The 105,565-nt window shown below is 59.2% G+C and carries 136 protein-coding genes, 1 tRNA gene and 1 pseudogene (2 of these 138 running past the window's edge); 78 read left to right on the top strand and 60 right to left on the bottom strand.

The genetic code is table 11. The features are described 5' to 3' along the window. The 6 genes from LQ249_RS19550 to LQ249_RS19525 all read right to left on the bottom strand — a co-directional run. A protein-coding gene (locus LQ249_RS19550) for a ribosomal protein uL16 3-hydroxylase (RefSeq protein WP_017848054.1) crosses the window boundary here: on the bottom strand, window positions 1–140 show its 5' end (the start). 1,030 nt of this gene lie to the left of the window's left edge; only the first 140 of its 1,170 coding nucleotides appear in the window; the start codon lies at window positions 138–140; its stop codon lies beyond the left edge, outside the window. An 84-nt stretch (window positions 141–224) separates the two neighbouring features. Next, window positions 225–1,595 carry an adenylosuccinate lyase gene (purB, locus tag LQ249_RS19545; protein ID WP_046382910.1) on the bottom strand — a complete coding sequence of 457 codons (1,371 nt, stop codon included), beginning with the start codon at window positions 1,593–1,595 and terminating at the stop codon, window positions 225–227. A 125-nt stretch (window positions 1,596–1,720) separates the two neighbouring features. Beyond that, entirely contained in the window at window positions 1,721–2,344 is a 624-nt protein-coding gene (gene hflD / locus LQ249_RS19540; RefSeq protein ID WP_017848052.1) for a high frequency lysogenization protein HflD, read from the bottom strand. After that, complete coding sequence (gene mnmA / locus LQ249_RS19535; RefSeq protein ID WP_057004423.1) at window positions 2,341–3,465, bottom strand: tRNA 2-thiouridine(34) synthase MnmA; 1,125 nt, start codon at window positions 3,463–3,465, stop codon at window positions 2,341–2,343. The genes hflD and mnmA overlap by 4 nt, the downstream gene beginning before the upstream one ends. A gap of 59 nt (window positions 3,466–3,524) precedes the next feature. Beyond that, entirely contained in the window at window positions 3,525–3,971 is a 447-nt protein-coding gene (locus LQ249_RS19530; RefSeq protein WP_232565820.1) for an NUDIX hydrolase, read from the bottom strand. Window positions 3,972–4,125: 154 nt separating this feature from the next. Next, the gene (locus tag LQ249_RS19525) at window positions 4,126–6,351 is read right to left on the bottom strand and encodes an NADP-dependent isocitrate dehydrogenase (RefSeq protein ID WP_017848049.1); all 2,226 of its coding nucleotides are present in this window, start codon (window positions 6,349–6,351) and stop codon (window positions 4,126–4,128) included. A gap of 505 nt (window positions 6,352–6,856) precedes the next feature. Here LQ249_RS19525 and icd point away from each other — a divergent pair. Continuing rightward, the gene (gene icd / locus LQ249_RS19520) at window positions 6,857–8,113 is read left to right on the top strand and encodes an NADP-dependent isocitrate dehydrogenase (protein ID WP_026140163.1); all 1,257 of its coding nucleotides are present in this window, start codon (window positions 6,857–6,859) and stop codon (window positions 8,111–8,113) included. Between the two features lie 79 nt (window positions 8,114–8,192). Here the strand turns inward: icd and cspD are convergent, their stop codons facing one another. Continuing rightward, window positions 8,193–8,471 (bottom strand): cold shock domain-containing protein CspD, encoded by a 279-nt coding sequence (gene cspD, locus LQ249_RS19515; RefSeq protein WP_057004490.1) that lies wholly within the window; start codon window positions 8,469–8,471, stop codon window positions 8,193–8,195. 224 nt (window positions 8,472–8,695) lie between these two features. Between cspD and clpS the strand changes: the two genes are divergently transcribed. Both clpS and clpA read left to right on the top strand, forming a co-directional pair. After that, a complete protein-coding gene (gene clpS, locus LQ249_RS19510; protein ID WP_010567912.1) occupies window positions 8,696–9,064 on the top strand; it encodes an ATP-dependent Clp protease adapter ClpS in 369 nt (122 codons plus the stop codon). Between the two features lie 29 nt (window positions 9,065–9,093). Next, a complete protein-coding gene (clpA, locus tag LQ249_RS19505) occupies window positions 9,094–11,364 on the top strand; it encodes an ATP-dependent Clp protease ATP-binding subunit ClpA (protein WP_017848046.1) in 2,271 nt (756 codons plus the stop codon). 185 nt (window positions 11,365–11,549) lie between these two features. Here clpA and infA read toward each other — a convergent pair whose 3' ends face one another. The 3 genes from infA to aat form a co-directional block, all read right to left on the bottom strand. Continuing rightward, window positions 11,550–11,768, bottom strand: coding sequence for a translation initiation factor IF-1 (infA, locus tag LQ249_RS19500; RefSeq protein WP_002553999.1), 219 nt, complete (start codon window positions 11,766–11,768; stop codon window positions 11,550–11,552). Between the two features lie 100 nt (window positions 11,769–11,868). After that, window positions 11,869–12,576, bottom strand: a complete 708-nt coding sequence (locus LQ249_RS19495) for an arginyltransferase (RefSeq protein ID WP_017848045.1) — start codon at window positions 12,574–12,576, stop codon at window positions 11,869–11,871. Between the two features lie 55 nt (window positions 12,577–12,631). Next, on the bottom strand, window positions 12,632–13,312 hold the full coding sequence (aat, locus tag LQ249_RS19490; protein WP_017848044.1) for a leucyl/phenylalanyl-tRNA--protein transferase: 681 nt from the start codon (window positions 13,310–13,312) through the stop codon (window positions 12,632–12,634). 496 nt (window positions 13,313–13,808) lie between these two features. On the opposite strand from aat, the gene ftsK reads away from it, so the two are divergent. The 6 genes from ftsK to cysG are packed head-to-tail and all read left to right on the top strand — an operon-like array spanning window position 13,809 to window position 21,308. Then, window positions 13,809–16,214: a DNA translocase FtsK gene (gene ftsK / locus LQ249_RS19485; RefSeq protein ID WP_017848043.1), complete on the top strand. Its 2,406-nt coding sequence runs from the start codon at window positions 13,809–13,811 to the stop codon at window positions 16,212–16,214. A gap of 54 nt (window positions 16,215–16,268) precedes the next feature. Next, window positions 16,269–16,892, top strand: coding sequence for an outer membrane lipoprotein chaperone LolA (gene lolA / locus LQ249_RS19480; protein ID WP_017848042.1), 624 nt, complete (start codon window positions 16,269–16,271; stop codon window positions 16,890–16,892). Window positions 16,893–16,919: 27 nt separating this feature from the next. Next, on the top strand, window positions 16,920–18,242 hold the full coding sequence (locus LQ249_RS19475; protein WP_057004422.1) for a replication-associated recombination protein A: 1,323 nt from the start codon (window positions 16,920–16,922) through the stop codon (window positions 18,240–18,242). After that, a complete protein-coding gene (gene crcB / locus LQ249_RS19470; RefSeq protein WP_017848040.1) occupies window positions 18,242–18,616 on the top strand; it encodes a fluoride efflux transporter CrcB in 375 nt (124 codons plus the stop codon). The genes LQ249_RS19475 and crcB overlap by 1 nt, the downstream gene beginning before the upstream one ends. 16 nt (window positions 18,617–18,632) lie before the next feature. Beyond that, window positions 18,633–19,913 carry a serine--tRNA ligase gene (gene serS / locus LQ249_RS19465; RefSeq protein ID WP_232565819.1) on the top strand — a complete coding sequence of 427 codons (1,281 nt, stop codon included), beginning with the start codon at window positions 18,633–18,635 and terminating at the stop codon, window positions 19,911–19,913. Continuing rightward, the gene (gene cysG / locus LQ249_RS19460) at window positions 19,914–21,308 is read left to right on the top strand and encodes a siroheme synthase CysG (protein WP_057004420.1); all 1,395 of its coding nucleotides are present in this window, start codon (window positions 19,914–19,916) and stop codon (window positions 21,306–21,308) included. It abuts the gene before it with no gap. Between the two features lie 106 nt (window positions 21,309–21,414). Here the strand turns inward: cysG and LQ249_RS19455 are convergent, their stop codons facing one another. The 6 genes from LQ249_RS19455 to tusD all read right to left on the bottom strand — a co-directional run bounded on the left by LQ249_RS19455 (window position 21,415) and on the right by tusD (window position 24,851). Further along, window positions 21,415–22,410 (bottom strand): glutathione S-transferase family protein, encoded by a 996-nt coding sequence (locus LQ249_RS19455; protein ID WP_057004419.1) that lies wholly within the window; start codon window positions 22,408–22,410, stop codon window positions 21,415–21,417. 88 nt (window positions 22,411–22,498) lie between these two features. Beyond that, window positions 22,499–23,500, bottom strand: a complete 1,002-nt coding sequence (locus LQ249_RS19450; protein WP_232565818.1) for a glycosyl transferase family protein — start codon at window positions 23,498–23,500, stop codon at window positions 22,499–22,501. Next, on the bottom strand, window positions 23,497–23,832 hold the full coding sequence (locus tag LQ249_RS19445) for a TusE/DsrC/DsvC family sulfur relay protein (RefSeq protein WP_017848035.1): 336 nt from the start codon (window positions 23,830–23,832) through the stop codon (window positions 23,497–23,499). The genes LQ249_RS19450 and LQ249_RS19445 overlap by 4 nt, the downstream gene beginning before the upstream one ends. Continuing rightward, on the bottom strand, window positions 23,829–24,107 hold the full coding sequence (tusB, locus tag LQ249_RS19440) for a sulfurtransferase complex subunit TusB (protein ID WP_017848034.1): 279 nt from the start codon (window positions 24,105–24,107) through the stop codon (window positions 23,829–23,831). The genes LQ249_RS19445 and tusB overlap by 4 nt, the downstream gene beginning before the upstream one ends. After that, a complete protein-coding gene (gene tusC, locus LQ249_RS19435; RefSeq protein WP_017848033.1) occupies window positions 24,107–24,457 on the bottom strand; it encodes a sulfurtransferase complex subunit TusC in 351 nt (116 codons plus the stop codon). The genes tusB and tusC overlap by 1 nt, the downstream gene beginning before the upstream one ends. Before the next feature lies 1 nt (window position 24,458). Further along, a complete protein-coding gene (tusD, locus tag LQ249_RS19430; protein ID WP_046382916.1) occupies window positions 24,459–24,851 on the bottom strand; it encodes a sulfurtransferase complex subunit TusD in 393 nt (130 codons plus the stop codon). A gap of 158 nt (window positions 24,852–25,009) precedes the next feature. Here tusD and LQ249_RS19425 point away from each other — a divergent pair, with 158 nt between their 5' ends. Continuing rightward, window positions 25,010–26,191, top strand: a complete 1,182-nt coding sequence (locus LQ249_RS19425; RefSeq protein WP_057004417.1) for a CaiB/BaiF CoA transferase family protein — start codon at window positions 25,010–25,012, stop codon at window positions 26,189–26,191. A gap of 116 nt (window positions 26,192–26,307) precedes the next feature. On the opposite strand, the gene LQ249_RS19420 is transcribed toward LQ249_RS19425, so the two are convergent. Then, window positions 26,308–26,802 carry a SprT family zinc-dependent metalloprotease gene (locus LQ249_RS19420; protein ID WP_026140162.1) on the bottom strand — a complete coding sequence of 165 codons (495 nt, stop codon included), beginning with the start codon at window positions 26,800–26,802 and terminating at the stop codon, window positions 26,308–26,310. A 129-nt stretch (window positions 26,803–26,931) separates the two neighbouring features. After that, the gene (locus tag LQ249_RS19415; protein WP_057004416.1) at window positions 26,932–27,534 is read right to left on the bottom strand and encodes a Yip1 family protein; all 603 of its coding nucleotides are present in this window, start codon (window positions 27,532–27,534) and stop codon (window positions 26,932–26,934) included. A 303-nt stretch (window positions 27,535–27,837) separates the two neighbouring features. Between LQ249_RS19415 and ttcA the strand changes: the two genes are divergently transcribed. Further along, entirely contained in the window at window positions 27,838–28,662 is an 825-nt protein-coding gene (ttcA, locus tag LQ249_RS19410) for a tRNA 2-thiocytidine(32) synthetase TtcA (protein ID WP_017848028.1), read from the top strand. 67 nt (window positions 28,663–28,729) lie between these two features. After that, complete coding sequence (locus LQ249_RS19405; RefSeq protein WP_017848027.1) at window positions 28,730–29,401, top strand: DNA-3-methyladenine glycosylase I; 672 nt, start codon at window positions 28,730–28,732, stop codon at window positions 29,399–29,401. 83 nt (window positions 29,402–29,484) lie between these two features. Here the strand turns inward: LQ249_RS19405 and LQ249_RS19400 are convergent, their stop codons facing one another. Genes LQ249_RS19400 through arsC form a run of 3 tightly spaced genes read right to left on the bottom strand, consistent with a single transcriptional unit; the run spans window position 29,485 to window position 30,852 of the window. Continuing rightward, complete coding sequence (locus LQ249_RS19400; RefSeq protein WP_017848026.1) at window positions 29,485–29,904, bottom strand: DUF2069 domain-containing protein; 420 nt, start codon at window positions 29,902–29,904, stop codon at window positions 29,485–29,487. Further along, complete coding sequence (wrbA, locus tag LQ249_RS19395; protein ID WP_017848025.1) at window positions 29,888–30,502, bottom strand: NAD(P)H:quinone oxidoreductase; 615 nt, start codon at window positions 30,500–30,502, stop codon at window positions 29,888–29,890. Before wrbA ends, LQ249_RS19400 begins: the two co-directional genes overlap by 17 nt. Continuing rightward, window positions 30,499–30,852, bottom strand: a complete 354-nt coding sequence (gene arsC, locus LQ249_RS19390; protein WP_046382919.1) for an arsenate reductase (glutaredoxin) — start codon at window positions 30,850–30,852, stop codon at window positions 30,499–30,501. The genes wrbA and arsC overlap by 4 nt, the downstream gene beginning before the upstream one ends. Before the next feature lie 115 nt (window positions 30,853–30,967). On the opposite strand from arsC, the gene LQ249_RS19385 reads away from it, so the two are divergent. Then, window positions 30,968–31,429, top strand: a complete 462-nt coding sequence (locus LQ249_RS19385) for a TlpA disulfide reductase family protein (protein WP_017848023.1) — start codon at window positions 30,968–30,970, stop codon at window positions 31,427–31,429. Between the two features lie 115 nt (window positions 31,430–31,544). Here LQ249_RS19385 and LQ249_RS19380 read toward each other — a convergent pair whose 3' ends face one another. The 4 genes from LQ249_RS19380 to LQ249_RS19365 form a co-directional block, all read right to left on the bottom strand. After that, entirely contained in the window at window positions 31,545–31,949 is a 405-nt protein-coding gene (locus tag LQ249_RS19380; protein ID WP_057004414.1) for an META domain-containing protein, read from the bottom strand. Further along, window positions 31,946–32,386 carry a hypothetical protein gene (locus tag LQ249_RS19375; RefSeq protein WP_169881558.1) on the bottom strand — a complete coding sequence of 147 codons (441 nt, stop codon included), beginning with the start codon at window positions 32,384–32,386 and terminating at the stop codon, window positions 31,946–31,948. Before LQ249_RS19375 ends, LQ249_RS19380 begins: the two co-directional genes overlap by 4 nt. Before the next feature lie 71 nt (window positions 32,387–32,457). Further along, entirely contained in the window at window positions 32,458–33,447 is a 990-nt protein-coding gene (locus tag LQ249_RS19370) for a 2-hydroxyacid dehydrogenase (RefSeq protein WP_057004413.1), read from the bottom strand. 73 nt (window positions 33,448–33,520) lie between these two features. Beyond that, window positions 33,521–36,274 (bottom strand): response regulator, encoded by a 2,754-nt coding sequence (locus LQ249_RS19365; RefSeq protein WP_046382920.1) that lies wholly within the window; start codon window positions 36,272–36,274, stop codon window positions 33,521–33,523. A 204-nt stretch (window positions 36,275–36,478) separates the two neighbouring features. On the opposite strand from LQ249_RS19365, the gene LQ249_RS19360 reads away from it, so the two are divergent. Next, window positions 36,479–37,207 (top strand): response regulator transcription factor, encoded by a 729-nt coding sequence (locus LQ249_RS19360; RefSeq protein WP_057004412.1) that lies wholly within the window; start codon window positions 36,479–36,481, stop codon window positions 37,205–37,207. Further along, the gene (locus LQ249_RS19355) at window positions 37,194–38,564 is read left to right on the top strand and encodes a sensor histidine kinase (RefSeq protein ID WP_232565817.1); all 1,371 of its coding nucleotides are present in this window, start codon (window positions 37,194–37,196) and stop codon (window positions 38,562–38,564) included. Before LQ249_RS19360 ends, LQ249_RS19355 begins: the two co-directional genes overlap by 14 nt. Before the next feature lie 3 nt (window positions 38,565–38,567). On the opposite strand, the gene LQ249_RS19350 is transcribed toward LQ249_RS19355, so the two are convergent. After that, complete coding sequence (locus tag LQ249_RS19350) at window positions 38,568–39,083, bottom strand: DUF2062 domain-containing protein (protein ID WP_017848016.1); 516 nt, start codon at window positions 39,081–39,083, stop codon at window positions 38,568–38,570. 147 nt (window positions 39,084–39,230) lie between these two features. On the opposite strand from LQ249_RS19350, the gene LQ249_RS19345 reads away from it, so the two are divergent. The 8 genes from LQ249_RS19345 to murB all read left to right on the top strand — a co-directional run bounded on the left by LQ249_RS19345 (window position 39,231) and on the right by murB (window position 46,074). Next, the gene (locus tag LQ249_RS19345) at window positions 39,231–41,444 is read left to right on the top strand and encodes a DNA internalization-related competence protein ComEC/Rec2 (protein WP_232565816.1); all 2,214 of its coding nucleotides are present in this window, start codon (window positions 39,231–39,233) and stop codon (window positions 41,442–41,444) included. Between the two features lie 109 nt (window positions 41,445–41,553). After that, window positions 41,554–42,189 (top strand): MotA/TolQ/ExbB proton channel family protein, encoded by a 636-nt coding sequence (locus LQ249_RS19340; RefSeq protein WP_046382924.1) that lies wholly within the window; start codon window positions 41,554–41,556, stop codon window positions 42,187–42,189. Further along, window positions 42,186–42,614: an ExbD/TolR family protein gene (locus tag LQ249_RS19335; RefSeq protein ID WP_046382925.1), complete on the top strand. Its 429-nt coding sequence runs from the start codon at window positions 42,186–42,188 to the stop codon at window positions 42,612–42,614. Before LQ249_RS19340 ends, LQ249_RS19335 begins: the two co-directional genes overlap by 4 nt. Further along, the gene (gene lpxK / locus LQ249_RS19330; protein ID WP_046382926.1) at window positions 42,614–43,624 is read left to right on the top strand and encodes a tetraacyldisaccharide 4'-kinase; all 1,011 of its coding nucleotides are present in this window, start codon (window positions 42,614–42,616) and stop codon (window positions 43,622–43,624) included. Before LQ249_RS19335 ends, lpxK begins: the two co-directional genes overlap by 1 nt. 23 nt (window positions 43,625–43,647) lie before the next feature. Then, the gene (locus tag LQ249_RS19325; RefSeq protein ID WP_003174668.1) at window positions 43,648–43,833 is read left to right on the top strand and encodes a Trm112 family protein; all 186 of its coding nucleotides are present in this window, start codon (window positions 43,648–43,650) and stop codon (window positions 43,831–43,833) included. Further along, entirely contained in the window at window positions 43,830–44,594 is a 765-nt protein-coding gene (gene kdsB / locus LQ249_RS19320) for a 3-deoxy-manno-octulosonate cytidylyltransferase (RefSeq protein WP_017848011.1), read from the top strand. Before LQ249_RS19325 ends, kdsB begins: the two co-directional genes overlap by 4 nt. Next, the gene (locus LQ249_RS19315; protein ID WP_108525115.1) at window positions 44,594–45,058 is read left to right on the top strand and encodes a low molecular weight protein-tyrosine-phosphatase; all 465 of its coding nucleotides are present in this window, start codon (window positions 44,594–44,596) and stop codon (window positions 45,056–45,058) included. The genes kdsB and LQ249_RS19315 overlap by 1 nt, the downstream gene beginning before the upstream one ends. After that, entirely contained in the window at window positions 45,055–46,074 is a 1,020-nt protein-coding gene (gene murB / locus LQ249_RS19310) for a UDP-N-acetylmuramate dehydrogenase (RefSeq protein ID WP_017848009.1), read from the top strand. The genes LQ249_RS19315 and murB overlap by 4 nt, the downstream gene beginning before the upstream one ends. 74 nt (window positions 46,075–46,148) lie before the next feature. Here the strand turns inward: murB and LQ249_RS19305 are convergent, their stop codons facing one another. Further along, window positions 46,149–46,820: a Bax inhibitor-1/YccA family protein gene (locus LQ249_RS19305; protein WP_057004407.1), complete on the bottom strand. Its 672-nt coding sequence runs from the start codon at window positions 46,818–46,820 to the stop codon at window positions 46,149–46,151. A gap of 152 nt (window positions 46,821–46,972) precedes the next feature. On the opposite strand from LQ249_RS19305, the gene LQ249_RS19300 reads away from it, so the two are divergent. Further along, window positions 46,973–47,063 (top strand) — tRNA-Ser (locus LQ249_RS19300). Between the two features lie 127 nt (window positions 47,064–47,190). Here LQ249_RS19300 and LQ249_RS19295 read toward each other — a convergent pair. The 5 genes from LQ249_RS19295 to LQ249_RS19275 form a co-directional block, all read right to left on the bottom strand. Continuing rightward, a complete protein-coding gene (locus tag LQ249_RS19295) occupies window positions 47,191–48,255 on the bottom strand; it encodes a tyrosine-type recombinase/integrase (RefSeq protein WP_046382929.1) in 1,065 nt (354 codons plus the stop codon). Between the two features lie 4 nt (window positions 48,256–48,259). After that, complete coding sequence (locus LQ249_RS19290; protein WP_046382930.1) at window positions 48,260–48,496, bottom strand: DUF4224 domain-containing protein; 237 nt, start codon at window positions 48,494–48,496, stop codon at window positions 48,260–48,262. 11 nt (window positions 48,497–48,507) lie between these two features. Next, a complete protein-coding gene (locus LQ249_RS19285; RefSeq protein WP_232565815.1) occupies window positions 48,508–48,738 on the bottom strand; it encodes a hypothetical protein in 231 nt (76 codons plus the stop codon). A 69-nt stretch (window positions 48,739–48,807) separates the two neighbouring features. Beyond that, entirely contained in the window at window positions 48,808–48,993 is a 186-nt protein-coding gene (locus tag LQ249_RS19280) for a hypothetical protein (RefSeq protein WP_232565814.1), read from the bottom strand. Between the two features lie 132 nt (window positions 48,994–49,125). Continuing rightward, entirely contained in the window at window positions 49,126–49,554 is a 429-nt protein-coding gene (locus LQ249_RS19275; RefSeq protein WP_232565813.1) for a hypothetical protein, read from the bottom strand. Between the two features lie 146 nt (window positions 49,555–49,700). Between LQ249_RS19275 and LQ249_RS19270 the strand changes: the two genes are divergently transcribed. After that, complete coding sequence (locus LQ249_RS19270; RefSeq protein WP_232565812.1) at window positions 49,701–50,480, top strand: hypothetical protein; 780 nt, start codon at window positions 49,701–49,703, stop codon at window positions 50,478–50,480. 10 nt (window positions 50,481–50,490) lie between these two features. Here the strand turns inward: LQ249_RS19270 and LQ249_RS19265 are convergent, their stop codons facing one another. After that, the gene (locus LQ249_RS19265; protein ID WP_232565811.1) at window positions 50,491–52,536 is read right to left on the bottom strand and encodes a DNA cytosine methyltransferase; all 2,046 of its coding nucleotides are present in this window, start codon (window positions 52,534–52,536) and stop codon (window positions 50,491–50,493) included. Window positions 52,537–52,587: 51 nt separating this feature from the next. Here LQ249_RS19265 and LQ249_RS19260 point away from each other — a divergent pair, with 51 nt between their 5' ends. Next, on the top strand, window positions 52,588–52,794 hold the full coding sequence (locus tag LQ249_RS19260) for a hypothetical protein (protein ID WP_232565810.1): 207 nt from the start codon (window positions 52,588–52,590) through the stop codon (window positions 52,792–52,794). On the opposite strand, the gene LQ249_RS19255 is transcribed toward LQ249_RS19260, so the two are convergent. Both LQ249_RS19255 and LQ249_RS19250 read right to left on the bottom strand, forming a co-directional pair. After that, window positions 52,791–53,516, bottom strand: a complete 726-nt coding sequence (locus tag LQ249_RS19255; RefSeq protein WP_232565809.1) for a hypothetical protein — start codon at window positions 53,514–53,516, stop codon at window positions 52,791–52,793. The two genes, LQ249_RS19260 and LQ249_RS19255, sit on opposite strands and share 4 nt — an antisense overlap. Next, window positions 53,513–53,758, bottom strand: coding sequence for a hypothetical protein (locus LQ249_RS19250; RefSeq protein ID WP_187517105.1), 246 nt, complete (start codon window positions 53,756–53,758; stop codon window positions 53,513–53,515). Before LQ249_RS19250 ends, LQ249_RS19255 begins: the two co-directional genes overlap by 4 nt. 76 nt (window positions 53,759–53,834) lie before the next feature. Between LQ249_RS19250 and LQ249_RS19245 the strand changes: the two genes are divergently transcribed. The 3 genes from LQ249_RS19245 (at window position 53,835) to LQ249_RS19235 (ending at window position 55,120) form a co-directional block, all read left to right on the top strand. After that, window positions 53,835–54,029, top strand: coding sequence for a hypothetical protein (locus LQ249_RS19245; RefSeq protein ID WP_079444370.1), 195 nt, complete (start codon window positions 53,835–53,837; stop codon window positions 54,027–54,029). 89 nt (window positions 54,030–54,118) lie between these two features. Next, complete coding sequence (locus tag LQ249_RS19240; RefSeq protein ID WP_232565808.1) at window positions 54,119–54,316, top strand: hypothetical protein; 198 nt, start codon at window positions 54,119–54,121, stop codon at window positions 54,314–54,316. Between the two features lie 111 nt (window positions 54,317–54,427). Further along, window positions 54,428–55,120 carry a hypothetical protein gene (locus LQ249_RS19235; RefSeq protein WP_232565807.1) on the top strand — a complete coding sequence of 231 codons (693 nt, stop codon included), beginning with the start codon at window positions 54,428–54,430 and terminating at the stop codon, window positions 55,118–55,120. Here the strand turns inward: LQ249_RS19235 and LQ249_RS19230 are convergent, their stop codons facing one another. From LQ249_RS19230 to LQ249_RS19180, 11 genes are all read right to left on the bottom strand, one after another. Further along, complete coding sequence (locus LQ249_RS19230) at window positions 55,121–55,597, bottom strand: hypothetical protein (RefSeq protein ID WP_232565806.1); 477 nt, start codon at window positions 55,595–55,597, stop codon at window positions 55,121–55,123. Window positions 55,598–55,666: 69 nt separating this feature from the next. Continuing rightward, on the bottom strand, window positions 55,667–56,137 hold the full coding sequence (locus tag LQ249_RS19225) for a hypothetical protein (protein ID WP_232565805.1): 471 nt from the start codon (window positions 56,135–56,137) through the stop codon (window positions 55,667–55,669). Then, complete coding sequence (locus LQ249_RS19220) at window positions 56,134–56,376, bottom strand: hypothetical protein (RefSeq protein ID WP_232565804.1); 243 nt, start codon at window positions 56,374–56,376, stop codon at window positions 56,134–56,136. Before LQ249_RS19220 ends, LQ249_RS19225 begins: the two co-directional genes overlap by 4 nt. A 2-nt stretch (window positions 56,377–56,378) precedes the next feature. After that, window positions 56,379–57,041 (bottom strand): lambda exonuclease family protein, encoded by a 663-nt coding sequence (locus LQ249_RS19215; protein WP_232565803.1) that lies wholly within the window; start codon window positions 57,039–57,041, stop codon window positions 56,379–56,381. After that, window positions 57,041–58,030, bottom strand: coding sequence for a RecT family recombinase (locus LQ249_RS19210; RefSeq protein WP_232565802.1), 990 nt, complete (start codon window positions 58,028–58,030; stop codon window positions 57,041–57,043). Before LQ249_RS19210 ends, LQ249_RS19215 begins: the two co-directional genes overlap by 1 nt. Window positions 58,031–58,083: 53 nt before the next feature. Beyond that, complete coding sequence (locus LQ249_RS19205; protein WP_232565801.1) at window positions 58,084–59,232, bottom strand: hypothetical protein; 1,149 nt, start codon at window positions 59,230–59,232, stop codon at window positions 58,084–58,086. Between the two features lie 57 nt (window positions 59,233–59,289). Further along, window positions 59,290–59,517: a hypothetical protein gene (locus LQ249_RS19200; protein WP_046382947.1), complete on the bottom strand. Its 228-nt coding sequence runs from the start codon at window positions 59,515–59,517 to the stop codon at window positions 59,290–59,292. Continuing rightward, window positions 59,514–59,744 (bottom strand): hypothetical protein, encoded by a 231-nt coding sequence (locus tag LQ249_RS19195; RefSeq protein ID WP_046382948.1) that lies wholly within the window; start codon window positions 59,742–59,744, stop codon window positions 59,514–59,516. Before LQ249_RS19195 ends, LQ249_RS19200 begins: the two co-directional genes overlap by 4 nt. Further along, the gene (locus LQ249_RS19190; protein ID WP_079444363.1) at window positions 59,722–59,988 is read right to left on the bottom strand and encodes a hypothetical protein; all 267 of its coding nucleotides are present in this window, start codon (window positions 59,986–59,988) and stop codon (window positions 59,722–59,724) included. Before LQ249_RS19190 ends, LQ249_RS19195 begins: the two co-directional genes overlap by 23 nt. 19 nt (window positions 59,989–60,007) lie before the next feature. Beyond that, window positions 60,008–60,193 (bottom strand): DUF551 domain-containing protein, encoded by a 186-nt coding sequence (locus tag LQ249_RS19185; protein WP_079444362.1) that lies wholly within the window; start codon window positions 60,191–60,193, stop codon window positions 60,008–60,010. A gap of 21 nt (window positions 60,194–60,214) precedes the next feature. Beyond that, window positions 60,215–60,355 (bottom strand): hypothetical protein, encoded by a 141-nt coding sequence (locus LQ249_RS19180; RefSeq protein WP_232565800.1) that lies wholly within the window; start codon window positions 60,353–60,355, stop codon window positions 60,215–60,217. Between the two features lie 254 nt (window positions 60,356–60,609). On the opposite strand from LQ249_RS19180, the gene LQ249_RS19175 reads away from it, so the two are divergent. After that, the gene (locus LQ249_RS19175) at window positions 60,610–61,023 is read left to right on the top strand and encodes a hypothetical protein (RefSeq protein ID WP_046382951.1); all 414 of its coding nucleotides are present in this window, start codon (window positions 60,610–60,612) and stop codon (window positions 61,021–61,023) included. Window positions 61,024–61,445: 422 nt separating this feature from the next. Here the strand turns inward: LQ249_RS19175 and LQ249_RS19170 are convergent, their stop codons facing one another. The 3 genes from LQ249_RS19170 to LQ249_RS19160 form a co-directional block, all read right to left on the bottom strand. Then, on the bottom strand, window positions 61,446–61,694 hold the full coding sequence (locus tag LQ249_RS19170) for a DUF1654 domain-containing protein (protein ID WP_079444360.1): 249 nt from the start codon (window positions 61,692–61,694) through the stop codon (window positions 61,446–61,448). 165 nt (window positions 61,695–61,859) lie between these two features. Further along, window positions 61,860–62,669 (bottom strand): zinc ribbon domain-containing protein, encoded by an 810-nt coding sequence (locus LQ249_RS19165; protein ID WP_227778691.1) that lies wholly within the window; start codon window positions 62,667–62,669, stop codon window positions 61,860–61,862. A 71-nt stretch (window positions 62,670–62,740) separates the two neighbouring features. After that, window positions 62,741–62,959 carry a hypothetical protein gene (locus LQ249_RS19160; RefSeq protein ID WP_079444359.1) on the bottom strand — a complete coding sequence of 73 codons (219 nt, stop codon included), beginning with the start codon at window positions 62,957–62,959 and terminating at the stop codon, window positions 62,741–62,743. Between the two features lie 252 nt (window positions 62,960–63,211). Here LQ249_RS19160 and LQ249_RS19155 point away from each other — a divergent pair, with 252 nt between their 5' ends. Continuing rightward, window positions 63,212–63,403 (top strand): hypothetical protein, encoded by a 192-nt coding sequence (locus LQ249_RS19155; protein WP_167379489.1) that lies wholly within the window; start codon window positions 63,212–63,214, stop codon window positions 63,401–63,403. 273 nt (window positions 63,404–63,676) lie between these two features. On the opposite strand, the gene LQ249_RS19150 is transcribed toward LQ249_RS19155, so the two are convergent. From LQ249_RS19150 to LQ249_RS19130, 5 genes are all read right to left on the bottom strand, one after another. Continuing rightward, the gene (locus tag LQ249_RS19150; protein WP_079444358.1) at window positions 63,677–64,003 is read right to left on the bottom strand and encodes a DUF2388 domain-containing protein; all 327 of its coding nucleotides are present in this window, start codon (window positions 64,001–64,003) and stop codon (window positions 63,677–63,679) included. Between the two features lie 81 nt (window positions 64,004–64,084). Next, window positions 64,085–64,354 carry a superinfection immunity protein gene (locus LQ249_RS19145; RefSeq protein ID WP_227778689.1) on the bottom strand — a complete coding sequence of 90 codons (270 nt, stop codon included), beginning with the start codon at window positions 64,352–64,354 and terminating at the stop codon, window positions 64,085–64,087. Between the two features lie 152 nt (window positions 64,355–64,506). Then, window positions 64,507–65,343 (bottom strand): DUF3037 domain-containing protein, encoded by an 837-nt coding sequence (locus tag LQ249_RS19140; RefSeq protein ID WP_079444357.1) that lies wholly within the window; start codon window positions 65,341–65,343, stop codon window positions 64,507–64,509. Next, window positions 65,340–66,083 (bottom strand): HipA family kinase, encoded by a 744-nt coding sequence (locus tag LQ249_RS19135; protein WP_079444356.1) that lies wholly within the window; start codon window positions 66,081–66,083, stop codon window positions 65,340–65,342. Before LQ249_RS19135 ends, LQ249_RS19140 begins: the two co-directional genes overlap by 4 nt. Before the next feature lie 82 nt (window positions 66,084–66,165). Next, window positions 66,166–66,822: a LexA family protein gene (locus tag LQ249_RS19130; RefSeq protein WP_079444355.1), complete on the bottom strand. Its 657-nt coding sequence runs from the start codon at window positions 66,820–66,822 to the stop codon at window positions 66,166–66,168. A gap of 109 nt (window positions 66,823–66,931) precedes the next feature. On the opposite strand from LQ249_RS19130, the gene LQ249_RS19125 reads away from it, so the two are divergent. The 13 genes from LQ249_RS19125 (at window position 66,932) to LQ249_RS19065 (ending at window position 73,856) form a co-directional block, all read left to right on the top strand. After that, a complete protein-coding gene (locus tag LQ249_RS19125; protein ID WP_024075251.1) occupies window positions 66,932–67,111 on the top strand; it encodes a Cro/CI family transcriptional regulator in 180 nt (59 codons plus the stop codon). An 82-nt stretch (window positions 67,112–67,193) separates the two neighbouring features. Continuing rightward, window positions 67,194–67,616, top strand: a complete 423-nt coding sequence (locus LQ249_RS19120) for a phage regulatory CII family protein (RefSeq protein ID WP_079444354.1) — start codon at window positions 67,194–67,196, stop codon at window positions 67,614–67,616. Between the two features lie 176 nt (window positions 67,617–67,792). Beyond that, window positions 67,793–68,770: a phage replication protein gene (locus LQ249_RS19115; RefSeq protein ID WP_079444353.1), complete on the top strand. Its 978-nt coding sequence runs from the start codon at window positions 67,793–67,795 to the stop codon at window positions 68,768–68,770. Beyond that, window positions 68,757–69,554 (top strand): hypothetical protein, encoded by a 798-nt coding sequence (locus LQ249_RS19110; protein ID WP_232565798.1) that lies wholly within the window; start codon window positions 68,757–68,759, stop codon window positions 69,552–69,554. The genes LQ249_RS19115 and LQ249_RS19110 overlap by 14 nt, the downstream gene beginning before the upstream one ends. Further along, window positions 69,551–70,021 (top strand): hypothetical protein, encoded by a 471-nt coding sequence (locus LQ249_RS19105; protein WP_232565797.1) that lies wholly within the window; start codon window positions 69,551–69,553, stop codon window positions 70,019–70,021. The genes LQ249_RS19110 and LQ249_RS19105 overlap by 4 nt, the downstream gene beginning before the upstream one ends. Next, window positions 70,018–70,614, top strand: a complete 597-nt coding sequence (locus LQ249_RS19100; RefSeq protein ID WP_232565796.1) for a recombination protein NinG — start codon at window positions 70,018–70,020, stop codon at window positions 70,612–70,614. The genes LQ249_RS19105 and LQ249_RS19100 overlap by 4 nt, the downstream gene beginning before the upstream one ends. Next, on the top strand, window positions 70,611–71,156 hold the full coding sequence (locus LQ249_RS19095; RefSeq protein ID WP_232565795.1) for a hypothetical protein: 546 nt from the start codon (window positions 70,611–70,613) through the stop codon (window positions 71,154–71,156). The genes LQ249_RS19100 and LQ249_RS19095 overlap by 4 nt, the downstream gene beginning before the upstream one ends. Before the next feature lie 120 nt (window positions 71,157–71,276). Further along, a complete protein-coding gene (locus LQ249_RS19090; RefSeq protein ID WP_232565794.1) occupies window positions 71,277–71,903 on the top strand; it encodes a hypothetical protein in 627 nt (208 codons plus the stop codon). A gap of 543 nt (window positions 71,904–72,446) precedes the next feature. Beyond that, window positions 72,447–72,785 carry an MFS transporter gene (locus tag LQ249_RS19085; protein ID WP_177037975.1) on the top strand — a complete coding sequence of 113 codons (339 nt, stop codon included), beginning with the start codon at window positions 72,447–72,449 and terminating at the stop codon, window positions 72,783–72,785. Next, window positions 72,782–73,126 (top strand): hypothetical protein, encoded by a 345-nt coding sequence (locus LQ249_RS19080; RefSeq protein ID WP_232565793.1) that lies wholly within the window; start codon window positions 72,782–72,784, stop codon window positions 73,124–73,126. The genes LQ249_RS19085 and LQ249_RS19080 overlap by 4 nt, the downstream gene beginning before the upstream one ends. Window positions 73,127–73,183: 57 nt before the next feature. Next, window positions 73,184–73,414, top strand: coding sequence for an Acb2/Tad1 domain-containing protein (locus LQ249_RS19075; protein ID WP_232565792.1), 231 nt, complete (start codon window positions 73,184–73,186; stop codon window positions 73,412–73,414). Further along, window positions 73,414–73,605 (top strand): hypothetical protein, encoded by a 192-nt coding sequence (locus tag LQ249_RS19070; RefSeq protein ID WP_232565791.1) that lies wholly within the window; start codon window positions 73,414–73,416, stop codon window positions 73,603–73,605. Before LQ249_RS19075 ends, LQ249_RS19070 begins: the two co-directional genes overlap by 1 nt. Beyond that, window positions 73,602–73,856, top strand: a complete 255-nt coding sequence (locus LQ249_RS19065; protein ID WP_232565790.1) for a hypothetical protein — start codon at window positions 73,602–73,604, stop codon at window positions 73,854–73,856. The genes LQ249_RS19070 and LQ249_RS19065 overlap by 4 nt, the downstream gene beginning before the upstream one ends. A 31-nt stretch (window positions 73,857–73,887) precedes the next feature. On the opposite strand, the gene LQ249_RS19060 is transcribed toward LQ249_RS19065, so the two are convergent. Further along, window positions 73,888–74,097 carry a hypothetical protein gene (locus LQ249_RS19060; protein ID WP_232565789.1) on the bottom strand — a complete coding sequence of 70 codons (210 nt, stop codon included), beginning with the start codon at window positions 74,095–74,097 and terminating at the stop codon, window positions 73,888–73,890. A gap of 85 nt (window positions 74,098–74,182) precedes the next feature. Here LQ249_RS19060 and LQ249_RS19055 point away from each other — a divergent pair, with 85 nt between their 5' ends. From LQ249_RS19055 to LQ249_RS18915, 29 genes are all read left to right on the top strand, one after another. Further along, entirely contained in the window at window positions 74,183–74,800 is a 618-nt protein-coding gene (locus LQ249_RS19055) for a hypothetical protein (RefSeq protein ID WP_232565788.1), read from the top strand. Window position 74,801: 1 nt separating this feature from the next. Next, the gene (locus LQ249_RS19050; RefSeq protein WP_232565787.1) at window positions 74,802–76,289 is read left to right on the top strand and encodes a terminase; all 1,488 of its coding nucleotides are present in this window, start codon (window positions 74,802–74,804) and stop codon (window positions 76,287–76,289) included. Beyond that, complete coding sequence (locus LQ249_RS19045; RefSeq protein WP_232565786.1) at window positions 76,289–77,749, top strand: DUF4055 domain-containing protein; 1,461 nt, start codon at window positions 76,289–76,291, stop codon at window positions 77,747–77,749. Before LQ249_RS19050 ends, LQ249_RS19045 begins: the two co-directional genes overlap by 1 nt. After that, on the top strand, window positions 77,724–78,815 hold the full coding sequence (locus LQ249_RS19040) for a minor capsid protein (protein ID WP_232565785.1): 1,092 nt from the start codon (window positions 77,724–77,726) through the stop codon (window positions 78,813–78,815). The genes LQ249_RS19045 and LQ249_RS19040 overlap by 26 nt, the downstream gene beginning before the upstream one ends. Before the next feature lie 44 nt (window positions 78,816–78,859). Continuing rightward, complete coding sequence (locus LQ249_RS19035) at window positions 78,860–79,141, top strand: hypothetical protein (protein ID WP_232565784.1); 282 nt, start codon at window positions 78,860–78,862, stop codon at window positions 79,139–79,141. Window positions 79,142–79,242: 101 nt separating this feature from the next. Next, window positions 79,243–79,950, top strand: a complete 708-nt coding sequence (locus LQ249_RS19030; RefSeq protein WP_053128957.1) for a hypothetical protein — start codon at window positions 79,243–79,245, stop codon at window positions 79,948–79,950. Window positions 79,951–79,961: 11 nt separating this feature from the next. Beyond that, complete coding sequence (locus LQ249_RS19025) at window positions 79,962–80,930, top strand: major capsid protein (RefSeq protein WP_078825126.1); 969 nt, start codon at window positions 79,962–79,964, stop codon at window positions 80,928–80,930. Window positions 80,931–80,979: 49 nt separating this feature from the next. Continuing rightward, window positions 80,980–81,555 (top strand): hypothetical protein, encoded by a 576-nt coding sequence (locus LQ249_RS19020; protein WP_232565783.1) that lies wholly within the window; start codon window positions 80,980–80,982, stop codon window positions 81,553–81,555. 59 nt (window positions 81,556–81,614) lie between these two features. Further along, a complete protein-coding gene (locus tag LQ249_RS19015) occupies window positions 81,615–82,118 on the top strand; it encodes a DnaT-like ssDNA-binding protein (protein WP_046382981.1) in 504 nt (167 codons plus the stop codon). Between the two features lie 17 nt (window positions 82,119–82,135). Next, the gene (locus LQ249_RS19010) at window positions 82,136–82,504 is read left to right on the top strand and encodes a hypothetical protein (RefSeq protein ID WP_232565782.1); all 369 of its coding nucleotides are present in this window, start codon (window positions 82,136–82,138) and stop codon (window positions 82,502–82,504) included. Next, a complete protein-coding gene (locus LQ249_RS19005; protein WP_232565781.1) occupies window positions 82,501–83,157 on the top strand; it encodes a hypothetical protein in 657 nt (218 codons plus the stop codon). Before LQ249_RS19010 ends, LQ249_RS19005 begins: the two co-directional genes overlap by 4 nt. Then, a complete protein-coding gene (locus LQ249_RS19000; RefSeq protein WP_232565780.1) occupies window positions 83,154–83,573 on the top strand; it encodes a phage tail terminator-like protein in 420 nt (139 codons plus the stop codon). Before LQ249_RS19005 ends, LQ249_RS19000 begins: the two co-directional genes overlap by 4 nt. Before the next feature lie 69 nt (window positions 83,574–83,642). After that, entirely contained in the window at window positions 83,643–84,314 is a 672-nt protein-coding gene (locus LQ249_RS18995) for a phage tail protein (RefSeq protein WP_232565779.1), read from the top strand. 2 nt (window positions 84,315–84,316) lie between these two features. After that, the gene (locus LQ249_RS18990) at window positions 84,317–84,697 is read left to right on the top strand and encodes a phage tail assembly chaperone (RefSeq protein ID WP_232565778.1); all 381 of its coding nucleotides are present in this window, start codon (window positions 84,317–84,319) and stop codon (window positions 84,695–84,697) included. A 47-nt stretch (window positions 84,698–84,744) separates the two neighbouring features. Beyond that, window positions 84,745–85,017: a DUF1799 domain-containing protein gene (locus tag LQ249_RS18985; RefSeq protein WP_269783966.1), complete on the top strand. Its 273-nt coding sequence runs from the start codon at window positions 84,745–84,747 to the stop codon at window positions 85,015–85,017. Between the two features lie 27 nt (window positions 85,018–85,044). Further along, window positions 85,045–88,125, top strand: a complete 3,081-nt coding sequence (locus LQ249_RS18980) for a phage tail tape measure protein (RefSeq protein ID WP_232565776.1) — start codon at window positions 85,045–85,047, stop codon at window positions 88,123–88,125. Next, window positions 88,125–88,463 (top strand): phage tail protein, encoded by a 339-nt coding sequence (locus LQ249_RS18975; protein WP_128191813.1) that lies wholly within the window; start codon window positions 88,125–88,127, stop codon window positions 88,461–88,463. The genes LQ249_RS18980 and LQ249_RS18975 overlap by 1 nt, the downstream gene beginning before the upstream one ends. A 9-nt stretch (window positions 88,464–88,472) precedes the next feature. Further along, on the top strand, window positions 88,473–89,225 hold the full coding sequence (locus tag LQ249_RS18970; RefSeq protein ID WP_232565775.1) for a phage minor tail protein L: 753 nt from the start codon (window positions 88,473–88,475) through the stop codon (window positions 89,223–89,225). A gap of 2 nt (window positions 89,226–89,227) precedes the next feature. Beyond that, on the top strand, window positions 89,228–89,983 hold the full coding sequence (locus tag LQ249_RS18965) for a C40 family peptidase (RefSeq protein ID WP_232565774.1): 756 nt from the start codon (window positions 89,228–89,230) through the stop codon (window positions 89,981–89,983). A gap of 32 nt (window positions 89,984–90,015) precedes the next feature. Next, the gene (gene bamE / locus LQ249_RS18960; RefSeq protein WP_167655268.1) at window positions 90,016–90,303 is read left to right on the top strand and encodes an outer membrane protein assembly factor BamE domain-containing protein; all 288 of its coding nucleotides are present in this window, start codon (window positions 90,016–90,018) and stop codon (window positions 90,301–90,303) included. A 61-nt stretch (window positions 90,304–90,364) separates the two neighbouring features. Beyond that, entirely contained in the window at window positions 90,365–90,685 is a 321-nt protein-coding gene (locus LQ249_RS18955) for a hypothetical protein (protein WP_232565773.1), read from the top strand. Between the two features lie 8 nt (window positions 90,686–90,693). After that, a complete protein-coding gene (locus LQ249_RS18950) occupies window positions 90,694–91,038 on the top strand; it encodes a hypothetical protein (protein WP_232565772.1) in 345 nt (114 codons plus the stop codon). 52 nt (window positions 91,039–91,090) lie between these two features. Next, the gene (locus LQ249_RS18945; protein ID WP_232565771.1) at window positions 91,091–91,672 is read left to right on the top strand and encodes a tail assembly protein; all 582 of its coding nucleotides are present in this window, start codon (window positions 91,091–91,093) and stop codon (window positions 91,670–91,672) included. A 59-nt stretch (window positions 91,673–91,731) separates the two neighbouring features. Beyond that, the gene (locus LQ249_RS18940; RefSeq protein WP_232565770.1) at window positions 91,732–95,301 is read left to right on the top strand and encodes a phage tail protein; all 3,570 of its coding nucleotides are present in this window, start codon (window positions 91,732–91,734) and stop codon (window positions 95,299–95,301) included. Window positions 95,302–95,623: 322 nt separating this feature from the next. Next, window positions 95,624–96,280, top strand: a complete 657-nt coding sequence (locus LQ249_RS18935; RefSeq protein WP_232565769.1) for a hypothetical protein — start codon at window positions 95,624–95,626, stop codon at window positions 96,278–96,280. 66 nt (window positions 96,281–96,346) lie between these two features. After that, entirely contained in the window at window positions 96,347–97,729 is a 1,383-nt protein-coding gene (locus LQ249_RS18930; RefSeq protein ID WP_232565768.1) for a pyocin knob domain-containing protein, read from the top strand. Beyond that, the gene (locus LQ249_RS18925) at window positions 97,729–98,094 is read left to right on the top strand and encodes a hypothetical protein (RefSeq protein WP_232565767.1); all 366 of its coding nucleotides are present in this window, start codon (window positions 97,729–97,731) and stop codon (window positions 98,092–98,094) included. Before LQ249_RS18930 ends, LQ249_RS18925 begins: the two co-directional genes overlap by 1 nt. A gap of 58 nt (window positions 98,095–98,152) precedes the next feature. Next, window positions 98,153–98,662 (top strand): glycoside hydrolase family 24 protein, encoded by a 510-nt coding sequence (locus tag LQ249_RS18920; RefSeq protein WP_232565766.1) that lies wholly within the window; start codon window positions 98,153–98,155, stop codon window positions 98,660–98,662. Next, window positions 98,659–99,165, top strand: a complete 507-nt coding sequence (locus LQ249_RS18915) for a lysis system i-spanin subunit Rz (RefSeq protein WP_232565765.1) — start codon at window positions 98,659–98,661, stop codon at window positions 99,163–99,165. The genes LQ249_RS18920 and LQ249_RS18915 overlap by 4 nt, the downstream gene beginning before the upstream one ends. Before the next feature lie 8 nt (window positions 99,166–99,173). Here the strand turns inward: LQ249_RS18915 and LQ249_RS18910 are convergent, their stop codons facing one another. Together LQ249_RS18910 and LQ249_RS18905 are read right to left on the bottom strand one after the other, a co-directional pair. After that, window positions 99,174–99,383 (bottom strand): hypothetical protein, encoded by a 210-nt coding sequence (locus LQ249_RS18910; protein ID WP_046383000.1) that lies wholly within the window; start codon window positions 99,381–99,383, stop codon window positions 99,174–99,176. Window positions 99,384–99,766: 383 nt separating this feature from the next. Beyond that, a pseudogene (locus tag LQ249_RS18905) lies at window positions 99,767–99,973 on the bottom strand (integrase); the annotation flags it as partial. Here LQ249_RS18905 and LQ249_RS18900 point away from each other — a divergent pair. From LQ249_RS18900 to LQ249_RS18885, 4 genes are all read left to right on the top strand, one after another. Next, complete coding sequence (locus LQ249_RS18900; RefSeq protein ID WP_158276048.1) at window positions 99,905–100,561, top strand: hypothetical protein; 657 nt, start codon at window positions 99,905–99,907, stop codon at window positions 100,559–100,561. The pseudogene LQ249_RS18905 and the gene LQ249_RS18900 overlap by 69 nt on opposite strands. 98 nt (window positions 100,562–100,659) lie before the next feature. Then, complete coding sequence (locus LQ249_RS18895) at window positions 100,660–100,968, top strand: putative quinol monooxygenase (protein ID WP_057004405.1); 309 nt, start codon at window positions 100,660–100,662, stop codon at window positions 100,966–100,968. Window positions 100,969–101,073: 105 nt separating this feature from the next. Continuing rightward, complete coding sequence (locus LQ249_RS18890; protein ID WP_046383008.1) at window positions 101,074–101,388, top strand: hypothetical protein; 315 nt, start codon at window positions 101,074–101,076, stop codon at window positions 101,386–101,388. A 945-nt stretch (window positions 101,389–102,333) separates the two neighbouring features. After that, entirely contained in the window at window positions 102,334–102,513 is a 180-nt protein-coding gene (locus LQ249_RS18885; protein WP_057004404.1) for a hypothetical protein, read from the top strand. Window positions 102,514–102,665: 152 nt separating this feature from the next. Here LQ249_RS18885 and LQ249_RS18880 read toward each other — a convergent pair whose 3' ends face one another. Continuing rightward, the gene (locus tag LQ249_RS18880) at window positions 102,666–102,920 is read right to left on the bottom strand and encodes a hypothetical protein (protein WP_057004403.1); all 255 of its coding nucleotides are present in this window, start codon (window positions 102,918–102,920) and stop codon (window positions 102,666–102,668) included. 109 nt (window positions 102,921–103,029) lie between these two features. Continuing rightward, a complete protein-coding gene (locus tag LQ249_RS18875; RefSeq protein WP_046385245.1) occupies window positions 103,030–103,305 on the bottom strand; it encodes a hypothetical protein in 276 nt (91 codons plus the stop codon). A gap of 592 nt (window positions 103,306–103,897) precedes the next feature. On the opposite strand from LQ249_RS18875, the gene LQ249_RS18870 reads away from it, so the two are divergent. After that, on the top strand, window positions 103,898–104,356 hold the full coding sequence (locus tag LQ249_RS18870) for an anti-virulence regulator CigR family protein (protein WP_232565764.1): 459 nt from the start codon (window positions 103,898–103,900) through the stop codon (window positions 104,354–104,356). Window positions 104,357–105,274: 918 nt separating this feature from the next. Here LQ249_RS18870 and LQ249_RS18865 read toward each other — a convergent pair. Beyond that, on the bottom strand, window positions 105,275–105,565 hold the 3' portion of the coding sequence (locus LQ249_RS18865; protein ID WP_232565763.1) for a cation-translocating P-type ATPase. The gene runs 2,313 nt beyond the window's last position; the window shows 291 of its 2,604 coding nt (coding positions 2,314–2,604); its start codon lies beyond the right edge, outside the window; it ends in the stop codon at window positions 105,275–105,277.

Raw genomic sequence — 105,565 nt, 5'->3', positions numbered from 1 at the left:
GCCAGTTCATCGGCGTCGATCGGGCTTTCGAAATCAGGAATGGCCTGACGGATCAGCAGCGGTTTTTTCTGCCAGTAGTCGCGCAGGAATTCCCGTGCCGTGATGCCGCCCAGAAGTTGAAGAGGGATATCAGGATTCATGTGTAACCTATTGAAAAAAAGCACTTTTCAGCCTGGAATAAAAACGCCCGGCGCGGCCGGGCGTCTCAAAGGGGCTTGCGATGATCAGATGCGTTTGGCTTGGGCCACGGCGTTGCCGATGTAGTTGGCCGGGGTGAGCAGTTTCAGCTCGGCCTTGGCAGCGGCGGGCATGTCCAGGCCGTCGATGAAAGTTTGCAGTGCTTCAGGGCTGATGCCTTTGCCGCGCGTCAACTCTTTGAGCTTCTCATACGGGTTTTCGATGTTGTAGCGGCGCATCACGGTCTGGATCGGTTCGGCCAGAACTTCCCAGCATGCATCCAGGTCAGCGGCGATTTTCTGCTCGTTGAGTTCCAGCTTGCTGATGCCTTTGAGGCTGGCTTCGTAGGCGATCACGCTGTGGGCAAAGCCCACGCCGAGGTTGCGCAGTACGGTGGAGTCGGTCAGGTCGCGCTGCCAGCGGGAGATCGGCAACTTGCTGGCCAGGTGCTGGAACAGGGCGTTGGCGATGCCGAGGTTGCCTTCGGAGTTTTCGAAGTCGATCGGGTTGACCTTGTGCGGCATGGTCGACGAACCGATTTCGCCGGCAATGGTGCGCTGTTTGAAGTAGCCCAGGGAGATGTAGCCCCAGACGTCACGGTCGAAGTCGATCAGGATGGTGTTGAAGCGCGCAATCGCGTCGAACAGCTCGGCGATGTAGTCGTGCGGTTCGATCTGCGTGGTGTACGGGTTGAAGCCCAGGCCCAGTTCGTCTTCGATGAAGGCGCGGGCGTTGGCTTCCCAGTCGATCTCCGGATAGGCCGACAGGTGGGCGTTGTAGTTGCCCACGGCGCCGTTGATCTTGCCCAGCAGCGGGACGGCCGCCACTTGAGCGATCTGGCGCTCCAGGCGATACACCACGTTGGCCAGTTCTTTGCCCAGGGTGGTCGGCGAGGCCGGTTGACCGTGGGTGCGCGACAGCATCGGCACAGCGGCGAAGCGGATCGCCAGTTCGCGGATGGCTTCGGCGGTCTGGCGCATCAGCGGCAGCATCACCTCATCACGGCCTTCGCGCAGCATCAGGGCGTGGGACAGGTTGTTGATGTCCTCGCTGGTGCAGGCGAAGTGGATGAATTCGCTGACGTTGGCCAGTTCCGGCAGCTTGGCCGCTTGCTCTTTGAGCAGGTATTCGATGGCTTTGACGTCGTGGTTGGTGGTGCGCTCGATCTCTTTGACACGCTCGGCGTGCTCCAGAGAGAAGTTTTCCGCCAGGGTGTTCAATACCGCGTTGGCTTCGGCGGAGAACGCCGGCACTTCACTGATGGCAGGGTGAGCGGCCAGGCGCTGGAGCCAGCGCACTTCAACCAGTACGCGGGCACGGATCAGGCCGTATTCACTGAAAATCGGGCGCAGGGCCTGGGTCTTGCCGGCGTAGCGGCCGTCAACAGGGGAAACCGCAGTGAGCGAAGAGAGCTGCATGGGGTGTTCTCGGACAGTCGGGCAACGAAATGGGGCGCGTATCATACATGAAAAAATCCGCCGGTCCGTTGCCAACTGACCGGCGTATTACGCGTAACGGCTTGAAAATAGCCCGTGGCTGCGACTTATTCGTTGCGCATCAACGGGTAAAGCTCTTTGAGCAATTTGCGACGGCTGATGACCAACTGCCAACGATGACCGCCCAGCTGGCGCCACAACCGCGCCGAGCGGATACCGGCCAGAAGCAGGGCGCGGATCTTCGAGGCGTTGTTCGGTTGTTGCAGGTTGCGCATGTCGCCATGCACCTGGATGCGCTGGCGCAATGTGCTCAAGGTGTCCTGGTACAGCGCGCCGCAGGCGGCGATGACGTTTTCGTGGGCCGGGCCGAAGTGTTCAACCTGGGACTGGATCTGCGGCAGGCGCTTGCCGATGGTCTCCAGCAGGTCGTCACGCTTGGCCAGTTGGCGCTCGAGGCCGAGCATCGACAGGGCGTAGCGCAGCGGTTCGCGCTGCAAGGTGCTCGGGTCGCGTTCCAGTGCGCCGACCAGCGCGCGGTAGCCTTCACGCAGCGCCAGGTCGTCACCGCCATAGACTTCCAGGGTGTCCTTGGGGTCGCGAACCAGCAGGCTGCCGAGCATGCAGGTCAGGCCGGCCTCGGTAACCTGGCCGGTCTTGGCGATCTTGTCCACCAGCACTGCGGCGAGGAAGACCCCGCCGAGCGCGGTCAATTGCTCCTGGATCGGGCTCATGCCGGGCTGCTCCAGGGTTCGGCGACTTCAATCACGCCGCCCCCCAGGCACACCTCGCCATCGTAGAACACCACGGACTGGCCAGGCGTGACCGCGCGCTGCGGGTCATCGAAGGTGGCGCGGTAACCGTCGGCGGTTTTTTCCAGGGTGCAGGGCTGGTCGCTCTGGCGATAGCGCACCTTGGCGGTCAGGCGGCGCGGCGCGCTCAGGTCCACCGGGTTGACCCAGTAGATATCCGAAGCGAGCAGTGCGCGGGAGAACAGCCATGGGTGGTCATTGCCCTGGCCGACGATCAGTTCGTTGTGCTCCAGGTCCTTGACCAGCACGTACCATGGCTCGTCGCCGGCGTCTTTCAAGCCGCCGATGCCCAGGCCCTGGCGCTGGCCGATGGTGTGGTACATCAGGCCGTGATGGCGGCCGATGACCTCGCCTTCGGTGGTTTTGATCTCGCCCGGTTGCGCTGGCAGGTATTGCTTGAGGAAGTCGCTGAAGCGGCGCTCGCCGATAAAGCAGATCCCGGTGGAATCCTTCTTCTTGGCGGTGGCCAGGTCGTGCTGCTCGGCGATCCGGCGCACTTCGGGCTTTTCCAGTTCGCCGACCGGGAACAGGGTCTTGGCGATCTGTTCGCCGCCAACGGCGTGCAGGAAGTAGCTCTGGTCCTTGTTGGGGTCCAGGCCCTTGAGCAGTTCGGTGCGCCCGTCGATGTCACGACGGCGCACGTAGTGGCCGGTGGCAATCAGGTCGGCGCCGAGCATCATGGCGTAGTCGAGGAACGCCTTGAACTTGATCTCGCGGTTGCACAGGATGTCCGGGTTCGGCGTGCGGCCGGCCTTGTATTCGGCCAGGAAGTGCTCGAACACGTTGTCCCAGTACTCGGCGGCGAAGTTGGCGGTGTGCAGCTTGATGCCGATCTTGTCGCACACGGCCTGGGCATCCGCCAGGTCGTCCATGGCGGTGCAATATTCCGTTCCATCGTCTTCTTCCCAGTTCTTCATGAACAGGCCTTCCACCTCATAACCCTGCTCCATGAGCAGAACGGCGGAAACGGAAGAATCCACGCCGCCGGACATGCCGACGATGACGCGCTTCTTTTGTGTGTCAGAAGGGGCTGGATCACGCATAGGGTTTCAACGGGTGTCTTGAAAAAGGACGCGATTCTAACAGGCCCAAGCCTTCAAGGCTAAAGAGAAGGTCGGATCAATTCGAGACTGTGGCGAAAGCCGGCCAGATAATCATCGATACACCGGATGATCAGCTCACTGCGCCAGGCGTCGCGCAGGCTCATCAGCTCGTCACGGCTCAGCCAGCGGGCGCGCACGATGCCGTCGTCAAGTTGATAGTCCGGGCGGTGTTTCAGCGCCTTGGCGGTGAAGCAGACCCGCTGGTAGGTCACTCCGTTGCTCGGCGCGGTGTACAGGTAGATGCCGACGATGCCGGTGGCTTCGACGTCCCAGCCGGTTTCTTCGAGGGTTTCACGCACGGCGGCTTCGGTCAGGGTTTCGTGCGGGTCGAGGTGGCCGGCGGGCTGGTTGAGCACGGCGCGGCCGCCCTTGAGTTCTTCGACCATCAGGAAGCGGCCGTTGTCTTCGACGATGGTGGCGACGGTGATGTGGGGTTGCCAGGTCATTGGATGCCTCTCGATTCTGAGTGCGGTGCGGTCTTCAGGCAGGATTGCAGTCGGTGTGGGAGGGGGCAAGCTCCCTCCCACATTTGAATCCGGTTTATTCGCTGGAAACACAAACCCCGGCACGGGGCCGGGGTTTGTTTGCATCCTTACAACCTTACTTCAGCTTGGCAATTGCCGCGTTGAGGGTGTTGCTCGGGCGCATGACCTTGCTGGTCAGCTCCGGGTTCGGCGCGTAGTAGCCGCCGATGTCCACTGGCTTGCCCTGTACGGCGTTGAGCTCGGCAACGATGGTTGCCTCGTTCGCGGCGAGGGTCTTGGCCAGTTCGCCGAATTGCGCTTGCAGCGCGGTGTCTTCGGTCTGTGCGGCCAGGGCTTGGGCCCAGTACAGCGCCAGGTAGAAGTGGCTGCCGCGGTTGTCGATGTTGCCGACTTTGCGCGATGGCGACTTGTTGTTGTCGAGGAACTGGCCGGTGGCCTGGTCCAGGGTCTTGGACAGCACCAGGGCTTTCGGGTTGTTGTAAGTCACGCCCAAATGCTCAAGCGATGCGGCCAGGGCCAGGAACTCGCCCAGGGAATCCCAACGCAGGAAGTTTTCTTCCAGCAGTTGCTGCACGTGCTTGGGTGCCGAACCGCCAGCGCCGGTTTCGAACAGACCGCCACCGTTCATCAGCGGCACGATCGACAGCATCTTGGCGCTGGTGCCCAGTTCCATGATCGGGAACAGGTCGGTCAGGTAGTCGCGCAGTACGTTACCGGTCACCGAGATGGTGTCCAGGCCCTTGCGGGTGCGCTCCAGGGTGAACTTCATCGCGTCGACCGGCGACATGATGCGGATGTCCAGGCCGTCGGTGTTGTGGTCTTTCAGGTAGGTCTGGACTTTCTCGATCACCGCACCGTCATGGGCGCGCTGTGGGTCCAGCCAGAAGATGGCCGGGGTGTTGCTGGCGCGGGCGCGGTTGACGGCGAGTTTGACCCAGTCCTGGATCGGCGCGTCTTTGGCCTGGCACATACGGAAGATGTCGCCGGCTTCGACGGCCTGTTCCATCAGCAGGTTGCCCTTGCTGTCGGTAACGCGGACGACGCCGTCAGCCTTGACCTGGAAGGTCTTGTCGTGAGAGCCGTACTCTTCGGCTTTCTGTGCCATCAGACCAACGTTCGGCACGCTGCCCATGGTGGTCGGATCGAACGCGCCATTGGCCTTGCAGTCTTCGATGACGGCTTGGTAGATGGTGGCGTAGCAGCGATCCGGGATCACGGCCTTGGTGTCGTGCAGCTGGCCGTCGGTGCCCCACATTTTGCCGGAGTCACGGATCATGGCCGGCATCGAGGCGTCGACGATCACGTCGCTCGGCACGTGCAGGTTGGTGATGCCTTTGTCGGAGTTGACCATCGCCAAGGAAGGGCGAGCGGCGTAGACCGCCTGGATATCGGCTTCGATCTGCGCTTGCTGCTCGGCCGGCAGGGCCTTGATGCGAGCGTACAGGTCGCCGATGCCGTTGTTCAGGTTGAAGCCGATCTGCTCCAGCACGGCGGCGTGCTTGGTCAGGGCGTCTTTATAGAACTCGGCAACGATCTGGCCGAACATGATCGGGTCGGAGACCTTCATCATGGTGGCTTTCAGGTGAACCGACAGCAGTACGCCTTGTTTCTTGGCGTCTTCGATTTCAGCGGCGATGAAGCTGCGCAGGGCGTTCTTGCTCAGCACGGAGCTGTCGATGATTTCGCCAGCTTGTACGGAAGTCTTTTCCTTCAGTACGGTCGCGGTGCCGTCTTTAGCGATCAGTTCGATTTTGACCGCGTCGGCTGCCTCGATCTGTACGGCTTTTTCGCTGCCGTAGAAGTCGCCGTGGCTCATGTAAGCGACGTGGGACTTGGAGTCGGCAGCCCAGGCGCCCATCTTGTGCGGGTGCTTGCGTGCGTAGTTCTTGACCGACAGCGGTGCGCGGCGGTCGGAGTTGCCTTCGCGCAGTACCGGGTTCACGGCGCTGCCCTTGATCTTGTCGTAACGTGCGCGGGTTTCTTTTTCCGCGTCGGTGGTTACGGTTTCCGGGTAGTCCGGCAGGGCGTAGCCCTTGGCTTGCAGTTCTTTGATCGCCGCCTGCAGTTGAGGCGTCGAGGCGCTGATGTTAGGCAGCTTGATGATGTTGGCTTCAGGCGTAACGGCCAGGGCGCCCAGTTCGGCGAGGTGGTCCGGGACGGCTTTGGTGCCCAGTTGCTCGGGGAAGCTTGCGAGGATGCGCCCGGCGAGGGAGATGTCGCGGGTTTCCACGGCAATATCAGCGGAAGCGGTGAAGGCCTCTACGATAGGCAGCAGTGAATAGGTGGCGAGGGCTGGTGCTTCGTCGGTGAAGGTGTAGATGATCTTCGAGCGGGTGGGCATATTCGGATTAACTCTCTTCTTTGCTGAAAGCGTGCGCAGAAACTCGAGATGCGCCGGGTAGAGCGCGTTCGTTCAAAGTCATCCATGAGCGAAAGGTCGAGGTTTCTTCGCGGTGATGTTGGGTTGCATCAGTCGAGCGTCAAGCGGGTGGACTATTGTTTAGTCCGGCTTTTCTGGCGCTGGGCGCTGCTTTCTATTGAAGAAGCAGGCGGTCGGCCGTCGTGACTCTTTGGTCAGCGGCGGCATTATACATAGGTCGCTATGCTTACGCCGAGCCTTCATACAAAAGGTGGGTCGTCCATTGGTCTAAAGGTCGCAGGGACCAAGTTGCGCCTAAAGTCGCATGATGTGCTCAAGATTGGCGCTTTTCCCTTTGCTTTCAAGCTTGTAGGCGACTAAATATGCTGTTTTCGATGCAAATGAGCGTGGCGTGAGGTTTAAGTCGTCATTTATCTGGAGTAGGCTCGAACGCAGCCAGATGTTCAATCCATAGATGGAGTTCAGCATGGGATACAAGAAGATTCAGGTTCCGGCAGTCGGCGACAAAATCACCGTCAATGCAGACCATTCTCTCAATGTTCCTGACCAACCGATCATCCCTTATATCGAAGGTGACGGTATCGGTGTCGACATCAGCCCAGTGATGATCAAGGTGGTCGACGCCGCTGTTGAAAAAGCTTACGGCGGCAAGCGCAAGATTTCGTGGATGGAAGTTTACGCCGGTGAGAAGGCGACCCAAGTCTATGACCAGGACACCTGGCTGCCCCAGGAAACCCTGGACGCGGTACGCGATTACGTAGTCTCCATCAAAGGCCCGCTGACCACGCCGGTCGGTGGTGGCATCCGTTCGTTGAACGTGGCCCTGCGCCAACAACTCGACCTGTATGTGTGCCTGCGCCCGGTGCGCTGGTTCGAAGGCGTGCCGAGCCCGGTCAAAAAGCCTGGCGACGTGGACATGACCATCTTCCGCGAAAACTCCGAAGATATTTACGCCGGGATCGAGTGGAAAGCCGGTTCGCCGGAAGCGATCAAAGTGATCAAGTTCCTCAAGGAGGAAATGGGCGTCACCAAGATCCGCTTCGACCAGGATTGCGGTATCGGCATCAAGCCGGTGTCCAAAGAGGGCACCAAGCGCCTGGCGCGCAAGGCCCTGCAATATGTCGTGGATAACGATCGCGAGTCGCTGACCATCGTACACAAAGGCAACATCATGAAGTTCACCGAAGGTGCCTTCAAGGAATGGGCCTACGAAGTGGCGGCTGAAGAATTCGGCGCAACCCTGCTCGATGGCGGGCCGTGGATGCAGTTCAAGAACCCGAAGACCGGCAAGAATGTCGTGGTCAAGGATGCGATTGCCGATGCCATGCTGCAGCAGATCCTGCTGCGTCCGGCTGAATATGATGTGATCGCGACCCTCAACCTCAACGGTGATTACCTGTCTGACGCCCTGGCGGCGGAAGTCGGTGGTATCGGCATTGCGCCGGGCGCCAACCTGTCCGACACCGTGGCAATGTTTGAAGCCACCCACGGTACCGCGCCGAAATATGCCGGTAAGGACCAGGTCAACCCGGGTTCGCTGATCCTGTCGGCGGAAATGATGCTGCGCCACATGGGCTGGACCGAAGCGGCCGATCTGATCATCAAGGGCACCAATGGCGCTATCTCGGCCAAGACCGTGACCTATGACTTCGAGCGCCTGATGGAGGGCGCGAAGTTGGTGTCGTCGTCGGGCTTTGGCGATGCGCTGATCTCGCACATGTAAACACGCAGGCATAAAAAACGGCCACTCCAATGGGTTGGGTGGCCGTTTTTTATTTGCATGCTTCTCGCTTGGCAGTGAATCAGGCCGTTAGCTTCTTTTCTTTTTGAGCGGCGGATACAACGGGTTTTGCAGATGTAGTGATCGTGCTTGCACAGATGTTCACGGCGTGCAGCCCTTTCGGTCCTTGAATGATCTCAAAGCTCACAGCTTGGCCCGCTTTCAGCGTTTTGTAGCCATCCATATGGATCGCTGAATAATGCGCAAAAAGGTCCTCGGTCTTACCTTCTTCATTAATGAAGCCGTAACCCTTGGCATTGTTGAACCATTTGACCTTGCCACTGATCTTGACGCCAGACATACCCATATCCCTCTGCACCAGACTCCATCACTGGAGTATCATCCAGTTTATCCGTCCTAACCCGAATAAATAAGGTTGACTGCGCGGACCTTTTTTACCCACTGTGGGTTCTATTGGTTGTAACACCGATTTGCCGATAGTCAAGGTGACCGAACGGTCGGAGTTGAAATTCTGACAGGTCGCCCCCACCACTGTATTTGAACCACTGACGAACCTTTCTTTCCATGCATGCAATCAGCCAGATTCGACTAACATTCAATCAGGATCGACCGGATCACGAGCACGATGACGACGGTTCTGCAGGCATTGCTGTTCAGGAGGCCAAGCCTGCTCTACAGGCGCCGCCGATGTACAAGGTGGTTTTGTTCAACGATGACTACACACCGATGGATTTCGTGGTCGAAGTACTCGAGGTGTTTTTTAACCTGAACCGCGAGTTGGCGACCAAGGTAATGCTGGCCGTTCACACAGAAGGACGGGCAGTATGTGGAGTGTTTACCCGCGACATCGCCGAGACAAAGGCCATGCAGGTCAACCAGTACGCCAGGGAAAGCCAGCATCCGCTACTCTGTGAAATCGAGAAGGACGGTTAACGCCGACCACTTGGGTATGAGGTGAAGCTATGTTAAACCGCGAGCTCGAAGTCACCCTCAATCTTGCCTTCAAAGAGGCCCGTTCGAAGCGTCATGAATTCATGACCGTCGAGCACCTGCTGCTGGCACTTTTGGATAACGAAGCTGCCGCCACCGTTTTGCGTGCGTGCGGCGCCAACCTCGACAAACTCAAGCATGACCTGCAGGAGTTCATCGACTCCACGACGCCACTGATCCCCGTGCATGACGAGGACCGTGAAACCCAGCCGACCCTGGGCTTTCAGCGGGTATTGCAGCGTGCTGTTTTCCACGTACAGAGCTCCGGTAAGCGTGAAGTCACGGGCGCCAATGTGCTTGTCGCCATCTTCAGCGAACAGGAAAGCCAGGCAGTGTTCCTGCTCAAGCAGCAGAGCGTTGCCCGTATCGATGTCGTCAACTACATCGCCCACGGTATCTCCAAAGTGCCTGGGCACGGCGATCATTCCGAGGGTGAGCAGGAAATGCAGGACGACGAGGGCGGTGAGTCTTCTTCTTCGGGCAACCCATTGGATGCCTATGCCAGCAATCTCAATGAGCTGGCGCGCCAGGGGCGGATCGATCCGCTGGTGGGGCGCGAGGCTGAAGTTGAGCGCGTGGCGCAGATCCTCGCACGTCGTCGCAAGAACAACCCGTTGCTGGTGGGTGAGGCGGGCGTGGGTAAAACCGCGATTGCCGAAGGCCTGGCCAAGCGTATCGTCGACAACCAGGTGCCGGACTTGCTGGCCAGCAGCGTCGTCTACTCCCTTGACCTCGGCGCGTTGCTCGCCGGGACCAAGTACCGCGGCGATTTCGAGAAGCGCTTCAAGGCACTGCTCGGCGAGCTGAAAAAACGCCCGCAGGCGATCCTGTTCATCGATGAAATCCACACGATCATTGGGGCCGGTGCGGCCTCCGGTGGTGTGATGGATGCTTCCAACCTGCTCAAGCCGTTGTTGTCGTCGGGTGATATCCGCTGCATCGGCTCGACCACGTTCCAGGAATTCCGCGGGATCTTCGAGAAAGACCGTGCCCTGGCGCGTCGCTTCCAGAAAGTCGACGTGTCCGAGCCTTCGGTTGAAGACACCATCGGCATCCTGCGTGGGCTCAAGGGGCGTTTCGAAGCGCACCATGGCATCGAGTACACCGATGAAGCGTTGCGGGCCGCTGCCGAGCTGGCGTCGCGCTACATCAACGATCGGCACATGCCGGACAAGGCCATCGACGTGATCGACGAGGCGGGTGCCTATCAGCGTCTGCAGCCGGTCGAGAAGCGTGTGAAGCGCATCGACGTGGCTCAGGTCGAGGATATCGTGGCCAAGATCGCGCGGATTCCGCCAAAACACGTCACCACCTCCGACAAAGAGCTGCTGCGTAACCTGGAGCGCGACCTCAAGCTCACCGTGTTTGGCCAGGATGCGGCCATCGACTCGCTGTCCACTGCGATCAAGTTGTCGCGGGCGGGCCTCAAGTCGCCGGACAAACCTGTCGGTTCGTTCCTGTTCGCCGGCCCGACCGGCGTCGGCAAGACCGAAGCGGCTCGGCAGTTGGCCAAGGCCATGGGCATTGAGTTGGTGCGGTTCGACATGTCCGAATACATGGAACGTCACACCGTGTCGCGCCTGATCGGTGCGCCTCCGGGCTATGTTGGTTTTGATCAGGGCGGCCTGTTGACCGAGGCGATCACCAAGCAACCGCATTGCGTATTGCTGCTCGATGAAATCGAGAAGGCTCACCCGGAAGTCTTCAACCTGCTGCTGCAGGTCATGGACCACGGCACTCTGACCGACAACAACGGGCGCAAGGCGGATTTCCGCAACGTGATCGTGATCATGACCACCAACGCCGGTGCTGAAACCGCGGCGCGGGCGTCGATCGGCTTTACGCATCAGGATCACTCTTCCGATGCGATGGAAGTGATCAAGAAGAGCTTCACGCCGGAGTTCCGCAACCGCCTGGACACCATTATCCAGTTTGGTCGCCTCAGCCATGAGGTCATCAAAAACGTGGTGGACAAGTTCCTCACCGAGCTTCAAGCGCAGTTGGAAGACAAGCGCGTGCAGCTGGAAGTGACGGACGCGGCGCGCAATTGGCTGGCCGAAGGTGGTTACGACGCGGCAATGGGCGCTCGCCCGATGGCGCGTCTGATCCAGGACAAGATCAAGCGGCCATTGGCCGAAGAGATCCTGTTCGGCGAGCTCTCCGACCATGGTGGCGTGGTGCATATCGACCTGAAGGACGGCGAGCTGACCTTCGAGTTCGAAACCACGGCCGAAATGGCCTGATCGTTCTGCAGCTACGCAAAAGGCGCCGAAAGGCGCCTTTTTGCTGTCTTGAGATGTAATTGCCAGAACAATGGCGATCCAATGCGGGAGGGAACAAGCCCCCTCCCGCATTGGGTTTCGGCTGTCAGGTAAATGCTATACACACAAAAACGCCCGGCATAACCGGGCGTCTTGTATTGACTTGATTAGCGGGCGCGGTAAGTGATGCGCCCTTTGCTCAAGTCATAGGGCGTCAGCTCGACGCGCACTTTGTCACCGGTAAGAATACGAATGTAGTTCTTGCGCATCTTGCCGGAGATATGCGCGGTTACGACGTGCCCATTTTCCAACTCCACACGAAACATGGTGTTGGGCAGGGTGTCGACGACAGTGCCTTCCATTTCGAAGCTGTCTTCTTTCGACATGCAGTAAAGCCCTCGGTATCCAGTGAATGGCCCGGTGCAACTGCGCCAGGCAAAAGCGGCGTGCATTGTGCCCGAAAAAGGGTGTTTAAGCCAAGAGGTTCTAGTTAAGCGTGACCCATCTTTGATTAATCAGCAGTTCAATCGGCCGATATTGGGTCTTGTAGTTCATCTTTTTGCAGTTTTTGATCCAGTATCCAAGGTACACCGCCTCCAGTTCCAAGCGCCGGGCTTCGCTGATTTGCCAGAGGATCGCGAAGCGTCCCAGGCTGCGCCGCTCTTCGTCGGGTTCATAGAAGGTATACACCGCCGACAGGCCGTTGGGCAGCAAATCGGTCACGGCGACGGCCAGCAGGCGCCCGTCGAGTCGGAATTCGTAGAAGCGTGAGAAAGGCAGTTCACGCACCAGGAAGGTGGAAAACTGGTCGCGACTGGGTGGGAACATGTCGCCGTCCGCATGGCGTTGTTCGATGTAGCGCTGGTAAAGGTCGAAATACTCTTCACTGAACCTGGGGTTGGCCGCTGTCACAGTCAGGTCCGCGTTGCGCTTGAGGATGCGCTTCTGGTTGCGGTCCGGCACAAACTGCGCCACGGGAATGCGTGCCGGCACGCAGGCATTGCAGTTTTGGCAGTGCGGTCGGTACAGGTGATCGCCGCTGCGCCGAAAGCCCATTTCCGAAAGGTCGGCATACACATGCACGTCCATCGGCTGGCTGGGGTCGAGGAACAGCGTGGTGGCCTGTTCGTCGGGCAGATAGCTGCAAGAGTGGGCTTGAGTGGCATAAAACTTCAAGCGCGCCAGCTCGGTCATGATCAACCCTCGGATAAGCTTTGAAATAAGTGTAAGCCAGGTGCGAGGAAGTCGCCTAGGAAACCCACGGTCCAGCGTTGGGTTGGTCCAGATAGTCGCGCAGGAAGCCGGCGAACTCGCTGCGCGGTATGGCGCGGGCGCCCAGGCTGTGCAGGTGATCGTTGGGCATCTGGCAGTCGATCAGCACAAAACCCCATGCCTGCAGCTGCCGGGTCAGCGTGGCAAAGCCGAACTTCGAGGCGTTATCGGCGCGGCTGAACATGGATTCGCCAAAAAACAGCCGGCCCATCGCCAGCCCATACAGGCCGCCCACCAGTTCGCCGTTGTCCCAGACCTCGACCGAGTGCGCGTAACCCCGCGCGTGCAGCTCCTGGTAGGCGCTCTGGATGCCTTCGGTGATCCAGGTGCCATCTGCATAGGCGCGAGGCGCGGCGCAGGCCTGGATGACCGCAGCGAAGTCCTGGTCGAAGGTCACGCGATAGCGCTGCTGGCGCAATAATTTGCCCAGGCTGCGGGATACGTGCAGTTCGTCGGGGAAAATCACCGTGCGAGGGTCCGGCGACCACCAGAGAATCGGCTGGCCTTGCGAGAACCACGGAAAGCAGCCGTGGCGATAGGCCTGGATCAGCCGCTCGGCCGACAGGTCGCCACCGGCGGCGAGCAGGCCATTGGGTTCGCGCATGGCTTTGGCCAGCGGCGGGAAGGTCAGGGTGTCGCGTTGTAACCAGGTCAGCATGGCATCCAGGCTTACGGAAGGGGAGGGGAGTGGCAGGCGTCGGGCCTGCCCAGAGGGTTGATTATTGTCGACCCGGCGTCAGGGGGCCAGCCCGAATCGGGCATTGCTGTGGATTAGCGTGAGCGGGTGTTTCTGCAACTCTCTCGCAGAGACGTGGTCGTATTCGGGGCTGCCCCATGCAGGCCAATTGCCAAGCTTGCCTGGATTGCTAAAAACAGCGCATAAGCCTTTGTCAGCAAAGACAATGCATGCTCAAATTGAACAGTGTGTGACACTTGAATTGTCCAGGCTGCCGCGCAAGGGGCAAGGGCGTGGCATCGCGGACACAAACCCGTACAATGCGGGCATTCTGGCGTTATCGCCGTTTCACTCGTCAATCGCTCGGTGTTAAAGGTAGATTTAACGGCGTTCGTTTATTTTTCGGCTGCTCGGATTGGGCGGCAGTGTGCAGTCATTCAACAGATGGACGCGCTAAAGGCGCAGGAAAAGACCCGTTTTGAAGAAATCCACCGCGACACAAAAAACAGTCGTGCCGGCCTGGCGTCAGCACCTGCATTATCGGCTCAAGGAAGGTGCGCTGATCGCCATCGGCGCGCTGTGCCTGTTCCTGATGATGGCCTTGCTCACCTATGGCAAGGACGATCCGGGCTGGAGCCACAACAGCAAGATCGATGACGTGCAGAACTTCGGTGGCCCCGCCGGTTCCTACAGCGCCGATATCCTGTTCATGGTGCTGGGTTATTTCGCGTACATCTTCCCGTTGCTGCTGGCGATCAAGACCTGGCAGATCTTCCGCCAGCGTCATGAGCCGTGGCAGTGGAGTGGCTGGCTGTTTTCCTGGCGCCTGATCGGCCTGGTGTTCCTGGTGCTATCCGGCGCGGCGCTGGCGCATATCCATTTCCATGCGCCGACCGGCCTGCCGGCGGGTGCTGGCGGCGCGCTGGGTGAGAGCCTCGGCGACCTGGCCCGCAAGACCCTGAATATCCAGGGCAGCACGCTGATGTTTATCGCGCTGTTCCTGTTCGGCCTCACCGTGTTCACCGACCTGTCGTGGTTCAAGGTGATGGACGTGACCGGCAAAATCACCCTCGACCTGCTGGAGCTGTTCCAGGGCGCCGCGAACCGCTGGTGGGCGGCCCGGGTGGAGCGCAAGCGCATGGTGGCCCAATTGCGCGAGGTGGACACCCGCGTCAACGAGGTCGTGGCCCCGAGCACGCCGGACCGGCGTGAACAGGCCAAGGTCAAGGAACGCCTGATCGAACGCGAACAAGCCCTGAGCAAGCACATGTCGGAGCGCGAGAAACAGGTGCCGCCGGTGATTGCCCCGGCGCCGCCCAAGGCTCCCGAACCGAGCCATCGCGTGCAGAAAGAAAAACAGGCGCCGTTGTTTGTCGACAGCGCGGTCGAAGGCACGCTGCCGCCGATCTCGATTCTCGACCCGGCCGAGAAGAAACAGCTCAACTATTCCCCGGAGTCCCTGGCGGCCGTCGGCCATCTGCTGGAAATCAAACTCAAGGAATTCGGCGTCGAAGTCTCGGTGGACTCGATCCACCCCGGCCCGGTGATTACCCGTTACGAAATCCAGCCAGCGGCCGGGGTCAAGGTCAGCCGAATCTCCAACCTGGCCAAAGACCTCGCCCGCTCCCTGGCCGTGACCAGCGTGCGCGTGGTGGAAGTGATCCCCGGCAAAACCACCGTGGGCATCGAGATTCCCAACGAAGACCGCCAGATCGTGCGCTTCTCCGAGGTGCTGTCGACCCCGGAATACGACAACTTCAAATCGCCGGTCACCCTGGCCCTGGGCCATGACATCGGCGGCAAGCCGGTAATCACCGACCTGGCGAAAATGCCTCACCTGCTGGTGGCCGGTACCACCGGTTCGGGTAAGTCGGTGGGGGTCAACGCGATGATCCTGTCGATCCTGTTCAAGTCCGGCCCGGAAGACGCCAAGCTGATCATGATCGACCCGAAGATGCTCGAATTGTCGATCTACGAAGGCATTCCGCACTTGCTCTGCCCGGTGGTCACCGATATGAAGGACGCCGCCAACGCCCTGCGCTGGAGCGTTGCCGAGATGGAGCGGCGCTACAAGCTGATGGCGAAGATGGGCGTGCGCAACCTGTCGGGCTTCAATGCCAAGGTCAAGGAAGCCCAGGACGCCGGCACGCCGCTGACCGACCCGCTGTACAAGCGCGAAAGCATCCACGACGAAGCGCCATTGCTGACCAAGTTGCCGACCATCGTCGTGGTGGTCGACGAATTTGCCGACATGATGATGATCGTCGGCAAGAAGGTTGAAGAGTTGATCGCACGTATCGCACAGAAGGCGCGTGCTGCCGGTATCCACTTGATCCTCGCAACCCAGCGGCCGTCGGTGGATGTGATCACCGGTCTGATCAAGGCCAACATCCCGACGCGCATGGCGTTCCAGGTGTCGAGCAAGATCGACTCGCGGACCATCATCGACCAGGGCGGCGCCGAACAATTGCTGGGCCACGGTGACATGCTCTACATGCCGCCGGGCACCAGCCTGCCGATTCGCGTGCATGGCGCGTTCGTTTCCGACGATGAAGTGCATCGCGTGGTGGAAGCCTGGAAACTGCGCGGTGCGCCGGAATACAACGACGACATCCTCGCCGGTGTTGAAGAAGCCGGCAGCGGCTTCGACGGCGGCAGCAGCGGTGGCGACGATGATGCCGAAACCGACGCGCTGTACGACGAAGCGGTGGCCTTCGTGTTGGAAAGCCGTCGCGCCTCGATCTCCGCCGTGCAGCGCAAGCTGAAAATCGGCTACAACCGCGCCGCCCGCATGATCGAAGCCATGGAAAATGCCGGCGTCGTCACCGCAATGAACACCAACGGCTCGCGCGAAGTCATCGCCCCCGGGCAGATGCGCGACTGATCACGCGCCGCGTGGCAGCACGCGGCGCGCCCTAACGACTCAATGAGGACTCCCATGCGTCTTATCCGCATGCTGTTGTTGCCGGCACTGGCCCTGACTGCTGTTTCGGCTCACGCTGATCCGGCCTCCGTCGCCAGCCTGACCAACCTGCTGGACAAATCCAAGACCCTGACCGCACGCTTCTCCCAGCTGACCCTGGATGCCGGCGGCACCCAGTTGCAGGAAACCGCCGGTGAAATGGCCGTGCAGCGCCCTGGGCTGTTCTACTGGCACACGGAAGGGAAGGCCGAGCAGACCATCGTTTCCGATGGCCAGAAAGTCACGCTGTGGGACCCGGACCTGGAACAGGCGACCATCAAAAAGCTCGATCCGCGCTTGAACCAGACCCCGGCGCTGTTGCTGTCGGGCGATGTGTCGAAGATCAACGACAGCTTCGAGATCACCTCCAAGCAAACCAGCAATGTGATCGAATTCACCCTCAAGCCGAAATCCAAGGACACGCTGTTCGACAGCCTGCACCTTTCGTTCGGTAACGGCGTGATCAATAACATGCGCCTGATCGACAGCGTCGGCCAGCGCACCGATATCCTGTTCACCGGGGTCAAGGCCAACGTGCCGGTGCCCGCGTCCACGTTCAAGTTCGACATCCCCAAGGGTGCCGACGTGATCCAGGAATAACCTGCCTAGAGGTTTCAAACGCTGCCCATGGACCTGTTTCGAAGTGACCCGATCGCTCAACCCCTGGCCGCACGCTTGCGTTCGACCAACCTGGATGAGTACGTCGGTCAGGAACACCTGCTCGCTCGCGGCAAGCCTTTGCGCGAAGCCCTGGAGCAGGGTGCGCTGCACTCGATGATTTTCTGGGGGCCGCCGGGGGTGGGTAAAACCACGCTGGCGCGGCTGTTGGCGAAAGTCTCGGATGCCCACTTCGAAACGGTCTCGGCGGTGCTGGCTGGGGTCAAAGAGATCCGCCAGGCCGTGGAAGTGGCCAAGCAGCAGGCCGGGCAATACGGCAAGCGCACCATCTTGTTCGTCGACGAAGTGCATCGCTTCAACAAGTCGCAGCAGGACGCGTTCTTGCCGTATGTCGAAGACGGCACGCTGATTTTTATCGGTGCGACCACCGAGAACCCGTCCTTCGAATTGAACAACGCCTTGCTCTCGCGGGCGCGGGTGTATGTGCTCAAGAGCCTGGATGAAGCGGCGATGCAAAAGCTGCTGCAGCGCGCCTTGAGCGAAGACAAGGGCTTGGGCAAGCGCCAGTTGAGCCTCAGCGAAGAAGGCTTCAAGATCCTGTTCAGCGCCGCCGACGGCGATGGGCGGCGCTTTCTGAACCTGCTGGAGAACGCCTCCGACCTGGCCGAGGACGGCAGCGAGATTGGCGTCGAACTCCTGCAAAGCCTGCTCGGCGACACGCGCCGGCGTTTCGACAAGGGTGGCGAAGCGTTCTACGATCAGATTTCGGCGCTGCACAAATCGGTGCGCGGCTCCAACCCCGACGGCGCGTTGTACTGGTTCGCGCGCATGATCGACGGTGGCTGCGACCCGCTCTACCTCGCGCGCCGCGTGGTGCGTATGGCCAGCGAAGACATCGGCAACGCCGATCCCCGCGCCTTGAGCCTGTGCCTCGCGGCGTGGGAAGTGCAGGAGCGCCTGGGCAGCCCCGAAGGCGAACTGGCGGTGGCCCAGGCCATTACCTACCTGGCCTGCGCGCCGAAAAGCAACGCGGTGTACATGGGCTTCAAATCGGCACTGCGCGCCGCAGCCGAACATGGCTCCCTCGAGGTGCCGCTGCACCTGCGCAATGCGCCGACCAAATTGATGAAACAACTGGGTTACGGCGATGAATACCGCTACGCCCACGATGAGCCGGACGCCTATGCCGCCGGCGAAGATTACTTCCCTGACGCGCTCGAGCCGCAGCCGTTCTACCAGCCGGTGCCCCGTGGCCTGGAGCTGAAGATCGGTGAAAAGCTCAATCACCTCGCTCAACTCGACCGTCTCAGCCCCAAACAGCGGAGAAAGTAGTGCTCAAGACGATTCTTGCCGTGTCCGTTGCCGGCATCGCTGGTACATTATTGCGTTTCGCCACTGGTAATTGGGTTAACGCCAACTGGCCGAGGCATTTTTATACGGCGACCCTGGCGGTCAACCTGGTCGGCTGCCTGATCATCGGGCTGTTGTACGGTTGGTTCCTGTTGCGCCCGGAAGTGCCGATTGAAATTCGTGCTGGCTTGATTGTCGGCTTTGTAGGCGGTCTGACGACCTTTTCATCCTTTTCACTGGATACGGTGCGCCTGCTGGAAAGCGGGCAGGCCCTGGTCGCCTTCGGGTACCTGGGCATCAGCGTGTTCGGCGGGCTGCTCGCCACCTGGGCCGGCCTGTCCTTGACCAAACTTTGATAAACGAGAGACCGACATGCTCGATTCCAAACTGTTACGTAGCAACCTTCAGGACGTAGCGGACCGCCTGGCATCCCGTGGCTTTGCCTTGGATGTTGCGCGCATCGAAGCGCTGGAAGAACAGCGCAAGACCGTCCAGACCCGCACCGAAGCACTGCAGGCTGAGCGTAATGCGCGTTCCAAGTCCATCGGGCAGGCCAAGCAGCGCGGTGAAGACATCGCGCCGTTGATGGCGGATGTCGAGCGCATGGGCACCGAGCTGTCCGACGGCAAACTCGAACTGGACAAGATCCAGGGCGAGCTGGATTCGATCCTGCTGGGCATTCCGAACTTGCCGCACGAGTCGGTGCCGGTCGGTGCGGACGAAGACGGCAACGTCGAAGTGCGCCGCTGGGGCACGCCAAAGGCCTTTGATTTCGCGATCAAGGACCACGTCGCCCTGGGCGAACTGAACGGCGGCCTGGATTTCGAAACCGCCGCCAAGCTGTCCGGTGCGCGCTTTGCCTTGCTGCGCGGCCCGATTGCCCGCCTGCATCGCGCCCTGGCGCAGTTCATGATCAACCTGCACACCGGCGAGCACGGCTACGAAGAGGCCTACACCCCGTATCTGGTTCAGGCGCCGGCCCTGCAGGGCACCGGCCAGTTGCCGAAGTTCGAGGAAGACCTGTTCAAGATCAACCGCGATGGCGAAGCCGACCTGTACCTGATCCCGACCGCCGAAGTGTCGCTGACCAACATCGTCGCCGGCGAGATCCTCGACGCCAAGCACCTGCCGCTCAAGCTCGTCGCCCACACGCCGTGCTTTCGCAGTGAAGCCGGTGCATCGGGGCGCGACACCCGCGGCATGATCCGCCAGCACCAGTTCGACAAAGTCGAGATGGTGCAGGTTGTCGAGCCGTCGACCTCCATGGAAGCCCTCGAAGGCCTGACCGCCAACGCCGAACGCGTGCTGCAACTGTTGGAGCTGCCGTACCGCGTGCTGGCGCTGTGTACCGGCGACATGGGTTTCAGCGCCGTGAAGACCTACGACCTCGAAGTGTGGGTGCCGAGCCAGGATAAATACCGCGAGATCTCGTCGTGCTCCAACTGCGGTGATTTCCAGGCCCGTCGCATGCAGGCGCGTTTCCGCAACCCGGAAACCGGCAAGCCGGAACTGGTGCATACCCTCAACGGTTCGGGCCTGGCCGTAGGCCGTACCCTGGTGGCCGTGCTCGAAAACTACCAGCAGGCCGACGGTTCGATCCGTGTGCCGGACGTGCTCAAGCCGTACATGGCGGGCATCGAGGTCATCGGCTAAATGGAATTTCTGCCGCTGTTTCATAACCTGCGCGGCAGTCGTGTGTTGGTCGTCGGTGGCGGGGAGATTGCCTTGCGCAAGTCCCGCCTGCTGGCCGACGCCGGCGCGCTGCTGCGGGTGGTTGCTCCCCAGATCGAAGACCAGTTGCGTGAACTGGTGCTGGGCAGTGGCGGGGAACTGATCGTGCGCGGTTATCAGGAGGCCGACCTTGACGGTTGCACCCTGATCATCGCCGCAACGGACGACGAACCACTGAACGCGCAAGTGTCCAGTGATGCCAAGCGCCGTTGCGTACCGGTCAACGTGGTGGATGCGCCAGCCCTGTGCAGCGTGATCTTCCCGGCGATTGTCGACCGTTCGCCCCTGGTGATCGCGGTGTCCAGCGGCGGCGATGCGCCGGTATTGGCGCGCTTGATCCGGGCCAAGCTGGAAACCTGGATTCCGTCCACGTATGGCCAGTTGGCCGGGCTGGCGGCGCGCTTTCGGGCCCAGGTCAAGCGTTTGTACCCGGACGTGCAGCAGCGCCGCGCGTTCTGGGAAGAAGTCTTCCAGGGCCCGATTGCCGACCGGCAACTGGCCGGGCAGGGCGATGAAGCGGAGCGTTTGCTGATCGAAAAGGTCAACGGCGCGCCGCCTTATGCGCCGGGCGAAGTCTACCTGGTGGGCGCCGGCCCCGGCGATCCGGACCTGTTGACCTTCCGCGCCTTGCGTTTGATGCAGCAAGCCGATGTGGTGCTCTACGACCGTCTGGTGGCCCCAGCGATTCTTGAGCTGTGCCGTCGTGATGCCGAGCGCGTCTACGTGGGCAAGCGTCGCGCCGATCACGCCGTGCCCCAGGACCAGATCAACCAGCAATTGGTCGACCTGGCCAAGCAAGGCAAGCGCGTGCTGCGCCTCAAGGGCGGCGATCCGTTCATCTTCGGCCGTGGCGGCGAAGAGATCGAAGAACTGGCGGCCCATGGCATTCCGTTCCAGGTGGTGCCGGGGATCACGGCGGCCAGCGGCTGCGCGGCGTATGCCGGGATTCCGTTGACCCACCGTGATTATGCGCAATCGGTGCGCTTTATCACCGGTCACCTGAAGAACGGCACCTCGGACCTGCCTTGGAGTGATCTGGTGGGCCCGTCGCAGACCCTGGTGTTCTACATGGGCTTGATCGGTTTGCCGATCATCTGCGAACAGTTGATCAAGCATGGACGTTCGGCGGACACGCCAGCGGCGTTGATCCAGCAGGGCACCACGTCCAACCAGCGCGTGTTCACCGGCACCCTGGCCGACCTGCCGCGCCTGGTGGCGGAGCATGAAGTGCATGCGCCGACGCTGGTGATCGTGGGTGAAGTGGTGGTGCTGCGCGAGAAGCTCAAATGGTTTGAAGGCGCCCAGGCTCAGGTCTGAGCCTGAATGCATCGGGGGCAAGCCCCCTCCCACATTTTGGAATGCATTCCAATGTGGGAGGGGGCTTGCCCCCGATGAGGCCATTAGATCCAACCCATCCTCTGGATCAGCGCCAGACGCCCTTAGCGCTCAACCGCCCGCGATCATGCTCGGCATCAAACACCTGCAACGGCCCCTTGGGCACAATCCCCGTCGGATTGATGGTGCGGTGGCTGGCATAGTAATGCCCCTTGATGTGCGCAAAGTCCACCGTCTCGGCCACTCCCGGCCATTGATAGATTTCCCGCAACCAATTCGACAGATTCGGATAATCGGCAATCCGCCGCAGGTTGCATTTGAAGTGGCTGTAATACACCGCATCAAATCGAATCAGCGTGGTAAACAGCCGTACATCCGCCTCGGTCAGGTACTCACCGGCCAGGTAGCGATGCTCGCCCAGGTGCTGTTCCAAGTGGTCCAGTTCGGCAAACACATCATCGAACGCACGCTCATAGGCCTGCTGCGAGGTGGCGAAGCCTGCGCGGTACACGCCGTTGTTCACGGCGGGGTAGATGCGCTCGTTCAGCGCATCGATGCGCGGGCGCAGAGCCTCGGGGTAGAAGTCCAGGGTGTTGCCGGTCAGCCCGTTGAACGCGCTGTTGAACATGCGGATGATCTCCGCTGATTCATTGCTGACGATGCGCTTGAGTTGTTTGTCCCACAGCACCGGCACCGTGACGCGCCCGGTGTAATCGGCCGTGTCGGCGGTGTAGCGCTGGTGCATGAACGCGAAGCCATCCAGCGAGTCGCCGCTGGAGCCGCGGGCCTTGTCGAAGGTCCAGCCGTTTTCCAGCATCAGCCAGCTGACCACGGACACGTCGATCAGACCTTCCAGCCCCTTGAGTTTGCGCAGGATCAGCGTGCGATGGGCCCACGGGCAGGCGAGCGACACATACAGGTGGTAACGACCGGCTTCGGCCTTGAAGCCACCTTCGCCGCTGGGGCCGGGCTGGCCGTCAGCGGTCACCCAGTGGCGGCGTTGTGCCTGTTCCCGCTGGAACGCGCCATCCGCGCTACTTTCGTACCACTGGTCGTGCCAGCGTCCTTCAATCAGCAAACCCATGACTGGCTCCTTGGCTAATAAGCGTTGGAGTCCAGTCTAAAGGGATGAGTTCGAACTAAAAGCGCAAAGATTGCGGGGGAATGATCGATTAAATCGATTTATCCCGTGCGTCCCAGTATTGCTGGGCCAATTCGAACGCTTGCTCCCGCGGATGACCGAGGCCGCGCAAGGCCAGGGCCATGGTGGCGATCAAGGCGAGTTGCGGGTAGCTGTCCTCGACCTCGCCGCGCCACAGCGCTTTCAACTGCTCGGGCTCCAGGCTGGCCGGTTTGACATGGCGCTGGGCGGCGAGGGCGGGCCATTCTTCGTCCCAGCTTTCGCCACCGGTGCTGCCGTAGAGGTGGCTGATCGTGTCGGGGTTGATCTCGATTTCGCCGCCATCGCCCTTGACCACAATCACCGTGTCGCCGAGCAGGCCGCTGGCATCGCGGTGTACGCCCTGGTAGCCGGGATGGAAGATGCTTTGCAGGCCGCAGCGTGCATTCAGCGGGTTGAGCAGGCGTGCCAGGGAGTGGATCGGCGAGCGCAGGCCCAGGGTGTTGCGCAGGTCGATCATGCGTTGCAGTTGCGGGGCCCAGTCGCCCAGCGGGATGAATACCAGGTTGCCGTGCTCGAAGGCTGTCTCGACCTGCTGCCAATTGCGGCACAGCGGGATCTGTAGACCTTCCAGCAATTGCTCGGTGTACAGCCGGCCGGCCGTGTGGGCGCCGCCGCCATGCATGAGGATGCGTACACCGTTCTGCGCCAGGCACTTGGCGGCCAGCAGGAACCACGGCAGGTGGCGCTTTTTGCCGGCATAGGTCGGCCAGTCGATATCCACCTTCAGCGCCGGGGCGTGCAGGCGCGCGCGCACCGCTTCGGTGAAACCGGCGAGTTCTTCCGGGCTTTCCTCTTTGTGGCGCAGCAGCATGAGGAAGGCACCGAGCTGGGTGTCTTCGACTTTTTCGTCAAGCAGCATGCCCATGGCTTCGCGGGCTTCTTCGCGGGTCAGGTTGCGCGCACCGCGCTTGCCTTTGCCCAGGATACGCACGAACGGCGCAAACGGGTGCTCGGCAGGGGTTTCGAGGGTCAGCGGAGCAAAGTCGGTCATAAGCAATTCGTCGGTCTGGGCAGGCCGGCCAGCTTGGCGGCGAGTTTGGCGGGAGTGCCGTTGAACAGTTTGTTGAGGTGCAGGCTGTTGCCCTTGTCCGCACCCAGCTTCAAGGCGGTGTACTTGATCAGCGGGCGTGTGGCGGGGGACAGCTGGAACTCTTGATAAAACTGGCGCAGCAGCTCGAGGATTTCCCAATGCGCCGGGGTCAGCTCGAGGGCTTCGGCGGCGGCGAGGGCGTTGGCCACGTCGGCCGACCACTCGTTCAGGTCGACGAGGTAGCCGTCCTTGTCCAGTTCGAGGGTGCGCGCGCCCACGGTCAGGGTGTTCATAGCCAGGTGTTGACCTTGTCGTAGTCGATCGACAGTTGCACGAAACCTGGGTAATCCACGCAGTCGGCCCAGTCGGGCAGCGGCAGGTTGCGCGCCAGGCTGTCTTCGGCCAGCACAAAGACCTTCACGCCTTTGGTCAGCAGCGCCGGGTGACGCAGCCCATAGGCGCCGTCGCCACAGAGCAGGATCGCATCGTCGCTGCCACAGACGCGCAGGCAGCTGTCGAGGCGGCTATCGGTAAACGGGGAGTGGGACACCACATGTAAAGTCGACATCAGAGGGTTATCACCTGGTCGTAACGGTCAATCAACTGGGAAATCTGTTCGTCGTTCAGCGGCTGTGCATTGACCGGGTGCGTCAGCCCGCGCGCGGCCAGGCTGTGGCCGCAGGCAAACACCTCGTCGATACCGAACAGCCCCAGTGCCTGCAGGTTGGCGCCGAGGTCTTTTTGCTGCACGGCCTTGGCGTCCTGGTGCGGCGCCAGTTGGAACACGCCGTCATCCAGGAACAACAGGCCGATGGGCAGATCGAACGCGCCGCCGGCCAATACGATATCCAGGGCTTCCCGCGCGCTCGGCCCGGACCACGGTGCCTGGCGGCTGATCACCAGCAAGGATTTGGACATGTCACGGCCCTCCAAAACAGATCAGGCGGTCGGCGGCCTGGGTCGCGTCGTGCAATTGCCCAAGGCCCGACAGCTCCCATGGCGCCTCCAGGTTCACCGCGCTGCGCTGGTAACGCGCGGCTTCTTCGCTGTCGAGCACGCCACGGCGCAGGGCGGCGGCGATGCACACCACGGCGTCCAACTGATGCGCGCTGACAAACTCACGCCATTGGCGAGCGATGTCTTGCTCATCCTGTGGCGCAACGATGGTGTTGGAGGCACTGTAGACGCCGTCCTGATAAAAAAACAGGCGCACAATCTCGTGCCCGCCGGCCAGCGCCGCCTGGGCGAACAGCAAGGCGCGACGCGAGGAGGGCGCATGGGCGGCGGAAAACAGTGCTATCGCAAATTTCATGGAACCCCCTGCAAGCAAACGTGGGCCAATGATAAGGCCGCCGCCGGGAAAAAGCCCGCCGTGATCAAAACGGTCACTGCCGATGATCGTTCTGACGATTGCCGTCGGCGCTGAAGGCTGACTACGCTGTCGCCAGTCGAATCGGAAACGGAGTCTCCATGTCAGGTCCCTTGGCGTCCCTCAAAGTACTGGATTTTTCCACCTTGCTGCCCGGCCCGTTTGCGTCGCTGATGCTGGCGGACATGGGCGCCGAGGTGCTGCGCATCGAATCGCCCACGCGCATGGACCTGCTGCGCGTGCTGCCGCCCCACGATCAGGGCACCTCGGCCAGCCATGCTTACCTCAATCGCAATAAGCGCAGCCTCGCCCTGGATCTGAAGCAGGCCGAGGCGCTGGAGATTGTGCGCGAGCTGGTCAAGGGCTACGACATCGTGCTCGAACAGTTTCGCCCCGGGGTGATGGAGCGCCTGGGCCTGGGGTATGCGGCGTTGAAGGCGATCAACCCGCGGCTGATTTACGTGTCGATCACTGGGTACGGTCAGACCGGCCCCTACAAGGACCGCGCTGGGCACGATATCAACTACCTGGCGTTGGCCGGAGTGGCCAGCCATACCGGGCGGCGGGACAGCGGGCCGCTGCCGTTGGGCGTGCAATTGGCGGATGTCGCCGGCGGCTCGCTGCACGCGGTGGTGGGCCTGCTCGCGGCGGTGATTGCGCGGCAACAGAGCGGCGTTGGCCAGTACCTGGATGTGAGCATGACCGACTGCTCGTTCAGCTTGAATGCCATGGCCGGCGCTGGCTACCTGGCCTGTGGCGTGGAGCCGGGGTGGGAGACCCATGTGCTCAATGGCGGCAGTTTCTACGATTATTACCGTTCCCGCGATGGGCGCTGGATGTCGGTCGGCAGTCTGGAACCGGCATTCATGCAGCAATTGTGCGCCGCGTTGGGGCGACCGGAACTGGCGGCACAAGGTTTGTCGCCCGAGCCTGAGCAGCAAAAGGCGCTCAAGCAGGCGCTGCAGGTTGAGTTTGAGAAGCGCAGCTTCGAGGAGTTGTGCGAGTTGTTTGCCGGGGTCGATGCGTGCGTCGAACCGGTGTTGAGCCTGAGCGAAGCCGTGGAGCATCCGCAGTTGAAGGCGCGGGAACTGGTCACCCAGGTGCCGCGGCCCGACGGCTCGACCCAGGCGCAGATGGCTTGCCCGCTGAAGTTCTCCGAAGGGTTGCCAGCCCCCCGGCATATCGGGGCGGCGGTGGGCGCGCACAGTGATGAAGTGCTGATGGAGTTGGGCTTGAGCTCACAGCGCATCAGCGCGTTGCGTGCTGCCAAGGTGATTGTGTAGTGACTGGGCGGGCCTCATCGGGGGCAAGCCCCCTCCCACAATTAGCTCTGTGAACAGGGTCAAAATATGGGAGGGGGCTTGCCCCCGATGAGGCCCTCACACACACACCGCATATTTCACTCGACGCGAGTTTCCCCGGTAAACACCAACGTCTGCCGACAGCGCCTGCACAGATAACGCCGCCCCTGCCTCACCAACCCATGGCGCTGTGACGAAAACGGGAAGTCGCTGTCCGCACACGGGCAGCGGTAGATATAGCGGGTCACCTGGCGGCGCTTGATCTCATAGGTGTGGCAACGGTCTGGCGGCAGTTCATACACGCCGCGCATGATCAGTTGCCATTCCTCGCCATGGGGCTGGATGCGCTCGCCAAACAATTGGTGGGCGATCAGGTGCGCCACTTCATGGGCCACGGTCTGTTTCAGGAAGTGTTGGCTGTTTTCGCGGTACAACTGTGGGTTGAAGCGCAGCAGGTTTTCGTGCAAATGCGCGACACCGGCTTTCTGGCCCCGCAACTTGAGGCTGACCTGGGGGCGTTTGAAGCTTCGTTTGAAAAAGGATTCGGCTAGCAGGAAACAATCTTCGACGCGGGTATTGAGTTGCTCGGGCATGCTGTACATCTCTCCAGAGATGTCCAGTATGCCGCAAAGGCGGGTGTTTCCGAATCGGTCAGGCGCCGAATGGTCATGCATGACGCACAAAGCCACCTTGCGGTGGCCTTGCCTGCTGGGTGAAACCGCTTAGTTGGTATAGATCGGGCCAACGCCCAGGCCCCAGACGATCACGGTGAACGCCATGATTGCCACCAGCACGACCAGGCCCACGGCCAGCACCGAGCTGGAAAACAGAAAGCCTTCGTCCGGATCGATGCTCATGAACGTCGGTAACCCCACATACAGCAGGTACACCGTGTAACAGATCGCTGCCGTGCCGACGACCATCCCCAGCCACATGTGCGGGTAGAGCGCCGCCAGCCCGCCGATGAACAACGGTGTCGCGGTGTAGGTGGCAAAGGCGATACAACGCGCCATGCTGGGGCTGGCGTCGTAGGTGCGCGCCATCCAGTGAATGAAGGCGCCCATGACCGCTACGCCGCCGAGCATCGCCAGGTACGACATGACGGTCATCCACAAGGCGCTTTCCTGGGTCAGCATGACCGGGGAACGACTGCCGATGACCCAGCCGACCTGGGTGGTGCCGATAAAAGCTGATACGGCGGGGATCGCCGCGAGAATCAAGGTGTGAGTGAGGTACATGTGGCTGACGCTTTCTTCTTTATCGCCACGAATTTCCCGCCATTCCTGGTCGGGATGGGTAAAAAGCCCCACGACGTGATGGATCATGCCAGTCACTCCTGTCGTTATTACCATCGCCCCCCATCGGAGCGCCCACGGGCCAGATGGCCTGAAAGGTCTGGATAGTTATGTGCGACCTCAAGTCGCAGTATAGGAAGTGATGACCGGAAAAACCGTAGGGCTTTAGAGCAAATTGCGCTGTAAACAGTGGGCTTAATCGCGGCGCGGTCTGTCGTTGGCAATGCACTCAAGTGGGGAAGGAGGCTTGCTCCTTCTCACATTGGAACTTGGTCAACCTTACCGGTAAAATACCGCGCTTTTCGTCACACACCTCTAGCGGATCCAAGCGCCATGGGCACTCTTACGGTCAACCAGAACAAACTGCAAAAACGCCTGCGTCGCCTGGCCGGTGAAGCGGTCGCCGATTTCAACATGATCGAGGACGGCGACAAGGTCATGGTCTGCCTCTCCGGCGGCAAAGACAGCTACACCATGCTCGACGTGCTGCTGCACCTGCAAAAGGTTGCGCCGATCAAGTTCGAGATCGTTGCCGTCAACATGGACCAGAAACAACCGGGCTTCCCCGAAGACGTGCTGCCGGCCTACCTCAAGACACTGGGCATCGAGTACCACATCGTCGAAAAAGACACCTATTCGGTGGTCAAGGAGCTGATCCCGGAGGGCAAGACCACCTGCTCGCTGTGTTCGCGCCTGCGCCGTGGCACGCTCTACACGTTTGCCGATGAGATCGGTGCGACCAAGATGGCCCTGGGGCATCACCGCGACGATATCGTCGAGACATTCTTCCTCAACATGTTCTTCAACGGCTCCCTCAAGGCCATGCCGCCCAAGCTGCGCGCCGATGATGGACGCAACGTGGTGATTCGCCCGCTGGCGTATTGCAACGAGAAGGACATCCAGGCCTACTCCGACTTCAAGCAATTCCCGATCATCCCGTGCAACCTGTGCGGCTCCCAGGAAAACCTGCAGCGCCAGGTGGTCAAGGAGATGCTCCAGGACTGGGAACGCAAGACCCCAGGGCGTACCGAGAGTATCTTCCGCAGCTTGCAGAACGTGATCCCGTCGCAGTTGGCCGACCGTAACCTGTTCGACTTCACCAGCCTGCGTATCGACGAGAACGCCGCTTCGCGCTTCGTCAACGTGGTGAACCTCTGACGTTTCTCAACGCTCTGAACGACGGCGCTCACAGGCGCCGTTTTCATTTCAATCCCCAGGAGAGGGCATGCGCGATTACAAGTGGCTGCACGAATATTGTCTGAACCGCTTCGGTTCGGCGGCCGAACTGGAAGCCCGTCTGCCTGTGCCCAAGACGCCGGCGCAATTACGCCAGATCAGTGATGATCGCTACCTGTCGACCCTGGCGCTGCGGGTTTTCCGCGCCGGGCTCAAGCACAGCGTGGTGGATGCCAAATGGCCTGCATTCGAGCAGGTGTTCTTTGGCTTCGACCCGGAAAAAGTCGTGCTGATGGGCGCCGAGCACCTGGAGCGCTTGATGCAGGACACGCGCATCATCCGCCACCTGGGCAAGCTCAAGAGTGTGCCGCGCAACGCGCAGATGATCCTGGATATCGCCCAGGAGAAGGGTAGTTTCGGCGCGTTTATCGCCGACTGGCCGGTGACCGATATCGTCGGCTTGTGGAAATACCTGAGCAAGCACGGCCACCAGTTGGGCGGGCTGTCGGCGCCGCGCTTCCTGCGCATGGTGGGCAAGGATACGTTCGTGCCGAGCGATGACGTGGTCGCGGCCCTGCACGCGCAGAAGATCGTCGACAAGGCCCCCACCAGCCTGCGCGACCTGGCGACGGTGCAGGGGGCGTTCAACCAGTGGCATGCCGAGAGCGGGCGGCCGATGTGTCAGTTGTCGATGATGCTGGCGTATACGGTCAATCATTGAGACCGAGGTGATGCCATCGTGGGCAAGCCCACTCCCACAGGAAACTGCATTTCAACTGTGGGCTTGTCCGCGATGATGGCGGGTCAGGCTGGCTGACCCTCGCCGGCCAAGCGCCGATCCAACTGGAACCGCCAGCGCACATACAGCAGCGCCGTACAGAACAGCGCCAGGCTCGCCAGCATTTCCAGCACGCCGAACCACTGGCGGTTCGGGTCATACGCCGCCAGTGCGCCCTTGATGAAATACAGGTTCACCACAAAGCACATCCATGAATGTCCGCGTGCGCTGCCGATCAGTATCCCCGGCGCCAGCACCAGCAGCGGCACCAGTTCGATCAGCAGGATCACCCACGGCCGTGCGCCGTGCAGGTCGGCGACGAACAGGTAATACACGCAGAGCAAGCCCACCAGGCCGAAAAACGCCAGCAGGCTCAGGGCGCGTGCGACTTTGACCCGCGGCTCCAGCCACGCTTGGGGTGGCAGGATCTTAGGTTTTTTGGCCACGGCCGTTCTCCAGCAACGCAGCGGTTTTCGCCAGGCGCAGGCCGAGGGCCTTGCACAGGGCGATTTCATGTTGATCCAGCAGGCGCTTGCCGTCGGGGCCAGCATGGTGGCTGGCGCCATAAGGCGTACCGCCACCCTGGGTGTCGAGCAGCGCTTGTTCGCTATAGGGCAGGCCGGTGATCAGCATGCCGTGGTGCAGCAGCGGCAGCAGCATCGACATCAGCGTGGTCTCCTGGCCGCCGTGCAGGCTGGCGGTGGAGGTGAACACCCCGGCCGGTTTGCCGACCAGGGCGCCAGTCAGCCACAGGTTACTGGTGCCGTCGATAAAGTACTTCAATGGCGCGGCCATATTGCCGAAGCGGGTCGGGCTGCCCAGGGCCAGGCCTGAACAGTTCTTCAGATCATCCAGGCTGGCGTACAGCGCGCCTTCGGCCGGAATGCTCGGCGCTACGGCTTCGCACTCGCTGGAGATCGCCGGTACGGTGCGCAGGCGCGCTTCCATCCCGCCTTGTTCGATGCCCCGGGCAATGTGCCGGGCCATTTCGCTGACCGAGCCGTTGCGGCTGTAATACAGCACCAGCACATACGGCGTACTCACGGCAGGATCTCCAGCACGCTCTCCGGTGGGCGGCCGATGATGGCTTTGTCGGGGGTTTCGAGGATCGGACGTTCCATCAACTTGGGGTGCTCGGCGATGGCGGCGATCAACTGTGTTTCGCTGAGCGTCGCGTCTGCCAGGTTGAGGGTTTTGTATTCCTCTTCGCCGGTGCGCAGCAATTGGCGTGCGCTGATCCCCAGTTTTGCCAGAAGGGCCTTCAGTTGCGCGGCATTCAGCGGGGTTTCCAGGTAGCGCACCACCGTCGGCGCGAGGCCGCGTGCTTCCAGCAGTTCGAGCGCTCCGCGGGATTTCGAGCAGCGCGGGTTGTGATAAAGCGTCAGATCGGTCATGTGCGGGTCGCATCTTGCGTAAGGTGGCGGGTATTCTACCTGCGCTGCGCCCGGTCCTTAAACCGTAAGAGGCGATCCGTCGCAGCCAACGTTCATTTTTGCGAAGGATTACCCCATGACAAGGCGACTGATCGGTGCATTGGCGATCATCACAACCCTGCTGCTCAGCGGCTGCGGTAATGACTACGGCGTTGACCAATATGGCCAGAAAGTGGCGGCCGAACGCCTGGACAAGCAATGGCTGGTGGTCAACTACTGGGCGGAATGGTGTGGCCCGTGCCGCACGGAGATCCCGGAGCTCAATGCCTTGGCTGAACAGCTCAAAGGGCAGAACGTCGGCGTGTTCGGGGTCAATTTCGACAATGTGCAGGGCGCGGAACTGAAGGAAGCCAGTGACAAGCTGGGCATCAAGTTCACCGTGCTTGCGCAGAACCCGGACGGGATCTTTGATATTCCACGCAGCGAAGCGTTGCCGGTGACTTACATCATCGACGACAAGGGCAAGGTGCGTGAGCAGTTGATGGGCGAACAGACGGCACAAGGCGTGTTGGCCAAGCTCAAGGCCCTGCGCGGTTGAACATATGGGAGGGGGCTTGCTCCCGATAGCGGTGTGTCAGCCAGCATATTCGGTACTGACATAGCGCAATCGGGAGCAAGCCCCCTCCCACAGTTAGATCCCATTGAGCCTGCTATCAGCCTTCTTCCAGCCACAGGCGAATGGGCTTGCCTTCGGCCGGCCAGAAGCGGGTCTGCTCGATCGGCGAGATGTCCCAGCGCTCAACGCCTTGCAGGGCCTGGAAGAAGCGGTGTTCCTGCTCCATCAGGGCGTCGCCGCAGAGTTTGCGCGTACTGCCGATCTTGCCGAAGCTGAGTTTGTCGCCCTCGACGGTGTACGGTGCAAACCAGTGGTTGCACCCGCCGTTGCCGTAGGCGCGCCCATCGGCGCCCAAGGTGACACTCAGGTGCGCGTAATCCATCAGCGGCCGCTCACCGATCCATTCCACCACGTAGCTGTGATCCCGCTCGAGCTTTGCCGCATCACCGGCGCAGCCCATCAGGCCGGCACCGACGGCGGCCAGCAGAAGCAGGCCTTTCATTGCGCGGCCTTCTGGCATTTCGGGCAGCGGTGCTTGGCGCCTTCGCTGGCCCAGCCCAACTCGGCAATGCGCGCATTGGCGGCCGGTTGCAGCGGTTCCTTGGTCAGCTTGGTTTCCACCGCGAATTCAAACTCCAGCACGGCCTCGCAGCTGTCGCAGTTGACGTTCCAGGTGTGAATCTCCAGCTCGCCGAACTTCGGCCCCTGGGCCATGGCGACCCACTGACCTGCCGGGCGGATGGAGTAGCGCGCGTCGCCTTCGACGGTGAGGCGCATCGACAGGGTTTTACTGCCGCGCAGGGTGACGATCAGTACGTCGCCATGCTTGATCGAACCACCGTTGCCGGTGACCTGATAGCGGCCCGGCACCAGGGCGCGGCATTCGATCAGGGTGTGTTGCGGGCTCAGCAAGCTGAAGCGGAAATCGTGTTCGGCCATGGTTCCTCCAAATAGGCGCGGCATCCTAGCACGCGCGCCTGCGGATCATGCGCCTGGTATGTGACCGCTGATCATCCGTCGACACGATTCTGCGCCCGGCCATCGGCCCAGGCCGCAATGTTGGCCAGGGTGGTCTCGGCGATCGCCGCCAGGGCCTCGCGGGTGAGAAATGCCTGGTGCGCGGTGATGATCACGTTGGGGAACGTCAGCAGGCGCGCGAGCACGTCGTCCTGCAGGGGCAGGTCGGAGCGGTCCTCGAAAAACAGCTGGGCTTCTTCTTCATACACATCCAGCCCCAGGTAGCCGAGTTGGCCGTCCTTGAGCGCTTCGATCAGCGCGGGGGTGTCCACCAGGCCACCGCGCCCGGTGTTGATCAGCATCGCGCCGGGCTGCATCTGCGCCAGGGAGCGGGCGTTGATCAGGTGCTTGCTGTCGGTGGTGAGCGGGCAGTGCAGGCTGATGATCTGCGCTTCGGCCAGCAGCTCGGGCAGGCTCACATAGCGCGCACCGAGCGCTTGGACCAGCGGGTTGGGGAACGGGTCGTAGGCCAGCAGGTGGCAGCCGAAACCGGCCATGATCTTGGCGAAGGTGGCGCCGATCTGCCCGGTGCCGACCACGCCGACGGTCTTGCCGACAAGGTCGAAGCCGGTCAGGCCATGCAGGCTGAAATCGCCCTCGCGGGTGCGGTTGTAGGCACGGTGCAGGCGCCGGTTCAGGGCGAGAATCAGTGCCACGGCGTGTTCGGCGACGGCATGAGGCGAGTAGGCGGGCACACGCACGATGGTCAGGCCCAGGCGCTTGGCGGCGGCGAGGTCGACATGGTTGTAACCGGCCGAGCGCAGCGCGATCAGGCGGGTTCCGCCCGTGGCCAGGTGCTCGAGCACGGGCGCGCTGAGGTCATCGTTGATAAACGCGCAGACCACTTCGTGGCGTTCGGCCAGGGCCACGGTGTCGAGGGTGAGCCGGGCGGGCTGGAATTGCAGTTCCAGGCCGGGCGGCAGCGACACGCCGAGAAAACTGTCGCGGTCGTAGGTCTGGCTGCTGAAAAGAATGACGCGCATGAAAAAGCTCCCTGCAATGTACGTTTTGGTAACGCGGACCCTGTGGGATCGGGCCCGGCGTTGTAAAAAAATCTCAGGCGCTGACCCGCGCTTCACTGGCCAACCGGGCAATGGCCATGTCCAGCTCGTCCAGCGCGGCCATGGCCTTGGCGTCGTCCTGCTTGAGCAGGGTTTCGGCGCGTTGGCAGGCGGCGCGCAGTTGCGGTACGCCGCAGTAGCGGGTGGCGCCGTGCAGGCGATGGACGCGTTCGATCAAGGCATGGTTGTCATTGGCCTCCCGGGCGAGGGTAATGGCCAGGCGGTCGGCTTCGAGGGAGGCGAGCAACATGGCGAGCATGTCCGCCGCCAGGTCCGCCTTGCCCGCGGCCAGCCGCAGTCCTTCCTCGTGGTCCAGCACCAGCAATCGCACGCCTGGGCCGAGGCCTTCGGTCGGGCGCTCCGGCCCTTGGTTGCGCAGGGCCAGGCCGGTCCATTTCAGCACCACCTGGGCCAATTGCCGTTCGCTGATGGGTTTGGTCAGGTAGTCGTCCATGCCGCTTTGCAGCAGCGCACGCTTTTCGTTGGCCATGGCGTGGGCGGTGAGGGCCACCACCGGCAGCGGTGTGCCGTGGCGCTCGCTTTCCCACTGGCGAATCGCCTCGGTGCTTTGACGCCCGTCCATGCCGGGCATCTGCACGTCCATCAGCACCAGGTCGAAGGTTTCCTGCTGGACGGCATTGATGGCCGCATAGCCGCTTTCCACGGCCTGGACCTTGGCGCCCATGTCTTCCAGCAGGGTTTGCACCAGCAACAGGTTCGCCGGGTTGTCATCCACGCAGAGCACCCGCGGCGCGCGGCTGGACAACGGTTCACCCGGTTCGCAGCGCGTGGGGCGCGGGCTGATCAGGTCGGTCAGGGCGCGGCGCAGCTTGCGCGTACACGCGGGCTTGGCCTGCAACTGGCTGTTGGGGTTGGGCACCGACGGGCTGAACAGCATTTGCTCGGTGGTCGGGCACAGCACCAGCACCTTGCAGCCCAGGTGTTCGAGGTCCCACAGATGCTGGTTGAGGCGCTCGGGCGGGAGGTCATTGGCGGTGACGCCGAGTACCGCCAGGTCGATCGCCTGTTCGGTCTGATGCGCGCCGGTGATGCCGTTGGTCAGGCTTTCCAGGGTATTGAACGGCGTGACATCCAGGCCACAGTCTTCGAGCTGGTGTTGCAAGGCCTGGCGCGCCAGTTCGTGGTTTTCCAGCACGGCCACGCGGCGGCCGAGCAGCGGCGCGCAGGGCAGGTCTTCGACGTCGTCGCGGGTCTTGGGCAGGTTCAGGCTGATCCAGAATTCCGAGCCTTCGCCCGGTGTGCTGTCGACGCCGATTTCGCCGCCCATCTGCTCGATCAAGCGCTTGGAAATCACCAGGCCCAGGCCGGTGCCGCCCGGTTGGCGCGACAGCGAGTTGTCGGCCTGGCTGAACGCCTGGAACAGCGCGCGCACGTCCTGGTTGGACAGGCCGATGCCGGTGTCCTGCACGCTGATGCGCAGTTGCACACTGTCTTCTTGTTCATCCTCGATCATCGCCCGGGCCACGATGGTGCCTTCGCGGGTGAACTTGATCGCATTGCTGATCAGGTTGGTCAGGATCTGCTTGAGGCGCAGCGGGTCACCCACCAATGCCAGCGGCGTGTCGCGGTACACCAGGCTCACCAGTTCCAGCTGTTTGGCATGGGCGGCGGGGGCGAGGATGGTCAGGGTGTCTTGCAGCAGGTCACGCAGGTTGAAGGGCACGCTGTCGAGTACCAGCTTGCCGGCTTCGATTTTCGAGAAATCGAGGATCTCGTTGATGATGCCCAGCAGGTTATCGGCGGACTTTTCGATGGTGCCCAGGTAATCCAGCTGACGCGGTGTCAGCTCGCTTTTTTGCAGCAGATGGGTGAAACCGAGGATGCCGTTGAGCGGGGTGCGGATCTCGTGGCTCATATTCGCCAGGAACTCCGACTTGATGCGACTGGCCTCCAGGGCTTCCTTGCGCGCCAGGTCCAGCTCGATGTTCTGGATCTCGATGGTTTCCAGGTTCTGGCGCACGTCTTCGGTGGCCTGGTCGATGCTGTGCTGCAGTTCTTCCCGGGCGTTCTGCAGGGTCTCGGCCATGCGGTTGATGCCTGAGGCAAGTTGATCCAGCTCCTGGCTGCCCAGCGCCGGCAAGCGGGTTTCCAGGTTGCCGTCCTTGAGTTGGGCCACGGCTTGCTTGATCTGGCCGATCGGCGAATTGATGGTGCGGCTGATGCGCAGGGCCAAGGTTGCCGTGCAGATCAGGCCGATGGCGATCAGCAGCAGGCTGGCGAACAGGCTGCGATAACCGCGCAGCAACATGCCGTTGTGGGACAGTTCCACCTCGACCCAGCCAAGCAAGCGGTCGGATTCATCGGGAATCAGCTCGCCGGCAAGGTTGCGATGACGGCCAAACACCGGCAGCAGATAGCGCGTGGCGTCGTTACCGGTGCGCTGCAACAGGTGCGAGCTGTTACCCACCGGCGGCTGGTTGAGCATGGTCGGGCCGGCGTGGGCCATCGACGAGCGGTCCGGCGCGAGGAAGGAAACGGCGCGCACGTCCTGTTGTTCCAGGGATTGGGTGGCGATGCGTTCGAGCAGGTCGGCGTTCTTGCTGCTCAGCGCCGGAGCCACCAGTGGGGCCAACTGCTCGGCGATCATTTCGCCACGTTGCAGCAACTGGGATTGCAACTCCGAGAGCTGCATCCAGGTGAAATAGCCGCCCAACAACAAGGCCATCAGACTGGTCGGTAATAAGGTCAGCAACAGTACGCGGCCTTTTATCCCCATTCTTCTAAGCACGCCACTCTCCTGCTACCACGTTGTGATCGATCGCCCGTGCAGGCATCCGGCCCGCACCCCTGCGCAGTGTAGCCATTTGCGCGGCGTGGAATCTTGCAAATTAATGACAGCAGGCAATCTTCGGGCCATTTGGCGCGACGTGGCGATTGCCTGGCGCGGGGGAATCTTGAATAATCAGTGATTGAGAATGACTTGCAGGCGCTAATGAATCCCGTGGAAGTTGGTCTACCCAGTATCCTGACCATCGAAGATGACCCCGTGCTGGGCGCCTATGTCCACGAGCATCTGGGGCGCTGTGGCTTTCAGGTCACGTGGTGCCGGAACGGCCAGCAAGGCCTGCAGATGGCCCGCGAGCACGTCTTCGACGTGGTGTTGATGGATATTCTGCTGCCGGGGCTGGACGGGCTGTCGATCCTCACGCATCTGCGCCAGAGCCATGCGGTCCCGGTGATCCTGGTGTCGGCCCTGGGCGCCGAAGCCGATCGCGTGAACGGCTTTCGCCTGGGTGCGGACGACTACCTGCCCAAGCCGTTCAGCATGATCGAGTTGCGCGTGCGTATTGAAGCCATCCTGCGCCGGGTGGCCCTGGATCGCCGTCCGCCGCTGAGTTTGCCGCCCGCGCGCGACGACGCCCGGAGCCTGCGCTTTGATGATGAACTGTCCGACATCTTCTACCAGCAGCAGTGGGCCGGGCTGACCCGCAGCGAGTACCGCCTGCTGCAGACCTTGCACAACAACGGCGAGGAAGTGCTGAGCAAAGCCTTCCTTTATCAGCACGTGCTGCAGCGCGGTTATGCGCCCCATGACCGCAGCCTCGATATGCATATCAGCCAGATTCGCCGCAAACTCAAGACCATCGGCTATAGCGAGCGTGAAGTGCGTACCGTCTGGGGTAAGGGCTATGTGTTGAGTGGTCACGATGACGGCCTTTGAGGGGGGGTTGAAACGTCTGCCGGGCAGGCACTCGTTATTCTGGAAGTTGGCCTGCCTGCTGATTGCCTTCTGCTTGTTGATGATCTGGCTCAGTTGGTCCTGGGGCCGGTACATGGAGCAGCAGAACGCTTATCTGTCCGACACCTCCCGCGAGATTCTCAGCGGTTATGCGGCGGGAGCGGAGTTGGCCTGGAGTACCCAGGGCGCTGACGGCGTGGACGCCTGGTTGCAACTGATGGCTGCGCGTGAGCGCACCTGGATCGGCGTGATCGGCAACGACCTGCAATCCCTCGCCAGCACGCCGTTGACCGACAAGGAAAGCCAGCGCCTGACTTTTCTGCGCGGCCTGGACTGGCCGGTCAGCCGCCACGCCAAAGGCCTGCCATGGTTGAAAATCCCGTTTCCCCTGGACCCCAGTGTCGGCTCGTTGGTGATCGAGTTGCCCCAGCGCTTTATGCCGGGGCGCTACCAACTGTTCTGGCGGGTGGTGACCAATGGCGTGATTCCCGGTCTGTTTACCCTGTTGTTGTGCATCGGCCTGTACCGGCTGCTGATCATGCCGCTCAATCAATTGCGCGAGCAGGCCAACGCCTGGCGTGCCGATCAATTGAACACGCGGCTGTCCCACGATGCCACCAGCCGCCAGGATGAGTTGGGCGAGCTGGGGCGGGCCTTTGACCATATGTCCGAGCGGTTGCAGGGCACGGTGGTATTGCAGCAACAGCTGTTGCGGGACATGTCCCATGAACTGCGCACCCCCCTCAGCCGTTTACGCGTGGCCTGTGACAGCGAGCAGGATCTGGCGCAACTGCGTGAACGGCTGGGGCGGGAGATCGACGTCATGCAGCGCCTGGTCGAGGACAGCCTGCAATTGGCCTGGTTGGACACCGAGCGGACGCCGCTGCCTGTCGAAGACATTCAGGTTCAGGCGTTGTGGGACATGCTCAAGGACAACGCCTGTTTCGAAAGCGATTGGCCAGCCTCGCGGCTGCCATGCCGGCTGGGGCCGGACTGTTGGGTACGCGGCAATCTGAACGCCCTGGCCCAGGCGCTGGAAAATATCCTGCGCAACGCCATACGGCATTCACCTGCGGGCGGTGTCGTCAGCCTCGATGGGCGCCGTGATGGCGCATATTGGCACCTATGGCTGGAGGATCAGGGCGGGGGTATTGATGAACGCGATCTGGAGCGGATCTTCGCGCCGTTCTTCCGCCTGGACGGCTCACGGCCTGGCGACGGTGGCTTCGGGCTGGGGTTGAGCATCGCGCGCAATGCGGTGCAACGTCAGGACGGCAGCTTGTGGGCGGAGAATACCGGCCAGGGCTTGCGTGTGCATCTGCGTTTGTGCGCAGCCTAGGGCTCAAGCGCGACGCAGTTTGCGTTTATTCCATTGGTGCGCGACCCACCAGCGCCAATAACCCATGGTCAGGCAATAGGCCAGCGCGCCCAACACCACACCCAGTACCAGCGAGCCGAGCAGGAACGGCTGCCACAGCGTGCTCAACTGACCGCTGATCCACTCCCACGTCAGGTCGTCGGGCAGGCTGCGCGCCGGCACGTTCATCAGCCAGGCGCCGGTCATGTAGGTACACAGGAACACCACTGGCATGGTGATCGGGTTGGTCAGCCACACCAGGCTGATGGCAATCGGCATATTGCCCCGCACCGTGATCGCCAGCACCGCCGCCAAGAGCATCTGCAAGGGGATCGGGATAAACGCCGCAAACAGGCCTACCGCCATGGCGCGGGCTACCGAGTGCCGATTCAGGTGCCAGAGGTTCGGGTCATGCAGCAAGGTACCCAGAAACTGTAATGACTTGTGTTCCCTGATACTGGTGGGGTCGGGCATGTACCGTTTGAATAAGCGCCGGGGCATAAGGGGTCCAGATCAAGTCGAGGGGCAAGTATGCGCGCATTCTATAAACAGAAAATTCAGACTTTGTGACAAAACATCATAGGCTGCGGCCGGGGGGCAGCTAAGACTGAATGGATCACGTCAAAGGAATGATCCATGAGGACAGGGATGTTCGCGCTTGCACTCGGGCTGCTTGCGCTGCGATTTCTACCCGCACTGCCGCCCGCCGGGATGCTGTTGGCGCTGGCAGTGGTGGCGTTGATGCTGCTGCCGTTTCGCACTTATCCGCTGGCGTTTTTCCTGTTCGGCTTGTGTTGGGCATGTGTGAGCGCGCAGTGGGCGCTGGATGACCGCTTGCGTCCGCCGCTCGACGGCCAGACGCGTTGGCTGGAGGGGCGTGTGAGCGGGTTGCCGCAGCAGACTGACAGCGGCGTGCGTTTCGAACTGAGCGACAGCCGGTCGCGCAACGCCCGCTTGCCCGCGCGCATTCGGCTGTACTGGCACGGTGGCCCACCGGTACGCAGCGGTGAGCGTTGGCGCCTCGCGGTGACGCTTAAACGTCCGTCGGGCCTGCTCAACTTCCATGGCGTCGACCATGAAGCCTGGCTGCTCGCCCAGCGCATCGGTGCCACCGGCTCGGTAAAGGACGGCGAACGCCTGGCGCCGGCCCGCAATGCTTGGCGCGACGCGGTCCGTCAGCGCTTGATGGCGGTGGACGCCCAAGGGCGCGAGGCGGGGCTGGCGGCCCTGGTGCTGGGGGACGGCTCTGGGCTGACGGCCGACGACTGGCGTGTCTTGCAGGACACCGGCACGGTGCATTTGCTGGTCATTTCCGGCCAGCACATTGGCCTGTTGGCGGGGTTGATCTATGCGCTCGTCGCCGCTTTGGCGCGCTACGGCTGCTGGCCGCGCACCTGGCCGTGGCTGCCGTGGGCATGTGGCCTGGCGTTTACCGCGGCGTTGGGGTACGGCCTGCTGGCGGGGTTCGGCGTGCCGGTGCAGCGCGCCTGTGTAATGGTGGGGCTGGTGTTGCTGTGGCGTTTGCGTTTCCGTCATCTGGGCATCTGGTGGCCGCTGTTGCTGGCGTTCAATGGTGTGCTGATCCTTGAGCCGTTGGCCAGCTTGCAGCCGGGGTTCTGGTTGTCCTTTGCGGCCGTGGCGGTACTGGGGCTGACGTTCGGCGGTCGGTTAGGCCGCTGGAGTGCTTGGCAGGCATGGACCCGCCCGCAATGGTTGATAGCCATCGGTCTTTTCCCGGTGTTGCTGGTGCTGGGTTTGCCCATCAGCCTCAGTGCGCCGCTGGCCAATCTATTTGCGGTGCCGTGGATCAGCCTGGTGGTGTTGCCCCTGGCCCTGCTCGGGACGGCATTGCTGGCGGTGCCGTTCGTGGGCGCGGGCTTGTTGTGGCTGGCGGGTGGGGCGCTGGACGGCTTGTTCAACGCCCTGGCGCTGCTGGCGGGGCAATTGCCCGCGTGGATACCGGCCGAGGTGCCCATGGGCTATTGGCTGGTTAGCCTGGTCGGTGCGGTGTTGCTGTTGCTGCCCAAGGGTGTGCCGTTTCGGTTGCTCGGCTGGCCGATGCTGTTGTTGGCGGTGTTCCCGCCGCGCGAGCCGGTGCCCCACGGGCAGGTGGACGTACTGCAGTTGGATGTCGGGCAGGGGCTGGCGTTGATCCTGCGCACCCGCCATCACACCTTGCTCTACGATGCCGGCCCGCGCTCCGGGGCGGTCGATCTCGGCGCGCGGGTGGTGTTGCCGTCGCTGAAGAGGCTTGGGGTAGACGCTCTGGACATGATGTTACTGAGCCATGCCGATGCCGATCATGCCGGCGGTGCGGCGGCTGTCGCCCGTGGGCTGTCGATCAAACGGGTCGTCGGTGGCGAAACCGAAGGGTTGCCGGCGCTTCTCGACACTCAGCCTTGTATCAGCGGTGAACAATGGGCGTGGGACGGCGTGTCCTTTGAATTGTGGCAATGGCCAGACGCAGTTGATGGCAACCCCAAATCCTGTGTATTGCACGTACAGGCCAATGGCGAGCGCCTGCTGCTCACCGGCGATATCGATCGCGCCGCAGAGCAGGCGTTTCTGGCCTCGACCCTGGCGGTGCCGACCGATTGGCTGCAAGCCCCTCACCATGGTAGCCGCAGTTCGTCATCCTGGCCGTTTCTGCAGCGGCTGGCGCCGAAGTCGGTGCTGATTTCCCGAGGGCGCGGCAATGCGTTCGGTCATCCTCATCCACAAGTGGTGGAGCGCTATCAAGCGTTGGGAGCGCAGGTGTATGACAGCGCCGAACAGGGCGCGGTACGTTTGCGATTGGGCGCCTTCGCGCCACCGATTGTTGCGCGCAGTCAACGCCGCTTCTGGCGAGAAGCGCTACCGTAACCGCACGTTACCAATGGCCGAAGCCTGTGATCGGCGGGTCGTGGGTCGACGAGCCCCGCTGCCTGACCTATATGGTAAAGTGGCGCACTTTTTCGAGGGGACATTCACTGTGTGGGAATTGGTCAAATCCGGCGGCTGGATGATGTTGCCGATCATCTTGAGCTCCATCGCCGCACTCGGCATCGTTGCCGAACGCCTGTGGACCTTGCGCGCCAGCCGTGTCACGCCCGAGCATCTGCTGGGGCAGGTCTGGGGCTGGATCAAGAACAAGCAGCTCGACAAGCAGAAACTCAAGGAACTGCGTGCCAATTCACCCCTGGGTGAAATCCTCGCGGCCGGGCTGGCCAACTCCAAGCATGGTCGCGAGATCATGAAAGAGTGCATCGAAGAGGCTGCGGCGCGGGTCATCCATGAGCTGGAGCGTTATATCAACGCCCTCGGCACCATCGCCGCCATGGCACCGTTGCTCGGCCTGCTGGGCACGGTACTGGGCATGATCGATATTTTCAGCTCGTTCATGGGCTCGGGCATGAGCACCAACGCCGCGGTGCTGGCCGGTGGTATCTCCAAGGCCCTGATCACCACGGCAGCGGGCCTGATGGTCGGTATTCCCTCGGTGTTCTTCCACCGTTTCCTGCAACGCCGGATCGATGAGTTGGTGGTCGGCATGGAGCAGGAAGCCATCAAACTGGTGGAAGTGGTGCAGGGCGACCGTGACGTGGACTTGGTCGGGGACAAAGCGTGAAATTTCGCCGCAAGCAACGGGAAAATGTTGATATCAACCTCGCGTCGCTGATCGACGTGGTGTTTATCCTGCTGCTGTTTTTTGTCGTGACCACCACCTTTACGCGGCAGACCCAGCTGCGGGTCGATTTGCCGGAAGCGGTCAGCGGCTCGCCGGCCGAGGACCAGGAGGTCAAGCAACTGGATATCGCCATCAGTGCCGACGGCGTGTTTTCGGTGAATAACCAGTTGCTCGAGAAGAACGACCTCAACAGCCTGATGGAAGCCCTGCAGAAAGAGTCCGGTGGCGATACCAAGATGCCGCTGTCGATCAGTGCTGATGGCAAGACCCAGCACCAGGCTGTCATTACCGCGATGGACGCTGCCGGCAAGCTGGGGTTCAGCCACTTGCGCATGAGCACCGTCGAGGCGGTGAGCCAACCCTGATGGCCATGTCCGATCGCTTGCTCAAGGCCTGGTACGAAGGCCATCCGGCGCTGACGTTGCTGCGGCCGCTGGAGTCGCTGTATCGCGCGGTGGTGCAGCGCAAGCGCGCGCGCTTCCTGGCGGGCGAGGGCGAGATCTACCAATCGCCGGTGCCGGTGGTGGTGGTCGGCAATATCACCGTGGGCGGGACTGGCAAGACGCCGTTGATCCTGTGGTTGATCGAGCATTGCCAGCGCAGAGGTTTGCGTGTGGGCGTGGTCAGTCGCGGGTATGGCGCGAAGCCACCGCAGTTGCCGTGGCGGGTCGAGGCCGGCCACGCTGCTGAAGTGGCTGGCGATGAACCCTTGCTGATCGTGCAGCGCTGCGGCGTCCCCTTGATGATCGACCCCGATCGCAGCCGCGCAGTGAAGACGCTGCTGGCCAGCGAAACCCTGGACCTGATCCTCTCCGACGACGGCCTGCAGCATTACCGCCTGGCTCGCGACCTTGAGTTGGTGCTGATCGACGCCGCCCGGGGCCTGGGCAATCGCCGCTGCCTGCCTGCCGGGCCGTTGCGCGAACCGGCGGAGCGCCTGAAGAGCGTGGATGCGCTGCTCTATAATGGCGCCGCGGCCGATCGCGAAGATGGTTTCGCCTTTCGTCTGCTGCCCACGGCGTTGGTCAACTTGCAAACCGGCGAACGCCAGCCGGTCGATTACTTCCCGGCGGGCCAGCAGGTGCATGCGGTCGCCGGTATCGGCAACCCGCAACGTTTCTTCAACACCCTTGAAACGCTACACTGGCAGCCGATACCCCATGCTTTTGCCGACCATGCGTCCTACAGCGCGGAAGTCTTGAATTTCACGCCATCATTGCCGCTGGTCATGACCGAGAAGGACGCGGTGAAGTGCCGCGCCTTTGCCCAGTCCGACTGGTGGTACCTTGCGGTGGATGCGGTGCCGTCGCCAGCGTTTGTCGCCTGGTTCGACATGCAACTGATGCGTCTGTTGCCCGCCCGTCTCTTGCCTTAAACGCTTCATTCCAGGAAACACTCATGGACACCAAACTGCTCGACATCCTCGCTTGCCCGATCTGCAAAGGCCCACTCAAGCTCAGCGCGGACAAGACCGAACTGATCAGCAAAGGCGCCGGCCTGGCTTACCCGATCCGTGATGGCATCCCGGTGATGCTGGAAAGCGAAGCCCGCACGCTGACCACCGACGAGCGCCTGGATAAATGACTACAGCCTTTACCGTTGTCATTCCATCGCGCTACGCCTCGACCCGCTTGCCGGGTAAACCGCTGCAACTGATCGGCAACAAGCCGATGATTCAGCTGGTGTGGGAACAGGCCTGCAAAAGCAGCGCCGAACGCGTGGTGGTGGCCACCGATGATCCGCGCATTATCGATGCGTGCAAAACCTTCGGTGCCGAAGCGGTACTGACCCGCGAAGACCATAATTCCGGCACCGACCGCCTGGCCGAAGTGGCCACACAACTTGGCCTGGCGCCTGATGCCATCGTGGTCAATGTGCAAGGTGACGAGCCGTTGATCCCGCCGCGCGTGATCGACCAGGTGGCCGCGAACCTGGCGGCCCATGGCGAAGCGCGCATGGCGACCCTGGCCGAGCCCATCGAAGACATTGAAACGCTGTTCAACCCGAACGTGGTCAAGGTGGTCAGCGACATCAACGGCCTGGCGCTGACATTCAGCCGCTCGACGTTGCCCTGGGCGCGGGATGCTTTTGCCAGGCATCCTGACCGGTTGCCAGAAGGCGTGCCGTACCGCCGTCACATCGGTATCTATGCCTACCGTGCCGGTTTCCTGCATGACTTCGTCAGTTGGGGCCCGTGCTGGCTGGAAAACACCGAATCCCTGGAACAACTGCGTGCCCTGTGGCACGGCGTGCGTATCCATGTCGGCGATGCTCTGGAAGCACCGCCTGCGGGTGTTGACACCCACGAAGACCTCGAGCGCGTCCGCCGCCTGCTGGGGGCCTGATGGAGGTTCTGTTTGTCTGCCTGGGCAACATCTGCCGCTCGCCCACCGCTGAAGGCGTATTGCGCCATAAATTGCGCGAAGCGGGTTTGGCTGGCCAGGTCGACGTGGCGTCCGCCGGCACGGGGGAATGGCATATCGGCAACCCACCGGACTCACGCAGCCAACAGGCAGCGCAGCAGCGCGGTTACGATCTGTCGGCCCAGCGTGCGCAGCAGGTCTCCCGCGCCGACTTTGCGCGTTACGACCTGATCCTGGCCATGGACCACAGCAACCTGCGTAACCTCAAAGCGATGCAGCCGGGGCAGGGCAAGGCCGAGCTCGACCTGTTCCTGCGCCGCTACGACTCTGAAGTGGACGAGGTGCCAGACCCTTACTACGAAGGCGAACAAGGCTTTGAGCGGGTCCTGGACCTGATCGAACGAGCCTGTGATTTATTGGTGATCGAATTGAAGGGGCGGTTATGACCTTGCAAGTGCTTGCGCAAGTATCGCTCAAGCCATTCAACAGCTTCGGCATCGACGTGCGTGCCCAGCTCTTCGCCGAGGCCCACAGCGACGCGGATGTTCGCGAGGCCCTGGCCTATGCCGCCGCCCAGGCAGTACCGCTGCTGGTGATCGGTGGTGGCAGCAACCTGCTGCTGACCCGGGACATTCCGGCCCTGGTATTGCGCATGGCGACCCAGGGTATTCGGGTGCTGCAGGATGACGGCCAGCATGTGGTGGTCGAGGCCGAAGCGGGCGAAGCCTGGCACCCGTTCGTACTGTGGACCCTGGAACATGGCTTCTGCGGCCTCGAAAACCTCAGCCTGATCCCGGGCACCGTGGGCGCCGCACCGATGCAAAACATCGGCGCCTACGGTGTGGAGATCAAGGATGTGTTCGCCGGCTTGACGGCCCTGGATCGCCAGACCGGCGAGTTACGTGATTTCAGCCTGGAAGAATGCAACTTCGCCTACCGGGACAGCCTGTTCAAACACGAAACCGGACGTTGGCTGATCCTGCGGGTGCGGTTTGCCCTGAGCCGCGTCAGCCACCTCAAGCTCGACTACGGCCCCGTGCAACAGCGCCTGGCCGGGCAGGGGATTACCGACGCCACCCCGAGCGATGTCAGCCGGGCGATCTGCGGCATCCGTCGGGAAAAACTGCCGGACCCCGCAGAACTGGGCAATGCCGGCAGCTTCTTCAAAAACCCATTGGTGTCCCAGGCGCTGGCCGCCGAGCTGCAGGGCTTGTATCCGGACTTGGTGGCCTATCCCCAGGCCGACGGGCAGATGAAACTCGCTGCCGGCTGGTTGATCGACAAGGCCGGTTGGAAGGGCTTTCGTGATGGAGATGCCGGCGTGCATAAGATGCAGGCATTGGTGCTGGTTAACTACGGCGGCGCCACCGGGCATGACATTGCCAACCTGGCGCTACGTATCCAGCAGGATATTGCCCAGCGTTTCAAGGTCGATCTGGAGATGGAGCCCAACCAGTACTGAGCCCTGAACAAAGCGCCCTGAAACAAAAATGCCCCGTATCTTGCGATACGGGGCATTTTTTATACTGTTGGCAATCAGTCGTCGCGGCTCATGATGCCGAAGATCTGCAACAGGCTGATGAACAGGTTGTAGATCGACACATACAGGCTGATGGTCGCCATGATGTAGTTGCGCTCACCGCCGTGGATGATGGCGCTGGTCTGGAACAGGATGCACACGGAGGAGAACAGCACAAAACCTGCGCTGATCGCCAACTGCAGACCGCTGATCTGGAAGAACATGCCAGCGACCACTGCCCCCAGCAACACGAAGAAGCCGGCGGTGATGAAGCCACCCAGGAAACTCATGTCCTTGCGGGTGATCAGCACATACGCCGACAAACCACCAAACACCAGGGCTGTCATGGCAAACGCCGAGCTGACCACTTCCGCGCCGCCGGCCATGCCGAGGTAACGGTTAAGGATCGGGCCGAGGATAAAGCCCATGAAACCGGTCAAGGCAAACGCCGACACCAGGCCCCAGGCCGAGTCACGCAGCTTGTTGGTCAGGAAGAACAGACCGTAGAAGCCGATCAACACGACAAAGACATTCGGGTAGCCGACGTGCATCTGCTGCGCCATGAACGCCATCACGCCGCTGAATGCGAGGGTAAGGGCGAGCAAGCCATAGGTGTTGCGCAAGACGCGGCTGACTTCAAGCTGCTCAGCCTGCGCGTTACCATTCACTGCGTAATTCTGTTCGCGCATGGCGACACTCCTTCGGTTTTGAAACGTTCAGTCGCAAAGATCATAACAGACGCTCTGTAACAAGCGATGGCGAGAGTTTGACAGTGTGTTTCATTCGGGTATTATGGCGCCCGCTGAGACAGGATGGGCTGCTATAATCCTGTGATGCAAAAGGGAAATTGGCAGAGTGGTTGAATGCACCGGTCTTGAAAACCGGCGAACGTTAATAGCGTTCCCAGGGTTCGAATCCCTGGTTTCCCGCCAAGATTTACACGAAAGCCCCGCGCTAGCGGGGCTTTTGCGTTTCTGGGGTTTGGGAATGTCGGCAGTGAAACATCTGATCGTTTCCGCATCATTTCAGGCGGTTTCCGCAACTCTGCCAGATTCGAGATCAACGAGTCGGCTTCACGATCTCGCCAACGCGCCTGTAGACCGTCTCCGTGATGCGCTTGTCCGTGTGGCCCAGGAGGCGGCTGGCATCGCCCAGGTCGAGGATCTCGCTGGCGGCTTTCGGTCGGATGTCCCGGAATTGGAACTGGCGAATGCTCGCAGCGAGAATCCCGTCTCCTTTCTCGCGAGCTGTCGCAATCGCCCGGTTCCTGGCATCGTCAAAGCGCAGCCGCAGCATCGGCTTGGTCACCTGCCGCCCATCCTCAGTGACAATCAGGTACGGGCTCCGCACGCCGCGGGAACGCCTCTGCTCTATCAACCGCTCCACCAGTGCGCCTAAGTCATTCAAAACTCCGGCGGCAGTCAGGCGGATTCGTAGCTTTTTGGAAGTCTTGCCCTGGGCAACCTGCAGGAACTCGTTAACCGCGTCTGCTTCCCGCATCGAAAGTACGTCCGCCGGGCGCTGGCCAGTCAAATAAGCCAGGTCCATGGCGTCGCGCAACTCCGAGGTCGCGACCGCATACACGGCGCTCCAGATTTCCTCGGTTGCGTAAAAGTCCCGCGGCACTTCCTTGTTCTTTCGCACGCCGGCGGCCGGGTTGCTCTCGGTGATCCCCCACTCGCGTGCGATGTTATAGATGTGTGAAAGCAGGGAGATCTCCCGGTTGGCTCTCACCTTGGCGCTCCGTCTATCCCGATATTGGGCTATGACCTGCGGCGTCACGGCATCAATAGGGGCGTCGGTGAACGCTTTGCGTAGTTGCTTCAGGCTCAGCAGGTTGTCGCTCTGCGTCTTTGGCGCCTTTCCCGGGATGACCTCCCGCTCGTACCGATCAAACACCTGGCCCAGCAGGGCGTTCTTCTTCGGTACTGGCTTGCAGTCGAGCTTTGCCCATTCAGCCTTGGCGATATCCAAGTCACCCCCGAGCGGGATTTCTATCCGCTTCCCGTCTTCGTTCCTCCCGTCGTAGTAGTACCCAACCCACTCTTTGCCGCCTTTCAGCGTGCGTACACGCCGAATCATTCTTGGCGGCAGATCCCTATTTGCCGCCTTTTTGGCTCGCATCTCTTCATCCTACCTTTGACAAATCCAGCGACCAGGCCTCGGCCGCAACGTTTTCCGCAGAAGGCTTTACGCCTGCCAGCTTCATTCGGGCGTAGACGCGGCCGACCACAGGCCGACGAGCCCTGGTCAGCACGTACTTCCAGCCGTTTCGGCTCAGCCACGCTATCTGGCCTGACGGAATCACGTATCCGGTGATCGCCGCCAGCTCTTCCTCGGCAAGCGTTTCGCTTTGCATCTCCATGCTATGCACCTCTATACGTCAGGTTTGTCGAGAGAGCCGGCGGGCCGCGCTGTCTTGATGATGTGGATGACCAGGCCGAAGGTGATCAGCATCCAGGCACAGGTGCCGGCGAATGCGTACAGGAGGTCAGATATTTTTCCGTCCATGACCAGCCCGGGGCCGATCCAGAAGATCCAGCAGCCGGTGCCGGCCAGGTACAGCAAAGCGCCCAGCAGGATCAGGGTGAGTTTCATAGCGAACATGGGTGTCCTTGCCGCGCTGGGCGGCAGTAGGTGGGCCTGCCGCTAGGCGGCAGGATGTAGTGGGGGTTGTTAAATCAATGAGGCTAAATAGGCCTCAGCGATTTGCTTGCGCAGATCTTGACGCTCGTGAAGGTTGATGAGGCGGCGCATAAGTAGGCGGTTAGTCCATCTGTCGTAGTCGCGGAAGAAACGATTTCTGGACTTGCGGCTGGCCACAGGGGCAATGGCGATGACTGCTTCTGCAAAGTTTCTCATGAGGTACTCCTAGTATGATGAGCCCCTATGTTCAACGCGGCGAACTGACGGTTTCCCGACTATTTGCAGTTAAAATTACTCATGGCATCGGCCCCTTATAGATGAAGACGTAGGCGAATCAGAGGGTGGCGATCATGGCGTCACCAGCGGGCTTTCCTCTGCAACCTGGCAAGAGCCGCAACCGTCACCGCACGCGCCGCAGAACTCTTTGCCAACTGCCACGGCGTCGACTTCTCGCTGCAGGCTCGGCACATATCGCACCCATACGCACACTGGGCCGTCTTCGGTGTCGTGGATCGAGAAGATGAACCAGCCATCACCAGCGGGCCGTGTCGGCGCCCAGGCCGTACAATCCGCGATGCCACTGGCGAACCATGCCGCTTGCAGCTCATCCGGCGCGTCATCCTCGAAATTTCGTTCACGGACTTCCAGGCCCCGGTCGGTGAACCAAGCGTATGGAATGAGCTCGTCTTCAGTGGAGGGCCAGGCTGGGTGTGTCCAGCAGCCAGTTTCGTCACGTTCCACTGGCAGCGATTGGATCAAAACGATTTCTTCAGGCATGACTTCGTCCTTGCCGCTGTAGCGGCCGGTTGAGGAAGGGGGGGTGATGGATTTCTCAGTCTGTCTTAGCGCGCATTAATCCTTTCGCTGATCTACTGAGATTCAGGCATGATCATTTTCTTTGTTGCTACTAAGGAGTGGTAGGCGTGAAAAAACTATTGGAAAGAGATGGCTTTGTTCTTGCGGCGTTGCCGGTGCTATCTTTCGTTGTCTCACTCATCTTCGAAATGGGATACGCGGACGCTTTTGGTTATGACTATTTCTTTATTCAAATAGATCTTAAGGCGATGGTGGTTGCACTTGTCTGTGTGGTTTTACTTCTGATGCCTTTAGTTGTGTTTTTGTACGCCTTTATATATTTGATTCAGTCTGACTCAAGGAAAGTTCGAGTTGCAGCTCTACCTATGATATGCCCAGTTATTGCGATGTTATTTCTTTATATAACTGGTTTTCAATCTACTATGATGAAATGGCTACTGTTCATTTCCTTAGGGTTTTTGGCATTTACGCTTCTGAGACTTTTGTTTAAGGCTAAAACTAAAGGCTGGGAGAACGCTTTAGGCGAATATGCTGATGCTGAGGGAGTAAAGGATCGAAGCAAATCGCTAGGTAATAAAGAGTTAAGGTCCCAAGATTATCTATACATTTCTTTGACAATCATCGTTTTTATATCTTTAGTGATTTTTATGATTCACGGTATAGGGTTTGGGGTTGCTCACTGGAAGACGAACTATTCAACGATAAATCATGATGGTGAAGAGTATGCGTTAGTTGCTTCTTATGGAGAAAAATTTATTGCGGCAGGCGTTTATGATGATCGATTTAATAATAAGATAACGATCATTCCAGGCGATTCCGAAATGCTAAAGGATATAAAGTCAGCACGATTAGATGACTTTATATCCTCTGGGTTATGGTTTAGATGATACTTGTGCTTCAAGCCGCTACTTGCTGACTATCTATCTGTTCCCAAGGATCATTTGCCCTCGCCAGTGCCGCCATGGGCGGCGGGCTGACGCTGTTACCGCACATGTGCACCTGCTGAGTCTTGGTGAACGGTTTGCCGTCGGCGCCGTGACTGATGATGTAGTCGGCCGGGAAGCCCTGGGCCTTGTACAGCTCCGACGGCTTGAGCATCCGCAGGCAGATGTCGACGATCACATAGGGCGTGCCCTTGACCATCACGGTGACCATGGCGAGGCGGTCCTTGGTGGTGATCGTCGGCGCCGGCGAGTCGCAAGAGCTGATGTTCTCCGTGCCGTAGTAGCTGATCAGGAAGGCCGCAACTCGCAGCGCGCCGGCTTCATGCTCTGGGGAGAGCGTGAGAGATACCAGCGAGCTCTTGCCACCACCTCCGGCGGTAATGGTCGGCGCCGGATCTTCCAGGCCCTGGCCAACACTGCCGCCGAATGCTCGCTCCATGAATGCGCTGACCAGCCCGTGGTGCTGGCCGCCGGCGCTGACGGTGTGTAGCGGGTCATTGACGTCCCGTGCATCACAATTTCCCCGCAAGTGCACCAGGTTCGCCGCCACCAGTTGCTGCTGGCTGCCGGTGTTGGTCACCGTAGTCATTGGGTCTTCGATGCTCTTGGCGTCGGTGGTGTTGAAGCCGCCATTCATCTGGGCCATGAACACCGTGGAGATGCCCATGGCGTGAGCGGCACCGGCCGGGCGCTGATAGTTGCCGCCGCTGGTGATGGTCGGCAATGGCTCGTCCAGCGCCTTGCCCGCGTCATCGAAACGGAACTTCACCAGGTGCGCCGCTGCGATCGCGCGGTGACTGCGAGTCATGAGCGTGCCGACTGGCTTATCCGCTGCTACCGGGTGCCCGGCGTAGACCGGGCCGCCGGCCCCAACCATCACAGGGCTGATCAGTGTCAGCTCGCCGCGATTTGCACAGGTCACTGTCGGTAACGGGTCGAGCGGGTCATTGATGCGGTCGCTACCCTGGTGCGTTGCCGGGGCGATCACAGGGCTGACCACCGAGAAGGCGCCGCCCTTCGGATAGGAGGTGACGGTGCGCAGCGGCTCATCGGCAGACTGCACAGTTTCCCCTGACCAATTGGCGATCGGGACAATGAATGGCGCCGCGCTGTCGATAACGAACTTCTTCATGCCCTTGGCAACACGGCGCAGGGTGGCCGGCGCCAGGTCTTTCTTGCGGCCAAAGATGCTTTTGCCCAGGTCGGTGAAGTCGATGCAGTCAGCAGCGGTTTTCCACTTCTGCTGGCCCTTGACCGGGTTTTTCGCGTGGGTCGGCTCCGGCCACACGATCGGCTGCCCATCGCACCGGGCGATCATGAACAGGCGTTCCCGGCTGGTTGGCGCGCCGAAGTCGCAGGCCTTGATCACCTTCCACTCAACGACATAGCCCATGCCTTCCAGCAGGGCAACGAAGCGGCGCCAAGTCCGGCCGCGTTGCTTCGGGTCGGGGATCAGGAATTGCTGGCCCACAGGCACAACTTCACCAGGTGCTGCAATTTCGCCGCTGAGTTTCACCACGCGGCCGGTGGCCTTGTCGCGCTTGGCGATCAACCGTCCCCACTGCAGGATCTGCTTCACGTTCTCCAGGCTGATCACCCGGGGCCGCTTCATACCTGCCCACTTGAGGCCGATCCACGATAGGTTGCGGATCTCGCGCTTGCGCGGCTGCCCGCCGGCCGCCTGGCTGTGGTGCGTGCAGTCAGGCGACATATGGAACCAGCCCACGGCTTTGCCGCCGCACTCGGTATCCGGATCGCCCTCGAACACGTCGGTGGTGAAGTGCTGGGCGCCTGGGTGGTTCATGGTGTGCATGCTGATGGCTTGCGGGCTGTGGTTCTTCGCCACGTTCACCGCGCGGCCCAGGCCAATTTCCAGCCCGGTACCGGCGCCGCCACCACCACAGAAGAAGTCGACAACGATCTCATCGTCCTGAGGGTTGAAGCCGAGTCCGTATTGGGTTTTGAAATCGAAGGGGTGTTTCTTCTGTTGTGCGGACATAGGGGATCCTCGCCGGGTATATTCGGAGCTCAATTGATAGGAGTGTCAGAGATGCACGTGCAACCTGAAGATTGCTGTTCGGCTGCAATGAATGAAGTCGATCTGGACGGTGGAACTGACCGATTTCATAATTACGGAACGGAAGAGCGCAGTTCGTTTCTGGTGACCGGGTTCAAGTGCAAGGTGTGCACTCAGAAGTGGGAGCGGTTTGTTGAAGCGCAGGATCCAGATGAGGTCAGATGGGATGCGGTTTTTTAAAGGGCCATCTCTACCTGCGTTTCTCTCTGCCAAATTGGCGAGCTGTTATGTGCTTCGATCCGGTCAGCAATGACGTTGGCGCGCTGGCCGGCAGTTGGTGGCGCATACATCCCGAAGCGGCTGATGCTGCCGCCATTTACTGCAGCGTTTGTGGAGTCGGCTGATGCAAAAGGTAGGTTCTGAAAAATGGCCGGGTCGAGCATCCGCAAACCGTGAAGCCGGCACATCGGTCGACCCTGGTCGTCACATACAGCGTCCATCGCGGTGCCCATCCGCTTCCACCATGATCCGGTGCCCGGCGTAGCCCATTGTCCAGAACTGCCAAGGGCAACCGTTCGCCAACACCTCGCTAGCTGCTGAAGGCGCTCGATCGATTCGTGCAAGTGCCAGACAGGTACACCGCGAAGCTCCTCTGGCCACTGCCGAACAAGGTCGTCGTTGGCCTCTTCGTCTCCGTCGATGACGTCCGGAATGAGCGCCCAAGTGAATCCAGGGTGTCGGTGCCAGTCTTCGACCCAGCGTGTGTAGCCCTCGACGTCTAATTGGCCGCCTTTTTTCCACACTGTGAATGCGCCGTTATCGAAAACAAACGATTTGCACACATCGGCGACAACTCCTAGATCGTCCTTGCGCGGGAACGGCACCAGTGCATGCCGGCCGGCCAGGAACTTTGCCGCGTCCTCACGCTTACCGCCGACAGGCGTGCCGTGGTAATGGATCATCCGCTAAGCCTCACTGTTTCGATCTCGACGCCCTGGTGCGTAGCGATAATGGTTTGATCGCCGCCTAAAGATTCCGACAGCCGATCGGCGATCTGTTCATGCCAGCCTTTTTTAATCAGCGCGGTGGCCGCCCGGATATGCTCGACATGGATCATCGACAAGGATTTCAACTCAAGCCGATAAACAATGGTTTCGCCGTCAGATGGGCACACCGCTGCGAACGTGTGTCGATACGTATTCATAGAGGATCCTCGCCGGCTGGCGTGATTCGTTTAAGTGGGTGATATGCTTTGCTGCTTATCAAACAAGGAGGTGGTAATGGCGGGTAAAAAGCTTGAAGCGTTCCGCGAGTGGTTCAACCCAAAGCGTCGGCGGCGAGCAGGAGGCGCTTTGTTTATTACGTCGTTGGTCGGACCGTTTTTGTATCCAAGCGGTTACTGGGTCAGCGTGATGACTCCGGGGATCATATTTTTCTTCAGTGCCTGGCCGTCCGACGCTCACGACAAGCGCTGAGTCTCAGCCTTCAATGGCCGGCTGGCGTGATTCGTTGATATGGGGTATTACGGGTGACCGGCATGGAGCCGGATCAAGGAGAGAAACAGATGAGTAATCAGGCACAAATTGACGCGATTGAGCAGCTTCTGATAGCGGTATTGAAGTCGAATCCCTTCAAGGCTGATGCCGAGAGGGTTTTTGAAATCGCCAATGGCGGATTAGCAGGCAGTTATGGGCCACCGGGCTCGAAGCAAAAAGTAGACGCAGCAAACTACCTGAATCATCTGAAGCTGCAGTTGAAATGATCTGCCCTCGCAGTCTCTGTTATCGGATGCAGCGAGTCGGGGGATAGCAAGATGCTTCCAAACGACCCCCAGTAGCATCTAATATCTCGCGCTCATTCGATGGAGCGAGCTATGAAGGACAGATCAGAAATTTTAGGTGGGTTGATTACCGGCGCTTACCTGGCAGGTGTAGCCACCCTCGTATTTTGGAAACGCACAACCATTCCAGAACTAGAACTTAATGAGATAGGGGATTTTCTCGCAGGGGTTTTTGGTCCGGTGGCCTTTCTGTGGCTGGTGCTAGGCTATTTACAACAAGGTCGGGAGCTAAAGCTCAGTTCTGAAGCCTTACAACTTCAAGCACAAGAACTAAAGAACTCAGTCGAGCAGCAGAAAGAACTTGTTGATATCACGAGGCTGCAAGTCGAGTCGGAGATGAACCGGTTGAGGTCAATACAAGAACGTAGAGAAAAGGATATAATGCCTGAGTTGTTTGCAAGAGTAGACGGTACGGTTCGCATCGGGCAGCAGTGCTTTTTAGAACTATACATTGGAAATGATGGAGCCACAATATTCAAGGTGTCGATTGATTTTGGTGGTGATCTCAGTTATTTGAATATTGTCATCCCAGAATGGCCAAAAGGTAAGTTTCAACAGTTTGCTATAAAATTTGACCTGGATGATCCGGCAGTTGAGGAAACTGTGACAATTGCCTATAAAGATGCGGATCACAATACCAAGGTGGCCTATTTTGATATCAGGCGTGTGGATATCCCTGGTGAAAGTGACCTTCCTCAGTTTGAGGCGCAATCCCGGGTGAAGTGATTATTCATCATCTTCATTCAACTGGCTCGATTCGGCGTAGCCCGCGTGCCGTAATTTGCGCGCCACGTTCTGCGTTACAACTATTTCGTGGCGCGGAAATGCAAAATAATTGGCGGAATTTCCGGCGCCCAGCGAATGGGCATGTGCGATTAGTCGCCAGATGGTCGCCCGGTCTCTCGTTTCGTCCAGTTCGCTGGTGAGAGCCGCCAGCCGATCACGCATTCCTTGGCGGAAGTAGTGACGGATGATGTCTGACGGCCCTTTGACCTTTGGCGGCGCCGGCGGCAGATCTTCGCCCCGGCCATTCAGCACCAGCAGTTGCACGGCCTCACTGACCTCCTCGATCTCATGCCAGAGCATCAGCTCGTCGAGCATCTGCCTCGTGCCATACGGGACTGTGTGCCGCAATTCCTGCTCGCCCAGTTCCTGCCGCTTCTCGGCCAACTTGGCTGTTCGATCTTCCTGGGTCACAGCCATGGCCTACCTCTTCTATTCCGCTGGCCGGCAGTGCGAACCAGGTTTGACGTTTGCGTTGCTGGATGCGGGCTATGCGGCGCATGAGTCGACCTTGACCTGGCGCCAGGCGCCGACGGCTTCGAAGATCCGCGCGGCGTGCGCCTCGTCCAGCGACATCGCTTCGGGAATGGCGATCCAGCCGGAAGCCACCACCTGGCTTTGATTGGCCGAGTCGCGCAACTCCTTGTAGCAATGCTCGATCACGTCTTCCAGGTGGTCGGAGAGGTAGACGCCATCGGGCGCCACCTCCACCGACTTGCTGTACCGGTCACCGCGGGCGTCGATGCAAAGGGCGCTGAGGTAGATCGTCCAGCGGTGGGGGATACCGCAGACGGCCTGGCCAATCTTCCCCGGCGCGATGTTCTTCAGCGACTTGTAATTGATCATGCCCTGGCGGCCACTGGGGCCGATGCTCACCACCGCGACGTGGTTGGTTGCAAGCAGGGACCGGCACGACCGGGCGATGCGCGCCTGGAGGTTGTGTGCCTTGCGCTTGCTCATAATGCCTCCGCGAGTTTGCGCAGAGCATTACGCTCGGCCCTTGAAATAGGGGGCTTGCGGCGCTTCAGGATGGTTTCGGGGTCAATCTTTTCCGAACGCTTGGCGGGGTCTGGATTAATCACCGAGCTTTTACCGATGGTGTATTTCCCACCTGCTGCCAGGTGTTGCTGGACCTGAAAGGAAAGCTCCAGGGCTTTCGCACGCCGAAATTCGATGTCTGATTTTAGGTTGCTGATCATTATCAGGCTCCTAGGCGTTGGGCTTGCGCCCGAGCTTTGTCCGCTACCTCATCAACCATGCGATTCAGTTCCAAGTTGAACTGGACCAGCTCTTTGTGCAGGTTGGCGATGTAGTCTTCGTCGCGGTAAATCGTCTCGATATAGAGCTGACACTCTTCATCTTGGCGAGAATCAAAGGACAGGAAGTCCCACCATTTGCGGCCCGTAACGAACATGCAGCCTTGGACCTGCGGCATGTGTTCCTCGGGCATGCCTTCGAGCCAAGTTCTGACGTGTATCGCTTCGTTGAAGGGGCACTTCGATTCGGTGCCCCCGTCATCGCTGATAAGGCCGTCTGGCGAACATCCCAGCCAGTCGTACTTTGGGTGGACGATGAACTCTGACGGTATGACGATGTTGCCCGTCAGCATCTCGTAGGCGTCTTGTGCCTTTTGCTCTTCGGTGTGGCCCCACTTTAAAGAGGCGCTGCTGACGTTGTGCTTGGACTTCTTTGCCAGCCGCTCGAAGCACAGCTCACGCATGTACGAGGTGCGCGCGCCCATAGGCTCGCGCTTACCATTTTTGTCAGGCTTCCCCCAGGCCATCACGTCTTTAAAGCGGCTGGCTGTCACGCGACCAGATCGGTCCGCATGCCACTTTTCTGTGCCCTGAAGCTCAGTTCTCACTACGCAGCCTCCTCTGAATGGGACTGGTCACCGCTGGGGCCGGTTATATCGGTAAAGTCGGCATCGACGGTAGCCGCCAAGCCTTTTAGGGCTTCGTGGCATTCCAAGCCGATCGCTGCGCGCTGCTTCGGCTTGAGACCTGCCCAGGCGGCCGCGTAGGCGTCGATGTCCTGTTGCCTTGCAACGACCAGGAGGTCTGCGAATACACCGTCTATTTCCGGTGATGGGGATTTGGGGCCGAACGAAACGCCAGCAGCGGCAGCGATATTTGCGGCTTGTTTGGTGGGAGTGATATCAATCTCGCCGCCGTATGAATCCTCGAATTCATCAGGCGTATAAACGCCAAGGATCACGTCAGGACAGAAGAGGCGTGCCCATTTCTTGGTCACCAAGTAGGCGATCTGTTGTTTGGGGTCTTCCGCCCAAAGCGTAGAGTTGCGCGTGCGGACCTGGGTCAGCAGAAGCTCCAGAGTGCGCGGCTCGTCTTCGCCCCGAAAGGTCGCCCAAACCTTGATGCCGAGACCTTTTTCGTCGTCAAAGCTCCAGGCGGGAACGCGATATTTTTTAAACTCGCCAGTGTCCTCGTCCTTCTTGGTCTTACTGGTAACTTCGCGCATCTTCCCGATGACATTTTCCCAAGCGCCGAACCACTCAAAGTTCAATCGACCTTTGACTGGCGCCTTGGCGGTGATCACTGCGTTAACGAGCTGCGCCTCGTAGCTCAATGCGCCGCCGTTGACGATGAATGTTTTCTGCGCCACAGCGAAGGGGTTCATTTGCCACTGCATTGCTTGAAGCACCACCGCCATGCAGTCGGCTTGGTTCCCTTTAAGGTGTTTCGGGACGGTTGTCACTCCCTTCGACATCATCAGCGCGAGGTCGCTCATCGACCGCATGGTGCCAGGGTCGAGGATGAGCGCGGCCGCGTTGTGCGATGGATCGTGATAAGTGGCGAGGCCGGTTTGTGCTTGGGTGTCTGTATCGGTCATTGCGCTCTCCGTGGCCGACGTGGAGTGGGTCGGCCGGCAGATGGAAAGGATGGTTAGAAGCGGGTGGCCCGCAGCCAATCGCGAGCAGTGTCGATAGTCACGTCGAAGCCGAGCGCTACAACCTCGACAATGTCGTCAGCCGGGGGAATGGTCGGGTCCACGTCAATGGATTCAACTGAGACGGCGACTACGGCAACAGGGGCGGTTTCAGCCAGAGTGGCAGTGACAGCCGCCACTGGCGCAGGCGCGGCAGCCTGGGCGCGCAGGCGGGCAAGTTCTTCCTGGTCTCGCTGATACTGGGCTTCGCGCTCGCGCTGCTGGCGTTGTTGCTCTTCCTGCTGTTCACGCTGCTGGCGTTGCTGTGCCTCCATATCGCGGCGCTGCTGGTCCAGTTCGTCCTGCTGCTGCTTCAACCGCTTGCGGTCTTCCTCTGCCCGCTGCTTGCGTAGCTCCTCGGCTTCGGTATCGGCGATGCGTTGTTTCTCGCGCAACTCATCCAGCTCTTTCTGCTGGGCCAGCAACTTGGCAGCAGCTTCTTCTCGCTCAGCGGCAGATTTGAGCAGCGCTTCCAGTTGCTCAATGGCGTTGTCGCGAGCGATGGTGCCTTCGGCTTCAAATTCGCCATATTCTTCGGGCAGGATCACCGACTCTTTGACACCCTGCAAAATGCTGGAGACGTCTGCGGCGCTGCGGCTTGCATATGCGGCGGCGACAGAACTGAAACGAGTAATTTTTGCCCGGATGGCTTCGACACGCTCAGCCTCGACACGCTCGCGCTCTGCCTTGGCATCAGCTATACGCTTTTCTTCGGCCTTGATCGCTTCATCGACAGGCTCTTCAATTGTCAGCACACGAGTCCTGAGTGTTTCACCGAATTCCTTGACTTGATTGACGCGAGCCTGAGCTTCTTTGACCTTCTGCTGATATGGCACCAATGCGGTTTTGGTGGTCTTATCCAGGGCGTAGCGCACATCGCGGATATCGACGCGAACTTCCTTCGCATTCGCCAAGCCCTCACTTGTCGAGCAGTCAACGACCAGCTTCGCGTAGGTGGTCTCCAGGCGAACGATCTGTTCTTCGTGCGGCCGATACTCGGCGATGTCGGTGACCGCTACCGTAGGGGATAGGTTTTTTTGCGCGCCTTCAGCTTCGTTCATTTCGAGCGGTTCTTGTGCGTGTGCTTGTTTGGTATTTTTGGACATGACTATCCCTCGCCGCGCCTGGCGCAGCATTGAAAGTAGTGGGGTTGGGTTGTGCCGTCAGGCGGCAGAAACGAGCGATGCGTTGTAGTCGGCGTAAATCTTGTCGATGAGTGCCCGGAAGTGCCGGTGTTCGTTTTCGTCGATAACCCGCAGCATGAAAGCGAGGGTGACGCATGATGTGGCCGCCGCGCTGGCGTTTGGCTTGCCAAGTTCGAGAATCATGTTTTCGATCTCTCCCTCGATCCAGTTCACGGCGTTTAGGTGGTCCCGCTGAGTAGCGTTCATTGATCGCCTCCTGCCGGCGGACATATCGCCTCCATCTGCGCCATCGCCAGCCCAATGCGCAGCTTGAGGCTGGCGCGCTCTTTGAGTCGTTGCTCCTCGCGTCCTGCCAAGTCCTCTGTTGTGTACTCATGGAACAGGTCAGCGTGCTGCTGCTTCCCAAAGTTCGGCAAGTCCCAGCGCCTGTCGGATTCCCGGGCCTGAGCGCTATCCGCGTAACTGGTCGGCATGTAGGCACTCCAGGCGCCGAGCGAGGGCGCAGGCTTCGTTGTGATCGCGGCGGAACCCAATGACCTTGCCGGTCCGGCTGTCCACCACATGGAAGAAGTCGCGGCCTGCAGGCTTCACCATCATCCGGAAGGTGACCGCCGGCTCAGGTCGCCCAATCAGCCGGTAGAACTCGGCAGTGGCGATACGGGAACGCTTATGCAAGCCGTCGACGATGTCGCGGCGCGATTGGATGCTGTGGTGCATGGTCGCCTCCAGGATGGCGTTATTCAGTGGGAAGAGGTGGGAGCGGCATCCAGTGACTTGGATCGCCGTACCAGAAGCACCATCCGAGAGTTTTGTCGTACAGCCACTCAGTGACCTGCATCTGGCCGTACTCGAACAGGCACAGGTAATCGCGCTTCTCGCCTTCTGGCGGTAGCCGGTCGCTGCACTTGATCCAATTGCTCATGGAGACCTCCAGTATTTGGGGTTAGGCGGTGGCTGGCAGGGCTTCACGAAAGCGCGATGGGCTCCAGTCGCAAGCCTCATCAGCAGGGATGTGGCCGAACATCAGCGCGCAGCGGCGGCAATGCACGCAGTCGCCGCAGGTCTTGCCCTCGGGTAGATTCATTTGGTCAGCGTTGTCTGCCGACCGTGGATATGGCTTTCTTTGCTCGCTCATGAATGACTCCGTGGACTTGGTTCACCTGTATTCGTCAACACTCATGCCTCCCGCTGGTTGCCGATGGGCGCGGGGGAGGAGTGCTGACGTAATAGAGGTGGGGAAGGGTGCCGGTCTTTCCCGGCTACGGCGGCGCTGGCCGTTTAGCGAGTCGCACTGAAGGCTGGTAGCATCGACACTCCTTCTCGGAGCAAGGAATTGCTATGCGTCAGGTTGTTGAAAGGGCGTTAAGCGTGATCGCGGCAGAGAGCAGCGAGCCTGAATACACTGAAGCGTTCAGCGCTGTTCGTGCAGTAGTGGTTGAGTTTGGGGAGGAAAATCTGGCTGACCGGCTTTTTGCCGATATTCCCGATTCGATCGCTTTCATGCAGGTGGCCCGGCTCTTCGACTTTCTTGCCTGGCAGACGGATGACAACGGCTCTGCGATGACTCGAACCGTCGAGCGCTGGCTTATCGAAGGCACAAATCTGCGCAAGATTCAGATCGCCCTTAACCTAGATGTGTACCCGTTTCCGGACGAGCATGAGATGTACCGCGTACTGTCTGATGTGGCTGTATCCTTCCCGCAGATGGCTGATAGATGCCAGCAGCTAATCAGCTCTCGGAAAAGTCGGTAGCACCTGGTCTACATCCCAAAGCCCGCTCTTCGAACGGGCTTCAGTGATGCTTTACGCCGTGACCCGCTACTGGCGTCGATCATCGGCTTGAATCAAATGTTCTTCCAGCCGCGGGCCTTTCGGCTTGTTCTCCCGCTGGATAACTGTTCTTGGCGCTTTACGCTGCACGCCCGGGTCAGTTGCCAACCCTCTGAACCGTTGAGGCCGGTTCATCGCTGCCTTTGAATCTGGGCCGGTGGTGATCCGGCAAGGGGTGTCGCTAAAGAGCGGTGCAGGTTTAACTGCTGGCCGGCGTTCTTCGTTGCTGGCTTGAGTTGAATTTAAGCAAGCTGAAATTAAGGTGTCAAGCATGCTGAATTAAATAATTCAGATTGCTGAAATTTGTAGGCGATAAAAAGCCCGCTCATTGGCGGGCTCATTTATTAATCGCAGTACTCGCGCCAGCCGATCCTTACGGCGCCATCATCCAAATGCTCGATCCTTATGCCGGCGGTGTCGCCGATGTCTTGGATGACCTGACGCCAAGCTTCAGGACTTTCATCGTCGCGTCTGGCTACCTCGATCAACTGGATCCTCTGCACTCGAGGAGAGGCGATCAAGCCTTGCAGGCGGCGGCCAACAAGCTCATACGAATTGCGCGGTTTCGATGTGGGGTAGGGTACCTGGTTCATGCTTCGCTCCTTGCTAAAACTGTATATATGTACAGTATTGTTGCTTGGATATATTGGCAAGAGGGCTGCAAGAGGTTTCATGCATAAATGCATATTTTTTGGGTGAGCCTTCTGGCATGCAACAAAAAGCCCGCGCTTGGCGGGCTTGGTTGGTTCTGTTTGTGGTCAGGTTCGTAGGGGAACCCAATACATCCGGCACTGAATTTCATTATTGTCGCCGAGTTCCACCGAAACGGTTTTAGCGGACCGCTCATTCTCAAAAGGGCCGGTGATGATAGTGTTCCCATCTACTGCGAGCACGGGAATTGCTAGATCTTCAAGCACGGATTCAATTCGGCTCGAATCCACAGGCTGGGCTGTTATTCTAACCGTCCAGCCATGAAAGACAGGTCCAACAACCTGGTCAGTGATGGGGGGGTATTTTCCGCTCACCGAGTCCCTGTAGACGATCTCGCTAAATAGGCGCGGGCCCTCCCGCATAGCGATCAGGGCTTGCTTGGCCTCTTCCTTGGTTTCAAATGGACCTGCGCCTACTGCCAGGCCGATCATCGAAACAACTGGGAGGCCGGTGCCGGCAATAGCCTTTATAGTGCGTTGCTGTTCTTGCTCGTCTCTGCATGCTGTCGAAGCCACCCAGCCCTTTTTCAGCCTTGGGGCCGAGACGGGCTCCACGTCGGCACCGCAGTGCTTGCACTTGATCGCGGCATTCTTGATGGTTTCGGCACACAGCGGGCAGGGCCGGGAGTCAGCTTGCGCCTGCTCGTGTGGCGGCGATGATCTTCCGCCCAGGAGAACCATAAGCAACCCAGCGAGTGCGATCATGCCGCCGACAATAGTGTGCATCTGGCGGTCCGCAATGAGCCCCAAGTTGTTCACCCGGCCGCCGGCTCCAGTTGACACGGACACATCCATGCTCAGCGCGAAGATCAGCCAGCAGACGCCGACGATCAGCGCAAACGTCCCAAATCCCTTCATTGGATCCCTCCCGTAATTGAGCCCGCACTTTACCATTCATGGCGTACAGCCACCATTGGAAGGGAGGGCGGTCAATCCGGTTCCTGCGCCTTCAGCCTGGCCAGGCCCTGCTTGATATGCCCTGCGTTTTCCCCGATCGCCTCAAGGGCGCCTCGGACGTTCTGACCTGCATCCGTATGGCCTTGGCTTTCGACGAGCAACGTCAGCTCCATCAGCGAAGCCTCAAGGGCAAGCTGGTTCTCGTAGATTCGTTCCAAGGTATCGGTGAGGGAGTATTCGGGGGAGGGCATAGAAATGCTCTTTGGCTTGACGATTCGGCGCAGTAGAAAAGGTCAAAACTGAATCAGATTCAATTGTAGATCACGGTAGCTGGCATGCACCCGAGATGAAAATTCTCTAAACGAGTGACGTCGCGACTCTGAATGATCTCTAACCAGAATGGTGATGGCGTAATGCCATAAGTGCGTTTGTCGAGCGTGCCGCCGTTGAACGTTTTTTGAGACGTCAGGTTTCACTCCTCAGACATGATCAGGTGATCTGCAATGCGTCGTTCAGCTGTAAAAGCCTGGAGGGACCTTCTATATCAGGCTGTAAACGAACAGGATGTTGAGGACAAATATTTCGAGTTGCTTAGGGAGGCCGACCGCATGAAGAAAGCCGGTCTCATCAATGAGGATGAATGGAGGAAGCTGGTTCGTAAGGCGGGCGAGTTTCTTGCAAACAATGCGGAATAAGAAATAGGGCTACTGGCAGAAACAAGAAGCCCGGCGCTGGGCTGTGTTATCTGTTGACTCGGGCGAGGGAGTATTCAGGGGAGGCATTGCCTTGTCTCCACTAGAGGGCATGGAAAGCGCAGCAGCAGGCAAAAAAAAGCCCGCTTGTGGGCGGACCAAAAGGGAATTCTTCAAATGAGTAGGGCTACTTTGCACTCTGTCCTGTAAATGTCAGGTGAAAAGGATGTCGCAGAAACGAAAGGTTTGGTGTGGTGGCTGGCTTGAAGGTCGCTTTCAGAATGATGTAGCTATCGACTGGGCCAGTTGCATGTCTGACATGAGCGGAGAAGGATAGGTCAACTGGTAGTATCTGGACGCCTGCTCAAACTCCGCGCCGCGAATCTCCCCGTCCGAACCGATGAAGGCCAGAGCGTCAGTCTTGGCTGACTTGAAAATCTCAGGCGGCTCGGTCGTGAGGGATGTGGTCGCCCCAATTAAAATGGTTGGCGCGGAAATTGTGAGAAATATCGCGGCAGCGATAGGGTTGGCGCCATCACCTGATACGGCCTGAGTGCTGACAGATGCCAGTAGGGCGATCGCCAGTGTCTTCCATGAGTCCATTCTTCGATGCTTCCATTGCGATCCGGGGGGCGCAACCATAGCAGAGTAGGGTGCTTGCCAGAAGCAAGACGCGCCGCCACATTATTCGTTCGAAACCCGAAACACTAGAGCCCTGTAAAGCGCTAAAAACCAACCGATGCCAGTCCAGCCAGCAAGCAGGTTCAGCTTGAATATCGATATACGGGCTTTCTTGGCGTAGCCGATTGCACATATCGAGGGGTAGAGATACAGCGCAAACGCGCTGGAGAAGAACAGAGTATTCGCAAGTATAGCGACCTCGCTGTCGCCGCTGCTACCCAGGTAGCTGAATGCACACAATGGAATCAGAATGCCCAGCCCGAAAATTTTCACTTGAAACGCCCTCTGCGCATAAATGTAATCAAGCCAGTTGGTGGCGTAATGACATCAGTGTACGTAGGCGCATATGAATTGGGTAATGCGGAAAAACTATCCGTTCGATAGGCAGATATAAGAAGCCCGGCGCTGGGCCGGGCTTAGGTTGATCAGTGAAGAGTATCAGGAATACCTTGCTTGATTTGGTCAAGTATCACCGATTTCCCCTCAGCCGAGCTGGTTACGCGTATACCCGGAAAAGACTTAAGCTCTTCAGCGATTTCTCGATACGCCTTAAGTAGCTTGGGCTTGCCGTCTTCGGGCGGGCCCGCAATGAAGAGGGTATCTTTTGCGAGTTGCCCGGCCGCATTCAGGCGTCTTATTTTCGAAATCCACGCGTCGCCATGCTCAATGATTTTAGATGACTCGTCGTGCCCAAGATGGATAGGCTTTAGGGCCTGTACTGGCTCGGCGCCACTCATCAACACAAACGGAAATTTTACTGGGTAATCAGCATTGCCCAATTTCTGCTCGCTGTAACGCTGTTTTAAGTTGGACGCTGCGAGCAGCTTTCCAAGCTGTCGCTCTAAAAACGTTTCCTGATATTCCTTTGTTGCAAAACTGTGGTTCACGTAATGATCGAATAGAGTAGCGAGCGCCTGGTCTGCGTTATCTGTGGCCATAGTACCGGGATCGCTAAACCTCATCATCGTTTCACGAGGGTGTATCAGGTGCTTGAACGTTGAGAGGAGCAGCGCGACATCTTCACGATTTACGGTGAGAAAGCCGCTAAGGCGTGCCAGCTCTACGTCGATTTCCCTGCGTGCTCTGACGAATATTTTCGCATCGAGACTGGGGAAGAAATTAGTGATGCGCTGTCTTTTTTTCTCAATTTTGAAGCGAAAATCGCCATTATTGGCAATCAATACGATTCCAATATTCACGAACTCGCCTGTTTCAGGGTAAGGCAAAAACCTCAGAATTGAATAGTTGCATATGTACTTCATAGCGCTCCCCAGAACCGCTCTTCCTTGAACACTTCCAGCATTTGCAGCCTTTCTGCCAGTGTGGGCTCTGTTTCGTCGATGTGGTCGCGATCTCTATACAGCCAATCGTCGGGCAAAAGGGCCGTGATCGTACCCCAGTTCTTCATAGCGTCGCCAAGCATTTGCTCGCAGTCCTGACGAACGACCAGATCTCTGAAGAATGACCGGCACTCTCGAAAAACGTGCCCCTTCATAAATGCATCGCAGTCGAACGTTCTGTCAAACGCAAGATTGTGATCGATGACAGCGAGATCTCCGTTGGAGTCCAAAATCAGGTTCACGTTCCCGCCGCGATCCCCGAGGCACCGATCCTCGTTACGGATCCACCAATCAAACAGAAGAATTCGTCTTCTGAGATCTACAGGGGTTCGGTTGATATTGCTGAGATTGAAGTCAGAGGCGTTTTCTACTGCGAGAGAGGCAAATGCCAGCCCTCCGCCAAGATCCCCAACATTCGGGATTGCACTGAATGCAATGAGATCCTGTGGAACGTGCATTAAGCGCCAGGGAGGTATTGGTAGGTTTAGCGCCCTCCCAAGCTCAGCACCGATTGCTTCAGAAATCAGAGAAAATCCACCAGCCTTGTCGAGGCCTTTCACGAAGTATGGAAGGCCATCGTCCCCGCGCACAATGAAAGGCTTTATGGAATATCCCTGATGACTTTGCCGGACGATTTCAACCGCTGTAATGCTCTCAGGCATTCTTGTTCTTCCATGTTCGATGCATTGTGCGTGTCTGGTTTTGCTGGCCGCGTAGCCTGTGTCCTCCTGCAGCGGCCTGCCCTCAATAAAACTTCTGCAGCGCCTGCACTACGACCCCAACGATCCGACAGTTCTCGTCGACCGCTTCGATTGGGTAGCTTGGGTTCAGCGGCTTCAGAAACAGCCGACCGCCATCGCTCACCAGCTTCTTGAATGTCGCTTCGTTGCTGTCCCGCAGCTTGGCCACGACCAGCTTACCTGGCGCAACCTCGGCTTCGGTATCGACTAGGATCAGGGTGCCCTCAGTGACACTCTGGCCTGCAGGCGCCGTCATCGAGTCGCCTTTCACCTTTAGCCAAAACGCCGTGCCTTTGGAGTCGTACTCCGAAAACTCATAGCTGTCCGAGAATCCTGCTGGGTAGGGCTCAACAGCTTCTGCCCAGGCGCCGGCGGCAACCCAGCTGATTACTGGGTAGCGGAATGATTTGGTGGGTTGCGCGGCGGGGGAGACGTTCGATTCGGAAGTGTCCCGCTCATCACCCTCGCCTATAGCCAGCCACTCAGCTCGGAATCCAGTCGCTTTTGCCAGTGCGTAAAGGTTCTCCGGCCTGAGGCTTTTGCTCTCGCCGGTGATCCACTGCGTGACGGCAGAATTTGCAACGCCGCAAAGCGATGCAATTTCTCCTTTCTTTTTACCGCTGACCTGTATGGCGCGGGCGATGCGTTCGTGTCTTTCCATGGACTCAATATTAAGCTAGCTGAATTTAAGCATGCAGTAGACAGAAAACATCGTTGATGCTGTAACTTAAGCATGCTTAAATTGCGGCAGGCTCGAACGAGGATTCGCAATGAATACGCATGAAGTCGCCGAATTCTTCGGCAGCAAGACAAAGCTGGCGCTGGCCCTGGGTATCCGCCCAAGCGCAGTGACCATGTGGGGAGAAACGATTCCCGAATCCAGGCAGTACCAGATTCAGGTTCTCTCCAAGGGCAGATTCAAGGCAGCAAAGAAGGCTCAGGCCGCCTGACATCCATGTCCGCCGATCCATTGAGCAAATGATCGCTTCTGCATCGGCAGGGCGCCACGGAAACAAATTTGAGGTTTTACGAGTGGAAGACTTTTTGGATGCATGCCAGGCAGCAGTGAAGGGCAACGAGCCCAAATCCCTGGCTGCAAAGATGGGTATTCCACACGTTGGCCTGCTCCAGCGCGCAAACCCGGACAACGAAGCTCACCACCTGACCGTGGAGCATCTGTTCGGGATCTTGCTGCACACCGGCGACATGCGCCCGCTTTCGGTCCTGGCCGCCGAGTTCGGCTTTGACCTGGTGGCAAAGACCGGGCCAAAACCTGAAGCACTCACCAAGTCGCTGATCAATGTCGCTAAGGAAGTGGCCGACCTGACCATCGCCGTTCATGAGGCGCTGGGCGACAACCACGTCAGCACCTTCGAGAAGAACCTGATCCGTCAAGAGATCAGCCACGTTCGCCAGAGCCTGGACGTGATGGATGCGTCGGTTAAGGCGGCCTGAATTTCAAACACAAAAAAGCCACCGGACGAGGGTGGCTGATTCGATAACACTTTGTGAGGCCAATTATATGAAAACCCAGCCACATATCAATAGCGCTATCGATCTCGCGCCACGTTTTTCGCAATCTGAAAACGTGGCGCGCATTCACTCGCATACAGTTTACCTGGCGGCCTGATATGCAATACACCGTCACGATTAACCAGGTGAAGGCGTTGGAGTGGGGGCTGAATTCTCAGCAGGCCCTGCTGTTCGCCTTCGTCTACGGCTGCCCGAGCTGGACCAAGCCAATCAAGACTGATGACGGGATCTTCTTCGCGCTGAGCAAGGCCAAGATCATCGAGGAGCTACCGCTGCTCACTGACAAGCCGGACACCGCTTACCGCATGCTGAAGGCCCTGGAAGAGGCCGGCTTGATTGAGCTTTCCAGCACTTCGAACATCACACTTTTCCGCCTCACTGAGAAGGCTGTCGAGTGGAACCAGAAGCTGGACGGGTCGGAAAAATATCCGACCCCACCAAAAAACAAGGGTCGGAAAAATATCCGATCTACCTCGGATAAATCTCCGAGCAAGGTCGGAAAAAAATCCGATCAAGGGTCGGAAAAATCTCCGACAAATCAGGATACCAGTCATCAGGGTACCAATCAGGACATCAGTCAGGACTTGCAGGACGCCACCGGCAAGCCGGCTCAGTCCCGCAGCCTGGTGCTGGTGGTTGATCGCACCGACACTCCTCGGGTTGAAATCCCCGCCGACATGCCCGGCCCCAGAGACCATGCCTGCAAAACCTTCAAGGTCTGGGCGAACTACGCCATGGCTTACCGCAAACGCTACAGCGCCTGGCCGGTGTGGAATGCCAAGGTGGGCGGCCAGCTCGGCCAACTGGTCGACCGCCTCGGCGCTGACGTCGCCCACCACGTCGCCGCTCACTTCCTGAAAACCAGCGATGCCGCTGTCCTGCGCAAGTGCCACAGCCTCAATGAACTGCTGGCCAACGCCGAGAGCTACCACACCCAGTGGGTGACCGGACAGCGCGTCAACGGCACAACCGCCCGCCAGATGGAACGGACTGAGGCAAACCTCTCCGCAGCCGAGCAGGCCGCTCAGATGGTTCTGGCCAAGCGCCAAGCAGGTGACCGCAATGAATACCTCTGAAATGAACGACCAGCAGGTCGCCGGGCTGGCCGCTGCTATCTGCGCGACGGCCGAGGCCATGGGCCAGGAAATGAACCCCGGTACGGCGGCGATGATGGCCGAAGACCTCTGTGCCTACCCGGTGCCTGTCGTCAAAGCCGCTTTGAAGGCGTGCCGCTTCGAAGTGAAGGGCAAGCTGGCGATGGCCGACATTCTGCAGCGCGTCCAGTCCTCCGATGGACGCCCGGGCAAGGATGAGGCCTGGGCTATCGCCATGACCACCAACGACGAATTCGAAACGGTGGTGCTGACCGACGAGATCCAGCTGGCCCTGGCCGCTGCGAAACCCATATTGGACGGCGGCGACAAAATCGGCGCGCGCATGGCGTTCATCGACGCCTATCAGCGGTTCGTGAGCCAGGCCCGCGAGGATGCGAAGCCGGTCAACTGGCACGTCTCTGTGGGCTTCGATGCCAATCGCCGTATTCAGGCTGTCACCAGGGCTATGGAGTTGAAACGCATTCCCCGTGACCACGGCCAGAAGTACCTGGCAGACCTGAGCGTTGAGCCGATCACCGAGGATGGTCGCGCCATTGCCGGTCTGCTCACCGGTGCCGTCACCCGGGCAGAGCCGGTACTTCGCCAAAAACTGGAGATCGTGAAGAGCTCGATGCTGGAAATGCGGAAGGCCAGCGAAGAACGGAAGCTCGAAATGCGGATTGAAGCGGCCAACGAATTGGCAGATCGCCGGGCACTGCTCATCAAGCAGGCGCAGGAACTGGAAGAGAAGAGGGCGGCGCAATGACCGACAAGATCAGCGTCAACTGTCAGGCCAAGCTCACCGAGGCGATCACATGCTTGACCACCATGTACCGGGACAAGAAGTTTGTTGTTGTCTCCCTGCGCCCGGGCAAGGACCGCACCCTCGACCAGAACCGGCTGTGGTTCGGGATGTACAAGCGAATCGCCGAAATGACCCAGATCGGCGATGCGGCGGACGCTCGACGCTACTGCAAGCTGCACTTTGGCGTGCAGATCTTGTTGAACGAGGACGCAGGGTTCCAGGCCGAGTGGTACCGAGTGATGCGCCATCTGCCCTACGAAACGAAGCTGGCCATGATGGGTGAGTGCCACTTGTTTGGGCCGGACGGCTTCCCGGTGACCAGCCTGTTCAATCGCGCCCAGGGCATCAATTACACCGACCGCATCGCCACCTACTTCACAGGCCAAGGTGTGGTTTTCACTGATCTACTCAGCAAGGAGGCTGCATGATCGCCAAGCAACCCAAACCGAAGAAGTGCAGGAACCCGGCATGCGGCATCAGCTTCCCGCCGCAGCGCCTGGGCCAGGCTGTATGCAGCCCGAAGTGCGGCCTGGCAATCAAGGACGTGAATCAGGCGAAGGCGCGCAAGTCGCTGGCACAGGTCGAGCGCCGCGAGATCAAAGTCCGAAAGGAGAAGCTGAAAAGCAGGGCGGATCACTTGCGCGAAGCCCAGGCCGCGGTGAACGAGTACGTGCGCCTGCGTGACGCGCGCCTGCCATGCATAAGTTGCGACTCGACGCCGAACGACAACGACCTTATGACAGGCAGCCGGTGGGACGCCGGGCACTATCGATCCGTGGGCGCCTGTCCAGAGCTGCGCTTCGAGCCGCTGAACATCCATCGTCAATGCGTGAAGTGCAACCGCAACCTGTCCGGCAACGCCGTGGAGTACCGCATTCGCCTGGTGCAGCGCATCGGTGCAGAGAAGGTCGCATGGATCGAAGGGCCTCATGAGACCCGCAAGTACACCGTCGAAGAGATCAAGGCCATCAAAGCCAAATACCGCGCATTGATCAGGGAACTGAAGAGGGCAGCAGCATGACCTATCGCAACGTTGTTTCAGCAGTAGTTCGAGCCCTCGCGGCCGAGACCATCACTTCCGCCGGCGGCTGCGACTTTGAGCCCAAGGTGCAGTGCGCCAAGCAGAAAGGGGAGATCGTCGGCAAGGAGGCGGCGTTTCTCCAGGACTGCTGGGTGTTCGGTCGGCTGCACAAGGCGCTGACCCCAGCGCACTGGCGGGCGTTGGTGGCGAAGTACTCGACACACCAGGAGCGCAAGCACCGCGCCATCCTGGAGTTGCTCAACTCCGTGCGAACGCCGGCACCGAAGCGTTTCCGGGAGTGCGCCGTGCTGACCTGGGCCATTCCGCAAGTGGCGGGCGCCGAGGGCAAGCGTTCCGCCGCGGTACTGCCGGCCGCCTGGTACGACATCACCAATTGGGACAACGATGGCAAACCGGAATCCACCCGCTACCGGTGGCGCTCCTCGATCCGCAAGGCGCTGGACGATCTGGTAAACGAGGCGCTGACCGTTGCCCAGGAGCTGCTGGACGCAGAGGGCCTAATCGAAAGTTGCGCGGCGTAGCAAATAGCCATTGCAATGAATGAGAAAGTGAGAGAATATTTACCCATCCTGTCGATCTTGCGCATTAAGGATTGATACTCAAACCCGGCTTTAAGCCGGGTTTTTTTATGGAGCATCTTCATGGAAGTGGTGCAGGCAACGACTGCGGTTTTAGGATGGGGAGATATCGTCAAAATTGTCTTGGCGAGCGGGGTCGTTGCCGCCCTCATTGGCGTGGCTAAAGACTGGTTTTTTAGAAGTCGAGAGCAAAAACAAGAGGCACGGTTTGCAGCGGTTGGCCTTGTTGCGAAGCTTGATCTCTACGTGCTCCATTCTCGCCGTAATTTATGGCTATACCGCGATGCTGCTGATCAGCTCATCCCCGAGCGTGACTACCAACAGTGGCCTGTTTGCGCTTATCCAGATATGGATATATCCGATGAATCTCTGAAGCATATTGGTACTGAGCATGCTAGCAGTCTGGCGTGGATCTCGACTGAAAAAGCATTAGCTAGTCAGCATCTAAGTGCCATCGAAGAGTCTTCGTTCAACCCAATTGATGTACACGGCCATAAGGCTGAAATTGTTGGTTATTTTGGCTATGAAGCGTATCTACTAGCCAAAAAGCTGAGAGAGGAGTTCACTCTTCCTCCTTTCGGCCAACGGTGGGGAGTGGATGACAATTTTTCTGATCTCGAGCTCGCCTGGCACAGAACAAAGAGGGCTGTAGCGAAACGAGCTCAACCCATTACAGCTGACGATCTTTGATCTCCTGTAATATTCAACTAGCTACCCATACCGTCCATGTGCTGTTTTTTTTGCTTAATGTTTAAAAGTGCGTCAGGTAGCTGTTACCATTGCCTCACGAGCAGGCTAAAACCTGTCACATGGTCTATGGGGGCTAATCGGTTCGAATCCGATTGCGCAGACTGCCTTGATGGCGATCCTATTTACACTGATGGTCATTTCGACGTCGCTAGCAATATTCATTGGATCGCTGACCGCAACAGCTAAGATTGCGGACAAGGAGTAAAAGATGATCAAAAAAATAGCAGCTGTACTCGCTCAAGCAACACTTCTATCTATCGCCGCCGTCTTGGCGGGATGCGTAGCTAATGGTGAAGTCCCCGTTTTATTTGAGGTTTAACCTCTAAGCAAAACCCTGCGATTGCGGGGTTTTTTTTCGTCTACCACTTAAGCCCTGGCACATGTCGGGGCTTTTTCGTTTTCGGCTCCACCACACCCATTGCTCCGAGCTGGGAGTGCTGCTGGGGCTGACCTATTCCAAACATGCCCCACGGAGTCGAGCGCATGGAGTATCTACAGCGCCTGCTCGACAAGATCGACAGGTTCGAATTGCTGATTGCGGGGCTCGTTGGGGCAGTGATCGCCAGCTGGTGGCACAAGGACGACTTGAGCGACTGGCGTGCCTGGATGATCTTCCTCATTACCGGTATGGCCTGCTCGATTTACCTGACGAGTATGGTCAGCACCTACCTGGGCGTGACTGAGCCAAAGATCGTCGCCGGCATCGGCTTCCTGCTGGGGGCCTTCGGCGGCTCGCTCCTGGCGGCCATCAATCGAGCCATCAAATCCGCTGACCTCTGGGCGCTCATTCGCCAGCGGTTCGGGGGAGGCAATCCACCATGAATCTTGAACTGATCAACTCCATCGCCTGCGGACTCATCGCGGCCTGGGCGGCCTGGTGCGTACTGAGCGGGAAGGTGAGGGACGGCATCCTCGGGAAGCTGATCTACTCGACGATCGCCATAACCGGTTTCGTTGTGATGGTGCGCAGTCAGAACATCTTCTTTGGCCCGACCACTGCTGGCCTGACGCTGCATGTCGCTCTGGCCCTTGCCGGTGCCCGGCACATCTTTATGGTCACGTACTGGCAGCGGGTGAAGGTTTGGCTGTGTCGGACGCTGAACTGTGAGCACTGCTTGCACTGTGACAAGGCGCCGGGCGGTATTGATCGTCGCGCCAAGTAGTCCGCGCCACGTTTTCTAATGCGCCAAATCGTGGCGCGTAATCATGAGGAACCACCCATGGACAACCAGCACAAGAAAATCATTGGCTACCGCGACCTGACTCAGTCCGAGATCGACGGCATGAACTCCATTAAGGCGCTGGAGGCTGACACCGGCGAATTGTTCAAACAGATTGGCCAGATTGATGGCGTCGACCCGCGCCTGCTGGCGTTGGCGAAGACCAACTTGCAGCAAGGCTTCATGTGGTTCGTGCGCTCGATCGCCAAGCCAGCCGATCCATTCAGCTGATGGGCAACGTCACTCGCCTGCGGCATGTGCTTCTCATGGGGCAGGACATCAACGCTGCGGTAAGCGCTCTCGATAAGGCCATTGCCGATGCAGTGGACGTCGCCAAGGCTGCCGGACTGCCCCAGGGCCTTATCGTTGGCTTGCTCCACGGCTACGCCCACGCACAGACACACCAAATGGTGACCGAATGACCGTCAAGGTTCTGGAGTTCAAGCGGGAAGGCTGGCGAGATGCTGCCAAGACCCTGCGCAAGATTGCCGATGACCTCGATGCCGGTGAGCATCCAGAATGCACGGTGGGCGCCTTGACGCTGATCGGCGCGAAGGGAGAGGTCACCGTGTTCGGCCTCGGCCCTAAGTGCGATGACCTGCAATGCCTGGGTGCGATGCGCTTGGGTGAGCAGAAGCTGATTGATGTACTGCTGGACAATGGGGAAGGGTAGGTGTGCCGCAGGTAAGTGCGGCACGGATGCATCAATCTGCCGTTTTAAGAGCAGCTTGGATCTTGTCAGCGTACTGCGACAGCTTGGTCATTTCAGTTTCAAGACTGGTTCCAGCGAGAGCTGTGCCGATGCGGCTTTGAATCAGCTCCAAGGCAGCACCAACGGCGACAGCACGCTGCGCTGCGGGAATCAATTGGCGGTAGGAGTTTTCACCAACTTTCGAGATCGCTTCGATAGACATCTTCTTTCCTTAAAACGGTTAATTGGGTACTGCGCCATTACTAATGGAGTCACGTGCTCGACCAATCAAGTGCCTGAGACAATTTATGACAACCAAGCAACCCGACTGGGAGGCAATCGAACGCGCCTACCGGGCCGGAGTGCTTTCCGTAAGAGAGATCGCATCGTCCTGCGGTGTGTCGCACACCGCTATCCAGAAGCGAGCCAAGGCCAATGGCTGGGAGCGAGATCTAAAGGCCAAGATCAAGGCGAAAGCTGATTCGCTGGTTGCCAAACGAGAGGTTGCCACGCAGGTTGCCAGCAAATCAGTGGAAACCGAGCGAGAGATCATCGAGGTCAACGCCGAGGTCATCGCGAACATCCGTATGGCCCACCGCGGTGACATCTCACGTGGCCGGCGCCTCACCAACAAGCTGCTGGACGAATTGGAAGCGCTGACCGATGAGCAGGGCACCATCAAAGAGTTGATCGCCCAGTTGAAGGACGCTGACCACGACGACGGCGATGCAATGGCAGACGTTCTGGCCCTGGCTAACAAGATGGGCGCGCTGCCTTCTCGCACCAAGACGATGAAGGAGCTCGCCGAGACCCTGAAGACGCTGGTTGCCCTGGAGCGCCAGGCCTACGACCTCGACACCAAAGCCGGCAACAGTGACGCCGACGAGCTATCGAAAATGATGGACGATCTATCGAAGGAAGCCTGACATGAAGCCCGAGCACTTGAAGCTGCTCCGGGACAAGTACTGGCGGTTGAACAACCTTTACTTCATCACCGACAAAGCCGGGAAGAAGGTTCGCTTCCGGATGACGGACGAGCAGATCGAATACTTCGAGGGGATGCACACCCGGAACATCATCCTGAAGGCCCGGCAGCTTGGCTTCACCACCGAGTGCTGCATCATCCAACTGGACGCGGCTCTGTTCGAGTCGGCCAAGTGCGCTCTGATCGCTCACACCCTGAACGACGCCAAGCGCCTGTTCCGGGAGAAGGTGAAGTACGCCTACGACAACCTGCCTGCTGAGATTCGCGCTGCCAACCCTGCGAGTAATGACGCCGCCGGCGAGCTGGTCTTCAGCAAGGGTGGTTCGCTCTACGTCAGCACCTCGTTTCGGGGCGGCACGCTGCGTTACCTGCACGTATCCGAATTCGGAAAGATCTGCGCCAAGTTTCCGCACAAGGCGCGGGAGATCGTCACCGGCGCCTTCGAGGCTGTCGCCACCGATTGCTTCGTCACGATTGAGTCGACCGCGGAGGGCAGGGCGGGCTACTTCTTCGATTACTCGCAGAGCGCGGAGCGCCAACAACTGGCCGGCGTGCCCCTGGGCTTGCTGGACTGGAAGTTTTTCTTCTTCTCTTGGTGGAAGAACAAGGCCTATTGGCTTGACCCGACTGACGTCGTCATCCCGCAGCGCCTGACCGACTATTTCAACGACCTGTTCGCCAAGCACGGAATCGACACAAACCCAGGCCAGCGCGCCTGGTACGCGGCGAAGGAGAAGACGCTCGGCGACGACATGAAGCGGGAATACCCGTCCATCCCTGTCGAAGCCTTCCAGCAGTCGGTCGAGGGAGCTTACTACGCCCAGCAGTTGACGAAGCTCTACGCGCAGCAGCGCATCGGCGTGATCCCGAACAACAGCCACCTACCGGTAATGACCTTCTGGGACATCGGCGTCGGCGACTCAACTGCCATTTGGTTCGTGCGCCAGGTCGGCGAAGAGTTTCACGTCATCGATTACTACGAGAACAGCGGCGAAGGCCTGCGGCACTACATGAAGGTGCTCAAGGACAAGGGCTACACCTACTCCGAACACTGGGGGCCGCACGACATCGATAACAGGGAGTTCGGCAGCGACGCCAAAACCCGTCGGGAGCTGGCCCGCGAGGGCTACGACATCGACGGCCAGAAATACAGCATGACTTTCCAGGTCGTGCCGAAGCTCGGCGTCAACGATGGTATCGAGCAGGTGCGGGAGATCCTGCCCAAGTGTGCTTTCGATGACTCGAAGTGCGAGCAGGGGGTCTCCTGCCTTGAGAACTACCGCAAGGAGTGGGACGACAAGCGCGGCTGCTGGAAAGACAAGCCGCTGCACGACTGGACCTCTCACGGCTCCGACGGATTCCGGTACTTCGCTGTCGCCAAGAGCGCTAGGAAACCGGTCAAATCAATCAAAATGGGATTCGCACGCTAATGGCAGACGTCACATACACCCGCCCGGAGTACGACGCGGCACAGTCCCGTTGGCGGCTGGTGCGCGACGTGTGCAAGGGCTCCGAGACGGTCAAGGGGCGCGGCGATGTTTACTTGCCCAGGCCCAACAAGCACGACACCAGCCCTGAGAACCTTGAACGGTACAAGTCGTACAAGCAGCGGGCCGTGTACTACAACGCTACCGGGCGCACGAAGCACAGTCTGGTGGGGGCCGTGTTCCGCACCTGGCCAACGCTGACTGTCCCCGGCGCATTAGATTACGTCGCCACGGACATCGACGGGCAGGGCGTGAGCGTTTATCAGCAGTCGCAATCGGTCATCGGGCACCTGCTCGAGGTTGGTCGGCACGGTTTGCTGGTTGACTATGCCGCGGTGCAGGCCGGTACCGTGAGCAAGGCGGACGAACAGGCGGGTCGCGCTCGTGCAAGCGTTGCGAGCTACCCAGCCGAGTCGATCAGGAACTGGAAGACCCGTAAGGTCGGCGGTCAGCACTTGCTGAGCCTGGTTGTGCTGCAAGAATCCGTAGATGTCGACACCGATGACGGCTTCGGCAGCGAAAAGGTTACCCAGTACCGGGTGCTACGCCTGGACGAGACCGGCGTGTACACCCAGGAGGTGTGGGAAGAGGGAACAAGCCAGACGGCTATGATTATCCCGCCATTCACCCCCCTGAATGGCGCAGGCCAGCCTTGGCGGATCATCCCGTTCCACTTCCTTGGTAGCGAAAACAACGACACCAGCATCGACGACGCCCCACTGTACGACATGGCGGTGCTGAACATTGGTCACTACTGCAACAGCGCGGACTATGAGGACTCTGTCTGGTTCTCTGGTCAGCCGCAGTTCTGGATCTCCGGACTGGACGAAGCATGGCGCGATCACCTTGAGGCAAACGGCATCTATGTCGGCTCCAGGGCGCCGCTGACGCTTCCAGCCAACGGATCGTGCGGCTTTGCTCAGCCTGAGCCGAACACGCTCGTGAAGGAAGCCATGGACGCTAAGAAGCAGGACATGGTGTCCCTCGGCGCCCGGCTGATCGAGCGTGGTAGCGCGGTGAAGACCGCAACCCAAGCCGATAACGACAGTGCCGCCGAACACAGCGTTCTCTCCCTGGTGGTGAGCAACGTCAGCGAGGCATACAGCCAGTGCCTGGTTTGGATGGCCGAGTTCGTGAACGCCACCGGCGAGGTGGTCTACAAGCTCAACCAAGACTTCAGCCAGATCACTTTGGACGCGACGATCCTGGCGGCTCTGTTCAATGCAGTGCAGGGCGGCAAGCTGCCGGAGGGCGACTTCTGGCAATACCTGCGTGATCGAGGCGTGATCAACCCGGAGAAAACGGACGACAAAATCCGGGGCGAACTGGAAACGCAGAGTACTGGGCTTGGCCTGGACAACACCGAGGTAATTCCGAATGGCGGCAAACCAAGCAATCCTTGACGCTACCATCCGGCATGCCGTCTTCCTGGAGCAGCTCAAGTCAGGGGAGGTGGCGAAGTTCGCGCCGTTCCTCAAGGAGATCGACCGCTCGATTCGTGAGCGGCTGACGCGGACGGACCTGACGGACTACACCGTCGCCCGCCTGGAGCGGCTGCTGAGCGAGGTTGATAGCCTGCTGCTGGGCATCTTCGACCGGTACAGCGAGAAGCTGAACCTCGACCTGGTGGACATCGCCAACTATGAGGCCGAGTTCGAAGCGACCAGCTTGACCCGGGCGGCGCCGGTGGGCGTCACCTTCGATGCGGCGGTGCCGGGTGCTGCTGCCATCAGGGCGGCAATCCTCACCAATCCGCTCAGCGTGCGCGGTGCCGACGGCGGGAAGCTGCTCAAGTCGTTCATTGATGGCTTCACCGCCACCGAACGACAGCGCCTCACTGGCGCGATCCGGCAGGGCTTCTTCGAAGGCCAAACCAACTTCCAGATCATCAAGAACATTCGCGGCACCAAGGCGCTGAAGTACAACGACGGCATCCTGGCCACGATCAACCGCAACACCGGTTCGATTGTGCGAACGGCGGTGCAGCACGTCGCCACCCAGGCGCGTATGGAGACGCTGAAGGAAAACAGCGACGTCGTGCAGTCGGTGGAATGGGTCAGCACCCTGGATTCGAAGACAACCAGCCAGTGCCGCACGCTCGATAAGCGCCGGTTCAAGCTGGCTGAGGGGCCGAGGCCGCCGATCCACATCAACTGCCGCTCGACGGTGGTGGCGGTGACTCGCTTCAGTGTGCTGTTTGCCGAGGGCGCCACACGGGCATCCGTTGGCGACGGTGGCGCACAGCAGGTGAGGGCAGACCTCACCTACTACGATTGGCTACAGCAGCAGCCGGCTGCGTTTCAGGACAAGGCAATCGGTCCGGTTCGGGCGAAGTTGTTCCGTGAAGGCGGTTTGAGCGTCGAGCGCTTTGCTGAGCTGCAACTTGATCGCAATTTCTCCCCGTTGACCCTTGTTCAGATGCGAGCGCTTGAGCCGCTGGCATTCGAGCGGGCTGGATTAAACCATTAAGGTTATTTATGGTTCTGGGGAACGCTATTAGATGAGAAATTAGCATGCCAAACCCATTCAACCTTCCGGATCGCCTCGAACCATCGGTTGCCTGTCTGAATAAACAGACCGACGATCAGTTGGAAAAGAACTACGCGCAGTGTAATCACAACGTTTATGAGCTGTCCCTCGAGCAAGCTCAGCTGCTGTATCGGACTGCTCTGGGGTCAGGATCTGCCATCCAAAAAAACTGGATTCCCGGCCGGGCTGTAGAAATCAACGGTGAGCCTGTTCTGTACATAAAATTTGAAGGCAGTCATACGCATCACGTATTGCCGCAGGGCTAAAACGGTCGATAGTTAGCTTACACCCACGTATCCAACCCGCTTCGGCGGGTTTTTTTATGCCTGCAGGCAGGGCCTGCACCTAAGTCTCTGGGAGACAACCAATGCTGAAGTTCCAACTGGATACCCTGGAAGGGGTAGATGAAGCCGTGCGCGCTCTTTACACCGAGAAGGACGGCAAGTTCGTACTCGGCATTGAAGGTCTGCCGCAACCAGAAGATGTATCCGGCCTGAAGTCGAAGGTGGAAGAGCTGCTCGGCGAAAAGAAAGCCGCCGAGAAGGCTCGCAAGGACGCCGAAGAGCAGGCCCGACTGGAGCGTGAAGAGGCCGCTCGCAAGTCCGGCAACGTCGAAGAACTCGAGAAGTCCTGGTCCGAAAAGTACAACCGCCGCGAAGCCGAGCTGAACGGCATGCTGGAACAGGAGCGTGGAACGCTGAGCACTCAGATCCGGGATCTGACCGTCGGCCGTACCGCTACTGACATCGCGTCTGCCCTGGCAATCCCAGGCAGCGCCAAAGCCCTGTTGCCGCACATCGAGCGCCGCTTGAGCGTCGAGCAGCGCGACGGGAAGCCTGTTGTGGTCGTCCTCGACCAGCAGGGCAAGCTCTCAGCGGCAACGCTGGATGAGCTGAAAGCAGAATTCGCAAACGACACGGCCTTCGCGCCGTTGATCGCGGGTAGCAAGGCATCTGGCGGCGGGGCTGCTGGTGCTGGAGGTGGCGGCGGGGCCGCAAAAGGAAAAATCGGCGGCACCAAAGAGGAACGACAGGCCGCAATTGCGAGCCGGTTCCCGGATCTCCCTCAATCGTAAGGAAATAACTCATGTCCCTGTCGCAAATGCAGGTTTTCAACGAATACATCATGCCGGCGACTCTCGAGACGCTGGACCAGTATCTCGCCGCTTTCAACGCCGCCAGCCGTGGCGCGATCGTGCTGTCTCCGGACGGCTTCACTGGTGACTTCCTCCAAGAGTCGTTCTTCCAGACTCTGGCCGCTGCCCAGCGCCGCGTGGACCGCTACAGCGCGAACGCTACTGTCGCTGCAACCGATCTGACCGAGCTGAAGAACACTTCGGTGAAGGTGGCCGGCGGCTTCGGTCCGATCCGTTACGAGCCGTCGCAGATGACCTGGCTGGAGCGACCAACCGCCCAAGGCATCGAAGTCGCCAGCCGCGCGTTCGCTGAAATCCTGCTGAAGGACCAGCTGAACACCGCGATCGCCGCCCTGGTTGCAGCTATCACCGCCCAGGCCGCTGCCGTGAACGATGTGTCGGCTACTGCTGGCATCACCTACGCAGGCCTGAACAACGCACACGCGAAGTTCGGCGACGCCAGCCAGAACCTGGTCACCCAGGTGATGCAGGGCACCAGCTATCACAAGTTGGTAGGCCAGAACCTGGCGAACCAGCAGCAGCTGTTCCAGGCGGGCAACGTCCGCGTGGTGGACATCCTCGGCAAGATCTCCGTTGTGACGGATGCCCCGGCGCTGATGCAGGCCGGCACCCCGAACAAGGAAATCATCCTGTCCCTGGTGCAAGGCGCTGCGCTGGTCCACGACGGCCGCGACATCATCAGCAACGTCCAGACCACCAACGGCAAGGAGCGTATCGAAACCACGCTCCAGACCGACTACACCTTCGGCCTGGGCCTGAAGGGTTACACCTGGGACACCACCACCGGCGGCAAGTCGCCAACCGACGCCGAACTGGCGACCGGTACCAACTGGGACAAGACCGCCACCAGCATCAAGCACACCGCCGGTGTAGCCCTGATCGGTGACGCCTCCAAGTAACCCTGACAGCTGAGTCGGGCCCAGTGCCCGGCTTGGCGAGGACACGATCATGAGCAACAAGAACATCTGGTATCTGCCTGGTCCATTCCACCAGTACCAGGAAGACGTGAAGGCGCTGGCCAAGGCGAATGGCTTGCGCATCATTGATGCGAGTGCTACCGAAAGTCGCGATGACGCCGCCGCCGATGTGCCTGAAGTGACGATCAAGGAACAGCCGACGGTACTGCTGATCGATGGCGGAAACTCCAGCATCGATATCGACGCCTTCCGCGCCGAGCTCGAATCTGTCGGACTGATCGTCGAGTCATTCGCTGATCAAGAGCTGGTGCGCCCCGAAAACGAGCTTGGTCCTATCGCTGGCCGCCTGTTCCAGGTTTTCGAGGCGGTAAACGCCGGCGTGGAAAGCCTCATCCGTGCGCGTGATGGCGAAGCTGAAAAGGTTAAGGCTCTGCAACTGCAGGTGGGCGACCTTCTCCAGCAAGTCGACAAAGCCGGTCGGGAAGATGCCGAAGCGAAGGAAATCGCCGACCTGAAAGCAAAGCTCGATGAGGCCAAGGTCCAGTACCGGGCCAATGCCTCGAAAGACTCCTTGGAAAAGCTCGTCGCTGATCTGCCCAAGGCGTGATACTGCTGGCTGCCGGTGACCCGGCGGCCAATCTTCAAACCATTCCAGCGAGTTGACGCATGACACTCATCATCGAGGACGGCACCGGCAAGCCTGACGCCGAAAGCTACGCGAGCGCCGAGGACCTGGCCTTGTATGCCGTGAAATTCGGCACGGTCATCCCCGCAGGCGTTCCCGAGCAGGAAGCGCTGCTGCGCCGGGCTGCCTTGGCGATGGATGGCAAGACCTGGAAAGGCCGCAAGATGAGCAGCGAGCAGGCCTTGTCCTGGCCGCGCCGGGAAGTGCTGCTGGATCAGGAGATCAAGCCGAACAACTACCTGCCGGCGCGCATCCAGTACGGGCAGATGGCCCTGGCCGCTGAGATTCATCAGGACGATATCGACCCGGTGGAGAAGCGCAAAGGAGCTGTGCTGCTGGATCGTGTTGAGGGGGCGGTGACGCGACAGTATGCGGCTATTCCGTCTACCAGTAACCGGCTGCTGCCAGCGGCGCCTGATCGTCCGAGCGCAACGCAGTTTGCCGACTACCTTCAAAAGCGTGGGCTGTTCGCAGTACGCGCATAGACACAGCGGAGACCGCCATGGCCTTCTACGACGAAATGGCCGTGATGGCTCTGGAGATGATCACAGAGTTCGGCCAGCCCGTGACCATCAGCAAGACGGAACCGGGCGAGTACGACCCGGAGACGGGCGGGGAAGCGCCGGGGGCAACTGTCGAACAGATCGCCCAGGGCATACTGCTCGACTTCACCGGTCTCGAATTCCAGAACAACAGCCTGATCAAGCAGGGCGACAAGAAGCTCAAGATCGCCGCGCAGGGGTTGGCCTGGGTGCCGGGGCTGCTCGACAAAGTGGTCGCCCAGGGCCGCACCTGGTCCATCGTTCCGCCGCTGAAAGAGGTCAACCCGGCCGGCACGCCGATTCTGTATGAACTGCAGGTGCGGTCTTGAGCCGGGCAGGCGCCGGTCAATCCGGCAGCTTCGCCCTGAGCCTGGCCGAGTTCGCCGCCCAAACCAGCGAAGCCATCGACGCCAGCGTGCGCGAGATCATTATCGAGGTCGGCAGCAGCCTGATTCGAATGTCTCCCGTGGGTAACCCGGAGATCTGGGCCGCAAACGTTGCTCACCGTGAGGCGAACACCCGGGCGGCCGACGACTATGACTTCAAGGTCGCGGTCCGCAATACGATCATCAACCTCAACGAGTCGAACTTCACCAAAGCCGGCAAATTGCGAAAGGGTGTGAAGTACGCCAAACCCCTGACAAAGACCGAGCGCGACCAGAACTTCAACGTGAACGGCCTGGCGGCAGGAAAGGACTACGTCGGCGGCCGGTTCCGGGCGAACTGGCACATATCGCTTGGCGTGGTAGAGAGCGTCACCTTTGATGAGGTTGACCCGAGCGGCGCCGAAACCACCGCTGCAATGGTTGCCGCGATGAGCGACTTCACCGCCGGCCAAATGGCCTACATCATCAACAACTTGCCCTACGCGATCCCGCTGGAGTTCGGCCATTCAACCCAGGCCCCCGGCGGCATGGTTCGGGTAACTGTGGCTCGCTTTCAGCAGATCGTGCTGGAGGCCATCAGGAACAACCAGGTATGAGTCACGCAATCATCGCTTCGATTTACGAGGCCAAGCTCATCGCCTGGAACGCTGCCAGGTCGGAGAAGCTCAAGGTCGTTTTCGAGAACACGGCCTACGCGCCGGCGGAGGGCGAGACATACCTTCGAGCTTTCACTATTCCGGGCGACACTGCGAGCAACACGCTCGGCGGCGATCACCGGCTGTACACCGGCGTGTTTCAGGTCAGCATCATCGCCCCGGCTGGCACCGGAAAGGCCAAAACCAACCCAATTGCCGCCGAGATCACCGCGCTATTCCCACTGTACGTGCGCGACGTGAAAAACGGTTTCGTAGTGACGCCCATGACGCCTGTAGATGTCGGGCCGGGCATTACTGGTGACTCAACCTATACGGTGCCGCTCTCGTTTACCTACCGGTCCGACACCACGCCATAACCCGCCCGTTGGGCAAATCCTGAACCCGCCTCTATGCGGGTTTTGTCATTTCTGCAAAGAGGAAAACCCATGTCTGTTTATTTTCCCAACGGTGCAACACTGGCGCTCTCCACCGGCTTTGCCGCTGCGAAGGTGATTGCGAGCATCACGAACGCAAACCCTGGCGTAGCTACCGCACTCGCCAACGGCTTCGCCAATGGTGACATCCTGCTGATCACCTCCGGCTGGGAGGACATCAACGAGCGCGCCGTGCGTGTCGCCGCTGCCGCAGCCGGCGCATTCACCCTGGAAGGTATCGACACCTCGAATACCTCGCTTTTCCCTGACGGCATCAGCGCCGGCACCGCCAAGAAAGTCACCGGCTGGGTGGCGGTAAACCAGGTGATCGGCAACTCCATGTCCGGCGGTGAGCAGCAATACTGGACGTATGCGCCGCTTGAGGCTCGCCGCGACAAACAGATCCCCACCACGAAAAACGCCCAGGCCTTTGCATTCCAGCTCGCTGACGATGACAGCTTGGCCTGGTACGACGAGCTGGATAAGGCAGACCGCGAGAAGGAAGTACGCATCCTGCGTATGTCGCTGCCCAACGGCAAGACGATCTATTACGCCGGTTACGCTTCCTTCAACAAAAGCCCGACCCTGGTACGTAACGAAGGCGCTGCGGTCGCGTTCGGCTTCACTATCAACGCCGAGATCACCGCGTATCGCGCTCCTGTTGTCGCTGGCGGCGGGGCTTAATCATGGCGAAGTTCAAGATTGCCCAATCACCGACGTTCCTGGGGGCCGTGATGGTCCCGGTAGTTGGCCAGGATCCGGTGAAGGTCGGGTTCACCTTCAAATACCGAAACCGGATCGAGCTTGCGGCGTTATTCGACCAGTGGAACCAGCGGCGCAAAGACGGTCTGGATCGCTTCGGCGAAAAGCCCACGGTGTCGGAAATCATTGCCGTGGATACCGAAAATCAGATTCAGCAGATCAAGGAGCTGGTGGTCGGCTGGGAGTTCGATGACAAATTTGACGACGAAGGCATCAAGGCGCTGGTGACGTCCTGTCATGGAACAACCGAAGCTGTCGTAGACGCCTACCAGGATGCTTACGCCAAGGCTCGATCGGGAAACTGATCCGCGCCGCCCGCGCTCTGTATGAGCCCCCGCCGGATGCCGAGCAGATTGCGGCTTTCGGCTGGGATGCAGAGGACATGGCAGAAGAGTTCGAGGTTTGGCCGTGCCTTTGGCCGGTCTTCCTCCTGTTCAACCGAATGTCTACCCAGTGGCGAGCAGGCACCGGCGGCGCGATCGGTCTCGACTACAGCTGCATCCGCGACGTAGCCAGCTTCCTTGGCATCAAGAAAAAGAAACTCGCGGAAATCTTCCCTGACCTTCAGGTCTTGGAAGGCGAAGCCCTGCGCGTCATGGCGGAGGAAAGGGAAAACAGCCCGTAACCACGGGCACTTATTCAAGGTGAGTCGATGAACATTGCAGAACTCGGCGTCAAGATCGACTCGGCCGATGCGATCCAGGCCAAAACAAGTCTGGATGAAATGGCGAAGGCCGGCGGCCGGGCCGAGCAGTCCGCTGCCTCGTTGATGAACGAAATTCAGGCCCTGGAGAAGTCGCTGTCCACCAGTGCCAAAACTACCCAGGATCTGGCCAAGCAGCGGGCCGCGCTCACCAAGCTGACCAAGACCGGCGCCTATGGCGAGGCCGAAGCGGCGAAGATCTCCGCGCAGCTCGACAAGCAGCAGGTTGCTCTGGCCAAGTCCGCTCTGGATGAGCAAAAAGCTCTCAACAGCTTGTTGGGGGCAATTGACCCGGCCCGCGCGGCGCTGGCGAAGCTCGACACTCAAGTCGAGCAACTGGGCAAGCACTTAGACGCGGGGCGTCTGAGTCAGGACGACTACAACAAAGCCCTGGGCAATATCGACAAGGACTACGCCAAGCTCGAAAAAACCACCACCGGCTTCGACAAGCTGCGCCTCGGCACCCGCCAAGCGCAGGAAAACGTTATGCAGCTCGGTAACGCCCTGTCGACCGGCGATTGGGGGAGCGGTGCCCGGGCAATCACGCAGATCGGCGTAGGGGCCGGCGCCTCCATGAGCGGTCTGCTGGCACTAGCTGCTCCGATTGGCCTTGTGACTGCCGCCATAGGTGGGCTGGCCTACGCCTACTACAGCGGCAGTAGAGAGACGGAAGCCTTCAACAAGGCGCTGATCCTCACAGGCAATTATGCAGGTGCAAGCGCTGGACAGTTGAGCGATATGTCCCGCCAGGTCGCAGCGACAGTGGGCACCACCGGGCAGGCTGCGGACGTGCTGGTCACCCTGGCAGGTAGCGGTAAGCTCGCCAGCGGCAGTTTCGTGGAGATCGCCGAGGCAGCCCTATCCATGGAGAAGGCCACCGGCAAGTCCATCGAGGCAACCGTTGCCGAGTTCGTCAAGATCGCCGACGACCCAGTGGCCGCCGCCAAGTCGCTCAACGAGCAGTACCACTTCCTCACTGCCTCGGTTTATTCGCAGATCGTCGCACTCAAGGACCAAGGCGACGAAATCGGCGCCACCAAGCTGCTGACCGACACCTATGCCGACACTGTGCAGACCAGATCCCGCCAGGTGATAGAGAACCTGAACCTGTGGGAGCGGGCCTGGCTTGGCATCAAGAGTGCCGCGAGCGGCGCCCTAGATGGAATCAGCGATGTAGGCCGGCAGAAGAGCTACAACGACCAGATTAAGGACCTGCAGTCCAAGCTCACCGGATCGGATGCGTTCGACGTTGGCGGCACGAGGATGAACGCCCAGGAGGTGAGCCCGAAGGTTCGGGCTCAGATTCAGGCGCAGATCACCTTTCTTACGCTGCAGCGTGATGCCGATGATGCTCGGATCAAGTATTTCGATGACCAGGGAAAGGCCCAGCAAGCGGCCATCGTCGCCAGCGACAAGATCGACGTGCTCACCAAGTCCTCGTGGACGAATGAGCAGAAGCGCGCCGAAGCACTCAAGGATTACAAGAAACAGCTCGACGATATCCGCAAGGTTTCGCCGAACGATCCGCGCCTGGCACAGGCCACGATCGACAAGAACATCTCCAACATCAACGACAAGTTCAAAGACCCCAAGGCCTCGGGTTCTCAGGTCGACCTGACCGGCTTCAATGACGCCAAGAACAACCTGGCAGCCATCGCTGCGGACTACAAAAACTATCAGAAGGAACTGGACGCCGCGCAGAAGGCCGGCCTGGTATCCGAGGCCGACTACCTGCTGCGCCGCCAGGCCCTGATCGGCAACGAGCGAGATCAGGTGACGGCAGCCTACGAGGCGGAGATCACCGCGCTGGAGGCCGCCAAGGGCAAGAAGACCACGTCGGCCGCGCAAAGCATCCAGCTGGACCAAAAGATCGCCGATGCGCGCGCAGGGATGGTCAAGGCGCAGAAGGATGCCGACAGCCAGCTTGAAGTGTTGGCCACCAACGAGGCCGGGCGCCTTGCCAAGCAGGAGCGCGCGATCAGCACCTACATCCAGGCGCTGGGGCAGCAACAGCGGGCACTTGAATTGGCTGGCCAGCGCGCAGTACTCGGCGTGGGCCAGGGTGATCGCCAAAACGCGCTCAGCGGCGAGCTGAACAGCCAGCAAGATCGGTTTGCTCAGCAGTCCCTGGAGTTGGCCAACCAGAAGTCCGACCCGTCGCGGAACATGTCGGAGGAAGAGTTCAAGCGTAAATCTCAGGCGCTCGCCGATGCGAACAAGGCAGCGACTGACCAGATCCGGCAGAACTACGCGGATGTGGAAGCCGCCCAGGGCGATTGGACGAAGGGCGCTACGGCAGCTTGGGACAATTACTTGGATTCGGCGCGGAACATTGCCGGCCAGACCAAAAGCCTGTTCGGCAACGCCTTCAGCTCCATGGAGGATTCGCTGGTCAACTTCGCCGTTACAGGCAAAGCGTCGTTTGCAGACTTCACCAAGTCGATTTTGGCGGATATGGCGCGCATTGCGACACGTCAGGCCAGTTCCGCTTTGCTGGGCAGCCTGGTGGGTGCGGCGGCGAGCTATTTCGGCGGCAGTGCCGCCGGCGGCAACGGGCTGGCGGCCGGATCTGCTGGCGCTGCATCTTCCAACCTTGGCGCTTCAGCGGGGGGCTACTCGGGCAGCTACTTCCCGCAAGCCATGGGCGGCGCCTGGTCGGGCGGCGTGCAGATGTTCGCCGACGGCGGCGCATTCACGAACTCCGTCGTCAGCAAGCCTACGGCTTTCGGTATGGCCAACGGCAAGACCGGCGTCATGGGTGAGGCTGGGGAAGAGGCGATCATGCCGCTGACCCGAACGTCCAGCGGCAAGCTCGGCGTTATGGCCATGGGCGGCGGGTCCGGCGGAACGCAGATCAATGTCGAGGTGCATATCGACGGTGAAGGCAACGCATCGTCTACCTCTGATGCGCCTGGTTATGACCTGTTCGGCAAGGAGCTGGCGACGTTCGTTGAGCAGAAGTATCAGGAACTGCGCAGCAGGGACATGCGCCAGGGCGGCGTCATCAACAACGCAATCAAGGGGCGATGATGGCTATCGAACGATTCACCTGGGCAACGGAAAAGGGCGCGGAGGGTGATGTGACCCAGCGCGTCCGGACCAAGCAGTTCGGCGATGGGTACGAGCAGTCGGTCGAAGATGGCCTCAATAACCAGTCCCAATCCTGGCCGCTCACATTCACCGGCGCCAAGGCTCGTGTTATGGAAATCAAGGCGTTCCTCGATCGGCACAAGGGCGCCAAGGGATTTCTATGGGAGCCGCCCCTGGGCGAGCTTGGCCTCTACAAGTGCAACGGCTACAAGCCGGTTCACCGCGGCGGCCAGGTCTACGCCATCACCGCCACCTTCAAGCAAACCTTTCATCCATGAGGCCTATCCATGGCACTGATCACGGACATCCAGAAGCTGGAGCCAGGTGGCGAGATTCGCCTGTTTGAAATTGACGGGACTGAGTACGGCGCGGATTACCTGCGCTTCCACGGGCACGCCATTCCGCACACACCTGAAGAGTTGCTGGCCTACGAGCATTCGGAAGAGGATCTGCCTGCGAAGTCGATCTGGTGGCAGGGAGAGGAGTACGCGGCCTGGCCGGTGCAGATTGAGGGCATTTCCTCAAGTAGCGACGGCACAGCCTCACGGCCGACATTCGCCGCCGGCAACGTCAACGGCAGAGTCACGGCGCTGTGCCTGGCCTTCGAGGACATGCTCAAGTTCAAGCTGACGGTTCGCGAGACCCTGGCCCAGTATCTGGACGCAGCCAACTTTCCCAACGGCAACCCGACTGCAGACCCGACCCAGGAAGCGTTGGAGATCTGGTACATCGACCAGAAAACCAGCGAGGACGGCGAGGCGGTGGTCTGGGAGCTGTCTTCCCCGGGTGAGATCGACAACCACGGGCTGCCCGGCCGGCAGATGACGACGTTTTGCCACTGGGCCATGACCAATGGCTACCGGGGAGCGGACTGTGGCTACACCGGCGCGGCCATGTTCGATGACGAGGACAACCCCACGGATGACCCCGCCAAGGATCAGTGCAAAGGCTGCCTGTCGTCCTGCAAGTTGCGCTTTGGCGAGAACAACGAGCTCAGTTTCGGTGGATTCCCCGCCGTGTCCCTCGTGAGCAGGAGCTGACCATGCGAAAGCACATCATCTCGGCCATTCAGGCGCACGCCGCAGAGCAGTACCCAAAAGAGTGCTGCGGCCTACTCCTCGCCATAGGGCGCGCGCAGAAGTACTTCCCATGCCGGAACATCGCCACGGAGCCGAACGAAGAGTTTCGGCTCGATCCCGAGGATTACGCCGCGGCGGAAGATTTGGGCGAGGTGATCGGGATCGTTCACTCGCATCCTGACGCCACCAGCAGACCATCACCGCATGACCTGGCCATGTGCGAAGCCACAGAGCTGCCCTGGCATATCCTGAGTTGGCCCGAGGGCGATCTCAGGTCGATCACTCCAACGGGCAGCACGCCGCTTCTCGGGCGCCCGTTCGTCCACGGCGCCTGGGACTGCTGGCAGGTCTGCGCAGATTGGTACCAGCGCGAATGGGGTCTGGAATTCGAAGCATTCCAGCGCGCCGATGGATGGTGGGAGAGTACGGAGAACGCCAGCCTGTACGAGGCGAACTACGAGGGCGCCGGTTTTGTACGTGTAGACCGGCCACAGCGAGGGGATCTGATCGTTATGCAGGTCGGGCGCACGGTTCACCCGAACCATGCTGGGATCTACCTGGGTACCGACCCAACGCTGCCCGGTGAAGAGTCGGGCGCCTTTGGCCCTGGCCCATTCATGCTGCACCATCTGTATGGCAGGCCGTCCGAGATCATCGTCTACGGCGGCCCATGGCATGACCGCACACGTTTGATTCTTCGCCACCGGGAAGCGCGGTGATACAGTCGCCACTTTAAGGATGAGGATCGATCATGAGGATTATCGGCTTCGCGGCGGCCGCATTTCTGGCTCTGGTGCTTTCAGGATGTGCTGGCACTAGTTTTTCGTATGACGATGCCAGGAGGGTTCAGATAGGGATGACTGAGGAGCAGGTGACTCAAATCATGGGGCCTCCGTACTCGGTGGTTTCCCGCGCCGATGGGCAAATGTGGATTTGGAGCCACGCGAACGGTATGACTGGCGCGAGCCGAGTGGTCTCTTTCCGCATGGTGGACGGCAAGGTCGTTGAAGTGCCCACCATTCCGACGAGCTTCAAATAGACAAACTACAGAGGGAACGACATGCATGTGGCACCGAAATTTATCCCAGACGGGTTGACACATGGATAGGCTTGATCGCTTAAACGATCTGCTGCGCGAGCATGATTGTGTTATGTCGATCAACATCAAATTCGACGATTTCAAATACGATTTGGTTTTGGTGCTTTCTGCCAATGGGTCAGATTTGGATGCGGTGACACTGACTTTTCATGATGTCAGCGCTCTTAATTTGAGCGGGTTTGGTGGTGGGCTGACCCAGTTCATGCATCTTGAAGCCGCTCGTGTAGATAATGGGCTCGACAGGATTCGCTATGAAATGAGAGATGTGAATGACGAGAAGATATCGTTCAAATTCTTCACTTTCGGCGGATCAATTTTTTAGGAGCAAGCATGCGAATTTTGATAGCGGCGGTTGCGGTGGCGATGCTGGCGGGGTGTGTGTCCCCTGGCGACCTTGAGGCGAAAGACCCGAGTATTTCAGGCAGCACCGCGAAAGATCCAAAACGGTATGCATTGTGTGTATTCCCGCGGTGGCAGGACGCACGCAGCGACGTTACGATGTCCGAAACGGAATATGGCTATCGCCTGATCGCGGCAAGCAACAATATGACTGACGAATTGCTGAGCATCAGAAAGGTCGCAAAGGGTAGCGAGGTCAAGCTTTATCAGCGCCTGGCCTGGGGCCCCGGATGGGGTAGAAGCGACATGGAAAAGGCGGTTAGAAGCTGTCTGTAAAAAATTACAACAAACCGCCTCCGGGCGGTTTTTTATTGCCTGGAGAAAAAACGTGTCAGCACTCTCGATCAATTACCAACCCATGACCACCGTATTGCTTTACGGGCAGCTCCGGCAGTTCGGGAGGTCATTCCGACTCTCCGTGCGCTCGCCTGCAGAGGCAATTAAGGCTCTGTGTGTACAGATTCCAGGTTTGGAAAGGTTCATCTCAAATGCTAAGTCGCGGGGCATCGAATTTGCTGTGTTTCGCGGATCGAAGAACCTTGGCGCTAAAGAGCTAGATTACGCAGGGACGGAAACGATTCGCATCGCCCCAATCATTACTGGCAGCAAGAGAGCGGGCCTTCTTCAAACGATCGTCGGGGTGATCTTGATCGCCGTTTCTTTCATCCCAGGTTTTCAAGCTCTTGCTGCTCCGGGCATTGCACTCGCTGCCGGCGGTGTGATCCAAATGCTGAGCCCACAGGCCGGCGGACTCAAGACCAGCGCCGCGCCAGAGAACACACCCGGCTATGCCTTCGGCAGCGCCAAGAACACCACTGCATCCGGCAACCCTGTCCCGCTTTGCTACGGAAAGCGCCGGGTTGGCGGTGCGATCATCAGTGCCGCGATCTACGCCGAAGATCAGATGTAGCGAACACCTGAAGCACAGCAGCCGCCCATGAGGCGGTTTTTTATTGCCTGGAGGAAAGCATGGGCGCAGCTCGAAAAATCGACATCAATGGTGCCAAGGGCGGCGAAGAGAAACCAAAAACGCCAACGGAAGCCCCCGACAGCCTGCGCTCGGTCGCTATCGCCAAGATGCTGATTGCCATCGGGGAGGGTGAGTTCGAAGGCACGCCCACCGCGCGCGACATCTACCTCGACAACACCCCCCTGCAAGACCCCCAGGGCAACATGAACTTCCCGAACGTGAAGTGGGAGTGGCGCACCGGGGCGGTGGATCAGACCTATATCCAGGGCATCCCCTCGATCGAGAACGAAACCACCATCAGTACCGAACTGCGCAGCGGCACACCGTGGGTTCGGGCGATCACCAATACCCAGCTTTCAGCCGTGCGCGTGCGTTTTGCCTGGCCGGCACTCCAGTCTGTGGATGCCAGCGGCAACATCAACGGTTACCGGATCGAGTACAAAGTTGAGCTGGCCACCGACGGCGGCGCCTACCAGCAGGTGCTTAGCGAAGCGGTCGACGGCAAGACCACCAGCCTTTACGAGCGCACCCGCCGTATCGATTTGCCCAGGGCCACCACCGGCTGGTTGATGCGTATCACCCGGCTGACCATCAACCAGAACAACAACAAAATTTCCGACACGATGCAGATTGCCGGCTTCACGGAGGTCATAGACGCCAAGATCCGTTATCCGAACACCGCGCTGCTCTACATCGAATTTTCGGCCGAGCAGTTCCGCAGCATTCCGGCCGTGACTGTCGAGACCAAGCTGAAGAAGATGCAGGTGCCGAGCAACTACGACCCCGTGGCACGTTCTTACACCGGGATCTGGGACGGCACCTTCAAACAGGCCTGGACTGACAACGCTGTTTGGATGACCTACGACATCACCACGGCCGACCGCTTCGGCCTGGGCCGGCGCATCAAACCGTGGATGGTGGACAAGTGGGAGCTCTACCGCATCTCGCAGTACTGCGACCAACTGGTGCCGGACGGGAAGGGCGGCCAGGAGCCGCGCTTCATCTGCAACCTGAACCTGCAGAGCAAGGCCGACGCCTGGTCGCTGCTGCGCGACATCTCGGCGATCTACCGGGGCATGACCTACTGGGCCCAGGGCCAGGTCTTCACGCTGTCGGACATGCCGCGCGCCACTGATTTCGACTTCGCCTACACCCGGGCGAACGTGATCGACAGCAAGTTCACCTACTCGAGTGCGTCGGAGCGCACCCGGTACAGCCGCGCGCTGATCAGCTACGACAACCCGGCGAACAACTACGACACCGACGTCACGGCCGTTACGGATGCCAAGCTGCAGCGCCGCTACGGCGACAACCCGCTGGAGATCAGCGCCATCGGCTGCACCCGAGAATCCGAGGCGCAGCGCCGCGGCAAGTGGGCGCTGCTCACCAACTCCAAGGACCGGGCCGTTACCTTCAAGGTCGGCCTCGACGGGCGTATCCCGCTGCCTGGCTACGTGATCCCGATCGCCGACGAACTCCTGGCCGGTCGACCGGTGGGCGGGCGTATCTCGGCGGTGAACGGCAAGGTCATCACACTGGACCGTGATACCCAGGCCAAGCCCGGCGACCGGCTGATCCTCAACCTGCCCGACGGCAAGTGCGAGGGGCGCACCGTGCAACTGGTCAGCGGCCGGCAGGTCACCGTTACCGTGGCCTACTCAGTGGCTCCTGAGCGTGAACTGGTGTGGGCGCTGGATGCCGACGACCTTGCCATCCCGTTGTACAGGGTGGTGAGCGTGGCCCGGCCGGAACCTGGCGTGTTCGAGATATCGGCCGTGCAGTATGACCCGAGCAAGTTCGCGCACATCGATACAGGCGCGCGCCTGGAAGAACGTCCAATCAGCGTTGTGCCGATCACCGTCGTTCAGGCGCCGGCGAGCGTCACGCTGACGTCGAGCTACGCCGTGAACCAGGGCATCGCCATCAGCACTATGAACATCTCGTGGCCCGCTGTTGCTGGCGCGGTCGCCTATGACGTGGAGTGGCGCAAGGACAGCGGCAACTGGATCAAGGTGCAGCGCACCGGTTCGACCAGTGTCGACGTTACTGGCATTTACTCCGGCGCCTACGTGGCCCGGGTTCGGTCGGTGAGCGCCTTCGAGATCTCGTCGATCTGGAAGAGCTCCAATCTGACCAACCTGGAAGGGAAGGTTGGCCTGCCGCCGGCGGTGGCGTTCCTTACCACCACCAGCGAGCTCTTCGGCATCGGCATCAATTGGGGCTTCCCGGCCGGAGCCGAAGACACCCAGCGCACCGAGTTGTGGTATGGCCCGGCCAATGACTTGTCGGTGGCTACCAAGCTGGCCGACTTGGCGTACCCACAGGCCGACTACCGCATGCAGTCGCTGCTGGCCGGTGCGACGTTGTTCTTCTGGGCGCGCCTGGTGGACCGTACTGGCAACGTCGGTTCTTTCTTTCCAGTCGGCAACGGCTTGATGGGGATGGCCAGTGCCGACGCGGCGCCGGTGCTGGGGTTGATCGCTGGGCAGATCGGCCGGACCGAACTCGGCCAGGACATCAACGACGAGATCGACAAGATCCCGGGCCTGCAGGCGCAGATCGATGCGCTCGACGGGCTGTCTGCCTACGATCCTGAGCAAACCTACCTCGAGGGCGACCTGGTAGTGGTGGGCAAGCGGATCTATCAGGCTACTGGCCTGGTCCCCGTCGATACACCTCCGCCGAACGCCATCTTCTGGCAGGACGTGGGCCAGGTGGTGGTCACTGCCAACGGCCTCGCGCGCCAGGTGGAGATCAACACCACCAGCATTACCGAACTGGATGGCGTAGTTACGGCCCAGGCGTCAAGCCTTCAGGCCTTGCAGTCTGCCTATAGGGATGACACCGGGGAGGGCGATCTCGCTGACGCACTCCAGGGCTACAACGCATCGGCGAGCTTCGCGCAGGAGGTGAAGACGCGGGCCTCGCAGAACGCTGCCATGGTGCAGCGGCAGACAGAACTAACCGCTTCGGTGGTCGAGGTCGCCGGCACTGTGACCGATCTGGAAAGTGTCGTGGTCACCGACCGGCAGGCGACGGCCCAGGCGATCCAGCAACTGCACACCGATGTTGAGGGGAACACTTCCGACATTCAGACACAGTCCCAGATAGTCAGTGATATCAATGACAAGGTGAACCTGTCGTGGTCGGTGAAGATGCAATACAACTCCGTGACCGGGCAGTACATAACCGCCGGGGTGGGTCTGAGCATCGAAAATGGCCCAGCGGGGCTGCAAAGTCAGTTCCTAGTCAGCGCGGACCGGTTCGCCATCGTGAACACGATCGCCGGCGGCGCGATCTCGGTTCCGTTTGCTGTGCAAGGCGGGCAGGTGTTCATGAACTCGGCGTTCATCCAAGACGGCACGATCACCAACGCCAAAATCGGCAATTTCATTGCGTCCAACAACTACGTAGCGGGCGTTTCCGGCTGGAAGCTGTTCTTCGACGGGACCTTTGAAATTAACAGCGCTTTCGGTGGTCAGGCGCGGCAGGTAATCAATAACGCCGGCGGCAAGGTCTTCGACGAGAACGGAACCAAGCGCTACCAGTGGGGAGACCTTTCCGCATGAGCTACGGGGTAAGAGTGTGGGGGCCGACCGGCCTCCTGGAACTGGATGAAAGTTCTTTTACTGTACGGATTGTTTATTCAGAAATAGTCGAGCCGAGTGGTCGCAGTCGGTTTATAGATATTCCCGGTGTAAACCCAGAGACACATTCGGCAGTCTGCGTTCCTATTGCTGCCTACGACACAACCGGCCAAAGCAACTATTCGATTCAGTTCACTCCGCTAGTATCTGCTGGAGGTGTAACTGTGTTTTTTGGGTGCCCCTCTACCTCGACCGGGCCTATAGGGCTCAGCCCGCAGAGACTTTTAGTAATGAGGTATCGCTAATGTCTTATGGAGTTACTTTTACCAATAATTCCGATGTTGTGATGCTTGACTCTGAATTCTCGAGGCTTGTTGTACTTGAGAAAGGCGCCTGGAATGGTAGCGGTTCAGGAGTATTTGTGCCGTTCGCAAAGATGATTACAACTGACGAGCCGCCGCTGGTATTCGTCAGGCCAAGTCAGTCAAACTTACTGTGTTTCTGCTTGATTCATGGATCAGCACGAGCGTGGACAGGCTTTTCCTTTGTAGGGATTGTGGGCCAGGCAACTTCTGGAAAATGGTTTGCCGGAGCATTCAAGTCAGAGCCCACGGCTGCATATGGGTTTCGCTTGTGGGATGCCTCCTCCAAACTTTTATTTGATAGCGGTACGCCTTGTGCGCAATTTACAAGGACGATTACAGGCTGGTCTTACTTGGGGGCCACACAAACGAGCCAAGGTGTATACAGATTAAGTTGGACGGCGCCATCCAGTCTTGCGAGCGAGGATTATATGCTTCTAAATAATATAGCGATGGATGTTGCTGGCAGTACATCTAGGCAGGGGAATATGTATGCCGTTTGGGAGTATCAGAATGATAGGCTTGTTATTCAGGCTATCGGTGTCGACTTGCAAACTACTCTGTATACGCCTGTTGTTTTTGCAAAACCAATTTCGTAGCTGTTGGCAACCTGAGTAAAACCCGATAGCCGCCATGTGCGGCTTTTTTATTGCCTGGAGAAAAGTATGGGTTGGTACAAAACGGGCACTGTTTCCGTTACTAATGGGTCTACTGCCGTTATCGGCACGGGCACCGCCTTCATTGCTAATGCCCGGGTGGGCGATGCATTCCGTGGTCCTGACGGTGAGTGGTGCGAAATTACCAACATTGCCAGTAACACTGCACTGTCGATCTCGCCGAATTACCAAGGCACTACCGTTGCGACCGGCAGTTACTCACTAGCGCCCATGCAGGGTTACGTCAAGGATTCGGCTGACGCTTTGCGAGCTGCTACGCAAGTCATTGGGCAGGCGGCTTCAGATGCCTCTGCACAAGTAACATTAGCTACAGCCGCCGCCACAGCTTCTCAGAATAGCGCAACAGCAGCGTCCACCAGCGCAACAAATTCTGCATCTTCTGCTACAAGTGCGAACTCTAGCAAAGTAGCAGCAAAAACTAGTGAGGATAATGCTAAAGTATCTGAAACTAATGCCTCTGCTAGCAAAACTAACGCTGCTACGAGCGCAACTAATGCTGGAAATAGTGCTACAGCAGCCGCGAATAGCGCCACACAAGCAGCTAATAGTGCTGCTTCTGTCTCTGGCAAGGCAAGCTCCGGTGCCAATAGTGATATTACCTCCCTAAGTGGACTCACTACACCACTGTCTCTTGCTCAAGGTGGCACAGGTAGTGCTACACAAGCAGGCGCAAGATCTAATTTAGGGCTAGGTACTGCCGCAATATCTACTGTGGTTGTTGATACATTAGATGCAACAGCAGGAAGAGTTCTTATCGTTGGGTCTCATGGGGTGGGAGGTTTACTGCCAAGAATTGAGTCTGTTAATATTGATTCTCTGCGCTCAAGTGGTGATTATTTTGTACAGCTAACATCTGGTCAAGGTACCTTGCCTGTCTATGATAGTGGGTATCTTGAAAGTCATGTGTATGCGTCTACATATGCCATTCAGATGTTCACTACTGCATCGGCAGGCGTAAAATATAATAGAAGTTTAGTTGCTGGAGTTTGGGGTTTGTGGATTCCATCTAGTATTCCTCTGGTAGATGCCGCAATCTTATACCCTAATGGCGGGACGGCTGGCGCACCCGCAAACGTGGCTACAGGCACAAGATACACAGTAACTAACCCGTGGGGGGCGGGAGTTAACGTATGGTGCGTAGCTGAAATACTTGTGGGTGGAAACTGGGGCACTACGGGCTGGGTTACAGGGTCAACCTCCGGATATGGTGTAAGGGCAGACCAGATGGACAGCGGAAGTATTGTTGTTACGGTAGGAGGATCAGGTACTTATGCAGGGTCATCATATGCAGGGGGCTCTATTAACGTAACGGGTAATGCAACTTATACAGCAGCTGTGCCTTGCAGGGTGAAGGCTTGGAGGATCAAGTAATGAAAGTTTATGCTCTTGTTGGAGGTTTTGAGCAATTTATAGATGAGTCTGGTGATGGCCCACCAGATGGGTGGATTGAAATGAAAAGTCAGCGCCCAGCTTCTATAGAATATACAGCACAGGAAGATGGAACATGGGTAATTACAGATCACAGTCTTAACATTAAACTGACAGAAGTTGAAAACCTCTGGAGGGATACTGAAATGCCCAGGGCGCAAGAGACTGTAGTGGCTATTCAGTTCGGAGATGCTGGGATTGTTGGGTCTGAACAGGCATGGAAAGACTATTGGTTGGCATTGCGTAAATGGACTGGAACAAATCCAGATTTCCCCGATAGCACCAAGCGCCCCGTAGCTCCCACCTGATAGTACTTGAACAACGCCACCCGCCATGAGCGGGTTTATTTTTGCCTGGAGAAAAGCAATGGCCCGACTTTCCGAATCACTCGCCGGCGGCCGTAACGCGCTGGCGTTCCTCGACATGCTCGCCTGGTCCGAGGGCACCAGCACATCTCCGGCCACTACCATGGATGGTTACGACGTGATCGTCACCGGCGCCGATCGTAAGCCCGAGGTCTTCAAAGACTTCACCGATCACCCGTTCGCCAAGGGGCGTGCGTCGAAGGTCATCAACAGCAAGGGGTTGACGTCCAATGCTTCCGGCCGATACCAGCAGATGCTGAAGGACTGGCCGCACTACAAGGCGCTGCTCAAGCTGCCTGACTTCAGCCCGATCAGCCAAGACCTTCTTGCGCTGCAGCACATCCGCGAGTGCAGGGCTTTGCCCGACGTGGTGGCCGGGCGGATCGAAACAGCTATCTCGAAGTGCCGGAACATCTGGGCCAGCCTGCCCGGCGCCGGATACGGGCAGCGCGAACACCGCCTGGAGGATTTGCTGAAGCAGTACCGGCTGGCGGGCGGGGTGATGCCGTGACGCCCGGGCAGATCCTTGCCGCGATCCTGCTGGCGATGGCCGTAAGCGCCGCCGGCACCTGGCAGGTGCAGGACTGGCGGATGGGCAAGAAGCTCGCCGAACAGGTCAACCTGCACCAGATGGACCTGGCGGAGATCACCAATGCTGCCTCCGCCCAAGCGCGCACCGAGCAGGACAAGCGCCTGGCCCTGGAGAAGCAACTCGCCGGCCAGGACCAACAACACACCAGGGAATTATCCGATGCCCAACGCAACCAGGCTGTTCTGCGCGATCGCCTTGCCACTTCTGATGTCCGGCTGTCAGTCCTTCTCGACGCCGCGGATTCAGCCAGTAGCTGCAACGTGCCTGCCACCCCCGGCGCCGTCGGCGTGGTTCATGGAGCCGCGCGAGCCCAACTTGACCCAGCGCATGCTCAACGAATTCTCGCCATCACCGGTGACGGCGATCAAGGATTGATCGCGCTGCGGGCGTGCCAGGCGTATGTCAGGGCGATAGCTCGCTGACTGTCTGATCAGTCAGGAGCCATGAGGACGGCCAGGGTCAGCTTGATGAACTCTTCGTTCTCGTCGATGGTGTGCAGAGCGCCGCGCACGTTCTCGGCCACATCAGCGGAGCCACGCTGCTCGACCCAGTTCGAGATCTCCATGATGGACGCCTCAAGGGCCAGCTGGTTTTCGTAGAGCTTGGAGAGCAGGGAAGGGAGTAGGTCTGAGTTGGGCATCGGCGGTCCTCTGGTGGAGTGAACAGCTTAGCAGTCGGTGTTCTTTGGGGTGTTTGTGTTCGGTCGGCAGGACGCCGGGGGAGGGGTAAGTCGTTTCCGCAACCTAATGCGCGCCCCTTGTTCTATGCGGCTTGTAGGGCATCAAAAAATGCTCTGGTGCGGAAATGATGAAGACCTAAGCTGTTGATTTTTATTGTTAAGTCGGCAGTCTTGAAAACCGGCGAACGTTAATAGCGCTCCCAGGGTTCGAATCCCTGGTTTCCCGCCAAGATTTACACGAAAGCCCCGCTGATGCGGGGCTTTTGCGTTTCTGGGGTTTGGACACTTCCGATCTTAATTTGCTCGGCGTTCCAGAACTATTATGGAAGCGTTCCATAACTTTTCTATTTTGACGGCTTCGCGGTGGCGCCGAGTCTCCTATAAACGCGCTTTGTGATTTCCTGATTGCTATGCCCCAATAGCAGGCTCGCATCGCCGATATCCACAATTTCAGACGCCGCCTTGGGTCGGATATCTCGGAATTGAAACCCGCCGATCTTTGCAGCGAGCATCGGATCTCCTTGTTCGATAGCTTTCTCGCAAGCCATCTCTCAGCAGGTGAGATCGTAGAAAATGGCGCTTCCGCTAGCGCCCGCTACGATCTTGTTGTGGCAATAAGCCATATAGGGGAGGAAGTGGGCATGAAACGGTTTATGATTTTTTCAGTGATAGCAGTGCTGGCAGGATGCTCAGGGAAAATTGTCACGTATGAGCAATCTGACTGCAAGAATGGTTGTGAGGGTGTTCCTTTTTTTCGGCTAGTTCAGGTAAAGGAGCATTACATTCAGGACAAAATCCTGAATAAAGAAGGTGAGATGCTACGTTACGCCGGCGGCGACGAAAACACTGGCTGCTTTGCGGTCCAAGTCACTGAAACGAAGCTAATCCCGGCGGCCCAGGAAAGCTATATCCGTTACGAGGCTGGATGGCTCGAAACTTCTAAATTCTCAGTAGACCTAAACGATAACGGTAGCTTGGCAAAGGTGGGCGCCGATTCGACACCCGGACTGAAGATGGCAGTGGACGCGGTGTCCACACTAGCAACCGCCTATGGGACGGTGAAGTCCGCCGATAAGTCTAAATCAAAGATTCAACTACCTTACTGCAACGCTGGCAGAGTTCCCGTGACCGGAGCCTAGTTGAACCAGTTAGGCCCAGCTCATCGCTGGGCTTTTTGCATCTGTACTTGGTTGTAGCGTACTGTATTTTCCCCTCTTTAGTATGCGGCGTGTTACCTATGTCTGATGAAGTTCGGCTTGTCGTCATCATCAATACCCAGCCAGGTCGAGGCTCGGACCAGCTCGCGGCTTTTGAAAAACTCGCTCCTTTGGTCAGGGCTGAGCAAGGGTGCATTCAATATGATATCCACCCTGTAGTCGGAAACAGCGATAGCTTTGTATTGATCGAGAAGTGGGCATCAAAAGAAGCGCTTGATGCACATGATCTCGCTCCGCATATGCTTGAGGCAGCCAAGCACAACCCGACGTTCCGTGCGGGGCCGGCTACAGTGCTGTTTTTGGAATCGGCGGTGCTTTCATCGCACTGAAGAAGGGCTGAGCTCACAACAGAAGAGCCCAGCCCCACGCAGGGCTCTTTGCATCTGGCTTTCCCAGTGCTATTTTTCCGAATTAACCCCCACACGGAGAGTGCAATGGCCCGATACTTCAAAAGTCTAGACAATGGCAAGGTTGAAGAAGTCGATGCGTTTCAGGTTCTGGCAATATTGTTCCTAGGCCCACTCTATCTTTGCTTCGCCGGCCTTTGGCGCCATTTATTGATCTGGGGTATTGCTATAGGGTTGGGGCTGTTTGCAGGCCCGCCTTGGGCAGCTATACCTATTGCTGGACTGCCAATCATCTACTGTTTTTTGATACGTAAAATTGTGGCAGATGAGTATTTGAAGAAGGGCTGGGTAGAGGTGGCTGATCCAAAGCTTGCACTCGATAAAGAAGTTCCAGACGCTTAGTCTCTTGCAGATTAGTTGCTTTGAGCCCAGCCTCGCGCTGGGCTTTTTGCTTTCTGCGGCCAGGTGCTACAGTCCCGCCAAACCAAAGAGGGAACGACATGCGAAGTGTTGTAGCGGGACTGGCGGTTATTCTGCTGGCTGGGTGTTCAAGCGTTGGTGACATCAGGAAGAATCCACCATTGCTTGAAATCGAGTCGAAGCATTCGGCTAAGGCTGTCGCCGAGTGCATCAGAGATGGGTGGCAGGCGACCGACCTGGTAGGTGGAAGCCTCGGAGGGATTTTGCAGACTTCGGGCGACCGATACACGGTGATAGCACCGAATCCTGAGAACCCATGGCATCTGGCTGACGTTGATCCGAAAGGAATAGGTTCACTTGTCCGATACCATTTTTTCCGTACCTGGCAGTCGCCATCAGACAAAATATCCGGTGTCGTGAGTGCTTGCTCTCGATGAGCGCTGTAGATATCAATGCCGTCTATGGACAAGGTACGACATGCGAATTTTGATAGCGGCGGTAGCGGCAGTGCCGTTGCCGCAGCAATAGCCGCTGGATCAGCATTGAAGAACGGGTGTGACGCGGCCTCGGAGTCGGACAAGCCGGTAGCGGCAGCCTTGAAGGTTTTAGTGCTCACCCTCTCCACGGACTTGCTGTAGCGGTCGCCCCGGGCGTCGATGCACATGGCGCTCAGGTAGATCGGCCTGGCCAATTTTCCCCGGCGCGATGCTCTTCAGCGACGTGTAATTGATCATGCCCTGGCGGCCGCTCGGGCCGATGTTTATTCGCGGGCACGGCTGAATCATTGGGCTGATTTGCAGTCAAAAAATTAACCCTCTCAAGCAATTAGGACGTTCAAGATGAAGCGCGCAGCAATAACCCTTTTGGCCATTTCTGGTCTTATTCTGCTTGGTGGTTGCGTGCCTATCTGGGACGACGGAGGACGGTATGGGCATGATCGTTACAGAGGGGATGATCATGGGCGCAGATACGACCAGGGCTACGATGACCAAGGTCGGGGCCGTGGGTACGATCGCCGATACGATGATCGCGGGTATGATCGTTATCACGGTCGAGATCGTGATGATCGGGATGACTGATTCCTTGAGTATCAGTGGCGGCCTATAGCGTTATAGGCCGCGAATTCGTCCGCATCGGATGTCGCCCCTCCGAGTGTTGCCCGTCTACGCCGCGACAAAATCCGCTAAGGCCAGGGGCAAGGTGACACCCTGCTGTCATCACAGAGGGCTGAGCGATATCCGATACACGGCGCTGGTTGATCAGTCTTCCTGGTTCGCCTCGATCATCTTTTCGATGTCGGTGGCGATCGGCTTTCTCCAGTTTTTGATCCGGCCTGGCTTCAGGTCGATGTTCAGGATCAGGTAGTCGCCGTAATGCTGGGCGGGGAAGAGGTCCGGCACGTAGCCTTCATCGCACCCCACGAGCCTCGGCCACCTCGCAATAAGTCGCAGATAGCGAAACGCCCGCTCAGGGGTGGGATACGCATTCAGATCGGGGAGGACATCAATCGTCATGCTTGCGGCTCCAGGGGAGGGAGAAGCCAGAAGCGCAGCACAAGCAAGGGCGCGCGATCAGCCTTCGAGTCCCGCAATCCTCGCGTGACCCGAAGGGTGTTAAGCGCGCTTAGATGCGGATGATCTGGGTGATGTGCGGCTTACCTTTGAGGGGGGCGTAGATTTCTACGATTGCTGCCCAGATTGCTGGCGAACCAGGCTGCTGTGCTTTGGCGTGATAGCGATAGTTTGTGCCAGCGACGACCTGGGTCGCAACCGTCTCAGGGGTGTATTGCACCCCCACAAAGCCTTCCAAGGCTTCTTTGAATACAGCATGGTCCTTTGGAGTCAGTTCGTGGTAAGCAGTCCATCCGCCAACACCAACGTAGTTTTCTTGAGCTGACATACTATAAATCTCCATATTTAAGTTCCTACTCGTTTGGCTTTTCGGAGTTCGCCCCGTCTATTGAATGGTTTCCGGAATCCATTTCCTGAGGGTGCTCCTGGGCAACGACTGTTGGTCGCAAAACAGATTCCTGGGAAGGCACCAATGCTTAACGCTTTGGTCGGGCAGGATCAGCCATAGGCGCGCGTGCATGCCTGAGCATTTGGCTATGGAGGATGGGGTGGCGGTCACCAGCTTCAGATCCTCTTCCCTGATAGAAACAATTCACCAATGAGTGATGATTGCCAGACGTCCACGTCTTGTCCAAGGTGGCTCTGCGCATGAGGCATGCCGCTTGATGGCTTTAAGCTATCAAATACAAGGGGAATGTATGTACGTGTTTGGCAGTGCTGGGTGTAAGGCATCGACGATTGGTGAAATCGAAAGCAGCACCTGATCCCGCAATTTTTTAACCTGGAGGGGGCCTAATCGGCGGTTATCGTTGGGCGCCACGCTCCGTTAACGGATGCAGCGAGCGGGATGAGTATTACGGAACCAAAACCTTCAATACCGTCTACATTTCAGGGAGCATTCCCTTCCGGAGAAGACAGTCATGTTTAGATCACGCACGCTTGTAGCTGCTATCTGCCTTACTTTGGCCGTTGGCTCGGTGGCTGCACTCGCAGACCCTGGCAATGGGAAAGGTCAAGGCAATGGAAAAGGCAACTCACAAGGTGGTCAAGGTCATGGCAACCAGGGTAATAAGGGGAAAGGTTCCAGCGGAGACGACTGGTCTCGCGGGCCAAGCATTGACCGGAGCAGCGTATTGGGAGTGCTCGGCGGCTACCGTGACTACTGGAGCCCAGGCCCTTCACTGCCACCCGGAATACAAAAGAACCTCGCCAGAGGGAAGCCTCTTCCTCCAGGCATCGCCAAGAAGCTTGATGGTCGATTGCTGGGCAGACTTCCACATTACGACGGCTACGAATGGCAGCAGGCAGGCACGGACTTGATACTGGTCGCAATCGCTTCCGGCATAATCTACGAAGTCCTCAACGGCGCCTTCGATTAAGGCGATAACGCTTCGACGATCTATGCCAAACGCCCGCCGCCACGCGGGCGTTTTTGTATCCGCGCTAAACGCGACCATGAGCAATCGCAAGGTCGGCTGTCTCAGGGGCTGATCGTAGGCTTGCTTCACGGCTACGCCAATGCACAAACACACCAAATCCATGACAACCAAACAATCCGGCGGGGGGCAATCGAACGTGTCTATCGGGAAAGATCAAGGCACATAACAACCATTCCGATTTCGGCCATGTCGGTACTGAAAGGGATTTCGCCCAGCGCCCTGAACAATTTAGGGCCAAAGGAAAAATGCCCAGAAGAGTTGGGTGTCAGCCTGCGCCAAAAAAGCAAAGCCCCGGAGGTTCGCGGCTCCAGGGCTTCTATTTTCGCCTCCATCCCTAAACGGCTGGCGAACGTGGTCGCAGATTATCAGCGGCCCCCGGATGTTTCACTACGACTATTGGCGATAGTGTTCGATCGGCAGCACGCGGGGGAGGGCGGAATGATTTCTGCAACCTTATGCGCCCCAAGATCGGCGCGGGCTCCAACGCATTCAAAAGTGCCTTGGTGCGGTAATTATTAGAATCTAACGTATTGTTTTAAAAAGTTACTTTGGACTCCTGGAAGCCAGTGAACGTTACTGGCGATTCCAGGGTTCGAATCCTGCCGTACACCTTTTATTAAGGCGTTGACCCGAGTGAGAGGTTCGCCAACGTGACGAGTCCACTCGCCGCGTTACCCGATAATGTTCGAGGGGCGGAGATTACTCTCACGGGCGAAGGGCCCGATGTTGCGCTGCTGATCCGGTTTGCTTTTCCAAAGCTGGGAGCCAATCTAAGCGATTAACTGCTGAGCAAACCTCGCCTGGGTTGCTACACGTGCAGCCTCTGGCGAACTCGAGGATCAGCACTAAAGGCTTCGCTCAGTCGCTATGCTCGCTCCTCATTCGTATTAGCCATTTCACGACTTCGAACCACATTACGCTCAGCGCGACGATGCCAAATGCGAAAAGTAGCAGTACTGGCGCGGGTGTCACGAATGAGAACAGCTGGGTAACCGGCGGAAAAAACAGCGCTATCGCCAACATGGCCAACGTTGCGAAAGCGATCCAACTGAGCTGGGTGCCAAACGCGCCAGGCCCCACCCAGCGCGTGCGGCCCCATGACTTATTGGTATGGATCAGGGCGAGGTTGGCCAGCGCCAGGACGACGAA

The organism is Pseudomonas sp. 7-41, assembly GCF_021233075.1.
GTDB lineage: Bacteria > Pseudomonadota > Gammaproteobacteria > Pseudomonadales > Pseudomonadaceae > Aquipseudomonas > Aquipseudomonas veronii.
Note: the sequence above shows the minus strand (reverse complement) of the source record. Positions and strands in the feature narration are given on the sequence as shown.

What these genes read in the sequence shown, in the direction of transcription:
- LQ249_RS19055 (WP_232565788.1), top strand. Translation starts at nt 74,183, where the DNA reads ATGACAACCAAGCAACCCGACTGGGAGGCAATCGAACGCGCCTACCGG.
- LQ249_RS19260 (WP_232565810.1), top strand. Translation starts at nt 52,588, where the DNA reads ATGCACGTGCAACCTGAAGATTGCTGTTCGGCTGCAATGAATGAAGTC.
- LQ249_RS19050 (WP_232565787.1), top strand. Translation starts at nt 74,802, where the DNA reads ATGAAGCCCGAGCACTTGAAGCTGCTCCGGGACAAGTACTGGCGGTTG.
- LQ249_RS18920 (WP_232565766.1), top strand. Translation starts at nt 98,153, where the DNA reads ATGGCCCGACTTTCCGAATCACTCGCCGGCGGCCGTAACGCGCTGGCG.
- LQ249_RS19240 (WP_232565808.1), top strand. Translation starts at nt 54,119, where the DNA reads ATGAGTAATCAGGCACAAATTGACGCGATTGAGCAGCTTCTGATAGCG.
- LQ249_RS19160 (WP_079444359.1), bottom strand. Translation starts at nt 62,959, where the DNA reads ATGCCCTCCCCCGAATACTCCCTCACCGATACCTTGGAACGAATCTAC.
- LQ249_RS19360 (WP_057004412.1), top strand. Translation starts at nt 36,479, where the DNA reads ATGAATCCCGTGGAAGTTGGTCTACCCAGTATCCTGACCATCGAAGAT.
- LQ249_RS18885 (WP_057004404.1), top strand. Translation starts at nt 102,334, where the DNA reads ATGGGCATGATCGTTACAGAGGGGATGATCATGGGCGCAGATACGACC.
- LQ249_RS19235 (WP_232565807.1), top strand. Translation starts at nt 54,428, where the DNA reads ATGAAGGACAGATCAGAAATTTTAGGTGGGTTGATTACCGGCGCTTAC.
- LQ249_RS19375 (WP_169881558.1), bottom strand. Translation starts at nt 32,386, where the DNA reads ATGGCCGAACACGATTTCCGCTTCAGCTTGCTGAGCCCGCAACACACC.
- LQ249_RS19290 (WP_046382930.1), bottom strand. Translation starts at nt 48,496, where the DNA reads ATGGAGATGCAAAGCGAAACGCTTGCCGAGGAAGAGCTGGCGGCGATC.
- LQ249_RS18875 (WP_046385245.1), bottom strand. Translation starts at nt 103,305, where the DNA reads ATGTCAGCTCAAGAAAACTACGTTGGTGTTGGCGGATGGACTGCTTAC.
- tusB (WP_017848034.1), bottom strand. Translation starts at nt 24,107, where the DNA reads ATGTCGACTTTACATGTGGTGTCCCACTCCCCGTTTACCGATAGCCGC.
- arsC (WP_046382919.1), bottom strand. Translation starts at nt 30,852, where the DNA reads ATGACCGATCTGACGCTTTATCACAACCCGCGCTGCTCGAAATCCCGC.
- LQ249_RS18895 (WP_057004405.1), top strand. Translation starts at nt 100,660, where the DNA reads ATGTCTGATGAAGTTCGGCTTGTCGTCATCATCAATACCCAGCCAGGT.
- LQ249_RS19445 (WP_017848035.1), bottom strand. Translation starts at nt 23,832, where the DNA reads ATGAACACCCTGACCGTGGGCGCGCGCACCCTCGAACTGGACAAGGAC.
- LQ249_RS18975 (WP_128191813.1), top strand. Translation starts at nt 88,125, where the DNA reads ATGGCTATCGAACGATTCACCTGGGCAACGGAAAAGGGCGCGGAGGGT.
- LQ249_RS18990 (WP_232565778.1), top strand. Translation starts at nt 84,317, where the DNA reads ATGGCGAAGTTCAAGATTGCCCAATCACCGACGTTCCTGGGGGCCGTG.
- LQ249_RS18970 (WP_232565775.1), top strand. Translation starts at nt 88,473, where the DNA reads ATGGCACTGATCACGGACATCCAGAAGCTGGAGCCAGGTGGCGAGATT.
- LQ249_RS19025 (WP_078825126.1), top strand. Translation starts at nt 79,962, where the DNA reads ATGTCCCTGTCGCAAATGCAGGTTTTCAACGAATACATCATGCCGGCG.
- LQ249_RS19345 (WP_232565816.1), top strand. Translation starts at nt 39,231, where the DNA reads ATGTTCGCGCTTGCACTCGGGCTGCTTGCGCTGCGATTTCTACCCGCA.
- LQ249_RS19280 (WP_232565814.1), bottom strand. Translation starts at nt 48,993, where the DNA reads ATGAGAAACTTTGCAGAAGCAGTCATCGCCATTGCCCCTGTGGCCAGC.
- serS (WP_232565819.1), top strand. Translation starts at nt 18,633, where the DNA reads ATGCTCGATTCCAAACTGTTACGTAGCAACCTTCAGGACGTAGCGGAC.
- LQ249_RS18950 (WP_232565772.1), top strand. Translation starts at nt 90,694, where the DNA reads ATGCGAATTTTGATAGCGGCGGTTGCGGTGGCGATGCTGGCGGGGTGT.
- LQ249_RS18880 (WP_057004403.1), bottom strand. Translation starts at nt 102,920, where the DNA reads ATGACGATTGATGTCCTCCCCGATCTGAATGCGTATCCCACCCCTGAG.
- bamE (WP_167655268.1), top strand. Translation starts at nt 90,016, where the DNA reads ATGAGGATTATCGGCTTCGCGGCGGCCGCATTTCTGGCTCTGGTGCTT.
- lolA (WP_017848042.1), top strand. Translation starts at nt 16,269, where the DNA reads ATGCGTCTTATCCGCATGCTGTTGTTGCCGGCACTGGCCCTGACTGCT.
- LQ249_RS19220 (WP_232565804.1), bottom strand. Translation starts at nt 56,376, where the DNA reads ATGATCAGCAACCTAAAATCAGACATCGAATTTCGGCGTGCGAAAGCC.
- LQ249_RS19380 (WP_057004414.1), bottom strand. Translation starts at nt 31,949, where the DNA reads ATGAAAGGCCTGCTTCTGCTGGCCGCCGTCGGTGCCGGCCTGATGGGC.
- LQ249_RS19080 (WP_232565793.1), top strand. Translation starts at nt 72,782, where the DNA reads ATGAATCTTGAACTGATCAACTCCATCGCCTGCGGACTCATCGCGGCC.
- LQ249_RS19135 (WP_079444356.1), bottom strand. Translation starts at nt 66,083, where the DNA reads ATGCCTGAGAGCATTACAGCGGTTGAAATCGTCCGGCAAAGTCATCAG.
- LQ249_RS19425 (WP_057004417.1), top strand. Translation starts at nt 25,010, where the DNA reads ATGTCAGGTCCCTTGGCGTCCCTCAAAGTACTGGATTTTTCCACCTTG.
- lpxK (WP_046382926.1), top strand. Translation starts at nt 42,614, where the DNA reads ATGGCCATGTCCGATCGCTTGCTCAAGGCCTGGTACGAAGGCCATCCG.
- LQ249_RS19130 (WP_079444355.1), bottom strand. Translation starts at nt 66,822, where the DNA reads ATGGAAAGACACGAACGCATCGCCCGCGCCATACAGGTCAGCGGTAAA.
- LQ249_RS19070 (WP_232565791.1), top strand. Translation starts at nt 73,414, where the DNA reads ATGGGCAACGTCACTCGCCTGCGGCATGTGCTTCTCATGGGGCAGGAC.
- hflD (WP_017848052.1), bottom strand. Translation starts at nt 2,344, where the DNA reads ATGAGCCCGATCCAGGAGCAATTGACCGCGCTCGGCGGGGTCTTCCTC.
- LQ249_RS19405 (WP_017848027.1), top strand. Translation starts at nt 28,730, where the DNA reads ATGCGCGATTACAAGTGGCTGCACGAATATTGTCTGAACCGCTTCGGT.
- LQ249_RS19015 (WP_046382981.1), top strand. Translation starts at nt 81,615, where the DNA reads ATGACACTCATCATCGAGGACGGCACCGGCAAGCCTGACGCCGAAAGC.
- LQ249_RS19110 (WP_232565798.1), top strand. Translation starts at nt 68,757, where the DNA reads ATGAATACCTCTGAAATGAACGACCAGCAGGTCGCCGGGCTGGCCGCT.
- LQ249_RS19325 (WP_003174668.1), top strand. Translation starts at nt 43,648, where the DNA reads ATGGACACCAAACTGCTCGACATCCTCGCTTGCCCGATCTGCAAAGGC.
- murB (WP_017848009.1), top strand. Translation starts at nt 45,055, where the DNA reads ATGACCTTGCAAGTGCTTGCGCAAGTATCGCTCAAGCCATTCAACAGC.
- ttcA (WP_017848028.1), top strand. Translation starts at nt 27,838, where the DNA reads ATGGGCACTCTTACGGTCAACCAGAACAAACTGCAAAAACGCCTGCGT.
- LQ249_RS19170 (WP_079444360.1), bottom strand. Translation starts at nt 61,694, where the DNA reads ATGAACCAGGTACCCTACCCCACATCGAAACCGCGCAATTCGTATGAG.
- LQ249_RS19225 (WP_232565805.1), bottom strand. Translation starts at nt 56,137, where the DNA reads ATGAGCAAGCGCAAGGCACACAACCTCCAGGCGCGCATCGCCCGGTCG.
- LQ249_RS19125 (WP_024075251.1), top strand. Translation starts at nt 66,932, where the DNA reads ATGAATACGCATGAAGTCGCCGAATTCTTCGGCAGCAAGACAAAGCTG.
- clpS (WP_010567912.1), top strand. Translation starts at nt 8,696, where the DNA reads ATGCATGCAATCAGCCAGATTCGACTAACATTCAATCAGGATCGACCG.
- LQ249_RS19275 (WP_232565813.1), bottom strand. Translation starts at nt 49,554, where the DNA reads ATGCCTGAAGAAATCGTTTTGATCCAATCGCTGCCAGTGGAACGTGAC.
- LQ249_RS19415 (WP_057004416.1), bottom strand. Translation starts at nt 27,534, where the DNA reads ATGATCCATCACGTCGTGGGGCTTTTTACCCATCCCGACCAGGAATGG.
- LQ249_RS19075 (WP_232565792.1), top strand. Translation starts at nt 73,184, where the DNA reads ATGGACAACCAGCACAAGAAAATCATTGGCTACCGCGACCTGACTCAG.
- LQ249_RS19370 (WP_057004413.1), bottom strand. Translation starts at nt 33,447, where the DNA reads ATGCGCGTCATTCTTTTCAGCAGCCAGACCTACGACCGCGACAGTTTT.
- LQ249_RS19210 (WP_232565802.1), bottom strand. Translation starts at nt 58,030, where the DNA reads ATGACCGATACAGACACCCAAGCACAAACCGGCCTCGCCACTTATCAC.
- LQ249_RS19090 (WP_232565794.1), top strand. Translation starts at nt 71,277, where the DNA reads ATGGAAGTGGTGCAGGCAACGACTGCGGTTTTAGGATGGGGAGATATC.
- LQ249_RS19190 (WP_079444363.1), bottom strand. Translation starts at nt 59,988, where the DNA reads ATGCACCACAGCATCCAATCGCGCCGCGACATCGTCGACGGCTTGCAT.
- LQ249_RS19030 (WP_053128957.1), top strand. Translation starts at nt 79,243, where the DNA reads ATGCTGAAGTTCCAACTGGATACCCTGGAAGGGGTAGATGAAGCCGTG.
- LQ249_RS19115 (WP_079444353.1), top strand. Translation starts at nt 67,793, where the DNA reads ATGCAATACACCGTCACGATTAACCAGGTGAAGGCGTTGGAGTGGGGG.
- LQ249_RS19530 (WP_232565820.1), bottom strand. Translation starts at nt 3,971, where the DNA reads ATGACCTGGCAACCCCACATCACCGTCGCCACCATCGTCGAAGACAAC.
- LQ249_RS19010 (WP_232565782.1), top strand. Translation starts at nt 82,136, where the DNA reads ATGGCCTTCTACGACGAAATGGCCGTGATGGCTCTGGAGATGATCACA.
- LQ249_RS18980 (WP_232565776.1), top strand. Translation starts at nt 85,045, where the DNA reads ATGAACATTGCAGAACTCGGCGTCAAGATCGACTCGGCCGATGCGATC.
- LQ249_RS19150 (WP_079444358.1), bottom strand. Translation starts at nt 64,003, where the DNA reads ATGGACTCATGGAAGACACTGGCGATCGCCCTACTGGCATCTGTCAGC.
- clpA (WP_017848046.1), top strand. Translation starts at nt 9,094, where the DNA reads ATGTTAAACCGCGAGCTCGAAGTCACCCTCAATCTTGCCTTCAAAGAG.
- LQ249_RS18930 (WP_232565768.1), top strand. Translation starts at nt 96,347, where the DNA reads ATGGGTTGGTACAAAACGGGCACTGTTTCCGTTACTAATGGGTCTACT.
- LQ249_RS19095 (WP_232565795.1), top strand. Translation starts at nt 70,611, where the DNA reads ATGACCTATCGCAACGTTGTTTCAGCAGTAGTTCGAGCCCTCGCGGCC.
- LQ249_RS18935 (WP_232565769.1), top strand. Translation starts at nt 95,624, where the DNA reads ATGTCTTATGGAGTTACTTTTACCAATAATTCCGATGTTGTGATGCTT.
- LQ249_RS19525 (WP_017848049.1), bottom strand. Translation starts at nt 6,351, where the DNA reads ATGCCCACCCGCTCGAAGATCATCTACACCTTCACCGACGAAGCACCA.
- LQ249_RS19495 (WP_017848045.1), bottom strand. Translation starts at nt 12,576, where the DNA reads ATGACCGAGCTGGCGCGCTTGAAGTTTTATGCCACTCAAGCCCACTCT.
- LQ249_RS18995 (WP_232565779.1), top strand. Translation starts at nt 83,643, where the DNA reads ATGTCTGTTTATTTTCCCAACGGTGCAACACTGGCGCTCTCCACCGGC.
- LQ249_RS19315 (WP_108525115.1), top strand. Translation starts at nt 44,594, where the DNA reads ATGGAGGTTCTGTTTGTCTGCCTGGGCAACATCTGCCGCTCGCCCACC.
- icd (WP_026140163.1), top strand. Translation starts at nt 6,857, where the DNA reads ATGGGATACAAGAAGATTCAGGTTCCGGCAGTCGGCGACAAAATCACC.
- LQ249_RS19450 (WP_232565818.1), bottom strand. Translation starts at nt 23,500, where the DNA reads ATGACCGACTTTGCTCCGCTGACCCTCGAAACCCCTGCCGAGCACCCG.
- LQ249_RS19455 (WP_057004419.1), bottom strand. Translation starts at nt 22,410, where the DNA reads ATGGGTTTGCTGATTGAAGGACGCTGGCACGACCAGTGGTACGAAAGT.
- LQ249_RS18940 (WP_232565770.1), top strand. Translation starts at nt 91,732, where the DNA reads ATGGGCGCAGCTCGAAAAATCGACATCAATGGTGCCAAGGGCGGCGAA.
- cysG (WP_057004420.1), top strand. Translation starts at nt 19,914, where the DNA reads ATGGAATTTCTGCCGCTGTTTCATAACCTGCGCGGCAGTCGTGTGTTG.
- aat (WP_017848044.1), bottom strand. Translation starts at nt 13,312, where the DNA reads ATGCTGACCTGGTTACAACGCGACACCCTGACCTTCCCGCCGCTGGCC.
- LQ249_RS19245 (WP_079444370.1), top strand. Translation starts at nt 53,835, where the DNA reads ATGGCGGGTAAAAAGCTTGAAGCGTTCCGCGAGTGGTTCAACCCAAAG.
- LQ249_RS19100 (WP_232565796.1), top strand. Translation starts at nt 70,018, where the DNA reads ATGATCGCCAAGCAACCCAAACCGAAGAAGTGCAGGAACCCGGCATGC.
- LQ249_RS19165 (WP_227778691.1), bottom strand. Translation starts at nt 62,669, where the DNA reads ATGAAGGGATTTGGGACGTTTGCGCTGATCGTCGGCGTCTGCTGGCTG.
- LQ249_RS18965 (WP_232565774.1), top strand. Translation starts at nt 89,228, where the DNA reads ATGCGAAAGCACATCATCTCGGCCATTCAGGCGCACGCCGCAGAGCAG.
- LQ249_RS19265 (WP_232565811.1), bottom strand. Translation starts at nt 52,536, where the DNA reads ATGTCCGCACAACAGAAGAAACACCCCTTCGATTTCAAAACCCAATAC.
- LQ249_RS19020 (WP_232565783.1), top strand. Translation starts at nt 80,980, where the DNA reads ATGAGCAACAAGAACATCTGGTATCTGCCTGGTCCATTCCACCAGTAC.
- kdsB (WP_017848011.1), top strand. Translation starts at nt 43,830, where the DNA reads ATGACTACAGCCTTTACCGTTGTCATTCCATCGCGCTACGCCTCGACC.
- LQ249_RS19305 (WP_057004407.1), bottom strand. Translation starts at nt 46,820, where the DNA reads ATGCGCGAACAGAATTACGCAGTGAATGGTAACGCGCAGGCTGAGCAG.
- LQ249_RS19065 (WP_232565790.1), top strand. Translation starts at nt 73,602, where the DNA reads ATGACCGTCAAGGTTCTGGAGTTCAAGCGGGAAGGCTGGCGAGATGCT.
- LQ249_RS19350 (WP_017848016.1), bottom strand. Translation starts at nt 39,083, where the DNA reads ATGCCCCGGCGCTTATTCAAACGGTACATGCCCGACCCCACCAGTATC.
- LQ249_RS19285 (WP_232565815.1), bottom strand. Translation starts at nt 48,738, where the DNA reads ATGTTCGCTATGAAACTCACCCTGATCCTGCTGGGCGCTTTGCTGTAC.
- LQ249_RS18910 (WP_046383000.1), bottom strand. Translation starts at nt 99,383, where the DNA reads ATGCCCAACTCAGACCTACTCCCTTCCCTGCTCTCCAAGCTCTACGAA.
- LQ249_RS19180 (WP_232565800.1), bottom strand. Translation starts at nt 60,355, where the DNA reads ATGAATCTACCCGAGGGCAAGACCTGCGGCGACTGCGTGCATTGCCGC.
- LQ249_RS19250 (WP_187517105.1), bottom strand. Translation starts at nt 53,758, where the DNA reads ATGAATACGTATCGACACACGTTCGCAGCGGTGTGCCCATCTGACGGC.
- LQ249_RS19230 (WP_232565806.1), bottom strand. Translation starts at nt 55,597, where the DNA reads ATGGCTGTGACCCAGGAAGATCGAACAGCCAAGTTGGCCGAGAAGCGG.
- LQ249_RS19255 (WP_232565809.1), bottom strand. Translation starts at nt 53,516, where the DNA reads ATGATCCATTACCACGGCACGCCTGTCGGCGGTAAGCGTGAGGACGCG.
- mnmA (WP_057004423.1), bottom strand. Translation starts at nt 3,465, where the DNA reads ATGCGTGATCCAGCCCCTTCTGACACACAAAAGAAGCGCGTCATCGTC.
- LQ249_RS19420 (WP_026140162.1), bottom strand. Translation starts at nt 26,802, where the DNA reads ATGCCCGAGCAACTCAATACCCGCGTCGAAGATTGTTTCCTGCTAGCC.
- LQ249_RS19085 (WP_177037975.1), top strand. Translation starts at nt 72,447, where the DNA reads ATGGAGTATCTACAGCGCCTGCTCGACAAGATCGACAGGTTCGAATTG.
- LQ249_RS19140 (WP_079444357.1), bottom strand. Translation starts at nt 65,343, where the DNA reads ATGAAGTACATATGCAACTATTCAATTCTGAGGTTTTTGCCTTACCCT.
- LQ249_RS19295 (WP_046382929.1), bottom strand. Translation starts at nt 48,255, where the DNA reads ATGCGAGCCAAAAAGGCGGCAAATAGGGATCTGCCGCCAAGAATGATT.
- LQ249_RS19185 (WP_079444362.1), bottom strand. Translation starts at nt 60,193, where the DNA reads ATGAGCAATTGGATCAAGTGCAGCGACCGGCTACCGCCAGAAGGCGAG.
- LQ249_RS19205 (WP_232565801.1), bottom strand. Translation starts at nt 59,232, where the DNA reads ATGTCCAAAAATACCAAACAAGCACACGCACAAGAACCGCTCGAAATG.
- LQ249_RS19200 (WP_046382947.1), bottom strand. Translation starts at nt 59,517, where the DNA reads ATGAACGCTACTCAGCGGGACCACCTAAACGCCGTGAACTGGATCGAG.
- LQ249_RS19045 (WP_232565786.1), top strand. Translation starts at nt 76,289, where the DNA reads ATGGCAGACGTCACATACACCCGCCCGGAGTACGACGCGGCACAGTCC.
- LQ249_RS19475 (WP_057004422.1), top strand. Translation starts at nt 16,920, where the DNA reads ATGGACCTGTTTCGAAGTGACCCGATCGCTCAACCCCTGGCCGCACGC.
- LQ249_RS19000 (WP_232565780.1), top strand. Translation starts at nt 83,154, where the DNA reads ATGAGTCACGCAATCATCGCTTCGATTTACGAGGCCAAGCTCATCGCC.
- LQ249_RS19105 (WP_232565797.1), top strand. Translation starts at nt 69,551, where the DNA reads ATGACCGACAAGATCAGCGTCAACTGTCAGGCCAAGCTCACCGAGGCG.
- cspD (WP_057004490.1), bottom strand. Translation starts at nt 8,471, where the DNA reads ATGTCTGGCGTCAAGATCAGTGGCAAGGTCAAATGGTTCAACAATGCC.
- LQ249_RS19155 (WP_167379489.1), top strand. Translation starts at nt 63,212, where the DNA reads ATGCGTCGTTCAGCTGTAAAAGCCTGGAGGGACCTTCTATATCAGGCT.
- LQ249_RS19195 (WP_046382948.1), bottom strand. Translation starts at nt 59,744, where the DNA reads ATGCCGACCAGTTACGCGGATAGCGCTCAGGCCCGGGAATCCGACAGG.
- LQ249_RS19060 (WP_232565789.1), bottom strand. Translation starts at nt 74,097, where the DNA reads ATGTCTATCGAAGCGATCTCGAAAGTTGGTGAAAACTCCTACCGCCAA.
- LQ249_RS18890 (WP_046383008.1), top strand. Translation starts at nt 101,074, where the DNA reads ATGGCCCGATACTTCAAAAGTCTAGACAATGGCAAGGTTGAAGAAGTC.
- purB (WP_046382910.1), bottom strand. Translation starts at nt 1,595, where the DNA reads ATGCAGCTCTCTTCGCTCACTGCGGTTTCCCCTGTTGACGGCCGCTAC.
- infA (WP_002553999.1), bottom strand. Translation starts at nt 11,768, where the DNA reads ATGTCGAAAGAAGACAGCTTCGAAATGGAAGGCACTGTCGTCGACACC.
- LQ249_RS18870 (WP_232565764.1), top strand. Translation starts at nt 103,898, where the DNA reads ATGTTTAGATCACGCACGCTTGTAGCTGCTATCTGCCTTACTTTGGCC.
- LQ249_RS19355 (WP_232565817.1), top strand. Translation starts at nt 37,194, where the DNA reads ATGACGGCCTTTGAGGGGGGGTTGAAACGTCTGCCGGGCAGGCACTCG.
- tusC (WP_017848033.1), bottom strand. Translation starts at nt 24,457, where the DNA reads ATGTCCAAATCCTTGCTGGTGATCAGCCGCCAGGCACCGTGGTCCGGG.
- LQ249_RS18955 (WP_232565773.1), top strand. Translation starts at nt 90,365, where the DNA reads ATGGATAGGCTTGATCGCTTAAACGATCTGCTGCGCGAGCATGATTGT.
- LQ249_RS18925 (WP_232565767.1), top strand. Translation starts at nt 97,729, where the DNA reads ATGAAAGTTTATGCTCTTGTTGGAGGTTTTGAGCAATTTATAGATGAG.
- LQ249_RS19175 (WP_046382951.1), top strand. Translation starts at nt 60,610, where the DNA reads ATGCGTCAGGTTGTTGAAAGGGCGTTAAGCGTGATCGCGGCAGAGAGC.
- LQ249_RS19040 (WP_232565785.1), top strand. Translation starts at nt 77,724, where the DNA reads ATGGCGGCAAACCAAGCAATCCTTGACGCTACCATCCGGCATGCCGTC.
- tusD (WP_046382916.1), bottom strand. Translation starts at nt 24,851, where the DNA reads ATGAAATTTGCGATAGCACTGTTTTCCGCCGCCCATGCGCCCTCCTCG.
- LQ249_RS19035 (WP_232565784.1), top strand. Translation starts at nt 78,860, where the DNA reads ATGCCAAACCCATTCAACCTTCCGGATCGCCTCGAACCATCGGTTGCC.
- LQ249_RS19385 (WP_017848023.1), top strand. Translation starts at nt 30,968, where the DNA reads ATGACAAGGCGACTGATCGGTGCATTGGCGATCATCACAACCCTGCTG.